This window comes from Caballeronia sp. ATUFL_F1_KS39 (assembly GCF_023630985.1).
GTDB classification, from domain to species: domain Bacteria; phylum Pseudomonadota; class Gammaproteobacteria; order Burkholderiales; family Burkholderiaceae; genus Caballeronia; species Caballeronia zhejiangensis.
In genome coordinates this window covers 115,343-201,230 of sequence record NZ_JALQDZ010000040.1, presented here as the reverse complement: position 1 = coordinate 201,230, position 85,888 = coordinate 115,343, and the positions used below count along the sequence as shown (strand labels likewise).

Sequence of the window (85,888 nt, the reverse complement as noted above, 5' to 3'; positions counted from 1 at the left end):
TCGCCAGCTTGCCAGTGGTCGCAAAAACACGACATTTGTATCTTGCTAGAACACGACATTCTCATGTTGCTCCTACATCAATCCATGCGCTAATTTGCATTATGTCAATCACGATTAACTAATCGCTACACGCATCCTCCGACAACGATGGCAAACTGCGCAAGTTCCGCGCGTTGCCGCATTCAAAGCGGTACGCCGCTTGCGCTCAAAGCACGACCTGCCTTTTCGGCCCGAGTCTCCAAGCCGACCCACGTCCCGATGAACACACGCCTGCTCGGTCTCACCCGCATCCCGTTCTTCCTGCCGCTCTCCAGCGCGACCCTGATGCTCGGCGTCGCGATGTCGTTCACCGCGCCGTATCTGTCGCTGTTCAGCGTCGAACAGGCGGATATGAGCCCCTTGAAGCTCGGCGTCTTCATGACGGTCATCGCCGCGAGCGGCGTCGTGGCCAGCGCGTTTGCCGGAAAATGGTCCGACAGGCACGGCCATCATCGGGAATTGCTGCTCGCGGCGCTCATTGCTTCATCGCTCGGTTTTCTGTTGATGTGCGTCGTGCGCAACTACACCGCGCTGGTCGTGATCGGCATCCTGTTTCTCGGCGCAGGCGGCTCCGCGATGTCGCTCGTGTTCTCGTTCGCGCGCGCCGCGTTGCCCGTCGACGACGAAGCCGAGCGGTCCCTCGCGCTCGCCACCTTGCGAACCGTTCTTTCGATGGCGTGGGTCTTCGGGCCCTCCGTCGGCGCGCTGGTGCTGGCCGGCGCCGGCTTCTACGGCCTGTTTCTGTTCGCGGCGGCCTGTTTCGTCGCGTGCGGCGCGATCGTCTGGCGCATGCACGGCTCGCCCAGGGGCGACCCGCACAGCGCACCGGCGCACTACGCCGGCGACCCGACATCGCTGCTCGAAGTCACCGCGCCCGACACCGAGGAGCTCGTCCCGCCGCACCCCGGCGCGTCGCATTCTCGCGCCGAGATCTGGCGCGCGACCGTCGCGATGACGCTCATCGGGCTCGCCGCGAGCGCTACGATGATCGTCCTGCCGCTCTACGTCGTGCACGGCATGCACGGCACGCGCATCGACGTATCGATCATGCTGGGCCTCGGCGCATTCCTCGAAATTCCGATGATGCTCGCGCTCGGCGCGCGTGCTTCGCGTCTCGACAAGCAGCGATGGCTCGCGTCGTGCGCCGTCGTGCATCTGATTTATTTCATTGCAGTGGCGGCGTCGCCCAACGTCCACTTCCTCATTCCGATGCAAGCCTTCAACGCCTTCGTCGTCTCGGTGACGTCGTGCCTCGGCATGACGTACATGCAGGATCTGATGCCGCAAAGCCCCGGATCGGCGACGGCGCTTTTCTTCAACGCGTCGCGCGTCGGATCGATCCTGTCGGGCGTTCTGTCCGGCGCGCTCGTGGCCGCGCTCGGCTATCGCGGCACGTTTCTCGTGTGCGGATGCATCGCGTTGAGCGCGGCGGTGCTGTTCGCCAATCCGCCGTTCGCGCTCATCGCGCGGCGCATTCTCGACTGGTGGAAGGCGCGGCGGCAGACATCGGCCTGACCTCTTCGCTGTCGGGGAATGGCAATATAGGCGCACCTTTCGTCGATTCCCACGCGACCATGTCTCAGCGCCTCCCGCCGCTCAACGCCCTGCGTCTCTTCGAAGCCGCCGCGCGCCATCGCAGTTTCAAGCTCGCGGCCGCCGAACTCAACGTGACGCCGGGTGCCGTGAGCCACGGCATCGGCGCGCTTGAAGCGATGCTCGGCGTCGAGCTTTTCGTGCGCGAGCCGCGCGGGCTGTCGCTCTCCGCCGCCGGCGAACACTATCTGCCGTACATCGCCGAAGCGTTTTCGCTTATCGTCGTCGGCACGCAGTCGCTGCCCGACAGGCGCAAGCGCCGCGCGATCTCGGTTACGTGCGCGCCGACGCTCGCGGCCCGCTGGCTCGTGCCGCGCCTCGCCGATTTCCGCGCGCGCTGGCCCAACATCGACGTCACCGTGGACACTTCGCGCCGCCAGGCGGGCTTTCCCGTCGACGGCTTCGACTTCGGCCTGCGCCTCTCGCGCGGCCCGGTCGATGGCGCATCGTCGTGGCAACGTCTCTTCGGCGAGCGGCTCGTGCCGGTGTGCAGCCCCGCCTATCGCGCGATGCTGACCGGCGCCGGCGGCGTTCCGGATCTCACCCGCGCCGCACTCATTCACATCGATACGGCCAGTCAGGACTGGCAAGCGTGGATGGACGGCGCGGGCATCGACGGTCTCGATCTGCACGGCGGCCTTCGCTTCGATACCGTTCAGCTCGGCTTCGATGCCGCCGCGGCCGGGCTTGGCGTCGTCATCGGCAGGCGTCCGCTCGTCGATCGCGAGCTGGCGGCGGGCACGCTGGTCGAAGCGTCCGCGACGAGCGTCGAGACGCAAACCGCCTACTGGCTCTGCGAGACGCCGCAAGCGAGCGCGCGCGCGGATTTCGTCGCGTTTCGCAACTGGCTGATCGAACAAGCGGCCGGTTTCGTCGATAACGGTTGAACTGCGCTCATCCGACGGCGAAATCTTTTCGTTTGTCAGCACGGACGTTCGCCTGCGACGATGGCCGCAAGGAGGAACGAGCCATGTCGTCTTTATCGACCACACGATCGGCCACGGACCGCGCGACGACGTGGGTGCTCATCGGCGCGGCCGCGCTGATCCTGAGCGCCGCGATGGGCGTGCGCCAGACGTTCGGGCTTTTCATCGGGCCGTTTTCGTTCGATCGCGGCATGCCCGTCACGCTGATCGCCTTCGCGATCGCGCTGCACAACCTCGTGTGGGGCTTCGCGCAGCCGTTCGCGGGCGCGGCCGCCGATCGATACGGCGCAGCGCCGGTCGTCGCGACGGGCGCGGCCACGTTTGCCGCCGGGCTCGCGCTCGCCGCCGCCGCGAGTTCCGGCTGGATGCTCGTGCTCGGTCTCGGCTTGCTCGTGGGCATCGGCATCAGTTGCACGAGTTTCGGCGTCGTGCTCGCGACGGTCGGACGCGTGGCGTCGCCGCAAACACGCAGCGTCGCGATGGGCCTGGCCAGCGCGGGCGGCTCGCTCGGCCAGGTGCTGATGGTGCCGTTCGCGCAGGAAGTGCGCGTGCATGCGGGCGTGCCGGCGTCGCTCTATGCCCTCGCCTTCGTGCTGCTGCTCGCCGCGCCGCTCGGCATCGCGCTCGATCGCGCGAGCCGCCGGAGCAAGGCATCTTCGGCATCGCATGAAACGCACGCGCAAGCCGCCGCGATGCCGTTGCGCGAAACGCTCGCGTATGCGTCGCGGCATCGCGGTTATCGGCTGCTGACGCTCGGCTTTTTCACTTGCGGCTTTCAGCTTGCGTTCATCGCGACACATCTGCCCGGCTATCTGATGCTGTGCCACATGCCGGTCGGACTCGGCGCGACCGCGCTCGCGCTGATCGGCCTCTTCAACATGATCGGCAGTTGGGGATGCGGCTGGCTCGGCGGACGCTGGCGGCAGCATCACGTCCTCGCGTGGCTCTATCTGATTCGGGGCGGCGCGATCGCCCTCTTCGTCCTGTTGCCGACGACGAGCGTATCCGTCGTCGTCTTCGCCGCCGTGATGGGCCTGACGTGGCTGGGCACGGTGCCGCTCACCAACGGACTCATCGCGAAGGTGTTCGGCACGCGGCATCTGGGCACGCTATTCGGCGTCGTGTTTCTCAGTCATCAGCTCGGATCGTTTCTCGGCGCGTGGCTCGGCGGCTACGTGTTCGACACGACCGGCTCGTACTCGCTGATCTGGGCCGCGACGGCAATCGCCGGACTCGTCGCGGCGCTGCTGCATTTTCCGATCGATGACCGGCCGGTCGCGGAAGCATCGCTCGCGGCGAGTTGATTTCGCGTCCGAAAAAAAACGCGCCACAATCGGCGCGTTTTTTTTCGATCGATTCACACGCTCAGCCGTGCCGCGCGACGGCGGCCTGCGCGTGGGCTTCGCGCGTCGAGCCTTTCGCCGGACGTCCCGCCCAATAGCCCGCGAGCATCGACCCCGACAGGTTGTGCCACACCGAAAAAAGTGCGCCGGGCAACGCCGCGATCGGCGTGAAATACAGCTTGCCGAGCGTCGCCGCGAGCCCCGAGTTCTGCATGCCGACTTCGATTGCCAGCGTGCGGCAGACGGCTTCGTCGAAGCCGAGCAGACGCCCGCCCCAATAGCCGCCCAATAGACCGATGCCGTTGTGCAGCACCACGCCCACCGCGACGACCATGCCCACCGACGCGATGCTCTTCTGCGTGCCGCCGACCACCGCGGCGATGATGAGCAGGATCGCCACCATCGACACGAGCGGCAGCATCCACTCGATCTTGCGCACGAGCTTGCCGAACAGATGGTTCACGACGAGGCCGATGACGATAGGCAGCGCGACGATCTGCACGATGCTCATCAGCATGCCGTGCACGTCGACGGCGATGGAGGCATCGACATAAAGGCGCGTGAGCAGCGGCGTCGCGAACACGCCGACGAGCGTCGAGAGCGCGCTGATCGTGACGGACAGCGCCACGTCGCCACGCGCGAGATAGATCATCACGTTCGACGCTGTGCCGCTCGCGACGCTGCCGACGAGCACCATGCCCGCCATCAGATCGGGAGGCATGTGCAGCGCTTTCGCGATGACCCACGCGGCGAGCGGCATCACGAGGTAATGCAGCACGATGCCCGCGATGACCGGCGCGGGCCGCGTGAACACGCGCCTGAAATCGTCGATGGAAAGCGTGACGCCCATCGACAGCATGATGATCGTGAGAAGCGTCGTGACGTGCGGCGCGATGCCCGTCACGGATGAAGGCGCGCTATAGGCGGCGATGGAAACCAGCACGGCCCAGAGCGGGAAAAGGCGGGTGATGCGGGCAAGCATGAAAACGATCCTCGAATGTCGTTGCGTGTCGTGTGTGGTTCAGCGAAAGCGGCGGTGCGCGGGTTGACCGGACAGGCGCAGACGGACGAAAGCTTGCCCTCGTGGGGCGGACGCTGCCCGCGATGCCGGCGCGCGCGGGTCACGCGCGGTCTCTCTAGCCGATCGTCGGGCAGGCGCCGCATTTTACCCGTCGCGCGACGGGTTTTCGGAATTCGCTTAATTCCCGCGACGCGCGCATACGCTCGCCAACTCATTCGCGGCTCATTCTCCGGCGTCATCATGCGCATCAAACAACCACTTGCAAGGAGATGATCATGACGCCAATCGCCATCGTTCAAGGCACGCCGACGTGGGTCTGGGTGCTGCTCGCATTTCTTTTGTATCGCGGCATCAAGGCGATGCAGGCCAGCACCACCCCGCTGTCGAAGCTCGCAATCGTTCCGATTATTTTCGCGGGCATGGGCATCGCGCATCTCGTCGCGTCGCCGCTCGCCGGATGGATGGCCGTCGCCGTGTGGATCGCCACGCTGGGGGCGGGCATCGTCGGCGGCGTGTTCCTTGCGAGCCAGAGCCGCTTCATCGTCGATCCGATCGCGCGAACCGTGATGCTGCCCGGCTCCATGTTGCCGATGCTGCTGATCCTCGCGACGTTCATCGCGAAGTTCTGGCTCGGCTTCGAGATGGCGACCGTCGCCTATCTGCCCGCGCTCACGACCTATGCGGCGATCGACGCCGCCGTGTCGGGCATCGTCGCGGGCATCTTCGCGGGACGCTTCTTCACGTACTGGAAAACGATGCACGCGCTGCGCGCTTCGTGGGCTTGACCCTGATTGCTGCGGTCGCGCGTCGGGCCATCGGAACGCGCGATCGGGCAAATGGCGTCACACTTGTTACTCTCCGTTTTCCGCTATCGGAGTCAGACTGAATCACGGCAAACAACGAGCAAGAGTCCAACTCAGGAGGTTGCAAGGCCATGACTACATCCGACGAAACAGGGATGCGCACGCCGCCCGTCGTGTCGCAGGAGCAATGGGAAGCAGCGCGTCAGCAGTTGCTGGTGAAGGAGAAAGCCCAGACGCGCGCGCGCGACGCGCTCGCCGCTGAACGCCGCCGCATGCCCTGGACCGCCGTGAAGACGGACTACATGTTCGAAGGCCCCGCGGGCAAGATCGGCTTTCTCGATCTTTTCGATGGCCGGCGTCAGTTGATCGTCTATCGCGCGTTCTATGAGCCGGGCGTCTTCGGATGGCCGGAGCACGCGTGCCGCGGCTGCTCGCTGGTCGCGGATCAGGTCGCGCATCTTGCACATCTGAATGCGCGCGACACGACGCTCGTCTTCGTATCGCGCGCGCCGCAGCAGGACATCGCGCGGCTGAAGGAACGCATGGGCTGGACCATTCCCTGGTTCACGCTGACGGATCGCTTCGATGCCGACTTCGGCGTCGACGAGTGGCACGGCACGAACGTGTTCTTCCGCGAAGGAGACCGTGCATTTCGCACGTACTTTCTCAACAATCGCGGCGACGAGCAGATGGGCAATACCTGGAACTATCTCGACATCACGCCGCTCGGCCGACAGGAACTCTGGGAAGACTCGCCTGAAGGCTATCCGCAGACACCGACCTATAAGTGGTGGAACTGGCACGACCGTTATGTCGACGATGCGCCGCCCGATAAAAAATGGGTCGAAATCTCCGATGCCGGCGAAGCGGCATTCCGTGCTGAAAGCGCAAGGAACAAGGTCTAAAAACGAGCGATGTTGAATGCGGAACCGGTCATCATTTCTTGCCGGTTCCGTTCCGCATTTTTGTGGAACGATTTAGCTAAAGTTTTCAGCAAACGTTTCCGTAAACACAATCATCAACAGTGACGCCTCCGTCGCGCACGGCTCTCCCGCACCAGCCGGCACTATTCGCCGCTTTCGCCTGGACGCCCTCTCGTCCATCTCCTCCACGGATAATCTGCAATGAAGAAGTCGTTGGCCGCATGCGCGGCCGCTATCGGCACGCTCGCCGCGCTTGCCGCTCCGCTCTCGCACGCCCGCGAAATCTACGGTCAGATCGGCACCGAAGGCGTGGGCATCGGCTACTCGGAACCGCTCGGCACGCGCGACAACGTGCGCGCCGAATTCAACGGCCTGAAGTTCTCGCATAACTTCGACGCTGGCGGTCTTCACTACGACGGCACCGCGAGCATCTATCACGGCGGCTTCTATTTCGACTTTTTTCCGGCGCCGGGAACGGTCGGTTTTCGCATCACGGCTGGCGCGCTCATCGGCGGCGATCATGTCGATGGCACCGCGACCAGCATGAACGGCACCTACACCATCGACGGCATCGCTTATCCGACTTTCGGGGAAAGCATTCACGCCAAGGCTAAGTTCCCGGCCGTGCGTCCGTATATCGGCATCGGCTTCGGGCATACGCCTGTTGCCGAGAAAGGCTTTTCCGCGTTCTTCGATGCAGGCGTCGCGTATGGCCGCCCGCGCGTCACGCTCGACGTTCCGGCGGATATCGTCGCGGCGGCGGGACAGGAAAACATCGACGCGGAACAGCAGGATCTGCAGAACAAGGCGGACAAGTTGCGCTTCTATCCGATCGTAAAGGTCGGCGTCACTTATCGCTTCTGATCGCGCTTCTGATAGCGCTTCTGATCGCGTTACTGGATTGCGTCCGCGAACGTCAGCCATTCGCCGACGATCGCTTCGGGCGCATCTTCCTGCATCAGATGCCCTGATCCGCGCACGCGCGTAAAGCGCGCGCCCGGAATCAGCGATGCGAGTTCGACACCGCGCTCGACCGGTATCCACTCGTCCTCTTCGCCCCAAAGAATCGATACGGGGCATTTCAATTCGCCATAGCGCGATTGCACTTCATCGGTATAGCGCTGATCCATCTGCGCGATCTGCCGATAGAACGCGGCCTGCCCGACTTTGCCGGTCCACGGCCGCGTATAGACGCGCAGCGTCTCTTGCTGCAACCGCCGATGCGCCGCACCCTGCAGATATGCATCGAGCATCGCCTGATGCATGTACGGCGGCACACCCGCAAACGCGGCTTCATGCTGTCGCACATGACGCACGAAGGGCGATCCCCACGGCGCGACGGCGACCGGATCGACGAGCATCAGCGAACGATACGCGCAGCCGTCGATCAACGCGGCTCGCACCGATGTCGCGCCGCCGAAATCGTGTGCGAGCACATCGGGCAAGGCACCGTTCCACTCACCGCACCAGTGCGCGAGAAGCGCCGCGAGCACGCGATTCTGCACGCCGAGCGATACGTCCTGCCCCTCGCGCATCTCCGACGCACCGTAGCCCAGCAGATCGAAGTAATGCACACGCCGCAAACGCGCCGCTACCGGTGCGATGCGTCGCCACACCTGCGATGAAAACGGCGTGCCGTGCACCATCACGAGCGGCGCGCCCTCGCCGATCATGCCGTAGCGCACGGCTTGTCCTTCGTATTCGAAAACGTGATCGAGTGGCAGCGTATCGTTCGATTCGTTCATGGCTCAACGCAGATTCGTGCGCGCGAGTTCGACGATCTCATCGCCGCGCCCGCTCAGGATCGCTCGCAACATATAGAGGCTGAAGCCCTTCGCTTGCGACAGTTCGATGGTCGGCGGCATCGCGAGTTCATGCTTCGACGTGACGACATCGACGACCGCCGGTCCCTTGTGCGCGAACGCTTCGCGCAGCGCGTTTTCGAGTTGCTCCGATTCCTCGACGCGCACCGACCAGATGCCCGCGCCCTTCGCGATCTGCGAGAAATCGGTCTTGCTGAGATCGACGTTGGTGTCGAGATAGCCGCCAGCCTTCAGTTCCATCGACACGAAACCGAGCAGGCTGTTGTTGAACACGACGACCTTGATCGGGAGATCGAGTTGCACGGCCGAGAGCAGATCGCCGAGCAGCATCGACAAACCGCCGTCGCCCGATAGCGAAACGACTTGCCGTTGCGGCCGCGCGGCCTGAGCGCCGAGCGCCTGCGGCATTGCGTTTGCCATCGAGCCGTGATTGAACGAGCCGTGCAACTGACGCTTGCCGTTCATTGTCAGATAACGCGCGGCCCACAGTGTCGGCGTACCGACGTCGACGGTGAAGATCGCGTCGTCGGCTGCGATTTCATCGACGAGCTTCGTCAGATATTGCGGATGAATCGGACGTCCCGGCGCGGATGGCGTCGCGAGATCGTCGAGGTCCTTGCGGGCGGTCGCATAGTGCTTCAATGCGTTCTCGAGAAAACGCCGCTCGTCCTTGCGTTGGAGCTTCGGCAAGAGCGCCGCGAGCGTTTCCTTGATCGTGCCGACGAGCCCCATTTCCAGCGGCGCGCGGCGTCCGAGTTGCGAGCCGCGCCAGTCGATCTGCACGATCTTCGCTTGCGGCGGATAGAACGGGCGATACGGAAAATCGCATCCGAGCAGGAGCAGCGTGTCGCACGACATCATCGCGTGATAGCCCGAACTGAAACCGATGAGCCCTGTCATGCCGACATCGAACGGGTTGTCGTACTCGATGAACTGCTTGCCGCGCAACGCATGCACGATCGGTGCCCCGAGCGTATCGGCGAGCGCGACCACTTCGTCGTGCGAGCCGGCGACGCCGCTGCCGCACATGATCGTCACCGCTTCGCAGCCGTTCAGAAGGCTCGCGAGCTTGTCGAGATCGGCGTCTGCCGGCACGATCGCGCCCGGCGCGCTCGCGGTCCAGCGCGGCTCGACGGCCGGGCCTTCGCTCAATGCGACGTCGCCCGGCAACACGATCACCGCGACGCCGCGCTGATCGATCGCGGCGCGCATCGCACGTTCGAGCACGCGCGGAAACTGCGACGCATTCGACACCAGCTCCACGAAGTGACTGCATTCCCTGAACAATTCCTGCGGATGCGTTTCCTGAAAGTAGCCGAGGCCGATTTCCGTCGACGGAATGTGCGCCGCGATGGCGAGCACCGGTTGATGATTGCGATGACAGTCGTAAAGACCATTGATGAGATGCAGATTGCCTGGGCCGCAACTGCCCGCGCATACGGCGAGTTTGCCTGTCGCGGCGGCATCGGCTCCGGCCGCGAAAGCGGCTGCTTCCTCGTGACGCGTATGCATCCAGCGGATCGAGCCGACACGATCGAGGCTGAACGCCAAACCGTTCAGGCTGTCGCCCGTCACGCCCCAGATTCGCTCTACGCCCGCCGCCGCCAGTGTCTTCGCCAGATAGTCCGCTATCGTGCCCTTGGCCATGATGTGTCCCGTGATGAAGAGAGGATGTCCAGTGATCGACGGAGCCGCGCACGGAATGACGTGGCGCGCATCCGTGTTGGCTCAATGCATGCAGGATTCAAAACGCAAAAGGAGTGTACGCCGGAGCGCGGCGGTTTGTCCTGAACCGTGTCGAGACCGCGTGGTGCGGGCGTTCAGGATAGGCGATCGCGGTATTTTGAATGCATCATTCCGGAAGGAATCCGGTATGCGTAATGCAAACGACAACGGCGGCGGATCGATGACCCGCCGCCGTTGCGCATGACTGAAGCGAGACCCTGCGCTCAGGCGCCCTTGCGCATGTTCTCCGGCAGATCCCGTCCGTGATACTTCTTGTAGATCGTGTTGAGGTTGCCGCTCTTCATGTTCGCGCCGACCCAGTTGTTCACCCATTCCTTCAGGCGCGGCTGGTCCTTGTTCATCGCGATGCCGAGATCGAACGTCTTCTGCTCGAACTTCATCTCGATGTTGCGTTGCGGAGCGCGATCCTGCATCTCCTTCAGGTTCGAAGGCGTGCTCGAGAAGATGTCGACCTGTCCCGTGACCATCGACGTGATGAGCGTCGCATCGTCTTCATAGCGTTGAATCTGTGCGCCCTTCGCCTGCTGTGTCGTCAGCGTGTCGTTCACCGTTGCACGCGTGAGGCCGATGGTCTTGCCGTCGAGATCCGCATAGCTCTTCACGTTCGCCGTCTTCACGCCGCCAACGATGATCGAGATGACCGCATACGGGTTCGAGAAATCGACGACTTTGGCGCGCTCCGGCGTGACCGACAGCGAGGAAATCACGAGGTCCGCGCGCTTCGCCTGCAGCGTCGGAATGCGCGCGGCGTTGGTGATCTGCACGAGTTCTAGCTTCACGCCGAGATCCTTCGCAAGCGCGGCGGCAGTATCGACGTCCGATCCCGCGGGCTTCAGGTTCTGGTCGGCATAGCTGAAGAGCGGCGTGCCGATGGCGATCGCGACGCGCACGACGCCTGCCTTCTTGATGTCGTCGAGTTCATCGGCCATCACGCTGTGAACCGCGCCTGCCATCATCAACGTTGCGAGCGTTGCGCGTGCAATGATTGATTTCGCTTTCAAGTTACGTCTCCGTCGTTATTAGTGTTGCTGAATTGATGCTGCGGTTATCAAAGTCCGTTATCGAGGAATGCGCGCAATTCGGGTGTGCGCGGCGCATCGAGCATGCTGCCGTCGCCCACTTCCCAAACCGTTCCCTGATGCATGTAGATGATGCGATCCGCCACGCGCTTCGCGAAGGCCATCTCGTGCGTGACGAGCAGCATCGTCATGCCGTCGGCAGCGAGGTCTTCCATCACGCGCAGCACTTCGCCCGTCAGTTGCGGATCGAGCGCCGAGGTCACTTCGTCGAACAGCATCACCTTTGGCGACATCGCGAGCGAGCGCGCGATCGCCACGCGCTGCTGCTGTCCGCCCGACAATTGCTCGGGATACGCATCGGCCTTCTGTCCGAGACCGACTTGCTCCAGCACGTTTATCGCAATGCGCCGCGCTTCGTCGCGCGACATCTTCTTGACGTGACGCAGCGCGAGCATGATGTTCTCTTCGACCGTCAGATGCGGAAAGAGGTTGTAGCTTTGAAACACGATGCCCACTTCGCGGCGCAACAGATGCAGATCGACCTTCGGATCATCGACGCGAATGCCGCACACTTCGATTTGCCCTTGGTCGATCGTCTCCAGCCTGTCGATGCAACGCAACGCCGTGCTCTTGCCCGAACCGCTCGCGCCGATCACGGCGATCATCTCGCCCTTGTTGACTTCGAAGGAAACGCCCTTGAGAACATGATTGGAGCCGAAGCTCTTGTGAATATCGCCGACCTTAACGATTGCTGACATTGAGCTTGTTCTCCATCGATTGGCTCCAGCGCGATAGCGGATAGCACAGGACGAAATAGAAAGCGCCGACCAGACCGAAGATGAGGAACGGCTGGAAGATCGAGTTATTGATGATCTGCCCCGCGCGCGTCAGCTCGATGAAGCCGATCACCGAAGCAAGCGACGTCATCTTGATGAGCTGCACGAGAAACCCGACGGTCGGCGGCAGCGCGAGACGCATCGCCTGCGGGATGATGACGAGGCGCAGCGTCTGCCAGCGCGTGAGCGACAGGCATTCCGACGCTTCCCACTGCGGCTTGGGCATCGCTTCGATACAGCCGCGCCAGATATCGCCGAGATATGCGCTCGAATAGATCATCAGCGCGAGGCCGGCCGCGACGAGGGCGGGCACCTGATAGCCGTACACCGACAGGCCGAAGTACACGATGAACAGCAGGATCAGCAGCGGTATGCCCTGAATCGCCTCGATATACACGAGCGCCACGCGCGCAAGCCATGCGCGCGGCGAGATGCGCGCGAGCATCACGACAAAGCCGCCGATACCGCCGAGCACGAACGCAAGCGCGGAAAGCACGAGCGTCCAGCCGATCGATTGCACTAGATAGACAAGGTGCGATGACGTGAATCCGCCGCTCATGCCGCACCTCCGGGAATGACCGTATCGATGCGCTGCGGATCGGGCGGCGTCTTGCCGGCGCGTTTAGCAGCAAGCCGGATCGCGCGGCGGCGCTTGAAGAGATGCTCTCCCACCGCCCACGCGATGAGCTTGATGACGAGCGACAACGCCAGATATAGCGCCGCGACCACGATGTACGTTTCGAGCGAGCGGAACGTATCGGACTGCACAGTGTTCGCGACCGCCGTGAGCTCTTCGGCCGAAATCTGCGAGGCGATCGCGGAGGCCTGCATCATCAGCAGGAACTGGCTCGTCAGCGCGGGATAGACCTTTTCGATCGACGGCTGCAACATCACATGCCAGCCGATGCGCCACTTCGGAAGCCCGAGGCATTCGGCCGCTTCGATTTGTCCGCGTGGCACCGATTCGAGTCCCGCGCGGATGATCTCGGCCGCATATGCGCCGATGTTGATCGTCATCGCGAGCGCGGCGGCCGCGAACGTCGGCATGCGCAAGCCGATGCTCGCAAGACCGAAGTACAGCAGAAAGATCTGCACGAGGAACGGCGTATTGCGCACCGCCTCGATATAGACGATGCACAGGCGCGTCAGGACCGGCACTTTCGCGCGCTTCGCGAACGCCACCAGCATGCCGAGAATCAGCCCGAAGAACACAGCCACGCAAGTCATCTTGAGCGTGAGCCATGCGCCCAGCAGGAACGTCGGCCAGTACGGCAGCAGCGGTGAAAAATCGAGAGAGAACATGGCGGCAAGAGTTCCTGTCAGGTGTGGGCGCTAACACGCTGTGCGCCCGCTCTGGATGTATGACGACATACTACGAGTGCCGTGATACTGCATTTCGCATGCATTAAACCGGATCGAACGGGCCAGTCGTCGTGAAGGCACCGCCCTGCAGCACCGCCACGGGATCGGTGGGCGCCGGCGGCGGCGTCGCTTCGACCTTTTCGCGGAACTGCTCGGACGAGTCACGCGGAACGAAGCCGAGATGCGCGGCGCAGCGGTTGTCCCACCATGTATGCGCGTTCGCCGACATGCCGAAGACGATCGTGTGGCCGACGTCTTTCGTGAAGAGACTGCGGCGCAACAGGTCATGAAAATCGTCGTAGCTCATCCAGCTCGCCATCATGCGGCGGTCCTTCGGCTCCGGAAACACGGAGCCGATACGAATGCTCACCGTCTCGATGCCGTACCGGTCGAAATACATTTGCGCCATGTCCTCGCCGAAGGACTTCGACAAGCCGTAGTAGCCATCGGGGCGCTTGCGCGCAGTGGCGTCGATTCGTTCGTCCTGCCGATAGAAACCCGTGACGTGATTCGAGCTTGCGAACACGATGCGCTTCACGCCCTGACGGCGCGCCGCTTCGTAAAGATTGAAAACGCCCTTGATGTTGGCTTCGAGAATCTCTTCGAACGGACGCTCGACCGATACCCCGCCGAGATGAATGATCGCGTCGCAGTCCATCGCAAGCGCATCGACGGCGTCGCGGTCGGCGAGATCGCAAGGAGCGATCTCTTCGTGAGGCGCGGCGTCGCCCTGCAACACGCCAGGCAAGTCGGAGATCCGCACATGCCGCGCGAACTCGGCGACGCGATGCCGGATCGCGCGGCCGATTCCGCCGGCGGCGCCCGTCAGCAACAGACGATCGAATTGCGCATCTTCGTCGGCGGACGGCGTGCTGGTTTGTTGTTCCATCGTGTTGTGTCTCCTGAAGGCTGTCGTCGCTAGGGATTACCCTGCGCGCATCTTCTTGTACGTTGTCATATCACTGCATGACGCATATCATCATTTGCCGAACGATTTGTCAATGTGTGTAAAACCCACGCCAACGAGAATACCGTGACGCTATCGCCCGATCTTCATGCCGGCACCGACGCATCCTCGATTGCATCGCCGCAAGCGCGACGCAGTCTGACCGCGCAACTCGTCGACGCCTTGCGCGCCCAGATCGATGCACAGGAACTGAAGGGCGGCAGCAGGCTCGCGACGGAAGCGGAAATGGTTCAGCGCTTCGGCGTGAGCCGCACCGTCGTGCGTGAGGCGCTGTCGCGTCTGCAAGCGGCAGGACTCGTGGAAACGCGGCATGGCATCGGTACGTTCGTGTGTGAAGCGGGCATGTCGCCTCTTCTGCAACTCGATCCCGCCGATGTCGCCGGTTCGATGGATGCGCTCGCCATCCTCGAATTGCGCATTAGTCTCGAAACCGAAAGCGCGGGACTTGCCGCAATGCGTTGCGATGCCGCGCGTCTTGCGACGATGCGCTCGACGCTCGGGGACTTTTCAAGAAATGTGGGCGAAGCAAGCGATACCGTATCGCCCGATCTGCGCTTTCACATGGAGATCGCGCATGCAACGGGCAATCGCTATTTCGTCGAGATCATGGAGCATCTGGGCACGCGCATGATTCCGCGCACGCGCATCACGGCGACGCCGATTCCGCGCGATCAATACGCGGATTACCTGATGCGCGTGAATCGCGAGCATGAACAGATCGCGGACGCCATTGAACGCGGCGATGCCGATTCGGCGCGCACCGCGATGCGTCTGCATCTGATCAACAGCCGGGAGAGATTGCGACGCGCGCAGTCGTCGCTTGAATGAATACGCGAGTACCGCGCGTTGGCGCGGTACTCGCGATGCAACATCAACGCGCCATGTTCGGCTCGCCATCCTCGACGTCATGCGCGCCGGAAATCGTCTCCAGTGCCTGATCGTGATGCAGCAGCAGGACCGCCGCCACGCCGACCATGCCCGCCCCTGCCAGGCACAGCAGGCCCGCGCCGAAGCCTCCCGTGCTGTCCTTGATCCAGCCCATCGCATAGGGACCGAAGAACCCCGCGAGATTGCCGAGCGAGTTGATCGCCGCGATGCCGCCCGCCGCCGCCGCACCCGAAAGGAACGAGGCCGGCAGCGTCCAGATCACCGGCAGGCAACCGAAGATGCCGAAGCCCGCGATCGACAGCGCGATCATCTTCATCACTGGATCGTCGAGGCCCGCCGATGCCGCGATGCCGCCCGCCGCGACCATCAACGCAATCGCGACATGCCAGCGCCGTTCGAGCTTGCGATCCGAATGACGGCCCCACAGCACCATGCTGATCACGCCCACGGCATAGGGCAATGACGTGACGAAGCCGGTCTGCAAGTTGGAAAGACCGAACGATTTGACGATCTGCGGCAGGAAGAAGCTCAGCCCATAGTTCGTGGCATTCGCGCCAAAGTAGATCAGGGCAATGGCGAGCACGCGCGGATTGAAAATGGCTTCCTTCACGCTGAACGCATGCACGGATTCGCGATGCGCGCGCTCTTGCGCCTGACGATCGACGAGCCAGTCACGCTCTTCTTTTGCAAGCCAGTGTGCGTCGGAAGGCTTGTCGGTCAGATAGAAGTACACGACGAACGCGAGCAGCAACGCGGGAATCGCTTCGATCAGATACAGCCACTGCCAGCCCGCCATGCCGTTGATGCCGTCCATCTGCAAGAGCGCGCCGGAGATCGGTCCGCCGATCACGGTGGACAGTGGAATCGCCGCCATGAAATAGCCGACGACGCGGCCGCGATACTTCGCCGGGAACCACAAGGTCAGCAGAAAGATGATGCCGGGAAAGAAGCCCGCTTCCGCGACGCCGAGCAGGATGCGCAAGCCATAGAACACGTATGCGTTGGAGAGGCCCGTCGCCTGCGCGATATGCGGAATGTAGGCCATCGCGGCTGCGAGGATGCCCCACGTGAACATGATGCGTGCGATCCAGCGGCGCGCGCCGAATCGTTCGAGCAGCAGGTTCGAAGGAACCTCGAAAAAGAAATAGGCGATGAAGAAAATGCCGGCGCCGAAACCGAACATGCTCGCAGTGAAACCGAGCGCCTTGTTCATCTGCAATGCGGCAAAGCCGACGTTGACGCGGTCCAGATATGCGATGAAGTAACACAAGATCAGGAACGGCACGAGGCGAACCATCACGCGCTTCATGGTGCGAGCTTCAAGGTCCATCAATGTCTCCTCCGGATTAGAGAATCTGTTGATCGCGGGTGCTTGAGATACCTGCGGAGACTACTCTTTCAGAAGGACTTGCAGCATTGGTGTTTGTGCTTGGTATCGGTTCCGAAGGGGGACGTGTCCATCATTTCGATGCGCGCCAATAAAGTGCGCTCGAATCGTTTGCGTCCCAAATCATGCGAAAAAAATGCGGACGGGGCGAATGATCGCCCCGTTTTCGTGAAGTTTATGCTACCGGTAACAGCGCGGCGTACTCCGGCTCCGGTAATCCTTGCACGCCGGGGTTCAATGCGAACACGTGACCGTCGTCGTCAGCGGCATTCATTGCCGGACGAATAGTCGTGACATAGAGCGTTTTCAGATCGCTGCCGCCGAACGCGCACATCGACGGCTTGCTCGCAGGTAGCACGATCTCGCGATCGAGTTCGCCGCGCGGTGTGAAACGCAGCAGGCGGCCGGCGTCGTTCGCACACGTCCAGTAGCAGCCGTCCGCATCGACCGCGGCGCCATCGGGACGGCCCGCGTAGTGATGCAGATCGGCAAATGCGCGCTGCGCGTGCGGCGTGCCGGTGTCGGGGTCGAAGTCGAATGCCCAGATCATGCGCCGTTGCGGATGCGAGTCCGACAAATACATCGTTCTGCCATCCGGCGACCATGCCAGGCCGTTCTGCGTGATCAGACCATCGACGACCGATTCCGACAAAGCGCCCTGCTCATCGAAGCGATACAGCGCGCCGACGGCACTCGCGAGCGACATGTCCATCACCATCGTTCCGGCCCAGAAGCGCCCTTGCCTGTCGCAGCGGCCATCGTTGAAGCGCATGCCCGTCGCGGGAAACGAAGGCGCTGCGAGCTTCACGGCGTGCGCCTGGTTAGCGTCGGCGAGCGTCACGCCGAACATGCCGCTTTCCATGCCCGCGACGACGCGCCCAGCCTTGTCGAACGCAAAGCATGCGACCTGTTCGTCGAACGCCCATTCCGTACGTCTCGCGCTTTCGATCTCGAGCCTGACGATCCGTCGCGCGGGAATATCGACCCAATACAGCGCGCCCTCTTGCGCGCGCCATACCGGACATTCGCCGACGGTCGCGCGCCCGGCCGCGTCGATGCGTTCCGCGCGCACGGCGGCGCTCATCGCTTGCGCTCCATCGGCTCGCCCAATACGAACGGGCCGCCCTGGAAGCGCTGCGCCGGATCATCGCGATCGGCGCTCGGTCCGGTCACCGGAAAGAGCCCGTCGAACTGGGCCGAGCTGTCTTGCGGATTGAAGCCGAGGAAGCCCGCCTTCGAGTTGTCCCACCACTTCACCGGATTGTCAGAAGCGCCGTACACCACCGCATGACCGACGCGATTCGTGAACAGCGAGCAGCGCACGAGCTCGATGAAATCGCGGTAGCTCAGATACGTGACGAGCATGCGCGGATTCTTCGGCTCCTCGAACGACGAACCGATGCGCAGGTTCACCGTCTCGATGCCGAAGCGATCGAAGTAATAGCGCGACAGAGATTCGCCGAAGCACTTGGTCACGCCATAAAGACTGTCCGGGCGATGGGGCGAATCGGCGTCGAGCACTTCGGTGACTGGATGAAAGCCGATTGCATGGTTCGAGCTCGCGAACACGATGCGCTTCACCCCATGACGGCGCGCCGCTTCATAGATGTTGTACGTACCGCGGATATTCGCTTCGATCAGATCGTCGAACGGCGCGTCGATCGAGATGCCGCCGAGATGCACGATCGCGTCGACGCCCTCGACGAGCTGCATCACCTTGTCGCGATCCGCGAGATCGACGGCGCTGATCTCTTCATGGCTCGCTGCATCGTCGAGCGGCGCGATGTCGGAGAGCCTCACGACGTCGGCCCATTGAGCGAGCGCGCCGCGCAACTGACGACCCAAATTGCCGGCCGCGCCGGTCAGAAGCAGACGCTTGAACGGCTTGGCCGCTGCGTTTGGCTGATTCATCGAGACTCCTGTCAATACGTACTGATGCGTTGAAAGCAATAAGGAAGAAAACGTTTTCGGGACTATATCGATCGGCGCGACGCGCCGTCAATCGCCGTCTGGCATGCAAAACGCCGCACGCAAAACGCAAGTTTCGATGTCATCGTTTCCCGAATTTCTGCGACAATCCGTTAACAGTGCGAAAACGTTACCCTCCGAATGAAAAAAATTTCCCCGACCATTCGCGACGTCGCCGCTGCGGCGGGCGTCTCCGTCGCGACCGTCTCGAAGTACATCAATGGCGCGCAGCGCTTCTCCGCGCCGGTCGAGGCCAAGCTCAAGGAAGCCATCGATTCGCTCGGCTACCGCTCGAACCCGCTTGCGCGCTCGATGATTACCGGCAAGACGCGCACCATCGGTCTCACGATCCTCGACATCAGCAATCCGCACTTCACGCATGTCGTGAAAGGCGCGAACCGCATTGCGCTGCGGCACGACTACACGCTGCTGCTCGTCGATATCGACGAGAATCAGGCGCGCGAGCGGCCGCTCATCGAAGCGCTCGCGCAACGCGTGGACGGCCTGCTCGTCAGCTCGCGCCTGGCAGACGAAAACGCGCAGTGGATGCTCGATCTCGACAAGCCCGTCGTGCTGCTGCGTAACGCCGAGCTGCCGATTCCGAGCGTCGGCATCAACAGCCGCCTCGCTACTTACATGCTCGCGCGTCATCTGCTCGATCTCGGGCATCGCCGCATCGCGTATCTCGGCTTCGAGCACGCGCGCATCAACGATGAACGCATTCGCGGCGCGCGCGAGTGTCTCGCCGAAGCGGGCCTCGAACTCGATATCTACGAAGCCCATGCGCCAACGTCGCTTGCCGGCGAACAGGCTTGCTCGCGCGTGATGCTCGGTCCGAAGCGCCCGCAAGCGGTGATCTGCTACAACGACCTGATCGCGCTCGGCTTCATGAAGGAAGCCGCTTCGCTCGGCATTCGCGTGCCGCAGGACGTCTCGGTGACCGGCATCGACAACGTGCCCTACGGCGCATACGCCGCGCCGGGACTCACGACCGTCGACATTCAGAGCGAGAAGATGGGCGAACTCGCGATGCAGAAGCTCATCGACGCCCTCGCCGGTCATCCCGATCCGGGCAACTCCATGTTCGAGCCGCGGCTCATCGTGCGTGAATCGACTGCTGCCGCTGCATGACGTACGCCGCGCTGCCTGCAAGTTGCGAGTGCGGGCGGCGCGGCGCATGTCTTGACTAATAATCGCTAATACGAATTACGCTGCGAGCTTCGCCGGCGTCATCTTCGGCGTGAGCAAGTGCATGATCCCGAAGGCGATGAGATACGCCGATGCGCCGATCGCGAACAGCACCCAGTAGTGACCCGTGCGTTGCAGCACCTGGCCGATCACTTCCGAGAACAGCACGCCGCCGATCGAACCGGCCATGCCGCCGATGCCGACCACCGCGCCCACCGCACGTCGCGGGAACAAGTCCGATGCCGTCGTGAAGAGGTTCGCCGACCAGCCCTGATGCGCTGCTGCGGCGAGACCGACGATGGCCACCGCGACCCACAGGTTTTCTGCCTGCGAAACGAACGCGATCGGCAACACGGCGCATGCGCAGATCAGCATTGCCGTCTTGCGCGCCGCATTCACGGTCCAGCCCGCGCGCAGCAGCGCGGAAGAAATCCAGCCGCCGCCGATGCTGCCGATGGTCGTGATCGCGTAGATCACGACGAGCGGCAAGCCGATGTGCTGCATGTCCATGCCGCGCGATTCGTTGAGCCACTTCGGCAGCCAGAACAGATAGAACCACCACACCGGGTCCGTCAGGAACTTGCCGACGATGAACGCCCACGTCTCACGCTTCCTGATGAGTTCCTTGAACCCCGGCGCGCGCGCCTTGGCGTTGGCCGCGTCGGCGGCGTTGGTGTCGTCGCCTTCGTCGGCGATTTCGTCGTCGTGCGCGCGGCCGTCCGGCTGGCGGTACATCACGAACCACACGACGAGCCACACGAGGCCGATCGCGCCGACCATCACGAACGCAGCGCGCCACCCGAAGGCCACCGCGAGCGCGGGAATGAGTGCCGGTGCGAAGACCGCGCCGATGTTCGCGCCGGAATTAAAAATACCAGTCGCGAGGGCGCGCTCACGGCGCGGGAACCATTCGGCGGTCGTCTTGATGGCCGCGGGGAAGTTGCCGCCCTCGCCGATGCCCAGCAGCGCGCGGACCATGGCGAAGCCCATCACGGAGCCGACGGCCGCGTGCAGCATCGCGGCGATGCTCCAGACGAACATCGCGAGCGCATAAGAGATGCGCGTGCCGAGCCAGTCGACGATACGCCCGAAACACAGCAGGCCGATCGCATAGAAAGCCGAGAACGCGATCACGATGCGGCCGTACTGCACCTGCGTCCAGCCGATGTCGTGCTGCAGCATCGGGGCGAGCAGACCGAGGATCTGCCGGTCCATGTAGTTGATGACCGTGGCGAAAAACAGCAGCGCGCACACGGTCCAGCGATAGCGGCTGGCGGTACGCACGACGCCGGCAACGACAGTGTTCATGTAAGTCTCCGGACGCGGCGGCGCTCGTCGTGCCGCGTTTCTTGTTGCGTGAACGGCGACGAGCGCCGTGGGCGATGGCTTTGCGCCGGTTAAAAGCGCAAGCTCGCCGAGGTTTTGGAAAACGTTTTTTCGAAGAATAGTGGGTTTGCTGCCTACTGGCTATCCTAGTATTTGCCCTAATCTGTGGCAGAACTGTTGCTGACGGGCCAATTGGAGGCCCTTTCACCACCCGTATCGACGCGTACTGAAAGTTAATCGTTTTCTAGGAGTTGTCTTGGAAAACAGGAGCCGCTCGGCGCACGCGAAGCCATCGCAATGGCTTTCATGCCTGCGGTAAATTAAAGTTTCTTAAGCATCTGCCGATAAGGATCATCACAACTCTTATCGCCCAGTGATTCCCCATGTTTCGTAATGTTCTGGCCCGGACCAACGTCGGGACCAAATTCGCCGTGCTCGCCTGCGCGCTCACGGCAGTCGTCGTCGCGTTCTTCACCATCGCCGTCACGCGCAGCGCGGGCGAGCAAGTCGATACGCATGCGCTCGCGCGCGTCGAAAGCGAGAATCGCTCGATCGCGACGATGATCGGCCTCTTCGACAAGGCCGTGAGCGCGGAAGTCACGCGCTTCATGACGATCTTCGCGCATCGTCTGCCTTCGACGTTCGCGCTCGATGAAACCCGCACCGTGGACATCGACGGTAAAGCCACGCCGACTTTCCTCGCGGGCGACAAGGCGCTGAACAACGACTTCACGATTCCCGACGCTTTCCTCGAGGAAAGCGGCGCCATCGCGACGATCTTCGCCCGCACCGGGGACGATTTCGTGCGCGTGACGACGTCGCTCAAGAAGCAGGACGGCACGCGCGCGATTGGCACGCTGCTCGACCGCAAGGGCCCCGCGTATGCGCCGATCCTTGCAGGCAAGCCCTATATCGGCATCGCGGCGCTTTTCGGCAAGCAGTACATCACCGCGTACAAGCCCGTCACCGATGCATCGGGACGCATCATCGGCGCACTTTTCGTTGGCGTCGACGTGACATCCGAATTCGCAGCGTTGCAGGACACCATCGCGAAGCTCGCGATCGGCGCGAGCGGCTATCACTTCGTCGTCGATGCATCGACTGGCCCGAACCGCGGCAAGCTGCTCGTGCATCCCGGTTCGAAAGGCGAACTGGCCGATGAGCGCGTTGCGCCCTTCAAGCAGATGCTCGACACGCACGAAGGCGAGCTCTCGTTCGACGGCCCCGATATCGCGGGCGCGGATTCGCGCGTGCATGGCGGCAACAAGGAAATCATCTATATGACGGTGCCGCAATGGCAATGGATGATCGGCGGCATTGCATATCGCGACGAAGTGCTCGCCGACGTTCACGCGAGCCGCAATCGCTTCCTGGTTCTCGGGCTCGTCATCGTGGCGCTGCTCGTCGGCGTGCTGCTCTATGCGGTCACGCGACTCGTGGGCCGTCCCATCGACGACGTGACGCGCGCGTCGGAACGCATCGCCGCGGGCGACCTGACCGTGCGTATCGACAGCGCGCGCGAGGACGATATCGGCCGGCTGATGCGTGCGATCGACGGCATCGCGCGCGGACTCGCGGGCATCGTCGCGCAGGTGCGCAGCGCATCGGCGGACATGAACGAAGGGACGGCGCGCATTGCATCGGGCAGCAGCGATATCGCCACGCGCATCGCAACCCAGGCCGCGAGCGTCGAAGAAACCGCTGCGAGCATGGAAGAAATCACGAGCACCGTGCAGCAGAACGCTGCGAATACGGCGCAGGCGGGGACGCTCGTCGCGTCCGCATCCGATGCCGCGCGCGCAGGCGGTCATGCAGTCGGGCGCGTGGTCGCGACGATGGGCGAGATCGACGCATCGGCGCGACGCATCGCCGACATCACCGCGACGATCGAAGGCATCGCGTTCCAGACCAACATTCTCGCGTTGAACGCTGCCGTCGAAGCCGCGCGCGCGGGCGAGCACGGCAAGGGCTTCGCGGTGGTCGCATCGGAAGTGCGCGCGCTCGCACAGCGCAGCGCGGGCGCAGTCAAAGAGATCGAAGTGCTGATCGCCGAATCGGCCGCGAAGGTCTCGCACGGCTACAAGATCGCCGAGGAAGCGAGCAGCACGATGGGCGGCATCGTCGAGCAAGTCTCGCGCGTGAATGCCATCGTCGATGAAATCGGCGTTGCGTCACGCGAGCAGGCAAGCGGCATCGAGCAGGTGAACAGCGCGGTCATGCTGATCGGCGAAGCGACGCAACAGAACGCCGCGCTCGTCGGTGAAGCGGAGCATTCCACCGCCGAACTGCGCGATCAGGCCGAGCGGCTTGCGCGCGTCGTCAGCATGTTCCGCGTTTAAGCCTTCGCGCATTCATAGCGGTTCAAGCGGACGTGGCGCGTCGTCGTGCGCGCCACATACCGACGTCGATCGTCGACGGGGCATCAGACCTCGATGAAGATGCGGCCATCCTCGACTTTCGCGGGATACGTCCGCAGCTTTTCGCAAACAGGCGCGCACAGCGGCCGGCCGTCGCGAATGTCGAAGCGTCCGTTGTGCTTCGGACATTCGATGACGTGGTCCATCACGAATCCGTCACTCAGATGAACGTGCTCGTGCGTGCATAGGCCATCGCTGGCATAGACGGCATCGTTCACACGATAGATCGCGAAGGTGCGGCCATCGTGATCGAAACGCATCACGTCTTCGTCTTCGATATCGTCCATCGCAGCTGCATCGATCCATTGCGTCATCGGAACGGCCTCCTTGGTCATGCCTGCGTCGCGGCGGGCATCGGTCTTTCGACGTGATACGACGGATCGCGCGTTTGCCGCACGAGCGCCGGAATGATCTCTGCATATGCCGCGATCGTGCTCGTGTAAGGCGGCGGCATGTCATGCTTCACCGCTTCGTGCAGGCGCGGCAGCGCGTAATAAGGCACCATCGGGAACATGTGATGTTCGACGTGATAGTTCATGTTCAGATACAGAAAGCGGAACACGGGATTCATCATCACCGTGCGGCAGTTCTTGCGATGATCCAGCACGTTCTCAGGCATGCCCGCATGCTGCGTGAGGCCGAAGAAGAGATAGAGCCACGCGCCGTAGAGACTCGGCAAGCCGATATAAAGCAGGGGAAGGATGGAATGAGACACGAAGCATGCGCCAATCACCGCCGCATAGATCGCGAGCGTCACGCGCGCTTCAAGAATGACTTTCGGCCATTCCGATTCCGGCACGTAGGTCTTTTCTTCGTCGCCGATATTGCCGAACGCCGATGAAACGATCTTCGGCACTTCGCCCGCTGCGTGCTTCAGCGCGAAGACGTTCAATGCGAGACTCAGCCAGTCCGTCGGCAGCGGCACGGCAATCTCGCGATCCCTTCCGACGACCAGCGTATCCGTGTGATGACGCGCGTGACTCCAGCGCCAGATCGTCGGCCGGCGAAACACCTGAAACGACGCGAACTGATAGAGCGCCTTGTTCATCCACGACGTCTTGAATGCGGTGCCGTGACCGCTTTCGTGCCAGCGCGAATCGGCGGGGCTGCAATAGAGCGTGCCGTAAAGAAGAAATGCGGGAATCGCCCAGAGCGAATGCGCTTGCCATGCGAACCACGCCAGCACGCCGCTCGCGATGATCGACGCATACCAGAGCAAGGTGTCGCGGATGGCGCGTGCATCGCCACGCTGCATCAGGCTCTTCATGACCGGCCGCGGCACCGCGCACTTGTACCAGTCCGCATTGACCAGGCCCGACGCTTTCGCACGCTCGCCTGCGCCGCCGATGAGCCGGTAATCGCGATAGCCGTCCCGCGCGCCCGCACCTTGCGCCTGCTCGGAATCCATCATGTCACCTCAAGCGATGATTGGATTTGCATCATTCGTCATTGCTGATTCGATGATAAAAGCGGATGCATCGCCCGCGCAATCTTCTCGCGCATTTGCTATCTTTAGGCATCATCGCGCGAATTGAAAACCCATCAATTACACCAAAGATGAGCAAGCGTCCCACGCTTCAATCCGTGGCCGAGGCTGCCGGCGTCAGTCCGGCAACAGTGGATCGCGTCTTCAACGGACGTCTCAGCGTGCGCGAAGGCACTGCATTGCGCGTGATCGAGGCAGCCGAGCGCATCGGCTATCACGGCGCAGGCTTGATGCGCGAACGTCTGCGCGCGCAACGCGGCGAGCGCCATGAACGCTACGCACTCGGCTTCTGTCTGCAGAAACGTGCGGATCCCTTCTATCAGACGCTCGCGCGCATTCTGACGGATGCCGCCGCGCGCCACGAACCGGAGCATTGCAACGCCGTCATCGAGTACATGGATGAACTCGATCCGGCTTCCATCGCACGCACGCTGCTTACGCTCGGCGAGCAGGTGGATGCGCTCGGCGTGGTCGCAGTGGACCATCCGCATGTGACCGCCGCAATCGAAACGCTTCACGGGCAGGGCAAGCCGACGGTCACGTTGCTGTCGGATCTGAGTGCGCCCTTACGCGCGGGTTATATCGGCGTCGATCCGCGCAAGAGCGGACGCACGGCCGCGTGGGCCGTGAGCCGCCTCACGCGTCGCGACGAAGGCACTGTTGGCGTGTTCGTCGGCACGCCGCGTTATCTCGGTCAGGAAAGCTGCGAGATCAGCTTTCGCTCGTACTTGCGCGAACATGCGCCCGGATTGCGCGTGCTCGATACGCAGATCAATCTCGAAGACAAGCAACTCGCTTACGAGGCGACGCTCGCGATGCTCGCGCGTCATGCCGATCTCGCCGGCCTCTATATCCCCGGCGGTGGCGTGGGCGGCGTGATACGCGCGCTGCGCGAAGAGGCCGCGGGACGACGCATCGTCACCGTGTGCAGCGACCTGATGCCCGACCGGTACGAGGCGCTCGTCGAAGGCGTCATCGATCTCGTGATCGACACGCCGCTTCAACGCATCGCCGAGACGGCCATTCAGGCAATGCTGCGCGCGTTGCAAGCGCTGCCGGGCGAAGCAGCGCAGGCCAGCCAGTATCCGCTGCCGGCGCAGCTTTATACGCCGGAGAACGTCTGAGCTTGATAGCGTGCCGCTTCAACTGAATGCGCATTTTTTTCTTCTTCGACCTCACGACGCGAAAGTGATGAGAAAAATATGCAGTGCATTGCTACAGTCGCTTGCACGCAGAAACCGTTTGTCACGACTAAATGCTGAAGATGCTCGGGCATGTGGCCGAGCGCACCGAACTGCGACCATCGACTCAGGACGATAACGTTTGCGAGCCATCCTGCGTCGCCGATATGAAGCGGCGGCGATGAAATCCCAGCTTCACGCGGCCGTTTTTCCACTAGTATGTCCCGGTGGACTGCATTTGCCTGCACGCTGAAAGAGGCGAGTGTCATCGCTTCGTTGCTTTGAAGGACTAGCATGCAGTTGCTCGGGGAACCCGCCCGGCAAAAACGGCTCTATTAACGATTGTTCCATCGACATGCACGTCAGGCCGGGGTGTCCGGGGCCCGCCATATGACGTGACATGCTCCAACAATAATGCGCTGCCAGAGCTTCCCGTCTTGTACGGTGATCGAGCCAGCCTCATCCATCAGACCAGCTGCATGTCCGGTCGTGCCGCAATCAATCACAAGGTGATGCGCGTTTGCGCGCGGCGGCACGGCGGGACATCGACAACGGCTCTTCGCATGGTGCGTGCGGAGAGACAGAGCCCAATCAATCGACGGAGAGCGTCATCCATGCCGTTTGAGAGTGACTCCTTGCGAGACACCAGTCCGCTGCTCAGCATCGTCGTGGCGGCTTATAACATCGAGGGATACATCGAGGAAGCGCTCGAATCCCTGCTGTCCCAACCTCATATCGACGCGATGAAGGTCATCGTGGTCGATGACGGTTCTCGCGATGAGACCTATGCGGCAGCGCGCTCGGTCGTGGAGCGCGATCGCGGCGTGCACATCGAATTGATACACCAGGAAAATCGCGGCCTGAGCGCCGCGCGCAATACCGGCCTCGCGGCGGTGCGAACGCCTTATGTCGGCTTCCTGGACGGCGACGATATCTATCTGAAGGGCTTCACCGAAGCGATGATCCCGGTGCTCGCCGAGCGCAAGTGGGATGTGGTGGAGTACAACGTCAAGATCATCGATGACGACGACCGCGAGCTCGATAACATCGAACTCGTCGACCATGCGACGAGCGGCGGTCATCCGATGGATCGCGCGGCGCTGCAGCAGTTTGCCGATCGATTCCATACCTTTGCGTGGGCGCGCGTCTATCGCACCAACCTGTTCGACGCAGCGCCCTTTCCCGAAGGACGAAACTACGAAGACATGGCCCTCGTGCCCTCGACTTATCTGCGCGCAAAAAGCATCTATCGGATTCCCGCGCCGCTAATCGGCTATCGGCGGCGCTTCGGCAGCATCACGCAGACAGCCAAGCTGCGCGACATGCACAATCTGCGCCTCACAGGGCAGGAAGCGCTCGCACGTTGCGACGGCAGTGACATGGACGATTTCTGGCTCACCGTCTTCGACAAGCTCTTTCAGCGTGCGTGCCACGTTTGCGCGCGCGTCGATCGCGCTTCGTTCAAGCAGGCGTCCGAGACGCTCACGGCCATGGCCGTCGATCATCGGAAGATGCGCGAGAAACTCACCGAAGGCGGCAAGCGTCAGGTTGTCGAACTGAAGCCGTTCGATCTGAACGTACGCGCGGACCGCTCGATCCACTTCCTCAAGGGCCTCGTGAAAAAGGTGTTGCGCCGCAGCCTCGATCATCATCAGCGTGCGCGGCGGCCGAGCACGTCCAATCAGTTGAGCGGATGACGCGGCCCCCCTTTCACGCCTCTTCGATGGCGCGCAAGCTCATTCGCTTATAGGCATCGACGAGCAATGCGCCCTCACCGCGCTTGTGCGCGACGGCAAGGCGCATTGTTTCTTCGCCTGGCTGCCAGATCAGGAACGCGAGCGCATTGACGCGCTTGCTGTCCGCACGCGGCATCACGCGCCGGATCGCCGACGCCAGCAATGCGCCGCACGCGCGGCTCTCCGCGATCTCGATGTATTCTTCGACGCGTCGTTGTCGAGCGGCGCCGAACGCATCGTGCTGTTGTCGGGACGTGGCGAAGAAGAAGCGCAGGCGGCGGAAGAAGCGCTGCAACGCTCCGGGGCGAGCTGGACCATCCTGCGTTGCAGCTGGTTCATGCAGAACTTCAGCGAGAGCTTTCTGCTGGATCCGATCCGTGAGGGCACGCTCGCGCTGCCCGTCGCCGATATCAAAGAGCCTTTCGTCGATGCGGAAGATATCGCCGATGCAGCCGTCGCCGCACTCACGCAGCCAGGCCACGAAAAGCGACTTTACGAACTCACCGGACCTCGCGCGATCACTTTCGCCGAAGCGCTCGCATGCATCGCGAGAGCGACGAGACGTGACATGCGGCTCGTGCCCGTGCCGCCCCATGCATTTCGCGACGCTCTGCTCGCGGCTGGCGTGCCGAAGCCCGAGACCGACCTGATTCTCTATCTCTTCACGACCGTGCTGGATGGCCGCAACGACAAGCCCGCCGATGGCGTGCGCGCCGCGTTGCATCGCGAAGCCTGCTCGTTCGAGGACTACGCCACGCGAGCCGCGGCGAGCGGCGTATGGGATGTGTGACGCACGAAGCCGCCACTGTTTCGCGGTAGACTTGAGGGATGGAAAAATGTCCCTACTGCGAGCGAATCCGTGACGAATGGGACTGTCACGGTCAGGAATGCCGCACCGCCATCGCCCGCGCGCTGCGTCGACAACGCATGGGATTGCCGATGGTGCCGAAGGTCATTCGCAATGAGATTCCGCCGGGCGCGTCGACGGGCGAAGTGATCGCTCAGCTATCGCGTCAGCGCTTGCGCGCACGGCGCGCGAACGAGGAACGCCGCGCACGCAAGGAAGCCGAAGACCTCGATCTATAGCGTAGCGGCGCAGCGCATCAAACGCGTGCGGGCGGATCGGCATTCGATCCGCCGTTCTGCGCAAGCGCACCTTCCTCGCGCCATGCACGCCGCGACTTGCGCATCGTCGTAAGCGCCATGCGCGCGACCTTTAGCCAGCCATAGGGACGCGGATCGGCAACCATGCTGAGCGCGCGCGCATAGTCGAGCGTGAGGCCGGGCGTCCAGGCCATCGTCACCGCGCGCTTGCGTATCTGCGCCGCGACCCACAGTTCCGGCGTCACGATCATCCTGACGAGCGCGCCCCAACCCGCGCGCGAACCGTAAAGGCGCCCTGCCGCCCCTTCGAGCGCGGCGTCGAGTGCGCGCGACACGCTGCTCGAACAGTTGCGGTGCGTGAGGTTATAAGTCGTATCCGCGCGATAGTTGCGCCAGAAACTATCGAGCCGCGCCGGGTCGTAATTGCGGATACGCACGCGCACGGTCGATGGACACCATGCCTTCGATTCGATCGCATAACTCGGCTGGAACACGCCGGGCACATCGTTCTCGCGCGTGGCACGCAGCAGGCGCGCGAAGTCATCGGGCGAGCGGTCGATTTCAACCGCGGGATAGAGACTCACATAGATGCCTTCCGGCGATTCGAGCGCCGCGTGTCCCGTCGAGATCACGCCATTGCGATCCACCGCGGCGATATAACGATCGACGATCGGGTGCCATTGCGTTTCGGCCTTCGACGATCCGACCGGCGTCCACACATGCACGGTGAGCGCCGGTTCGTTATCGGCGGGTGGGCCGTCCCATTCGCTGGCTTGCAAGACGCGCGCTTCGTTATCGGGCGCCTTGTCCGCAACGCTCGCCGCTTCCGCGCTTGCATCGCCCCATACGGCCGGATTGCTCGTCAGCTTGCGCACGCGCATGCCGATCATGATCAGATTCCAGCCCGCGAAGATAAAGAACGCACCGATGCAATACGGCACCGTGCCTTTGTAATGCGTCGGATACGGTTGAATCATGAAGATGCCGAGGACGATCTCGAAGATGGCGAAGCCGAGTGCGACACGATAGCGCCGGTAACGTACGACAAGCGCCGATGTCGCCTGCAACAGGCCGTCGAAGATAAACGCGAGCCCGATCAGGATCGAAAGAATGAAGTGACCGTGATGATCGCCTTCGAAGATCAACGCGGCAGTAAGAACGAATGCAATGCCCTTCGCATAGCGCAGTCTGCGCTGTCCGCCGACGCCCGCCCACGCGACGGACAATGTCAGCGCGCCCTCGATCAGCAGCAGCCAGCCGACGAACGCGACCGGAAAGCCGAGCGCGCCGTCGAGGGCATCGATGAAGACGCCGATGCCGACGGCCAGAAGCAACCAGCTCGTGACGGTCAGGCTGCGCCAACGATTGCGCAAATAGTCGACGCCCAGCAGAATCATCATCAGCTTGACCATCGTTCTCTCGATTCAAAGCGTGACGGTAAGTGTTCGTATGTTAATGCAGTCGACACAGAAAACCGTTTTCCTACGACCGTTCGTTGCCCTGCGCTGCGTCACGCGCGGCAGCATGACGGCTTGCGCGCCGTGAAATACTTGCGCTGCCATCTTCACGCGACGCCAGACGCCATGTTCGAGCAATGCCGATGGATCAACGAGCCCGCGCAATGGCGCGTCGACAACGACACGCTCATCGTCACGACCGACACGAACACCGACTTCTGGCGCAAGACGCATTACGGCTTCGTGCGCGACAACGGCCATGTTTTCGCGGCGAGCGTGGAAGGCGACTTTACGGCGGAAGTCGCCGTCGCTGGCGATTTCTCCGCGCTATACGATCAGGCGGGCCTGATGATCCGCGAAAGCCCCGAGCGCTGGATCAAGGCCGGCGCCGAATACAACGACGGCGCGCTCACGTTCAGCACCGTACTCACGAACGACCTCTCGGACTGGTCGCTCGGCTCGCGTGCCGGCGCAAACCGCTTCCGGCTTCGCGTGACGATCGCGCAAGGCGTGCTGAAAGTGCAATGCAGCGCCGATGAACGCAACTGGACGCTCATGCGTCTCGCGCCTTTCTCATCGAGCAGCGCGAACGCACGATGGCTCGTCGGCCCGATGTGTTGCACGCCCGAGCGCGGCGGTCTCACGGTCCATTTCTCAGACTTCACGATCGGGCCGCCCATCGTGAAAGACCTGCACGACATCTCGATGTAAGGCACACCGGCTCGCAAAAACACTCATTTGCAGGGCCAGGCCGCGATTCCTGCAGCAGACCGACATGGGCAAACGCGGCTGGTTCAGGCGCTTCGACGCGAAGGAGTCATCACGCCTCGAAATCGATGCCTCGCGCGCGCAACTGGCGCATGCCACTCGCGAGATGCGCCCGCGCGCTTTCGGCATCGCCCGCGCGCATCTGTTCGTACGTGCGCTGCGCGATCTCGTGCGGCACCGGCTTGAGCGGCCGGTTCGCGCTCATCGCGCGCAATTGCACTTCGGCCGCGCGCTCCAGATAGTAGAGATCGTCCCAAGCCTCCGCGATAGTTGCGCCTGCAACCATCACGCCGTGATTCTTGAGGAACAGGATATCGGCGTCGCCCATCCTGCGCGCGATGCGATCGCCTTCCGCGTTGTCGAGTGCGAGACCGTTGTAGTCCTCGTCGACCGCCGTGCGGTCGTAGAACTTCAGCGACGTCTGCCCGAGCCACAGAAGCGGCGGGCCGTCGAGCAGGCACAGTGCGGTCGCGTTCGGCATATGCGTATGAAAAGCCGCCTTCACGCGCGGCATCAGCTTGTGCACGCGTGCGTGAATGTAGAATGCGGTCGCTTCGGGCTCGCCTTCGCCGTCGATTACGTTGCCGTCGAAATCGCAGATCAGCAGACGCGACGCCGTGATCTCGCCGAACGCATAGCCGTAGGGGTTCACGAAGAACAGATCGTCGTGCCCTGGAACCATCGCGGAAAAATGATTGCAGACGCCCTCTTCGAACCCGTTCAGCGCCGCCAGCCGGAAGCAGGCTGCAAGCTGCCGGCGCGCTTCGGCGATCCCGGGCGCGTCGAGCCGTGCGGAAGCGGACGCGGCGCGCGGTGCGCCGCTGGAAAGCGTATGTGCCATATGAGCTTGCCTTTGTCGTTTGCGTGACCGTGAAGGCGAGGATAATCGAACGGACGCGCGCATTATGTCCGACAAAAAAAATCAGCGCGACCGGCGCCTGAGCGCGGAGTATGACGCGTGTATGTCATGTCTCTTAGCAGAAACGCTTATTTGAACTCCGACTTGTGGCATGGTAAAACTCTATGCCGCTCGAAATTCGAAGCGCATCTTCAACGTAATTCGTCTCAATAGGGTTTGGAAAAATGGCAACAGGTACTGTGAAGTGGTTCAACGATGCAAAGGGTTTTGGCTTCATCACGCCGGACGACGGCGGTGAAGACTTGTTTGCACATTTCTCCGAAATCCAGTCCAAGGGTTTCAAGTCTCTCCAGGAGAATCAAAAGGTGAGCTTCGAAGTCAAGCAAGGCCCGAAGGGCAAGCAAGCTTCGACGATCCAGCCGCTGTAAGTTTCAACGCTGGCGCCTCAGGCACGAAACGGCCCGTATGGGCCGTTTTTGCATTGGTGCACGCGGAGATTATTTATCTACCGGATGGTCGGGATTTTCGCGCCAGCGCAAACTGACCTCGGCGCGCATGTCCTTTGAATAAATCAGTAGAATAAATACTGTATTTGCAGCGCCGTTCTCATTGACGGTAATGCGAAATTCTTTCCTCTGATTCACGTGAACTCGGCAAGCAATCGGAAAAAATGCCGTCCGCTGGTTCGGCACAAAACAAAAGCATTGCTCGTCTTCGTTTGGTTCCTGACTTGCGATGCGCGCGCGCAATCGTTCGCGGCGAATCAAAATGCCGCGCGTTTCGTCTCGGAGGTTGTGATGAACGACTTTCGCACCGCCCAGGCGGGCGGCGGTTACGTGTTTTCCTACGATAGCCGCGAAACCGAAGCGTCCTTGTCTGCCAGGCTCGATCGCTGGCTTTCGGGCGCCGATCCCCAGGCCATCGCCATGGACCCAGCGGAAAAGCAGGCGCTCTTCGGCTTCTACTGGGCCGCCAGCATGATGCCGGCGAATTCGCCGTGCTTCCGCGACATCGCCGACCCGGCTTGCGGCGCGGATCTGTCCAAGTGGATGGCGCGCGAACTCGACGACGATCCGCGCTTCATCCGTGCCTACGAGTCCGCGAGAAAGCCGCTCGGCCTGCCGCCAATCGAACGCAACGCGCACTGAGCGGCATACGGGCGCGATGTGTTTCGTCGCGGATTCTCGAGCGAAAACATCCGATTCGCGCGCGCCTGATCGATGCGGATTTCGGCGTTTCGGGCTCGTCTTCCTCGCGCGATCCGCGCAGCAGGACGACCTTCGCCGCGATGCTTACGAGCAGCGATAGCGCCCCGATGGTCTCAAGCAAGGCGGGAATCATGTCGGTCTCCCTGAACGTCGACGCACTCGATCATCGATGCGAGAGCATCGGCCCGTAGGTCTTTACGAAAAATGCAATCGTGATACCGGCGCTGACGATCAAGGTGCCCGCGCGAACCCACTGCGGCGGCGCGCGCCGGCCGATCTGCGCGCCGCCATACCCGCCGGCGATCGCCGCGAGCAGCATCGCGATCGTCTCCGGCCAGCGCACTGCCTGCGCCGCCGCGAACGTCAGCACGGCCACCGAGTTGGCCGCGCTCACGAGCAACGTGCGCGGCGCGTTAAGGCTCTTCAGGTCGCGCGAATCGAGCAGGCCCCAGACGGCCATCATCATGATGCCGACCGCGCCGCCGAAATACCCGCCATACACGCCGAGCGCGAACTGGATCGACAGCACCGCCGCCGCGCCGATATGCCAGCGCCGCCGCAACATCTCGCCCAGCTTGCGGCCGAACGCAAGCGTGAAGCTCGCGCACAGAAGCAGCCACGGCAGCACGAACGAAAACGTCCGCGACGACGTGGACAGCAACAAGACTGCGCCGACGAGCCCGCCGGCGAGCGTCGTCACGAGCATCTTGCGGATCGACACCGAGCCGACCGGACCGAGCCCGTCGCGATAGGCCCACGCGCTCACGACACCGCCCGGAAACAGCGCGACGGTGCTCGAAGCGTTCGCCTGAACCGGTGGCAAGCCGGCGGCGATCATCGCGGGGAGGCTCACGAACGAGCCGCCGCCGGCCAGCGCATTCATCGCGCCCGCAAGAAAACCGGCGCCGATAACGACAATGAAGGGTTCCATGCGACAGATGCTAGCGACGCGGCCGTCCCCTTACAATCTGGCATTTCCAATGCGAGGCTTCGGCCAATCCGAAGGAAGCGCGATGCGTTTCGATCTGACCGACATGCGGCTTTTCCTGACCGTGGTCGAGCGCGGCAGCATCACGGCGGGCGCTCAGGCGATGCACCTCGCGCTGGCCTCGGCGAGCGAGCGCATCGCGGGCATGGAGGCCGCGCTTGGCGCGCCGCTGCTCGAGCGCAACCGCCGCGGCGTGCAGGCGACCGCCGCCGGCGATGCCTTCGTGCGCCACGCGCGCGCGATTCTCGGCCAGGTCGAGCAGATGCGCGGCGAGCTGCGCTCGTTCGCAACCGGCCTCAAAGGCCGCATCCGGCTGATGTCCAACACGGCGGCGCTGGCCGCCTTCCTGCCGCCGAGACTCTCGCGTTTTCTCGTCGCCTATCCCGATCTTTCGATCGATCTCGACGAACGCCCGAGTGTGGAGATCGTGCAGGCGCTCGCGGAGAGGCGCGCGGATCTCGGCGTCGTCTCGGACACGACCGATCTTGGACAATTGGAGACGCATCTGCTCGCGAAGGATCGACTCGTGGTCGTGGCGAATCGCGCGCATCGGATTGCGGGAGAAAGCGAGGTGGCGTTCGCGGAAATCGTCGGCGAGGCATTCGTCGGGCTGTCGGATGCCGCGCTCGAATTGCATCTTGCGGAGCGCGCCTCGCGACTTGGCCGGCAGATCGGCTACCGAATCCGCATGCGCAGTATCGACAACGTCGGGATGCTCGTCGAATCGGGCATCGGACTCGCGATTCTGTCCGAGGCATCGGCGCGGATGCTGGAGCGGCCGACGCTCGCGGTCGTGCCGCTATCGGAGCCGTGGGCGACACGCCGTCTGCATCTGTGTGCCCGCGACTTCCGCGCGCTCACGCCGCACGCGCGTTTGCTCGCCGAAACGTTGATGGACGGCGCAACCGCAAGCTAGAACGGACGCCCGACGATAAACGGATCGACCGCGCCGATCGCTTTGAGATCGCGATTCGCGTAGGGCAGCTTGTGCAGCACATAGCGCATCGCGTTGAGGCGCGCGCGCTTCTTGCAATCGGAGCGTACGACGGTCCAGGGCGTGTCCGCGCTATCGGTATGCGCGAACATGGCTTCCTTGGCGTCGGTGTACGCGTCCCACTTGTCGAGCGACGCGAGATCGACCGGACTCAGCTTCCATTGCTTCAGCGGATGAATCTCGCGCTCCTTGAAGCGTCGGCGCTGCTCGGCGCGGCTCACGGAGAACCACAGCTTGATGACGTGCGTGCCGCTCTGCGAAAGGTGCCGTTCGAACGCGGGCACCTGCTGCATGAAGTCTTCGTATTCGCGCGGCGAGCAGAAGCCCATCACGCGCTCGACGCCCGCGCGGTTGTACCACGAGCGGTCGAAGAGCACGATTTCGCCCGCCGTCGGCAAGTGTTCGACATAGCGCTGGAAATACCACTGACCGCGCTCGCGCTCGGACGGCTTTTCCAGTGCGACGACGCGCGCGCCGCGCGGATTCAGATGCTCCATGAAGCGCTTGATGGTGCCACCCTTGCCCGCCGCGTCGCGCCCTTCGAAGAGGATGACGACGCGCTGACCCGTGTCGCGCACCCACGCCTGCAACTTCAGCAGCTCCACCTGAAGGCGATACTTCTGCTTCTCATACGCGCGCCGCGACATCAGGTTCCGATACGGATAGCCGCCATCTCTCCACGACGGCGACAGTTCGTCGTCGGGATCAGGCGTGCCGTTGGCGGCCCGCAGCATCGCGTCGCCATCGAAAAGATGGGCGCGCAACGCCGATACTTCATCCGGCGACATACCGCCGATCAAGGTTCGGACGGTATCGACCAGCGATTCAGCTTGTGCGCCGTCTCGCGCGTCGAAGCGCTTCAGTATGTCGTCCAGGCTGCTCGTCAGCAGGTCATGCGCCGCTTCGACCGCGCGGCCCGTTTCTTCCTGTTCGATGGACGGCGGCTTCGTTCGCGCCGCGACGCCGCCGTCGCTCGATTCGGCAGTGTTACCTGGCGATATCAACTTCATTCCTTCCTCGATGTTGTTGCTCGGAGTCTCTGTCTCTCACGTCGTTTTGTCTTCAGGCGGCTTCGTGCGCCTTTCGCAAGACCGTGTAGAGCTTGTCCTTCAGCAGCAGCTTTTCTTTTTTCAGCGATTCGATAGCGAAGCCATCCGCAGGCGTGACACCGGTCTCCATGTTGTGGATCTGATGATCGAGTTCGTTGTGGCGCTCGAAGAGCCGCGAGAAGTGGCCGTCTTCGGTCTTCAGGCGCGAGATGAGATCGCGATATTCGGGAAACATGCTTGATCCTCCGGTTGATAATCAATTAGCAATTCGAAGTACATATTACCGACCAGAGAGGGCCTTTTCTTAGACAAATATCAAGCGATGCTGTGTCAGACCGCCGCGGATTGCATTTGCAAGCACCTAGGCAAAACCCTCTTTCGCCCGGGTATCGTCCTTGCACAGAATGATGTCGCCGGCCGGGCATCCGCGCGGCCGGCGTGAGCCAAGGAGGCCGACATGAAGAAAAGCCGCAATTGCGCGCAGGGACGCGCCCTGCACATTGCGTTGATCGCCGGCGCTGCTGGCTTGTGCTTCGCCACGGCGGCCAGCGCGGACAGCCAAGCCGCGAAGAAGATGGGCCAGATGGGCGTAATCAACCAGACACTGCAGCCGAAGCCCCTGAAGCCGGCGACGCCGAACACGCCGAACGCGAATACGACGACGCCGAACTACAACGCGAACTCGAACTACAACCCCAACGCGGGCAATACGGCAAACGGCGCCGTGCCCGGAACGCCCGCCGCCGCGGGCGCGCCCCCGAGAAAGTAGGCGCCATGTGCGCGTCGGGCCGCTCGTTGGATCGGGAGCGGCCCGAGCCCTTCCCAGCGAACCGGCGCGCGCGTTCGCACGGCCGCGCATTGTCGATCTCTTATACTTGGCTCAGGCATTGCCATTCAAAGCGCACATTCCTGAGTCCATGAAAAAGATCAAACCCGGTCTCGTGCTCGAACTCGTCGCTAACCTGCTGCTTCCGTGGCTTGCGTACCGGCTCGCGCTGCCTTACTGGGGCGATGTCGGCGCGCTGTATGCATCGGCCGCGCCGCCGCTCATGTGGAGCGTCGCCGAATTCGCGCGCTCGCGCCGCGTGGATGCGCTTTCCGCGCTCGTGCTGTTCGGCATCGCGCTATCGATCGTCATGCTCGCGATGGGCGGCAGCCCGCGCATCCTGCTCGTGCGCGAATCGCTCGCGGCGGGCGCAACGGGCATCGTTTTTCTGATCTCGCTGTTTTTCGAGCGCCCGCTCGTCTTCTATCTCGCCCGCGCGACCGTCACTCGCGAGCAGGAAGACGGTGCGAAACGTTTCGAGGCGTACTGGAGCGAGAGCGCTTCGCTGCGCATGTCGTTGCGGCTGATGACGCTCGTGTGGGGCGTCGGGCTCTCGCTCGAGACCGTGCTGCGCTTCTGGTTCGCGTGGACGTGGCCGGTCGAGCGTTATCTGGTCGTCTCGCCGGTCGTGAGCTACGTGATCTACGGCGGATTGCTCGCGTGGACGTTTTGGTTCCGCGCGCGGCTCATCGAGCGTCAGGGAGAAAGCGCGTCGTCGCGCGACGGTCTGCTCGGCTAGCTAGGCCAGCGGCGCGCACGTCGCCATCGCGATGTGATCCGCGATCGCCGCGTTCACCGCACAGGCATGCGTGAGCGGCCCCATGTGTCCCGCATCCGGCACGACGATCAGCTTCGCCGCCGGCATCAGAGCGGGCAAGGTTTCCGCGATCAGGCGCGTCGGCGCGGGCGCGTGCTCGCCGCGCATGACGAGCGTGGGAATGCGCAGCTTCGCATACGCGCTCGCCGGCGTCGGCTCGTGAATCAGCGCGCGAAAATCGAGCGGCGCTTTCGGCACCCAGCGCGTGAGCATCGCCTGTACGGACGGCCGCAACGCCGACCATGCGCCATGTCCGCCCCAATAATCGACGAAGGAACGCGCCGCGCCGCGCAGATCGCCGGCGACGACGCCCTCCGCCGTGCGCGCCGCGATCGCGAGAATCTCGGCGAATTCAGTCGCACCGCGCGCGCCCATGCTCTTCAGCAGATGAAACGCCGACGGCTCGTAAAGCGTGATGCTCGCGACGCCGTGCGGCCGTTCCAGCGCGGCGCGCAACGCGACGCCGCCGCCATACGAATGTCCGACGAGATGCACCTTGCCGCGCTGACGATCGATGATGTCGATCGTGCGGGCTGCTTCGTCCGCGAGCGTGAAGGCGCGCTCGCCGCTCCACGGTCCGACGCTGTCGCAACCATAGTGCTCCGGCGCCATCAACGTGTAGCGCGCGTGATCCGCGTTGAGTGCGTCGAGCGTTTCGCCGAGCTGGCGCCATTGATTCGCGCCCGCGCCCGAGCAGTGCAGCGCGATGACCGCTGCGGCGGTGTGTTCGTCGTTCGAATCCATCATCGTTCGTTCTCGCTTTCGTGAGTGATCAGGCGTCGCCGTCGCACGCGCGCATACGGCGTTCGAGCTCGCCGATATCCGCGCACGATCCGAGATAGGCGTCGCGGCGGCTATGCTCCGCACGTTCCAGCAGCATCCCGGTCCAGCAGATCAGATGCGGCAGCATGAAGTCCTTTCCGACATTGATTAGGTATCCCAACATGATTCGCTCCACTTGCACCAACGAGACCTTCCATGAAATGCCGGCTGAGCGAACGTGCAAGACGGATGAATCGGAGAGTCGCTGAGGCGGCGGGTGTCGATGCAATGCAGCGACCGTGCCAGTTTCGCCGAGGCCTTGCCAGTCAAGGCTCGGGGCGAAATCAGCCGCGCGCAGGCCGACGCGAGTGTCGGGCGCGAGCCAACGCTTCGTCTTCGGAAAGACGGCGGACGTCGAACACGTCGCCGGACCTCGTCGGAAGCGACTCCTTGCGTGAGATACGGAAAAGGCCGCGAAAATATTCCCTTCGCATGGGATCAAGCTTTCGCGCCGCCGCGCCGTTAATACGGCTGATTGCCGCGAAAGGCGCTTCGCCCGGCGCGCCTGCCCGTAGACCGGCCCGCTTCGGATGGCGCGATAAGATACGGCAGCGTTCGATCTTAGCGTCCCGCAATCGCTCATTCGGAGACAAACGGCTTGCACAGTCGCCACTCGCTCACTTTCAGGATGACGGTGTTCATCGGCGTCGTCTGCGTGCTCCTCATCGGCACCGATCTCTGGCGCAGCGTCGCCGCACGCCGCGCGCAGATCGACGAGATGACGACGGCGACGTCCAACCTCGCGCGCGCGATGGCGCAGCACGCGAACGACGCGTTCAAGGAAGCCGATACGACGCTCATCGGCATGGTGGAGCGCGTCGAGGAGGACGGCACGTCGCCGGCCGACCTCGCGCGCCTGCACCGCTCGCTCGTGTCACGCGTGCAGCAGTTGCCGCAATTGAACGGGCTCTTCATCTTCGACAAGGACGGCGCGTGGATCGTCAATTCGCAGGCGAAGCTCGACTCGCGATTCAATAACTCGGACCGCGAGTACTTCGAATATCACCGCACGCATACCGATCAGGGCTCGCACATCGGGCCGCCGGTCAAGAGCCGTTCGACGGGAAAGTGGATCGTGCCAGTATCACGCCGCATCGACGCGCCCGACGGCAGCTTCGCGGGCGTCGCGCTCGCGACCATCGACATCGATTTCTTTTCGCGCTTCTACGACAGCCTCGATCTCGGCCAGTCGGGCGCGGCGGTTCTCGTGCTGAACTCGGGCACGATGATCGTGCGCCGCCCTTTCGAGGATCGTTTCGTCGGCAAGAACGTGAGCGACACGGCGCTTTATCGCTCGCATCTGGACGGCCGCTCGGGCGTGTTCACGACTAAATCGTCGCAGGATCACGTCACGCGTCTGAACAGCCTGCGGGAATTGCAGGACTATCCGCTCTTCGTCGCCGCAGCACTTTCGGAAGATGAAATCCTCGGCCCGTGGTGGCGCGATACGCTCTGGCACGCCTCCGTCACGACCGTGCTCGCGCTCGTCATCGCGATGTTCGGCGCACGGCTCGTGCGTCAGGTCACGGCGCGCACCCACATCGAGCAGGCGCTCGCCCGCAGCCTCGCGACGACTCAAACCGTCCTCGACACCGCGATCAGCCCGATCATCACCGTGGACGAGCGCGGCGCGGTCCGCTCCTTCAATTCGGCCGGCGAAAAGGTATTCGGCTATAAGGCGAGCGAAGTCATCGGGCAAAACATCCGGATGCTGGTGCCGCCGCCCCATCTGGATTCGTATAACGAATACATAATGCAATTCAAGGGGGAAAGCGGCGTCGCGACGGCCGACTGCGAACTCGCCGGACAGCGCAAGGACGGCACGTCGTTTCCTGCGCATGTATCGACGGGCGCGATGCGTCTCGATGGCGCTTTGCATTTTGTATCCGTAATTACGGATATCTCCAGGCAGCGGAAGGAACGCAGCGAACTGGCGCACGCGCGCGACCAGTTGCTTCTCGCTGCCGACATTGCCGAACTGGGCATCTGGTCGTGGGATCTGGTGACGGACAAGCTGCACTGGAACGCGCGCATGTTCGAGATTTATCAATATCCGCCGGAGATGCTCGATAACGGGCTGCACTTCGAGCACTGGCGCCTGCGCATACATCCCGAGGATCACGACGCGATCATGGCGAACCTGCGCGCGGCCGCTGCAGGAGAGATCGAGACCTTGCAGCCGTTCCGGATCGTCCTGCCAGACGGGACGACGCGGCGCATCCAGAGCGGGCTGCGCACGCAGCGCAACGCGAATGGCACGCCCGTCGTGATGACCGGCGTGAACTACGACGTCACCGATCAGTACGAACTGGAGTTCCATCTGCGCAATGCGAAGGAGCAGGCGGATGCCGCGAGCGCGGCGAAGTCTTCGTTCCTCGCGAACATGAGCCACGAAATCCGCACTCCGATGAACGCGGTGCTCGGCATGTTGCATCTCGTGCAGCTGACGGCGCTCAATGCGCGCCAGCAGGACTATGTGAGCAAGGCGGAAACCGCGGCCAGATCGTTGCTGAATTTGCTCAACGATATTCTCGATTATTCGAAGATCGAAGCGGGCAAGCTGCAGCTCGACAGCCATCCGTTCGAGCCGGAAAAACTGATGGAAGAGCTCGGCATCGTGCTCTCGGGCAACCAGGGCGCGAAGGATGTCGAAGTGCTGTTCGATCTCGATCCGTCCGTGCCGACTGTGCTCGTCGGCGATAGCTTCCGCCTTCAGCAAGTGCTGATCAATCTCGCGGGCAATGCGCTCAAGTTCACGTCGGCGGGGCAGATCGTCGTGAGCGTGCATCGGCTCGACGATTCGCCCGATGCATCCGGCGATGCGGTGCGCTTGCGTATCACGGTCAGCGATAGCGGCATCGGCATCAGCGAGGCACAGCTCGAACGCATCTTTGAGGGCTTCACGCAGGCGGAGGCATCGACTTCGCGCCGTTACGGCGGCTCGGGCCTTGGGCTCGTCATCAGCAAGCGGCTTGTCGCGATGATGGGCGGGCAGCTGGAAGTCGAAAGCCGTGTGGGCGAAGGCAGCCGCTTCTGGTTCGACATCACGCTTGGCGTCGAAACGGCGAGCGCGTTGACGCATGACGAAAGCGCGAACCTCGAACATGGCGCGCGCATTCTCATCGCCGATGACAACGCGATCGCAGGCGAGATCATGGCGCGCACGGTGCGCTCGCTCGGCTGGCGCGCTGACATCGTGACGAACGGACGCGAAGCGGTCGAACGCATCGGCGAAGCTGCGCTGAACGATGCGCCCTACGACATCGCCCTCCTCGACTGGCGCATGCCGGAACTCGACGGGCTCAACGCCGCCAGGCAGATTCACGCGATGAAAGGCCGCGCTGCGCCGCCTCTCGTGCTGCTCGTCACCGCATTCGGCCGCGAGGTGTTGAAGGAGTCGCAGGAAGGCGGCGACGCGCCTTTCGCCGGCTTCCTGACGAAGCCCGTGACGCCGAAGCAACTCGCGGCGGCAATCCGTGCCGCGCTGCCTCGCGACACCGAAACGACGCGGCCCGTCACGCCGCTGCCGACAATGAAAGCGCGCCGCCTTGCGGGACTCGCGTTGCTCGTCGTCGAAGACAATGCGCTCAACCGCCAGGTTGCCGAAGGCGTGCTGCTCGCTGAAGGCGCATCCGTCACGCTTGCGCAAAGCGGCCGTGAAGGCGTCGATCGGGTCATCGCAGCAAACGCCTGCTTCGACGCGGTGCTCATGGACGTGCAGATGCCCGATCTCGATGGACTCGAAGCGACACGCCTCATTCGCGCGGACGGTCGCTTCGCCGCGCTGCCCGTCATCGCGATGACGGCCAATGCATCGGGCGCGGATCGCGATGCATGCATAGCGGCCGGCATGAACGAACATGTAGGCAAGCCAATCGATGTGGAGCGGCTGGTCGCGGTGCTGCGCGCGCACACCGAACGCACGCTGCAAGCGCCGGATGCACATCACGCGAATGCCGATATCGAATCCATCATGGAGCCGCGCGATTCGATCGTCGCGCGTTTCGGCGGCAACGTCGATCTGATCCGCAAGGCGATCGACGGCCTCGACGCGCAGACTGGCAAGCAACTCGCGATGCTCGCCTCGGCGCTCGCGGCGCACGACGTGCGCGGCGCCGCGGCGATGCTGCATGCGATCAAAGGCAGCGCGGGCACGATCGGCGCTGCTGCGCTCGCGCGGCTCGCGAGCACGCTCGAGAAGGACGCGCATCTTCTGGAAGCTGCGCGCGTGGCGTTGCCGCGCATGCAGCAGTTGCTTGCATCGAGCGTGGCGCAACTCGTCGATGAATTCGGTCGGCCCCGATCGCCTGCACGGAACACTTCCAACGTTTCACCGCTGCAAGACTACGACTGGCGCGCACGCCTCACTGCTATCGTCGAATTGCTCGATGCATCGAATCTGCAGGCGATCGCGCTATCCGAGAACTTGTCGCCTTATGCGCCGAGCGCGTATCGCGAGCACTTCGAGCAGTTTCTCGCGTGCGTGCGCGCACTCGAATTCGCGCGCGCATCGGAGATCGCGCGCGATATGCTCGAACAGGTTTGAGCCGAACGAGAACGCTAGACGTTAGCGGCCATTTGCATCGCGAACATACACCGGAAACGGATGGACGTTCGCGCCGCATGCCGAGTCCAGCATCGCGCGCAATTCTTCCCGCGCCTTGCGCGCAGAAGCCAGCGCGCCCTGCACGCGCGCCTGCAACACGGCGGACCTGGCCGGCTTTGCAATGACATCCGCCGCGCCCGCATCGAGCGTGCATTGCTCCGTTTCGACATCGCGCGCATCGGCCAGCACGACGATCGGTACGTGGGCCAGTTCCGACAACAATGCGCGCACCGCCGCGCAAGGGTTATCGCAACAACGCGCATCCAGCACGATCGCATCCGGCTCCTTGCTTTGCGCAAGACCTAGCGCGGCATTGCAATCCTTCGCGAGATCGAGTGCGCCGATGCCTTCGAGCGCATGCCGATGCGCCTCGATCGTGTCGTCCCCGAGGATGCCGAGCACGCGCACGCCCGTAGGTTTCGACGCCGCCGCTTTACCCTGCTCGTGCCGACGCGCCTGCGCCTCCATCACGCGATGCCGCAGACGAAGCTGTGCCCGCACACGTGCCTGCAGGCGCGGCGCGACCAGCGGTTTGATGACGTAATCCGCCGCGCCGATGTTGAAGGCGTCGACTTCGAGCGCGGGCGCGTCGTGACTGGTGACGAATATCACCGGCACGCGCGCGAGCTTCGCATCGCGCTTGAGGATTTCGCAGACATCGAAGCCCGTCATGTTGGGCAGATTGGCGTCGAGAAGGATCAGATCCGGCGTCGACTCGCGCGCCAGCGCGAGTGCCGCTTCGCCAGTGGTGGCAAAGCGCTGGTTGGGGAACTCCGCGAGCATGTCCCCGATGATGCGAATCATCGCCGGGTCGTCGTCGACGAGAAGCAAACGCGGCTGGTACGTTGAGGTGGAGTTCTCTGCTTTATCCATATTCGAACGGTCATTCATCAGACGAGATGCACCTTTATGAACTCTACGCCCGCAATGCGTGCGCCGCAAATTGAAATGCGTGGAGGTATTAATTATCTGATATTTCAGTGCTCGCAGATTTCTGTTCCGCAAATACTTTCGTGCATGGACATATTCATAAGTGAATAAGTAACTTGTTCCGAGCGCTCCGTGCGCGCCCGGCCGTGTCACGTAGGGCACGGCCGGATAAAGCACGTTTGTCCCGCAGATTTTCGCACGGGCGTCCCGAAAAAAATGCTATGACGTTTTTAATCGAATCCGCCGATCAATGTAAACATTCAAAAACGGCTTATCGTTTGCGAGGCTTTTTACATTGCGACCTCAGGGCGCATACTTGCCGCAATATCTATAAAAGCCGGGAAAAAGCCATGTACGGGGAAGCCAGAACGCTCTACTTCGTGGGCCGCGCATTATCGGACGATGTCTCCGAGCGTTTGTGCGCTCGTGGCTGGACCGTCGAGCGCATCGACCCGGCCAAGCCGCCCAAGTCCGCCAAACACGGCAAACGCGCAGCGGCGGGTATCGTCGATCTCACCAGTCGCGGTTTTGCACAGGACGCGGCCGCGCTCACCGCGATGCTCGCAAGTTATCAGATCGGCTGGGTCGCAACCGTCGACGCCGAGCATGTCGATAACCCCGATATCTGCCGCCTCATTCGCGATTTTTGTTTCGACTATGTGACCGTGCCGTCCACCGCCGATCGAATCGTCGATGCAGTGGGACACGCATACGGCATGGTTTCGCTGCACGATGCCGCGAGCAACGATCCGCGCAAGGACGAATGCAAGGAAGGCAGCATGGTCGGTTCCTGCGATGCAATGCAGGCGCTTTATCGCTCGATTCGAAAAGTCGCGATGACCGATGCGCCCGTCTTCATCTCCGGCGAATCGGGCACGGGCAAGGAACTCACCGCTGTTGCGATTCACGAGCGATCCGTGCGGCGCGAGCGGCCTTTCGTCGCGATCAACTGCGGCGCGATTCCCGCGCATCTGTTGCAGTCGGAACTCTTCGGTTATGAGCGCGGCGCATTTACCGGCGCCAATCAACGCAAGATTGGTCGCGTTGAAGCGGCCGACGGCGGCACGCTCTTTCTCGATGAAATCGGCGATCTGCCGCTCGAAAGTCAGGCGAGTCTGCTGCGCTTTCTTCAAGAGCGCAAGATCGAGCGCCTCGGCGGACAAGGTTCGACGGACGTCGATGTACGCATCATTTCGGCGACGCACGTCGACATGCAGACGGCCATGCTCGAAGGACGCTTCCGCGCGGACTTGTACCATCGCCTGTGCGTATTGCAGATCGACGAGCCGCCGCTGCGCGTGCGCGGCAAGGATATCGAACTGCTTGCGAATCACATGCTCGATCGCTTCAGAAAGGACGCGAGCCGGCGGCTTCGCGGCTTCGCGCCGTGCGCGATTGCAGCGCTGCATAACTATGGCTGGCCCGGCAATGTGCGCGAGTTGATCAATCGCGTGCGTCGCGCAATCGTCATGTCGGAAGGAAGGCAGATTCTCGCCAGCGATCTCGAACTGGGCGAATATGCGGAAGCCGCGCCGATGACGCTCGCACAAGCGCGCGAAGCAGCCGAGCGACAGGCTATCGACGTGGCGTTGTTGCGTCATCGCGGACGTCTCGGCGAAGCGGCGGACGAACTGGGCATCTCGCGCGTCACGCTGTATCGCATGTTGACTGCCTATGGCTTGCGCGCCAAGGCCGACAGGCCGCTGGAGGCATCAGGCGGCTGACCGGTGCGCGAATCATGATTCGCTTAAAAGGGCAATAAGGAACCTTCATTCGCCTTCGCCGCTCCAATCACGGCGTCATGAAAGCGTGAAGCGGCATTCACACCGCATTCGTACCTCACGCACGTCGCAGTTCCTCTCGTAGCGCTCCCGCGCTACGCAGTCTCGTTTCAATCATTTGCGGCCCGCCTGCGTATCTTCGGCGCGCTCATTCTGCGCTAATGCGCCATGCCATAACATTCATTCGCACGCATGATGCGTCGCGAATTCTTATGGGCGTGCCTAGCGAGTAACGTCTGGTTGTCAGTCATGGCTTTCTATAACAACGCTTCTCTCATTCGTCAATTTTCGAACTATGCAGTGCCCACCGTGCTGGCTGCATGGGTGTACTGCATGCACTCGGTCATCAGCGGCATCTTCATCGGACGCCATGTCGGCCCAGATGCGCTTGCCGCGTTGAATGTGCTCGTTCCGTTGCTCTATCTGCCTTACGCATTCAGCGTGATGATCGGCGTCGGCGGATCGACGCTCGTCTCGAGATTGCTCGGCGAGCAGCGCGAACGCGATGCCGCCGAAGCATTCACACAGGCGCTCTGGCTGCTCGGTCTATGCGGCGTGACATTCGCGATGGCGATCCATTTCTATGCCGATACCTTCGTGCAATGGACGGGCGCGCGCGGCGAGCTTGCGCTGCTCGCGAAAGACTTCCTGCACGCCTATGCGCCTTTCGTTCTGTTTCCGACCGCATGTTATGCGCTCGAACTGTTCTTGCGAATCGAAGGCGCGGCGAAGTTCGGTCTCGTCTGCCTGATCGCGGGCGGCATCGCCGATGTCGCCTTGACATGGTGGATGGTGAGCCACATGCAATGGGGCATGCGTGGCGCGGCGCTCGCATCGGGCATCAGCCAGGCGCTCGCCTGCATGCCGATGCTCGCCTACCACTTCGTCAAGGCCCGGCACGTTCGGCCTGTTGCCCATGCTTTCACGCGGCTCGATCACGCATGGCGCATGGCTTATAACGGGGCATCGGAGTTTCTCGGCGAGATCGCGCCAAGCGTCACGCTCTTCGCGTTCAATCACGCTGTATTGCGCTGGCTCGGCGACACCGGCCTCGTTGCGTTCGCAGTCGTGGAATACATGACGATGATCGCGTCGGTCACGATGGTCGCGCTCGTACAGAGCATGCAGCCTATCGTGAGCTTTCAGCGCGGCGCGGGCAACGCGCATGCCGTGTCGCGCGCGTTTTCGATCGGCGTCATCGTTACGGCAGGCTTCGCACTCGCCGCCGCTTTCGCGATCCTCGCGCTCGCGCAACCGCTCGGGGCGCTCTTCGTGCCCGACAGTCCTGCAGCACAAGCGCTTCTGGGCGACGCATTGCCGTGGTGCGCGCTCGCGTTCCTGCCTGCCGCGATCAACGTAGCGATCAGCGGCTATCTGACGGCCATCGAAGCGCCGCTCGCGTCGATGATCGTCGCCCTGTTGCGAAGCTGGCTGCTGCTCTTGTCGATGCTCTGGCTTCTGACCGAATGGTTCGGGCCGCGCGGCATCTGGATGACCGTCGCCATCACCGAGCTTGCGACGCTGGCTCTGAGCATCGTGCTGTATCGCACGCGCGGAAGGCGGTTCGAATTGCCCGCGCCAGCGACGACGAATCAGGCGCTTTTGTAGGCAACGAGTCCGACCCACTCGCGGCCATCGAGAGGGAAGTATTCCGGATTCACGCCGCGAGGACACGGCGTGAATTCCACGCACTCGATGCGAAAACCCGCGAGCATGAATTCGCGGGCGAGTATCGTCGGGTCCATGAGGTTGACTGTCGCGGGCAATAGCTTTGGCGCGAGTGCATAGCGATCCGAATCCTCCGTCAATCCTGGCCATGCATTGCCCGATACGATCGCCCGCTCGTAGTCGGAAATCATCTTCGCCATGAAACGATGATACGGCGTGAAGCACAGCACGAATGCCTTGCCGTTGGGTTTGAGCCAATCGTATAGCCGGGCGACGCCCGTGCGGAAATCATCGGGCGCGAGGAAATGGAGCACGTGAGACGCGAGAATCACGTCGAGAGAAGAGGCTTCGAGTTCGTAGTGCGGGAACGCGCCTTCCAGCAAGACGAGATTACTGACGTACGCGGCTGGTGCAGCCTGCCGGATTTGCTCCAGTTGCGCCCGGGAAATGTCATTCGCAACCACGCGCGTGCGTTTGCTCAACGCAGGCAGGGACGCGGTTCCATAACCTGCGCCGATATCCAGCACTACGCCACCCCGCTTGCGAGCGAATCGAATGAACGCGCGCGTGTACTTTGACAGCGGGAAAGCCGAGCCATGCCGGCTTTCCGTCAGGCGTTCTGCGCTCATGCTTATCCTCGCAATCAGGCGTCGCGCGTCAGATGAAAGCGTCGATCGACCGATGCGAGCAGGCGTCTCGACAAGCGTGTAGCACGCCCTTGAATCAGCTGGTCCGACACACGCGACAATGCATAAGAGACGACGAGCACCGCGATCAGCGTCGCGCCGAACAACGCGAGCGACGTCTCTCCATTCTTCTGTCCGAATGAGCGATCGAAGAAATGAAACGTCACGTAGACGCAGATGAAGTGCCAGAGATAAATACCATAACTTTCGCGGCCGAGCGCGGCGGCGGCGCGTCGAACGAGTGTGACGCGCGGCACGGCATGCTTGTTATCGCGATGCTTGCGGGCATGACGTGAACACACGAAGAGCAGAAAGGCCACGGCGCTGCATGCCGCGAATACGGGCGCGAGTGCATGCGCCTTGTCGAGCCACACGCCGAGCGCTGCGGTCATGAGCGCAAAAGCCAGCGCCAGTGAAAAATACAGTAAAGACACGCGCGCCGTCACGTCGGACACGCCGAGAAGATGCGAGCGAAATGCATACCACGCCCACATGCCGACGATGAAGCACGGACCCTGCACGGGCGGCCAGAAATAGCTGAACGTGTTATTGGCGACATTGCAATCGAGCGTGCCGTTGCAATCGGCCATCGACATCACGGCATACGAGAGGCCGAGCAACAACACCGTAGCCAGCAAGAGGCGCGCGCGATTCATCGCGAGAAAAAATAGAAGTGGCGCAATCAGGTAGAACAGCATCTCCACGCCGATCGACCATCCGCCTGGCACGACGTTATTGATCGCTGTCGGCGAAAGCGCATGCAGAAAGACCAGGTTGAGCAGCACGTCCATCGGCCCATGTGCGCCGAGAATCCATGCGCGTTCGATGCCCGAGCGCGTCGCGCCATAGCTGATGAGTCCATAGACCGCGATCGCTGCGTAGTACATCGGCGCTATGCGAAAGAAACGCTTGATATAGAAGCGCAACGTGACATGACGCGCATCCGCGCAGCGCGCGTGATCCACTTCGAGCGTCATGAAGATCGTGATCGCGCTGATCACGAAGAACAACTGCACGCCGTATTGGCCCATGCGCGCAATGAGCGTGACGGTGCCCGGCAGATTGGGAAACTGAAACGACAGGTGTACTGCGACTACCCCGACGATCGCGAGCGCCCGGCCAGCGTCGAGCGCGGCAACACGTCCTTTATCCATCGATACTCTCCTCGCGGTTCATGCCGACCTACAAAAAAGGCCGCGAGGCTCGTGGACAGCCGCGATTTCAATGAAGTTCCGCCGGACAACTCATTCAGATGACACTCTTACAACAAGAAACTTCATACACGTATGGATACATTTCTATGGCGCATTCTGACGGAGAAACCGCAGTATGCGGCTGACGACGGTGCTCGGCTGCTCCTGCTGCACCCAATGTCCTGCGCCTTCGATCAGATGCATCGCGCGAAAATCGGTGCAGGCCAGCACGCGCATCGCTTCGAAATCGCCCGGCCGCTGGTAATAGCCCCAGTCGCTCGCGCCTGCGATAAAGCATGACGGCACGTCGATAGTGCGCCCCGACCACATCCGCAGTGCAGCAGCAAGACTCGGATCGGTGCCGCACCGATACCAGTTCAGTCCACCCTGAAATCCCGTGCGCGCGTACTCACTCGCATAGACGTTCAAATCGCGCTCGGACAGCCAGGCGCATCCGGCGATTTGATCGGCGTCGGGCGAATGTTCGGCGACGGTTTGCGGCATCGTCGCATCCGCGTTCATCACGTAGTACGTGGGCAGCAAAGCCAGTTGATCGGCAGAAACGGATGCGAGCGGATGCGGATCATTGTCCGGCCAGTCCGCGCTCTTCATGTGGTAATACGCGCGCAAGAACGCGGCGAGTCCTTGCGGCGGGTGCCACATGTCGTCATTCGCCTGCGCGCCCGAGTAATACCATTGATAGTGCTTGCGCGGCGGATCGAGCGACGCGAGCTCGGCGACCGCTTCGGCCATGAGCGATTGCGCCGTCTCGACGCGCGCGAGCCTTGCATCGTCGTTCGCGGTATTGAAGGGGAATGCGGGCGGCCCCGCAAAAGGCGCGCTCATCATCACGACCGATGCGAATACATCGGGACGAATCAATGCACACCACGCGGCAACGGGCGAGCCGAAATCGTGACCAATAACCGATGCGACGCTGCGATAACCCAGCGCCGACACGAGACCCAGTACATCGCGGACCAGATTCGGAAATGTGAACTCGTCGAGATCGGTATCGAATGAAGCAATACCGCCGATAGTGCGCCCATAACCGCGCTGATCCGGCGCGACGACATGAAAACCCGCATCGGCAAGCGGTTTCATGATCTTGCGCCAGCTATAAGCGAGTTCAGGAAAGCCGTGAAGGAGCACGATGCAAGGCCGACCGGGGATATCGAATCCGGCTTCGAGCACATGCATCGAAAGGCCATTGCCATTGTCGATCATGCGCGCGCGAATGCCGTCCGGTAGCGGCAGATCGTTCGATGTTTCATTCATGCGTGTCTCCTTGCGATGCGATCATGCGCTCATGCTTCGAGCAAGGCCGCGAAGCGATCCGCGAGCGTCGGGCGGGAACGCATCGGCCATATTGCGCTGAGTTCGAATGGTGGCAGGTTATCGCCGTCGCGCACGTCGCAGAAGCGCACGCCGGCGAACTGCAACGCAGTCACGGACTGCGGCAGGAGCGATGCGCCGCATCCGGCCGCGACGCAAGCCAATACCGTCAGAGAACGATTCGCGTCCTGCACGACGTTGGCTTCGCAACCCGCTTTACGAAAAGCACTGAGGATGCCCGCGCGAACTACCGGCAATTGATCGCTCGGAAACCATACGAGGCCTGCATCGGATAACTCCTTCAAACCGACTTTTCCATCGTCGCCAATAACAAAAGACATCGGCAGTACCGCGAGCAAGCGCTCTCTCACGATCAACTTTTCGCGCATGCGCCCGCCCACGGCAACAGGCGTATGCAGCAAGCCGATATCGATCGTTCCTTTCTCCAACGCGCTTGCCTGCTCCGCATTGCTCATTTCTCTTAGCATGAGTTCGACGTTCGGCACCTCTTCGCGCAGCGCCGCAATCGCGCGAGGCAACAGGCTGAAAAGTGCCGCCGATGCAAAGCCTATCGTCAGACGCCCGCCGCGCTGCGCACCGATTTCACGCGCACGATGCGATGCCGCGTCAATGCGCGCCACGCTCAATCGAATGTCTTCGACGATTGCGTCGCCCGCCGGAGTCAATTGCGCGCCACGTCGCGTGCGCTCGAAAAGCTTCACGCCAAGATCGCGCTCCATGCGCGAAAGCGCCTGACTCAACGCGGGTTGCGCAATATCGAGTACCTCGGCCGCGCGCGTGACGCTGCCTGCATCGACTACCGCGAGAAAGTATTTGAGGTTGCGCGTCTCCATCTTGCGAGCATATCAAAATGCTATGAAAGATGAACGTATCCATAGTATGCGCGGCCGCGATTCGTTTTTAGAATTCAGTGGCATATTGAACAAGAGCCGGCCAGAGGCCAGCACAGGAGACGCGAGATGAATTGGTACCGTGAAATTTCCACGGCGGAAAGACGCACGCTTTGGGGATGCTTTGCAGGCTGGGCGCTCGACGGCGTCGATACGCAGTTATTCAGTCTCGTCATTCCGACACTCATCGCGACATGGGGCATCGGAAAAGGACAAGCCGGTCTGATCGGCGGCGCGACGCTCGTCGCGGGCGCATTGGGCGGACTCTTCGCGGGCGTGCTTTCCGATCGAATCGGACGCGTCAAGGCCTTGCAAGTCACGGTTCTCTGGTTTTCGCTTTTCACGTTTCTCAGCGCCTTTGCGCAGGATTTCGAACAGTTGCTCGTGCTCAAGTCGCTTCAGGGACTCGGCTTCGGCGGCGAATGGACGGCGGGCGCAGTATTGTTGAGCGAAACGATTCGCGCGAAACATCGCGGCAAAGCTATGGGCATCGTGCAAAGCGCATGGGGCTTTGGCTGGGCCGGTGCGGTTCTGCTCTATGCAATCGTGTTTTCATGGGTATCACCCGACTGGGCCTGGCGCGTGCTGTTCGCCGTCGGCCTCATTCCGGCTGTGCTCGTCATTTATATGCGCCGCAATATCGAAGAGCCGCCGCGTGAATCGAAACCTGCCGAAAAGGAACATGCACAACGTCAGAGCGCTCTCGCCATTCTCGCTGGAATCTTTCATCCTTCTGTGCTGCGCACGACGATCGTCGGCGGATTGATCGGGCTCGGCGCGCACGGCGGCTATCACGCCATTACGACATGGCTGCCTACCTACCTGAAAACCGAGCGGCATTTGTCGGTGCTCGGCACGGGCGGCTATCTGGCTGTCGTGATTACGGCATTCATCATCGGATGCTTTGTCAGTGCATGGCTGCAAGACAAGATCGGTCGCAGGAAGAACGTGATTCTCTTCGCTGTCTGTTGCGCGGTCACGGTCAACGTCTATGTGTTCCTGCCCATCGGCGATATTGCCATGCTCGTATTGAGCTTCCCGCTCGGTCTGTTCTCCGCGGGCATTCCCGCAACGCTCGGCGCGCTCTTCAACGAGCTCTATCCGCAAGGCGTGCGCGGTACGGGCGTCGGCTTCTGCTACAACTTCGGACGCGTCGTGTCGGCGGCGTTTCCGGTGCTCGTCGGCCACATGGGCAATTCGATGCCGATCGGACAGGCAATCGGCATCGACGCGGGCGCGGCCTATGGACTCGTCGTCGTGGCCGCGTTGCTCTTGCCTGAAACGAAAGGCCGTCGCATTGCTGTTGTGCCTGGTCAAGCTGCGTCGAACGAGCGTTCGCCCAAGCATGTCTGAACTTTCCATGACGCGTTCACTTCATTCCACGCTCGGCGATGAGCAATGGCTCGAATCGAAGCCTGCCGCCATCGAAGCGATCGACAGTCACGCGCATGTCTTCGTGCGCGGCCTGCCGCTGGCACCGCATCGTCGACACGCACCCGACTACGACGCAACGCTCGATGCCTATGCGGAACACTTGCGCACCAACGGCGTCTCTCATGCGGTGCTCGTGCAACCGAGTTTTCTCGGCACCGACAATTCGTTTTTTCTCGATGTGCTGCAGCGCTATCCGCAACGCTTTCGCGGTGTGGCCGTTATCGATCCTTCGATCAGCGACGCGGAGTTGTATCGCCTCGCGGCACTCGGCGTCGTCGGCATGCGGCTCAATCTGATCGGGCTTGCGTTGCCCGATCTGCGTGAAGCGCGTTGGCGAGCGTTATTCGAGCGCGTCAACGCGCTCGGCTGGCACGTCGAGATTCATCGCGATGCCGTGGACTTGCCGATGCTTATCGCGCCATTGCTCGAACAAGCCTGCACAATCGTGATCGATCATTTCGGCCGTCCCGATCCGGCATTTGGCGCCGACGATCCGGGCTTTCGCTATCTGCTGACGACGGCGCAATGCGGCCGCGTGTGGGTCAAGCTATCGGCGGCTTACCGCAGCGCGGAAGGCGAAACCGGCACGTCGCTCGGTCAGACGCTCACGTCCGCCTTGCTCGATTCATTCGGCGCAGCGCGGCTCGTGTGGGGCAGCGACTGGCCGCACACGCAACATCAAAGCCTGATGGACTACGGCGCATCGCGCGATGCGCTCGACCGCTGGATTCCCGACGCATCGCTGCGTACCATCGTGTTGCGCGATTCGGCGCGTGCGCTGTTCCGCTTCGAATGACGTTCGTGCGAGCGCCGAAGCGCATCGCGCGTTAGCATTGCAGACGCTGGCGCATGCATCGACGCTGAACACGAACTATCTTTCCGGAACCTTAGCCATGACCACTTCATCCTCGCGCCGCCGCGCGGCCTTTCGCGAACGGGTCAACGCTCGCAGCGCCCTGCTGCTGCCCGGCGCATTCAACGCAATGAGCGCGCAAGTCGCCGCCGATCTCGGCTTCGAGGCGATCTACATCACCGGTGCAGGTGTAACCAACATGTCGCTCGGCCTGCCGGATCTCGGCTTCATGGGACTCGCGGAAATCGCGGAGCATACGTCGCGCATCCGCGATGCAGTGGACCTGCCGCTTATCGTCGACGCGGACACGGGCTTCGGCAATGCGCTCAACGTGCGTCACACGGTACGCACGCTGGAGCGCGCGGGCGCGGACGCCATTCAGCTCGAAGATCAGGTTATGCCGAAGAAATGCGGGCACTTCGCGGGCAAAGCCGTGATATCGACGAATGAAATGGTAGGGAAGATACGCGCAGCGGCGGATGCCCGCGAAGACGATAACTTTCTGATCATCGCGCGCACCGATGCGTGCGCGGTGGAGGGCTTCGATGCAGCGATCGAACGAGCACGCGCATTCGTCGAAGCGGGCGCCGACATTCTCTTCGTCGAAGCGATCGAAACGCCGGAGCAAATCGCGTCACTGCCGAAGCTGCTCGACGCGCCGCAACTGATCAACATCGTGATCGGCGGAAAGACGCCTGTTACCGACCGCGCGGATCTCGAACGCCTCGGCTTCAGCCTCGTGCTCTATGCAAATGCGGCATTGCAAAGCGCCGTGCGCGGCATGCAGACCGCGCTCGGCGCCTTGAAATCGCAGGGACGTCTCGACGAAAATCCCGCTGTCGTTGCGCCTTTCGCCGAGCGTCAGCGGCTTGTGAACAAGCCGCTTTTCGATGAACTCGACCGCAAATACGCTGCGGACTGAATGCATCGCCTGAAGCGGTCACATAGACCGCTTCGGTCATTCACGCATTTAGCGCGAGTACATTGCGTTCCAGTCGGACTGCGACACGCGTGCGCTACCCGATTGCGATGCACCATTGGCTGCGCCGCCGTAGGCCGTCGCACCATCGCGTGCGGCGAGCTTCGCTTCGGCCGCTTGAATGGCTTCGGGATAGTGCGCCTGATCGCCGTCGCCGACGTGATAGCCGACGCTCTCCAATGCCGCCAATTCCGCGCGCACTTGAGCGCGCGTGATCTGGCTTTGCGCGAACGAAGCGACGGGAATGACGAGAGCGGTTGCGACGAGTGCTGCGCGGATGATCGACTTCATGATGAAACTCCAGTGTTATGAGGTGCCCGGCTTCGAACACAGTGCCTTTCGAAGCAGTGAAAGCAGTTTATGACGCAGGTGCTCTCGGGTTAACCCCTAGCGCAAGAAAGCACCTTTCACCGAAACGCGCTTAATCGAGAATTTGCTATGCTGTCCGCCGGACTGAATGCAAAAGCACAGTGCGTTCGCCTCATGGCGCAAGGCGCCCTTCAAACACTGGAGATAAAGATGGCAAAGGGATATTGGGTCAGTGTGTACACAAAAATCATGAAGCCCGATCAGGTTGCGGAATACTCGAAGATCGCAACGCAGGCTATTGCAGAAGGCGGCGGCCGTCCGCTCGTGCGCGGCGTTGCGTCGATGGTGCAAGGCGAAGGCGTGCTCGAGCGCACCGTCGTCATCGAATACGATTCACTCGAAGCAGCCGTCGCCGCCTATAACAGTGCAACGTATAAGCGCGCACTGGAAGTGCTGGGCGATTCCGTCGTGCGCGACTTCCGCATCGTCGAAGGCGTCGCTTAAATCCAGCTCGTCATTGGCCGATGCTCGCAGCGCTCACGCACCCACGGCATCGGCCAATTCGTTCATATCCTTGGCAACGACATCCCAATCGCTTTCGGCTTTTAAATCCACTGTCTGAGCGGGACCGCGTTCATAGGGCCGTGCGATGAACGCCGTGCGCAACCCACACCTTCTTGCCGCCGCGAGATCGTCGTTATGCGCGGCGACGAGACATACTTCTTCCGGCGTCAGCATCAACACTTCGGCCGTGCGCAAATACGCCTGCGGATCGGGCTTATAGATTTGCGCAATCTCCGCGCCGAGAATCGCATCCCAAGGCAGACCGGCGCGCTTCGCCATATCGACCATTAATCGAATATTGCCGTTCGAAAGCGGCGCGATGATATGGCGCGCCTTGAGCCGTTGCAAACCCGTTATCGAATCCGGCCACGGATCGAGCCGATGCCATGCAAGATTCAACTCTTCGAGCGCTTCGGCAGCCACGGCATTCGGATCGATGCCGAACTCCGGCAGCACGTCGAGCAGATTCTCGCGATGCAGCACATCGAGCCGCACGAATGGCCGCTCCCCGTTGATCACCTTGCGCATCGCAGGCACGTAGCGGCTTCGCCATGCATCGGCGAACGCTTCGGGCGTTGCGTCGATTGCGCCGTGGCGTTGAAGAAATGGCGCAGCCTCGCGTGCAACTCCGCCGCGCCAGTCCACTACCGTGCCGAATACGTCGAACACGAAGGCCTTTACGTTTTGCAGCGTCACGTCGTTTCTCCTATCGGTGATTCATTCGTCTGATCGATTTCGCTGCGGCCCATTTGTTCCTCGCACGCAAGACTGATTGTCCATCACGGGTGTACGCAAGGAATCTCGAAAGGCCTAGATTACGAGCCATCGGAGCCGTCGGTCCGATCCGCAACAGGCCCAAACCAACATTCATCGAGGTTCATCATGAGCAACGCAAGCAAAGTCGCTATCGTTACCGGTGCATCGCAAGGCATCGGCGCTGAAATCGTCAAGGCATTCCGTGCGCAAGGTTATCGCGTCGTCGCGACCGCCCGCTCGATTCAGCAACCGGACGATCCGAACGTCGTCGCTGTCGCCGGTGATATCGGCGATCGCGCCACCGCGCAGCGCGTGGTCGAAGCGGCAATCGCAAAGTTCGGCCGCATCGATACGCTCGTCAACAACGCCGGCATATTCGTCGCGAAGCCTTTCACGCAATATACGCAGGAAGACTATGCCGCGGTTCTGAACGTGAATGTGAATGGCTTCTTCCACATCACGCAACTGGCTATCGAGCAAATGGAAAAGAACAAGAGCGGCCACATCGTCAGCATCACCACGTCGCTCGTGGATCATGCGGTAAGCGGCGTGCCTTCGGTACTGGCGTCGCTGACCAAGGGCGGTCTGAATTCCGCGACAAAGTCGCTTGCTATCGAGTATGCGAAGTCAGGCATTCGCGCGAATGCAGTGTCGCCCGGCATCATCAAGTCGCCGATGCATGCGCCCGAAACGCACGACGCGCTCGGCGCACTGCATCCGATGGGACACATGGGCGAAATGAGCGACATCGCGAACGCGGTGCTGTATCTTGATGCGGCGCCGTTCGTGACGGGCGAGATCCTGCACGTCGACGGCGGTCAAAGCGCGGGACATTGATCGATTCTTTACCCGTTGAGGATGCGCCTCTCGCAGGCGCTTCGTCGTTTCCCACTCAAGGAGATCGTCATGCCGATCGTAACGATTCAGGTGACACGCGAAGGCAACAAGCCCGGCACGAACGCGGTGACTGCCGAGGAAAAGAAGCAACTCATCGAGGGCGCGAGCCAACTCCTTCTCGAAGTATTGAACAAGCCGCTCGATACCACGTTCGTCGTCATCCAGGAAGTGGAAATGGAGAACTGGGGCGTGGGCGGCATGACAGTACCGGAATATCGGCGGCAAAAGCAGGCGAAGAAGGATTGACGCGAACCGAAACGCGGGCATCGCTACATGACCTTTGACGATGCCCGCCGTTTCATCGGCTCATTGCCCCGGCGAATAGAGATCGAGCAGTTTCAGCGTCACGCCATTCGTCCATCCGAAACCATCCTGTAACGGATATTCCCCACCTCCTCCGCCGCCCGTTCCACTACCTTCCACGATGTACTTCTCAACGAGCTTATGTTGAGTGTTATAGACGTTATTCACGTCGGCAAGAAAGCGCGTGCCGATCTGTTGCGCGAGATCGCTGCGCCCATAGCGCTTCAATCCTTGCACGGCGATCCAGTGCAATGGCGCCCAGCCATTCGGCGCGTCCCATTGCTGCGTCGTGTTGTACGTGGTCGTCGTGAGTCCGCCCGGCTTGAGCAAGATCGCTTCGACGGTTTCCGCGGTCTTGTGCGCGCGCTCCGGCCACGCCACGTTGGCGAAGAGCGGATAGAGCATAGCAGCCGATGGGTTGTTGCGCGGCTGACCGAGTTTCCAGTCGTAATCGCCGTAATACCCGTTCTTGTTCCAGAGATATCTGTTGATGCCGATCGCGCGTTTGGCCGCACGCCCCACGAATTCGCCGACACAACGGAAATCACGCGCCTCGCCGCAACCGATTGCGATCGTCGTTTCGAGGTGGAACATCAGGCTATTCAAATCGACGGGAATGATCGATGTCGTGCGGATCGTCGCAAGCGTCATATTGTCGCCGAACCAGCGCGAGCTGAAGTCCCAGCCGCTTTCAGCCGCCGCACGCAAGTCGCGATACACCTCGTTCGCCGGACGGTTCGTGACCAGCTTGGCGGTCGCCACGTCTTCCGAGTAGGACTCGTCGCGCGGCGTATCGCGTTCGTCCCAATACCGATTGAGCACGGTCTTGTCCGGCATCATCACGACGTTGCGTACCGCGCCGCCTGGCCGCAGCGTATCCGCTCCTTGCATCCAGTAATCATGTTCGCGGCGCAATTGCGGCAAATACTTCTGATAAACACGTCCACCTTCCTTGTGCGCGGCAAGTTCGACCATATAGGAGAAGAACGGCGGCTGCGAACGGCTCACATAGTATGTGCGATTGCCATTCGGAATATGGCCGATCGTGTCGATCAGATACGCGAAGTTATCGAGCATATCGTCGACGAGATCTTCGCGGCCTGCCTCCTGCAGACCGAGCATCGTGAAATAGGTATCCCAGTAGTAACCTTCCCGAAAGCGTCCGCCAGGCACCACGTACTGCTTTGGCATCGGAATCAGGGAACTGTTGGCGGGTACGTTCGCGGTCGTCGTCAGACGCGTGAGTTCGGGCCAAAGCCAGTCGATATGTTCGCGCAGGCTCTGATTCGGCGGCGGCGTAATCACCTGATCCGTCGGCGGCGTGAAGTATTGTGCGACGAACGTCGCGAGCGAGAAGCCCGGCACCGACATCTGCTGATGATAAGCCTGCACGATCTGCGCGGGGTCTATCTTGGGTATGGCATCGACGAAAGTCTTCTGATCGGGATAGACGCCCTGCGTCTGCACGGCGACGAAAAGGTCACCGTATAACTCGCTGGGTGGCGGCAGAAGCGTATACGCCGTTTGTGCGTCGGCATAGGCGACATTGGCAGCCGAGCTCATGACGAGCCAGGCGCACAGCATTCCGCGTGCCTTTATGCGGAAGCGCCGCGACGCGTCGTGCGCCGCTGGATCCGATGACAGTACGATCATGTTCACTCCTTCGAAGGGTGATTAAACCGGACTGGTCTCGCTCGGGCCTTTCTTGTTGTTATCGATTTACAGCACGGCGAAGCATCGCACGCTTGTACGAAGCTGGCAACCCTCGAAGAAGGAAGCGAACGGGCTATTGAATGGCCAGCGCCTTGTGCGCTTCCGCCTGGAATCGGGTCGGCGTGACGCCGGTCTGCTTGCGAAAATAGCGGCTGAAATAAGCGATATCGGCAAAGCCCAGTCCATGTGCGATCTGCTTGACCGACATGCTGGAATAAACGAGATCGCGCTGCGCCTCGCGCACAAGATGCTCGTTGATCATTGCGAGCGGCGAACTCGAGATCTCTTCGCGGCATATCCGCCCGAGTTGTGTGACCGTCATGCCGAGCTTCTGCGCATAGAACTCGACAGGTCGATGCTCGCGAAAATGCGCGGCCACCAGTTCCCTGAAGCGCTTGATCTGCTGCGCCCGCCTTTCGGTCGATGCGACACTCGGCGCAGATGCGCTTTCGCATAGGCGCACGACATGCACAAAGAGTGCAATCAATAGCGACATGCCCGCCGCCATGTGACCGCGATTCGTCGCGCGGAATTCCTTCTCGAGCAATTCGACGATCGGCAAGAATGCGCTTTCCTTCATGGAGTGGGCACTCATGCGCGAGACGCCTGCGCGTTGCAACACCGGAACGAGTCCCGGCGCCGCGATCGATGCCAGCGCCTCGATCGATCTTTGCGCGACGGTCACGACGAGACCATCCACGTTCGGCGCGAAGTTGAATCCATGAACCGTTTGCGCGGGCAGCATGATGACGCACGGCGGCACGAGATCGATCATGCTGTTCTCGATCAGCACTTGCCCGCCGCCGCCGCGAATGTACAGAAATTGCAAGAGCGCGTCGTGGCGATGCGCGTCGATATGCCAGTCGTTGGGCGCGCTGCGCTCGACGATCCATTCGAAGTTGAACGCGTCATACCACGGTGGACGCGCCGATTCCCCGTACAAGTTGTAGTTAGGGATTTTCCTCATATCCTGCGTCTCCTGATGCACAAATTGTCCTGTCGTCTGCGTCCTTTGTCCAATCTTTCGTGCATGGCCGTGAATATACTTTTTTCACAGGCAAGGCTATCGGCGCCTTTGCATCGAACGAACTCAGGAGACAAGGATGACTAATCAGGTCGCGCGGGATCACACCGCGCAGCATTGGCTCGGCCTCGAATCGAGCGTATGCGTAGTGACGGGTTCGGCCGGCGGAATCGGGCGCGCCATTGCATCGACATTCGCCGATGCGGGCGCAAGGCTCGCGCTACTCGATCGCGATGAAGCGGGCTGCAACGATGCGGCGCAAGCATTGCGCGCGACTGGCGTCGATGCTATCGCCATAACTTGCGATATCGGCGATGCAACGAGCGTGAACCGCGCACGCGATCAGGTTGCACGCAAGTTCGGTCAGGTCGATGTGCTCGTCAATAACGCAGGTCTGTTGCGCGCGGGCGGCATCGAAGATATCGGCCTCGATGCATGGAATGCGATGCTCGCCGTCAATCTCACCGGCTACATGTTATGTGCGCAGGCATTCGGGCGCGACATGCTCGCGCGCGGCGCCGGAAGCATCGTGCATATCGCATCGGTGGCGGCGCATCATCCGCAGACGTGGAGCGGCGCATATAGCCCGAGCAAGGCGGGCATCGCAATGTTATCCCGTCAGATCGCCGCCGAATGGGGCGGGCGCGGCGTGCGCAGCAATACGGTCTGCCCCGGCATGATCCGCACGCCGCTTTCGATGGCGTTCTATGAGCAAGGCGATGTCGAAGCGCGCCGCAGCGCAATGATCGCAAGCCGGCGCATCGGCGAACCGCGCGATATCGCCGAGGTGGTTGCATTCCTCGCAAGCCAGCGCGCGGCCTATGTGAACGGCGCGGAGCTTGCCGTCGACGGCGGCTTCGAATGCATGTTGATGGATCTCGTTCCACGTCCCGGCTTCGAAGCGCCGCGCAACGCCTGACACGCTGCTTCTCATCTCACGGGCGTGCGAAGCGCCCGGCTTCAATCAAAGGACTTCATCATGACTACCGTAACGCGGTCGTCCGATCTCGCTTGCGATGTGCTCGTGATCGGCTCGGGCGCCGGCGGCCTTTCCACGGCCATTACAGCGAAGAAGCAAGGGCTCGACGTGATCGTCGTCGAGAAGGAGGAATACTTCGGCGGCACGACCGCGTTCTCGGGCGGCGTCTTGTGGATACCGGGAAATCGCCACGCGAAAGAAGCGGGCGTGCAGGATACGCGCGAAGCCGCAGTTCGATACATGCGCAGCGAAACGGGCGCGATGTATGACGAAGCAGCCGTCGAAGCGTTCCTTGAAAGCGGCCCACGCATGATCGAATTCTTCGAGCGCGAGACCTCGGTCGAATTTCTGCCGACGCTCTACCCCGACTATCATCCCGATGCGCCGGGCGGTGTCGACGTGGGACGTTCCGTCGTTGCAAAACCGTTCGACGCACGCGCGCTTGGCAAGGACATCGTGCGCCTGCGCCCGCCGCTCAAGACGATAACTTTCATCGGCATGATGTTCAATTCGTCGAGCGCGGATCTCAAGCATTTCTTTAACGCGACGAAATCGATCGAATCCGCGTGGTATGTCGCGAAGCGACTCGCGAGCCATATCCGGGAACTCGCACAATACAAGCGCGGCGTGCAGATCACGAGCGGCAACGCACTCGCCGCGCGCCTCGCGAAATCCGCGCTCGATCTCGGCATTCCGATTCACACGCGAACGGGCGCGAAAGAACTGATTACGGTGAAGGGCCGCGTGACCGGGGCGATCGTGATTGCGAACGGACATGAAACGCGCATCGTTGCGCGACGCGGTGTCGTGCTGGCGTGTGGCGGCTTCTCTCACGACGTCGCGCGCATCGCAAAGGCCTATCCGCATGTGCGGCGCGGCGGCGAACATGTATCGCCTGTGCCGGCAGGCAATACCGGCGATGGCGCGCGCATGGCCGAGCGCGTGGGCGGACGTGTCGATATTCGCTATCCGCAGCCCGCTGCGTGGATGCCGGTCTCGCGCGTGCCGCTAAAAGGCGGCAAATACGGCGTGTTCCCGCATCTGCTCGATCGCTACAAGCCGGGCGTGATCGGCGTGACACGCAGCGGCGTGCGCTTCACCAACGAATCGAATTCCTACCACGATGTCGGCGCAGCGATGATCGAAGCCTGTCGCGATGAAAGCGAAACAGCCATGTGGCTCATCTGCGACCACGCGACGATTCGCAAATACGGCCTCGGCTTTGCAAAGCCCGCGCCGCTACCGGTCGGTCCTCATCTGAAGAACGGTTATCTCGTCAAAGGCCGCACGCTCGCGGAACTGGCACGGCGGACAGGCATCGACGCCACAGCGCTCGAAGCGACGGTCCGCGACTATAACCGCGATGCCACGCAGGGCAAGGACACCGCTTTCGGCCGTGGCACGACATCTTTCAACCGCTATCTCGGCGATGCCGCTCACAAGCCGAATCCTTGCATCGCACCGATTGGCGACGGTCCGTACTACGCGCTCAAGGTCGTTATGGGCGATCTCGGCACCTTCGACGGAATCGCGACGAATCCGCATGGCCAGGTACTCAAAGGCAGCGGGCCGATACCAGGGCTCTATGCCGTCGGCAACGACCGCGCGAGCGTCATGGGCGGCAACTACCCCGGCGCGGGTATCACGCTCGGTCCAATCATGACGTTCGGTTATCTCACCGGATTGCATCTCGCGGGCAGCGTCGACGCGCACGCGAAGTCCAGCGAATTGAGGAGCGCAGCATGAGCAAGCCTTTCATCGATCACCGCATCTATACGATCAAGCCGCGCGGCATGTCGGAATTCATCGACGTATTCGACCGTCTAGCGATGCCTATTCAGACCAGATATCTCGGCGCGCCCGTAGGTTTCTATATGAGCGATATCGGCGCGTTGAATCAGGTCGTGCATCTGTGGGGCTACGAGAGCATCGCGGATTACGACCAGCGGCGCACCGCGCGCGACAACGACCCCGAATGGCCCGCTTATCTGCATGCGTCGGCGCATCTCATCGTCGCCCAGGAAAGCCGCATCATCAGGCGCGTCGAGTTCAAGAGTCTTTCGCCAGCAGTTCGATAAGCGCGCGGCATAGCGGCACGACGAAGGCCGCATTCTTCCGCTTGCACATGAATGAATGGAGACATAACGGCATGGAAAAGAACGTCGGGACCATCGAGGTCCAGAGCTTTATCGACGGCGAGCGCTTCTCGCCCTATCAATGGGTCATTCTGATCCTGTGCTTTCTCGTCGTCGCGGCCGACGGTTTCGATACCGCGGCAATCGGCTTTATCGCGCCGTCGTTGATCGGCGACTGGGGCATCACGCGCGCCGCGTTAGGCCCGGTGATGAGTGCGGCGCTCGTCGGTCTCGGCATCGGCGCGCTCGTGGCCGGGCCGGCCGCCGACCGTATCGGACGCAAGGCGGTGCTTGCCCTTTCCGTGTTCTTCTTTGGCGTATGGAGCCTCGCATCGGCACAAGCAAGCTCAGTCGAAACACTAACCGCGTGGCGCTTTCTCACCGGCCTGGGTCTCGGCGCGGCAATGCCCAACGCGGTCACGCTGATGTCCGAATACGCACCGGCGCGCGTTCGTGCTATCGCCGTCAATGCGATGTTCTGCGGCTTCTCCGTAGGACTATCGCTTGGCGGGCTCTGCGCCGCATGGCTCATACCGCATTTCGGCTGGCAAAGCGTGCTCGTCGCCGGCGGACTCGGTCCTATCGGGCTCACCGTGCTGTTGCTCGTTCTGTTGCCCGAGTCCGCACAGTTCATGGTCGTGAGACAACGCCCTACGCGAAAGATCGCGCGCGTCCTGCGCCGCATCTCGAACGATCCGCGTCTCGCGGAAGGCGCGCACGTCACGTTCACTTCTGCCGATACGCGCACGGCCGGCGCCGACAAATCTTCGCTCGGCATCATCGTCTCGCGTCCCTATCGCTTTGGCACGTCCATGTTATGGCTCGCCTATTTCATGGGGCTGATGATCTTCTATCTGCTGACGAACTGGCTTCCTACGCTTTTCAAGGATGCAGGCTTCTCCGCCGAGCGCGCTGCGCTCACGACATCGCTCTTTCCGCTCGGCGGCATTCTCGGCAACCTGTGCCTTGGCTGGGTGATGGGCAAGGCCAATCCGCGACGCGTGAACGCGTGCGCTTATGTGCTCGCAGCGGCGATGGTGCTGACAATCGGACGCGGCATCGCGGATCAGTTCTGGCTTGCTCTGCTGATCTTCCTGACCGGAACAGCGGTGACGAGCGCGGTTACATCGATGTCGGCGCTCGCCGCGTCGTTCTATCCGACGCGAAGCCGCGCGACCGGCGTCGCATGGATGCTTGGCATCGGCCGCATGGGCGCGGTCGCGGGCGCAATGACCGGCGGCGTGCTCATGAGCATGGGGCTGCAATTTGGCGCGGTCTTCACGCTGCTCGCGATTCCCGCAATCATCGCCGCGTTCGCGTTGGGCGCGTTGAGCCGGCGCGATAGAGCGAGTGAAGCCACTCAACGTTTGATGACTTGATGTGCTTTCGAGGCATCGTCGGTATTTGCAAGCGCAACTATGTTGACGATGCCTTGACGCGCCATCTTCGTATAAGGGCAAAAGCGTTCCGTGCTGCGCACGAGTTCCTCAGCTACGCTGCGTTCGATGCCGGGCATCTGCACGCGTGTGTGGGCGGTCAACACGAAGAGCCCGTCCATCGGATCGCGGCTGAATTCGACCGTGACGTACACGCTTGCAGCCGCGACAACGATGCCGGCGCGCGCCGCAAGCAGGACCATCGCGCCATGAAAACATGCAGCGTAGGCCGCGGCGAACAGTTGCTCGGGGTTCGTGCCGCCGCCGGGACCGCCGAGCGCCTCGGGCATACGCAGGTCAAGAGCGAGATTGCCGTCGTCGGATCGTGCCTCGCCCGTCGCGCGGCCATGTCCCGCATCGCCACCCGTCACCGCGACGGTCGTCGAATACAGGGGTTGCAAGTCGCGTCCTTGATACCTGTCGAGCAGGCTGACGGGCGGCGGATCGATATGCTCCATGGCGGTCATCCATTCTTCGCGCGAACGTTGCACGATCGCTCAACGCGCCGCGACCTCGCGCGCGTCCTGCAACCCTTCTTGCAGGCCCTTTCCTGTCATCGTGTCGACGCCAGATGCCGGCGATGCCGCGAATACTTCGTGCCCGCGCGCACGCAGACGCTCCACGACCTTGCTGCCGATGAGTCCGCTTCCGCCGATGACTACGATGTTCATGATTTCCTCCTCGAAACGATCCGCGAATGCGCGAATGCGCGATGATGACGCATCGTAGGCGTGCAGGCGTGCATCCGGTAGCGCCTCGCACGGATGCGCAGTGTTGCCTTCGATGCATCAATCGGTTGAGACGAGCTGCTGCACGCCCGCACGTGGGTTCGTGATGAACGTCGTCAGGCAATGCAGATCAAGCGCGCGCGTCTGCTCGGTCATGTAATCAACGAATACACGCACGCGCGCGGGCAAATGCTTGCGGCTGAGATAGCAAAGATAGTGGCCGCCATCGTCGGGCGCGTATTGCGCGAGACACGTGACGAGGCGCCCCGCCTTGAGCGAATCGCAGACGAGATACGCAGGCAGTTGTGCGATGCCCTGCCCGTCGAGCACTGCTTGCAGCATCAGGTCGATATCGTTGAAGGTTTGCCGGGCCGCGGGCGAGCGCTTTCGCGCAAGGCCGTCGACCTTGAATTCCCATTCAGCGATGCGCCCCGCCGGCGCGCGGAAATTGATGCAGCGATGGTCGTCGAGATCGTCGACATGACGCGGCAGGCCGTGCTCGCGCGCATACGCCGGCGATGCGCAGACGATCATCTGCATCGGAATCAATTGCTTTGCAACGACTTCGCTATCTTCCATGTGACCATCGCGAAACGCGACATCCACCCTATCTGCCGTGAAATCGCACGGACGATCGTTCAGCAGCAGTTCGAGTGCGATGTCCGGATAGCGTGCATTAAAGCCGGCTAGAAGCGGCGCGACGACCTTGCGGCCGAAGCCCGGTGCCGACGCGATGCGCAAGTGACCGCGTGGCGCCCCGTTGCGCAACTCGCGCATGTCCTCCAGCGCCTGCACGATGCGCTCCACGCCTGGCTGACAATTCTTGTAGAAGAGCTCGCCTTCGCGTGTGAGCGACGTGCTGCGCGTCGTGCGCAGGAAGAGACGCGCATCGAGCTGTGCTTCCAGCTTCTGTACGTTGCGGCTGACGGCGGAACGGCCGATGCCCAGGCGGTCGCTCGCTTTCGCGAAGCTGCCTTCGTTGGCGACGGCAAGAAAAGAAACGACGCCCGCATAACTCGCTACGAAGCTATACGCGAGAGAATCGTCGGAATGACACACAAGGTCTGATGGCATGGCGGCACGAAACGTAGTGGCTCTGTCCAACAAGACGTTTGCGCCACACGGTTTGTGACGCGCCATGCCGAATTTTTTATTTAACGGGCGTCAGAACGGGCTTGTCCTTGTCTTTGAGAAGCAGCACGATGAATTTCGCGCGCTTCGTGTTGCTCGCGTTGCGTCCCACAGTGTGAATGTCGTCAGGGCCTTCATAAAAGGTATCGCCGGCTTTGAGCGTCACGGCCTTGCCGCCGCGAACCTGCATGACGATCGTACCTTCCAGGACATATACGTAGGCATGAGCGTCGTGACGATGCACGGGATCGACCGCGCCCGGAGGATACTCCACGCTGATCATCAGCGCCTCCTTGCCGGGATATTCCGGAAGCGGCTTCGTCATGAGTTCCTTGACGATGGCCTCCGGCGCCGCGTGCGCCGTGCTCGCCGCGAGCGCCGTGCATCCGAAGACGAGTGCAAGTCCCACGCGTTTGATGCTGTGCATGATCCGTTCTCCCATGATCGAACGACGGCGCGAACGCACTACGACAGGTTTGCCTTGTCCAGGCCGAAAGCTTTATCCGACGAACCCGGAACCGTCTGAAACGCGACATTCGCACGGTTCCACCCATTGATCTCGATGATGATGTACGTCAGATCCGACAACTCCTTCTCCGAAAACTGCTCACGCACGCGTGCAAAGAGATCGTCGGACACGCCATGCTCGGGAATGCGCGTCAGCACTTCGGTCCACGCGAGCGCGGCACGTTCGCGCGGCGAAAACAGCGGCGATTCACGCCAGATCGCAACGTGATGCGTGCGCAGTTCGCGCTCGCCATGAATCTTCGCTTCCTTCACATGCATATCGACGCAAAACGCACAGCCATTCATTTGCGATGCGCGAAGCGTCACGAGATCGCGGGTCGTCTGCTCGATCGAGCATTCACGCACCGCCTGACTGAACTCATAGAACTTCCGGAAAAGCTCGGGAGATTGTTGAATGTAGTTGATTCGCTGCGTCATGATGACTCCATGTCTGGTTGAAGATGGATGTCATCCTAGGTTTGCGCGGCTTGTCGCGGTAGACATGCGAACGTGCCCACGCTGTTGCCTCGCATGCATCAATCGAATCGCGAGCGTTCATGCATTGCCATGGCGAGCCGCAATGCGTTCGAGCTTATCCGGATTGCGCTGCACCTGTATGCGTACGATGCGTTCATCTTCGATATCGAAAGTCTGCGCGGATTCGAGCTTGCCGTCGATGAAACGCAGCAGCGCCCATTGCTCATTCAGCATGACGAGTTCGAGACACACGCCGTTTCCATACCGCAGAAAGGCCGCATAAAAAAGCTGCGCGATGCGTTTGCCGCCCAAAAGCGGTTTGGGGAAACTCTGCACGCGCCCGCCGCCATCGCCGATCAGCATGGCGTCCTCCGCGAGCATCGCGTGAATCGCTGCGAAATCGCCGAGCTCCATCGCGTGCGCGAATGCATGCAGCAAGCGCCTTTGAATCTCTCGCGACACCGAACGTCGCGGACGCTCTTCGCGTAGTTGTGCCTTGGCTCGGCTCACGAGCTGGCGGCATGCGGCCTCCGTCTTGCCGATGATGTTCGCGACCTCCGCATAGTCGGCGTCGAAGACCTCGCGCAACAGAAACGCCGCGCGCGCTTCGGGCGTGAGGCGTTCGAGCAGCATGAGGAACGCGACGGATACGTCGTCCGCGCGCTCCGTGACTTCCTCCGGCGTTGCCGGCGGCTCGGTGATCTGCGGCTCGGGCAGCCAGATGCCGGTGTAGTGTTCGCGCTGCAACTTCGCGGCGCGCAACCGGTCGATCGAATGGCGCGTCGTCACTGCGACGAGCCACGCCTCGGCATTCTCGATCGCTTCGTGAGCCGCCGCATGCCAGCGCAGCCATACGTCCTGCACGATATCCTCGGCTTCGGCGACCGAACCGAGCATGCGATACGCAATGCCCTGCAGACGAGGGCGCAAGCGGTCGAATTCGCGCGTGGCGTCATCCATGACGGCGATTCCTCGTTACTGAACGTCTGTGAAGTCATCGGCTTGAAAGGAGATCGTATATTACGCGTGCGCGATATTCCTTTAAAGATATGAATAATACGGCCGTTAATATCGATGGCCGGAATCGAACGCGCCAATCTCATTCATGACTGAAATCGAACGTCCACAAGCGCCCGCGAATCTGACCCGCATCATCGTAGCGACGGTGATCAGCAACGGCTTCGTCGCATACGACTTCACTGTGTACGGCTTCTCCGCGGCGATCATCGGGCGGCTGTTCTTTCCCGCGCATGATCCCGCCTCGTCTCTGCTGCTATCGCTCGCGACATTCGGCGCCGGCTTCGTGATGCGTCCGCTCGGCGCAGTGCTCATCGGACGATACGCGGATCGATGCGGACGCGAAGCCGGCATGCGGCTGTCGATCGCCGTGATGGCGCTGGGTACGTGGCTGATCGCATGCTTGCCGACGCACGCGGCGATCGGCGCGAGCGCGACCGTGCTGATCGTGGTCGCGCGGCTTTTGCAAGGACTCGCGGCGGGCGGCGAGATCGGACCGGCATCGGCGCTGCTGATGGAAGCCGTGCCTTATGAACGGCGCTGCTTCATCGTCAGCTGGCGTGGTGCGAGTCAGGGCGCGGCCGCGTGCGTGGCGGCGCTCGTCGGCGCGTGCACATCGGCGCTTCTGTCGCCGGAGCAACTCTTGCAATGGGGATGGCGCGTGCCCTTCTTCATCGGCGGACTGATCGCGCCGCTCGGATGGTTTCTGCGCCGCATGCCGGGCGACGCATCCACGTCGAAGCCCCGACCCGCGCGCACGCCGCTCGCAACTGTACTGCGCGAGCACGCGCGCCCGCTCGCATGCGGCATCCTGATGATGGCCGCGCCATCGTCGAGCATCTACATCGCCGTGCTGTACATGCCGAGCTATCTGACGCATACGCTGCAGCGGCCGCCTGTCATCAGCTTTCTGATCGCGTCGCTCTCCGGCCTCGTTATTCTGATCGTCACGCCGCTCGTCGCGCTTGCGGCCGATCGGCTGATGAGCCGCAAGACGCTGCAATATGCCTCGCTCTTCGCCGCGCTCGCGACGGCTTATCCCGCGTTTTATGCGCTCACGCGAGGCGCACCGGATGCGCTCGCGCTCGTCATCATCCTGCTCTATGTCGCAGTCGCGCTGAACAACGCGGGCGCCGCTTCGGTGCTCATGCTCGAAGCCTTCCCGAAGCATCGGCGCGCGGCGAGCCTCGCCGTGATCTATACCTTCGGCGTCGTCATCTTCGGGGGATTCTCGCCGTTGACGGTCGCATGGCTCGTCGGCGCGACGGGCAACGTAATGACGCCCGCGTGGTATCTGCTCGCCGCGAACTGCCTGACGCTTCTTGCGCTCAGCCGCTTTCCGGAAGGTCGCGCGAGTGCGCGGCGCGCATCCGCATGACGGGATCGCCACTCGTCGCGCGCAACAGTTCGAGCGCGCGCAGGCGCATCTCGAGCGGACTGACGTCGAACGCGCGGCGAAACGCGCGCGTGAAATCCGATGCGCTCTTGAAGCCGAGACCGAATGCGATATCCGCAATCTGCAGATTGGGAAACAGCGCGAGTTCGTCGGCCGCTTCGCGCAAGCGGCGAAGTCGAATATATGCGGCGAGCCCGCCCTCCTGCTCGAACCACCGATAGACTGTCGCGCGCTTGAGCCCGAGTGCCTCGACGATCGCGGTCGGCGTGAGATCGGCCTCATGCAGGCGCGTTTCGATGTAACGCTTCACCTGGCTCTTCACGGCCGTTTGCAGTGCGGCGCGTGAATCGCTCGCGGCATTCGGCTTGTCGGCGAATGCCTCGAGCAGGAGCCGCGCGCCGGCATCGAGCGCGTCAGCGGCGTCGGGCCGGTCGAGCACCGGCAATTCTCGCGCGGTGGCCTCGAAATGTTCGAACACGAAATGCACGAGCGGCGCGTGATCGGGCAGCACGCGACCGTGCAACGCGTCGCAGTCGCCGATATGCGCGCCGACGATTGCACGCGGTACGAACATCGTCAGCACGCGGCACGCCGGACGTTCGACGCGAAAGCGCTGATTCAGATCGAGTGCGATGATGCCGCGCACAGAGCCAGGCGCGCTGCGCTTGACGCTCAGCCCGCTGACGTGACCGGTCTCGCCCTCCACATAGACGTGAAATGCGAAATCGCGACGCGTGTCAGTGGAGACGCGCGCGATAGATCGCTCGAGCACGAGCGCGTCGGTGCGCGCTTCCGTGAACACGAGGCCGCCCGCCGCATGCAAATCGATGCTGCCCGAGAAGCCGCGTGCAATCTGATCCTTGTCCGGCACGACATCGACCACATGCCCGACCCGATCGCGCCATGCGAGCAATTGACGCTCACGCGGACAGGCGCGCGTCGAAAAGTGCGTGGAAATCTTCGGCGGATCGGAATCTGCGGGCATATGCGGCAGTCGATGTTGTCGGGTCGTCCTTCGCGCTGTGGCGCGCACGATACGCGCCAGCAAATGAGACGCATGGTAAAGCGTATTTTGAATGCCGGTATATCGTGCTGGACGAGGAGCAGCGTGTGCGGCGTCGTGGGCGGCCAGGTCGGCGATTCCTTGCCTTCATCCCGCCGTCACATTGCTGACTCCCCATCCTAGGGTTTACGGCTAGTCAAGATAAAAAATTCAGCCGCACATAAAGAGAGAAAAGACGTTTCGGGGCGTCACACATGGAAAAGTCGAAAATTGTGCAAGTCGGGCGCGCCGCGCAGGCCACGCGAGCGATGCTCAAGCCCGCGCGTCTCGCGGACACCCAGCTCGATCATCTCGAGCACATGATCCGTTCGCTCGCGCTATCGGGAAATTCAAAGGCGGTCGACCAGTTCGATCATGCCTACTGGAAAAGGCGGCTCGCCGCGGTCGGCGACGAAAGCGATCTCGTCTCGACGCAACGCGCCCGCGTGCTGCGGCTCCTCGATCTTCTCGAACAGAACCGGGCAGCAGACTCCGACAAGGCGGCCGCCTAGCGCTCCGCCAGCAACGCATGCGAAATGCAAAACACGACAAGGCATTTCGAATGCAAAACGCAAAATTCCGTTTGCGCCGAACGAATTCCGAGGGCCAGCCTGAGAGAGAGCACTCGACGCGGGGGCCGATTCCGACCACCGCGTCGAAAAGTGCCTCTACGTGTGGCTTCGCGTCCCGGGGTACGATTCGCACCCGACTCATGCGCTAACGCACACCGATCTTCCAGACGGTGACTTCGTGATACTCGTCGCCGGGCTTGAGTTCGGTCGATGGGAACGTGGGGCGGTTCGGCGAGTCCGGGAAATGCTGGGTTTCTAGCGCGAAGCCATCCGTTTGTCGATACGCCACGCCCGACGTGCCGATCGCGCTGCCATCGAGACCGTTGCCCGTGTAGAACTGCAAGCCGGGCTGCGTCGTATAGACATCGAGCACGCGGCCGCTCGACGGATCGTAGGCGCGCGCGGCAAAGCCGGGTTCTCCATTGCGCTGTCCGTTCTTGTTGAGCTTCCAGTTGTGGTCGTAGCCGCGCGCATAACGCATCTGCTGATTCGACGAACGCAAACGCGCGCCGATCGGTGTCAGCGCTCGCAGATCCAGCGGTGTGTTCTCGACGCTCGCCATCTCGCCGGTCGGAATCGAATCGGCGCGCGTCGGCGTATAGCTCGATCCCGCGATCATGATGAGCTGCCCTTCGACATTGCCGCTGCCCTCGCCCGCGAGGTTGAAGTAGCTATCGTTCGTGAGGTTCAGGACGGTCGGCTTGTCCGTCTTCGCACGATAGTCGATACGCACTTCGTTATCGTCGGTGAGCGTGTAGGTTACGTCGACAGTAAGCGTGCCGGGAAAGCCGTTCTCGCCATCGGGACTCACATAGCGAAGCTGCACGCCCGCGCCTTGCGCGCCCTGAAACGTCTTCACCACGGTCCAGACTTTCTCGTCGAATCCATGCGGACCGCCATGCAGTGTATTCGGTGGCTCGTTGACGGGCAGCTTGTAGTCGCGGCCATCAAGTTCGAACTTTCCATCGGCGATGCGATTCGCATAACGCCCGATCAGACCGCCGAAATGGATCTTGCCGTTGTACTTCTCATAGTCGTTGAGCGAGCCAAAGCCGAGCACGATATCCGCGCGACGCCCGCGCCGGTCCGGCACATCGAGACGCGTGACGATGCCGCCATACGTGATGCAGTTCATCGACACGCCGCGCGCATTGGACAACGTGAATTGCGTGACCGCCTGGCCTTGTTGAGTCGCGCCATAGGGCGCGGAGGCAATCGAAGCAGCGAAGCCGCGCGGCGATAACAAAATCATGCATGCGATAGCGGAAAAACGAATGAGCGTGTTTTTCGCGAACTGCATAAGAGCAATGAGAGAAGACCATTCGATCGATACATCGGAGTGTGAATTGAGCATCGGCTGTACCCGGTACGGGCACGTCGGATGCGACCTCTTCATGTCATCCGACGAACACGACAAGGAGCCGCTCATGAATCAGCAAACCGATCGACCGACGCCGCCCACCCAAACGCCAGAAGATCCGAACATGGCCGACCGCCGCTTGTCCGACGAGCAAAAGCGCACGATGAGAAATGAGCCCGAGCCGCCGAAGCGCACCGATGAAAGCAAGGAAGAAAAGCTGCCGAATCCGAAAGACGTAGGTGAAGCCGGCTGATCTTGCGTGCTTGTTATCGTCCAATGAATCAATAAGCGACGCGCTGATTCATAAGACGAAACATTCTTTGATACGTATAAATTACATATAACCTTTCGGAGCGATGATGGCTGCATCGCCGTATCGCGATGAAGCCCATCTCTTTTGTTGTATGGTATCCCTAAGCTATCAAAGCCTTGGATGGCGTGCGCGGCGACGCTTTTCGCCGGAGTAAGGAAGCAAGGACGCCATGCACGATCCTGCTCATTTCCTGCCGTCGTTTGTGTGGCGCGCGGCACGAGACGGGGTAATCCAGTACGCCAATCCGTGGGCTTGCCGGTATCTCGGCATTCCGTTTCCCGAACTCGTCGGGCAGCATTGGAAAGCTTTTGTTCACCCCGACGACATCCCGCCGGTTCTCGAAGCACTGCGTCAGATGCGCGACGGCACGCTGCTTCGCAACGTCGATGTGCGCCTGTTACGCAACGATGCCGCGTTCCGCTGGCATACGCTCCATCTTCAGGCGCGGCGCGATGAGGAAGGGCAGATCGGCGAGACGGTCGGTGTGGCCATCGACATTCATGAGTGTCGTCACGCATGGGCAATGTATGAAGCCAGCGAGCGGCGCTTGCAGGCCGCTTTCGCGGGCGCACGCATGGGCGCGTGGGAATGGGACATGAAGACGCGCGTCGTACGCATGACCGCACAGCTCGCCGCGCTCTATTCTTTTCCGCCCGGAACCGAAGCGGTTCTTCTTTCGGAAGTGTGGGACCGCGTCGCGCCCGAACATCGCGAGCCGTTTCAGCGCAAGTTGACCGAAGCATTGCGCGATGGCGGACCATTCGAATTCGACTTCGTTCTGGAAAGCGAACAAGGACAACGCCGATGGCTGCGCATGCGCGGGCATCCCGAGTTCGACCGTCATGGCGTGCTCACGCGCGTCTATGGCGTGAGCTTCGATATCAGCACGCAACGCGCCGATGAAGATCGCCTGAGCCTTTCCGAACGACGCTATCGGGCGCTCGTCGAAACGACGGGCGCGCTCGTCTGGTCCGCCGATGCAAACGGCGAAATCCGTCCTTCTGGCGGCGAATGGGAACAGTTCACGGGCACATCGCCGGACGTGTTGTCCGGCTGGGGCTGGCTCGATTACATCCATCCCGACGATCGCGAGCGCACGCATCAGGCATGGCTCGATGCATTGCGCGACGGCGTCGCTTGCACGCTCACCTTTCGCATGTACCGTCGCGACGGCGTTTATCGCATGGTGCAGGCGCACGCCGCGCCACTCTACGACGACAAGGGCAGCTTGCAGGAATGGTTCGGCACGACAACCGACGTCACGCCGCGCTTCGAAGCGCAAGCCGCAATCGAGGCGCGCAGCTTGCGCCTCACGGTGGCGATGCAGGCCGCGAACATTCATATCGCGTCGCTGGAACTCGCGACGTGGACGTTGTCGCTCGAAACCGGCGGCGAGCGTCAGACCACCGAAACGCTCAGCTATGAGGCAGCGCTCGCACGCGTGCATCCCGATGACAGCGCCATGCTCGATCGCTATGTGCGCAGCATCGCGGCCGGTGAAGACGCCGAGGGACATTTCGAGTTTCGCGTGCGCAACATGCACGGAGAACAGTGGATGCAAGGCAGCGCCCTGCTCCAGCGCAGCAAGGACGGCGAGCCGCTGCGCATCATCGGCAGCGTGATAGACATCACCGAACGCAAGCATATGGAGCTGATGTTGCGCGAAGCGGGACGACGCAAGGACGAGTTCCTCGCGATGCTCGCGCATGAACTGCGCAATCCGCTTGCGCCGCTGCGAACGGCCATCGCGCTCCTGCAAAAGGATCAGGATGGCGACACGCATCCGCGCGATCTTATCGATCTCATGCGCCGGCAAGTGGAGCACATGACGCGCATCGTCGACGACTTGCTGGAGGTTTCGCGCATTACGCAGGGACGCATCGCCTTGCAACTCGAACCGATTCTCGTCGGCACGGCGGTATATCACGCAGTCGAAGCCATTGCGGGCATGGTCGAGTCGCGTTCGCAAAACATTCAAGTCGATGTTTCCGATGCGACGACATGGGTCTGCGGCGATCCCACGCGTCTTTCGCAGATCCTTGTCAACGTGCTGAACAATGCGAGCAAGTACACACCGGAGCAAGGCCGTATCAGCGTCAGTGTGCAGGCTGCCGACGATTCGGTGTCTATCGTCATCGCCGATACGGGCACGGGCATTTCCGCCGACCTTCTGCCGAAAGTATTCGAGCTATTCTCGCAAGGCGAGCGCACGCTCGACCGCTCGAACGGCGGCCTCGGCATCGGGCTTTCTCTCGTGAAGAAGCTCGTGGAAATGCATAAAGGCACGATCACCGTGCAAAGCCCGGGACCGGGCCTCGGCACGACGGTGACCGTGCGGCTGCCGCGTTTGCATCATCACGAAAGGCATTCCGCGCTCGCACTTTCGGAGACGAGCATGCGCGAGACGCGCACGGCGCTGCGCATTCTCGTCGTGGACGATAACCGCGATGCCGCCGATTCGCTCGCGATGCTGTGCGAGTCGGAGGAACATGTCGCGCGCGTCGCGTATTCATCGGCGGAAGCGCTGGAAGCCGCGCCGCTCTTGCAGCCCGATGTGGCGCTGCTCGATATCGGCCTGCCAGATATCGACGGCTACGAACTCGCGCGTCGTTTGCGTCGCAAGGGAGACACGACGCCTTTGCTGATCGCGATCACGGGTTATGGCCAGGCCGAAGACCGATTGCGCGCGCAATCGGCAGGCTTCGACTATCACTTCGTGAAGCCCGTGAATGTCGAGAGCCTCTTGAAGCTATTGTCGTCGCTCACAGTCACGCGTTGACGAACTCTCGCTCTACAATGGGCGTTCGATCAAGCCTTCGAGGACGTCATGACGCCAAAGCCCATCAGCCGCTATCCCGTTCCCGATCCGAAAGAATGGCCCGACGATATCCGCGCACGCATTCTCGAAGTGCAGGACAAGGCGGGGTTCGTGCCGAACGTGTTTCTCACGCTTGCGTACCGGCCCGATGAATTCCGCGCGTTCTTCGCTTATCACGATGCGCTGATGCTCAAGGAAGGCGGCCTGAGCAAGGGCGAGCGCGAGATGATCGTCGTCGCGACGAGCGCGGTGAACGATTGCCTTTATTGCGTCGTCGCGCACGGAGCGATTCTGCGCATTTATGAAAAGAACGCGCTCGTGGCGGATCAGGTGGCGGTGAATCATCGCAAGGCGGATATCACGCCGCGTCAGAAGGCGATGCTCGATTTTGCGCTTAAGGTATGCCGCGCATCGGGCACGGTGAATGATGCCGATTTCGCGGCATTGCACGCGCATGACTTCAGCGATGAAGATATCTGGGATATCGCCGCGATCACCGCATTTTTCGGGTTATCGAATCGCATGGCGAATGTCATTTCAATGCGGCCCAACGACGAGTTCTTTTTGATGGGGCGCGTGCCGAAGGAGCCGAAGTAAGCTTCCATGCGCCTTCCTCCTCTCAAATCCATCATCGCGTTCGAGAGCGTCGCGCGCACGAAGAGCGTCAACCGCGCAGCCGACGAACTCGGCCTCACGCCTTCGGCCGTCAGTCATCAACTGGCGAATCTGGAGAGCATCGTCGGGCGGCCGTTGTTCACGCGGTTCGGCCGCGGTCTCGTCCTCACCCCGACCGGCACGCAATATCTTGCCGACGTCACCGGCGCGCTCGCCGAATTGAATCGCGCGACGGAACGCGCATCGAGCGAAACATCCGTCGAGATACTGCGCATTCATTCGAGTCCGAGCTTCGGCCTGATGTGGCTATTGCCGCGTCTCGCCGCGTTTCAGGAAGCCAATGGCGATATTCAAATGAACCTCGCGTGCTCGTATGAAGACGTGTCGTTCACATCGGGTTACTACGATATCGCCGTGCGTCATGGCTATGCTCATTGGACCGATGTCGAAGTGAAGACGCTGCGGCATGAAAGCATTGCGCCGCTCGCTTCGCGCGCCTATCTCGAACGCTTTCCAGTCGCTACGCCAGATGATCTGCTCGACCGTCGTCTGATTCTCTCCGAATCGCCGCTCGTTCAATGGCAGCAGTGGTTCGGCAAGTTCGGCGTCGCGGTGAAGCGCAAGGCATTCGACTTTTCATTCGACCGCTCGTACATGTCGCTCGAAGCGGCCGCGCTCGGTCACGGCATCGCGCTCGAAAGCACGATGCTCGCGTCCGGGCATCTGGAACGCGGTTCGCTCGTGCCTGTATTCGGCAAGGAATACGCGGTCGAAGTCGGCGCGCATCATCTCGTTTACCCGAGTCAAAATGCCGGATTGCCGCGCGTCGCAAAGTTTCTGGCGTGGATGGATCAGCAAATCGAGCGTCGCGGCGATACCTGAAAATTTCTCAGCAATAGTTGAGCCAAACTGCGTTGATCGTCAGGTCGAAGGCGGGGAAACTGCGCCTACACCAGACAACCAACGGAGACAACGATGTTGCTCGAGAACCAGGTAGTGATCGTCACGGGCGCGGCTTCGGCGCGCGGTATCGGCAAGGCAACGGCGAAGGCGCTTGCGGCGCAAGGCGCGCGCATCGTCGTGCTGGATCTGAAGGAAGCAGACGCGCAAAGCGCCGCGAACGATCTGGGCGATGGCCATCTCGGTCTCGCTTGCGACGTCACCGATAAGAACGCATGCATCGCGGCCGCCAATGCGACCATCGATAAATACGGACGCATCGACACGCTCATCAACAACGCGGGCATCACGCAGCCGATCAAGACGCTGGAGATAGGCGCGGATAACTTCGATGCCGTCATCGACGTGAATCTGCGCGGCACGCTGTATATGTCGCAAGCCGTGATTCCGCAGATGAAAAAGCAGAAGAGCGGCAGCATCGTATGCATGTCGTCGGTGTCGGCGCAACGTGGCGGCGGCATCTTCGGCGGGCCGCATTACAGCGCGGCGAAGGCCGGCGTGCTGGGCCTCGCGAAGGCAATGGCGCGTGAATTCGGCGCCGACGGCATTCGCGTGAATTCGATCACGCCGGGCCTCATTCAAACCGACATCACCGGTGACAAGCTCACGCCCGAAATGCGCGCGGACATCATCAAGGGCATTCCGCTCGCGCGTCTCGGCGATGCAGCGGATATCGCCAACGCGTGCCTGTATCTCGCGAGCGATCTTTCTTCCTATCTCACTGGCGTCACACTCGATGTCAACGGCGGCATGCTGATTCATTGATTGCACGTACGGGCGCACCTGGAAACCAGGGCGCCGAACATGGATGGAGACACACATGAAATCAAAGTTATCCGCGGCGGCGGTAAGCGCTGAGTTCACATCGTCCGACGATGCCGCCAGCTTCGAAGCAAAGACCTATGCCAAGGTCGGACGCCGCCTGATTCCCTTTCTGATGCTGTGCTATCTCGGCGCGTATCTGGATCGCGTGAACGTCGGCTTCGCCAAGCTGCAGATGCTCAACGATTTGCGCTTCTCCGAAACCATCTACGGCATCGGCGCGGGCATCTTCTTTCTCGGCTACTTCCTGTTCGAAGTGCCCAGTAACGTCATCCTTCATAAAGTGGGCGCGCGCAACTGGCTCGCACGCATCATGCTGACGTGGGCCGTGATATCCGCGAGCTTCGTGTTCGTGAAGTCACCGACAGTCTTCTATGTCCTGCGATTTTTGCTGGGCGTCGCAGAAGCGGGTTTCGCGCCCGGCGTCATTCTCTATCTGACGTACTGGTTTCCCGCCGCGCGCCGCGCCAAAGCGCTCTCGCTGTTCTTCATGGCGATTCCGCTCGCAGGCATCGTCGGCGGACCGCTCTCGGGCTACATCATGCATGCGTTCCAGGGCGTGCAGGGGCTCGCCGGATGGAAGTGGCTCTTCATGCTCGAAGCGCTGCCTTCGCTCTTTCTGGGTGTCGCGATCCTGTTCTACCTCGACAACGGCATCGCCGGCGCGAAGTGGCTCAGCGACGAAGAGAAAGCATTGCTTCGGCGCAATGTCGAGAAGGACAACGCGCAGACGGTGAAGCACGTATCGATCCGCGCGTTCATCGGCGATCGTCGTCTTTGGCTGATGGCCGCGATCTACTTCTGCGTCGTGATGGGTCAATACGGACTCACGTTCTGGCTGCCGACCATCGTGCGCCGCACCGGCGTAGCGGACCCGCTGTGGGTCGGCATTCTCACCGCGATTCCGTATCTCTGCGCCATCGTCGCGCTGCCGCTGATCGGTGCAAGTGCCGACAAGCGTCGCGAACGCCGCCTGCATCTCGCGATTCCGATGCTCGTGTCCGCAGCCGGCTTCGCCACCTTGCCGATGCTCGGCAGCGTGGGCGCATCGATCGTCTGCGTGAGCATCGCGGCAGCAGGCATCCTCGCGTCATCGTCGCAATTCTGGTCCTTGCCTACGGCTGTGCTGGGCGGCATGTCGGCGGCGGCGGGCATTGCCGCGGTCAACTGCTTCGCCAATCTCGCGGGCTTCTTCTCGCCTGCCATCGTCGGATGGCTCAACGACTTCACCGGCAAATCGACCGCGGGCCTGATCTTCATTTCCATAGCCATCGTGATCGGCGCGGCGCTCGTGTTCTTCGTGCCCGCGAAAACGGTCAATCGCTAATTTTATTAATCAAGGAGACAACGCATGAATGCTCCCGTTATCGAAGAGGTGACGCTCGCCGAGCGCGCCTATCGTATCCGCCGCAATGCCCTTCTGATGGGCGAAGTGCAAGGTCAAGGTTATATCGGCCAGGCGCTCGATATCGCCGATGTGCTGGCCGTCGCCTACTTCGGCGCGATGAACTACCGCCCCGACGATCCCGAATGGGAAGGCCGCGACCGCTTCCTTCTGTCGAACGGTCACTATGCAATTGCGCTGTATGCCGCGCTCTTCGAAGCAGGCATCCTGCCGCAAGAGGAACTCGAAACGTATGGCAGCGACGATAGCCGTCTGCCGATGTCCGGCATGGCAAGCTACACGCCCGGCATGGAAATGTCCGGCGGGTCGCTCGGGCAAGGTCTCACGATCGCTGTGGGCCGCTGCCTCGGTCTGAAGCGCAAGGGCTCGAAGTCTTTCGTGTACACGCTCTTCTCCGATGGCGAGCTCGATGAAGGCTCGATCTGGGAAGGTCTGATGTCGGCGGCGCACTGGAAGCTCGACAATCTCATCGCAATGGTCGATGTGAACAATCAGCAGGCGGATGGCCCGTCGACGCAGATCATGTCGTTCGAGCCGCTCGTCGACAAGCTCGAAGCATTCGGCTGGTACGTGCAGCGCGTGAACGGCAACGACATCGATGCGGTGAAGAACGCTTTCGACAACGCGCGCAATCTTGAGGACGCGAAGCCGCGCATCATCGTATGCGATACGCAGATGGGCCGTGGCGTGCCCTTTCTCGAACAACGCGAGAAAAACCACTTCATCCGCGTCGATGCCCATGAATGGCAACTGGCGCTGCAAGCACTCGAAGCAGGGAGACAAGCATGAGCACTCGTTTGAAGACATCCGCGATGATCGCGTCGATCGCAAGCGAAGGACAGGTCACGCGTTCGGCCCCCTTCGGCCATGCGCTCGTGGAAGAAGCGCGCACGAAGACGAATATCATCGGCATGACGGCCGATCTCGGCAAGTACACGGACCTGCATATCTTCGCGAAGGCATTCCCCGAGCGTTACTACCAGATGGGCATGGCCGAGCAATTGCTGATGGGCGCGGCTGCGGGCTTCGCACACGAAGGCGCGCAGCCGTTCGTGACGACGTACGCGGTATTCGCGACGCGCCGTGCGTATGACTTCATCCATCAAACGATTGCGGAAGACAATCTCGATGTAAAGATCGTCGCCGCGCTGCCGGGACTCACGACGGGTTACGGCCCGAGCCATCAAGCCGCGGAGGACCTCGCACTGATGCGCGCGATGCCGAACATGACCGTGATCGATCCGTGCGATGCGCTCGATATCGAACAGATGGTGCCCGCGATCGCCGCGCACAAAGGTCCGGTGTATGCGCGTCTCTTGCGCGGCAACGTGCCCGCCGTGCTCGACGAATACGACTATCGCTTTGAACTCGGCAAGGCGAAGCTGCTGCGCGATGGCCGGGACGTGCTCATCATTTCGTCGGGCATTCTGACGATGCGCGCGCTCGAAACCGCGAAGGCATTGCAAGCCGATAACGTCGATGTCGCCGTGCTGCATGTGCCGACGATCAAGCCGCTCGACACGGAGACGATCGTCCGCGAAGGGAAGCGCTCGGGACGTCTCGTCGTGGTGGCGGAAAACCATACGGTGATCGGCGGGCTCGGCGAAGCGGTGGCAACCGCACTGCTGACGGCGGGCGTCGCGCCGGCTTATCGTCAGATCGCATTGCCCGATGCGTTCCTCGATGCAGGCGCGTTGCCTACGCTGCACGATCGCTACGGCATTTCGACGAACGTGATGTCGATCACGATCAAAGGCTGGCTCGCGTAACAGACTGCACGCCGCGCGATCGATGAATCGCGCGGCGCTTCATCACTTCTTCTTGCGTCCGCCCTTCTTCGCACCCGACGCTTCTTTCGCGACGGTCACAGTCGGCCCGTTTAACTCTTCCATCCACGAAAGCGCATCGACGTAGGCAAGAAATTGCTGGAGATAACCCGGCGATACTTCGCGCATCAGCGACAACGAACGATGCACGAGACTGCTCGAATTGAGCGGTCCTGCGTTTCGGGGCACCTGTGCGAGCGAATCGCGCAACTGCTTTTCCGCACTGACTTTCGACCATACCGCGCGAAAGTAATCGAGCAACTCCGCATGAGATGTTCCATGCATCGAAGATGCTTTGGCGATGTCAGCGATCAGCGTTGCCAGCGGACCGCGCACATCGGCATCGCTTATCGATGCATCCGAAGATGCAGCACGTTCCATATCGCTTCGATACGCATCGAGCAATTGCGCGACACGTTCATCGAGCAGGCGACGCGCCTCGCCTTCATACGCGGCCGCGCGCTTGTCCAGCGCATCGATCAGATGGAAGCGTACGGGATTCGCGCGATCGTCGCCATTCGCGCGCCATGCTTCGAGTATCGCGCGTGCAGAGGCCACGTTACTCATGCGCCTTCACCGCGCCATCCGACGAGCGCGGCACAGCTGAAATCTCCACGCGTCGATTCTTCGCGCGCCCGCTTTCATCGGCATTGGAACTCACCGGCTGTTCCGAGCCGAACGCCGCCGCGAACACCGACGACGAAGGCACGCCCGCATCGATCAACGCGCGCATGACCGTCAGTGCGCGTTTCGCTGAAAGCTCCCAGTTGTCCGCGAATCGGCGGTTGCCTTCGTGGACTTGCTGATCGTCGGCGAAACCGCTCACCATGAGAATCTCTTCATGCGCACGCAGATACGTCGAAAGCGGTGCTGCGAGACTCTTCAGCACATCGCGGCCCTGCGGCTGCAATTGATCGGAATTGAGCGCGAAAAGCACGCTGCCGCTGATGCCGATGCGACCGTTCACGAGCGTCACGCGTCCCGATGCGAGCGGTCCCGCGAGCGCCTGTTCCAGCGTCTTGCGGCGCTGCGTCTCTTCCTGACGATGCTTCACCTCTTCGTCGAGCTTGTTCTCCAGCTGCAACTGCACGCCGATCACGCCGACGAGTATCAGCACGAACGCGCCCAGCAGCACCGACATCAGATCGGCGAACGCGGCCCAGATCGGCGCGGCGTGTTCCGCGCCGCCGTCGATTTCCTCGTTCATGCCGCGCGCGCTCCGGCCACGCGTTGCCCGGCGATATGCTGCAAGTCCTCGACGATCTGCTTCTGCGACATCATGCTCAGATCGATCACTTCCTTCGCCTGCGCAACGTAATACGCGAGCTGTTCATCGCTGCGCGCAAGCGATTTGTCGAGCGCGCTTTCGATGCGTTCGAGATGCGCGACGAGCTTGTCGTTCGATTCGCCGAAAGACTGCACGGCCGCGCCGAACGCATCCGAGAGGCTCGCCATTTCGACGGCGCTCGTCGTCACTTGCGCGGCCATCGAAACGAGTTTGCCGGCCTCGGCTTCGACCGTGCCGGTGAACTGCGCGCCGACGCGTTCGAGCAGCGTCGCCGATGTGTCGACGAGCGCATCGATCGCGGCGCGTTGCTCGTTCGATGCGAGGTTCACCGCGCCGAGCAATGTCTCGACGGTGGCGAGCAAGCGGCTGCGTTCATCGAGCATCGCGGTATCGCGGACCATCGAATCGGACAGCTTCTGACGCATTTCGGCGACGACTTCGGCGGCTGCCTTCGGTGCTTCCGATGCAGCCTGCACGAGCCGCTCGATCTCCGCGATGGTCGCGCTCGCGTGTGTCTGCGATTGCGCGGACATGTCGCGCGCGGTTTGCGCGAGGGCATCGCAGATGTCCTTCTGACGATTCGCCGCGACGTCGCTCGTTTGCTGCCATTGCTCGCGCAACGAGCCGGTCATCGAGTCGAGCGCGCTGCTCCATGCGGCGAGGCGCTCTTCCCCGCTTTGCGCGAGTTCGGCGCGTAAATCCGCATGCGAACGATCGACCGATTGCACAAGCGCCGCTGCATGTTGCTCGAAGCTGGCCGCCGCGGTCGTCAACGCGTTCTGGTTCTGCGCGGCTGCCTGCTCGCTCGCGCGCGCGTGCTGTGCGAGCGCATCGGTCCACGCTTGCGACATGTTTCCCGTCGCGGTTTCGAGGCGCGCGGACACATCGTCGATCAAGCCGGACGAACGCGTATCGAAAGTCTGTGCGAAGCGTTCCAGCGATGCATCCATGCGTGCGACGAGCGCATCGCGCGATTGCTCGTGCTTCGCAACCGACGACGCCAGCGCGCCCGACACGCGATCCATTTGCGCGGACACGCCATCGACGAGATGCGTCGAACGTTGCTCGAATGCTTGTGCGAAGCGATCGAGCGACGCGCTCATCTCGCCGACGAGCGTTGCGTTCGACTGCGCGTGCTTCGCGAGCGATGCGTTCCAGATGTCCGCGACCTTCGCCGACGATGCCTCGAAGCCGCTCGACAAGCCTTCCAGTTGACGCGCCACCGCCTGCTCGACATTGCCGTGCAACGCGGTGACTTCGCGCGCGATGCCGTCCATCGTCGCCTGCATGACGGGCTGCAACGCGGCGCTCGCGGCGCGCGCGCTATCGGCAACGCTTTGCTTCAACGACAGTTCGACCGATGTTGCGAGCCGCCGATACGACGTCTCCGCTTTCGCATGAAACGCATCCTGACTCGCGATCTGACGCTCGCTCGCGGCGAGGCTTTGCTGTTCGATTGCGATCGTCATCGACTGAAGACGATCGACGAGCTTCGGCATCAGTTCGGTCTGAAACTGCAGCAGCTTGAACGTTTCGTCGCGTTGATGCGCCTGCGTGAAGACGCGAAGTGTCGTCGCGATCTTCACGTCGAGTTGCTGCGTGACATGAAGACGCTCGCGACGGCACAGCGCCGACAGCAGGCCGAGCATCGCGGATGTCGCGACACCCGCGATCGACGTGCCGAACGCGAAGCCCAGCCCAGTCACGGGCGCGGAAAGCGATGCGCGGATCGCCGTCAGATCGGATGCGCTTTGCAGCGCCGTGCCGGTGCCGCGCAAGGTCGCGACCATGCCGAGCAGCGTACCGAGCATGCCGAGCAACACGAGCAGACCGACGAGATACGGCGCGAGCACCGGACCGGGCAACGGCGCGCGCTCGCCTTCGACACGCAGACGCACCGCATTGCGCAGGCTCGGATCGAGGCTGTCGAGCCACACGGCGAGGCTGCGCGGCGCGGTCGAGAGTTGTGCGACGGCCTGTTCGAGCGAGCCGGTGATCTGTTGATAGCGGCGCAATTCCGCCGCGCCCGCGAGATAGCATGCGGCGATCACGAGCGTGACGGCGAACGCGATCGCATTCGACGTGACGTATGCAATGCCGATGCCGAGCACCGCGGCGAGGCCAATCGAAAATACAGCGATGTTCAAAAGATTTCGGGGCATAGCGAGCCAGTTAGCGGGGCCGAAGAGCCGCGAGCAAGCCTTCGATCGGTTGAAAACGAACATCCAGTTCGGCGAGCAGCACGCTCT

General features: G+C 61.9%; 86 protein-coding genes (1 of these 86 only partly in view). 42 read left to right on the top strand and 44 right to left on the bottom strand.

The annotated features are described in order from the left end of the window. Nucleotides 1–258 precede the first annotated feature (258 nt). The 3 genes from NCR93_RS21180 to NCR93_RS21170 all read left to right on the top strand — a co-directional run bounded on the left by NCR93_RS21180 (nucleotide 259) and on the right by NCR93_RS21170 (nucleotide 3,862). Nucleotides 259–1,554 carry a sugar efflux transporter gene (locus NCR93_RS21180; RefSeq protein WP_175980829.1) on the top strand — a complete coding sequence of 432 codons (1,296 nt, stop codon included), beginning with the start codon at nucleotides 259–261 and terminating at the stop codon, nucleotides 1,552–1,554. Nucleotides 1,555–1,613: 59 nt separating this feature from the next. Next, on the top strand, nucleotides 1,614–2,519 hold the full coding sequence (locus NCR93_RS21175) for a LysR substrate-binding domain-containing protein (protein ID WP_175980827.1): 906 nt from the start codon (nucleotides 1,614–1,616) through the stop codon (nucleotides 2,517–2,519). An 83-nt stretch (nucleotides 2,520–2,602) separates the two neighbouring features. Further along, nucleotides 2,603–3,862, top strand: coding sequence for an MFS transporter (locus tag NCR93_RS21170; protein WP_175980825.1), 1,260 nt, complete (start codon nucleotides 2,603–2,605; stop codon nucleotides 3,860–3,862). Nucleotides 3,863–3,923: 61 nt separating this feature from the next. Here the strand turns inward: NCR93_RS21170 and panS are convergent, their stop codons facing one another. Further along, nucleotides 3,924–4,883, bottom strand: coding sequence for a ketopantoate/pantoate/pantothenate transporter PanS (gene panS / locus NCR93_RS21165; protein ID WP_008348034.1), 960 nt, complete (start codon nucleotides 4,881–4,883; stop codon nucleotides 3,924–3,926). 314 nt (nucleotides 4,884–5,197) lie between these two features. Between panS and NCR93_RS21160 the strand changes: the two genes are divergently transcribed. From NCR93_RS21160 to NCR93_RS21150, 3 genes are all read left to right on the top strand, one after another. Further along, complete coding sequence (locus tag NCR93_RS21160) at nucleotides 5,198–5,707, top strand: DUF6622 family protein (protein ID WP_008348033.1); 510 nt, start codon at nucleotides 5,198–5,200, stop codon at nucleotides 5,705–5,707. A 149-nt stretch (nucleotides 5,708–5,856) separates the two neighbouring features. Next, a complete protein-coding gene (locus NCR93_RS21155) occupies nucleotides 5,857–6,630 on the top strand; it encodes a DUF899 domain-containing protein (protein WP_175980823.1) in 774 nt (257 codons plus the stop codon). A gap of 219 nt (nucleotides 6,631–6,849) precedes the next feature. Continuing rightward, entirely contained in the window at nucleotides 6,850–7,512 is a 663-nt protein-coding gene (locus tag NCR93_RS21150) for a hypothetical protein (protein ID WP_008348031.1), read from the top strand. 29 nt (nucleotides 7,513–7,541) lie between these two features. On the opposite strand, the gene NCR93_RS21145 is transcribed toward NCR93_RS21150, so the two are convergent. The 7 genes from NCR93_RS21145 to NCR93_RS21115 form a co-directional block, all read right to left on the bottom strand. Further along, on the bottom strand, nucleotides 7,542–8,393 hold the full coding sequence (locus NCR93_RS21145) for an alpha/beta fold hydrolase (RefSeq protein ID WP_175980821.1): 852 nt from the start codon (nucleotides 8,391–8,393) through the stop codon (nucleotides 7,542–7,544). Nucleotides 8,394–8,396: 3 nt separating this feature from the next. Next, nucleotides 8,397–10,118 carry a ubiquinone-dependent pyruvate dehydrogenase gene (gene poxB, locus NCR93_RS21140; RefSeq protein WP_033536202.1) on the bottom strand — a complete coding sequence of 574 codons (1,722 nt, stop codon included), beginning with the start codon at nucleotides 10,116–10,118 and terminating at the stop codon, nucleotides 8,397–8,399. A 302-nt stretch (nucleotides 10,119–10,420) separates the two neighbouring features. Further along, nucleotides 10,421–11,218 carry a transporter substrate-binding domain-containing protein gene (locus NCR93_RS21135; RefSeq protein ID WP_008348028.1) on the bottom strand — a complete coding sequence of 266 codons (798 nt, stop codon included), beginning with the start codon at nucleotides 11,216–11,218 and terminating at the stop codon, nucleotides 10,421–10,423. Nucleotides 11,219–11,265: 47 nt separating this feature from the next. Then, nucleotides 11,266–11,994, bottom strand: coding sequence for an amino acid ABC transporter ATP-binding protein (locus NCR93_RS21130; protein ID WP_175980819.1), 729 nt, complete (start codon nucleotides 11,992–11,994; stop codon nucleotides 11,266–11,268). Further along, nucleotides 11,978–12,631: an amino acid ABC transporter permease gene (locus NCR93_RS21125; RefSeq protein ID WP_175980817.1), complete on the bottom strand. Its 654-nt coding sequence runs from the start codon at nucleotides 12,629–12,631 to the stop codon at nucleotides 11,978–11,980. Before NCR93_RS21125 ends, NCR93_RS21130 begins: the two co-directional genes overlap by 17 nt. After that, nucleotides 12,628–13,374: an amino acid ABC transporter permease gene (locus tag NCR93_RS21120; protein WP_175980815.1), complete on the bottom strand. Its 747-nt coding sequence runs from the start codon at nucleotides 13,372–13,374 to the stop codon at nucleotides 12,628–12,630. Before NCR93_RS21120 ends, NCR93_RS21125 begins: the two co-directional genes overlap by 4 nt. 103 nt (nucleotides 13,375–13,477) lie before the next feature. Beyond that, nucleotides 13,478–14,323 carry an NAD-dependent epimerase/dehydratase family protein gene (locus tag NCR93_RS21115; RefSeq protein ID WP_008348024.1) on the bottom strand — a complete coding sequence of 282 codons (846 nt, stop codon included), beginning with the start codon at nucleotides 14,321–14,323 and terminating at the stop codon, nucleotides 13,478–13,480. Between the two features lie 144 nt (nucleotides 14,324–14,467). Here NCR93_RS21115 and NCR93_RS21110 point away from each other — a divergent pair, with 144 nt between their 5' ends. Beyond that, complete coding sequence (locus tag NCR93_RS21110) at nucleotides 14,468–15,229, top strand: FadR/GntR family transcriptional regulator (protein ID WP_175980814.1); 762 nt, start codon at nucleotides 14,468–14,470, stop codon at nucleotides 15,227–15,229. Between the two features lie 43 nt (nucleotides 15,230–15,272). Here the strand turns inward: NCR93_RS21110 and NCR93_RS21105 are convergent, their stop codons facing one another. The 3 genes from NCR93_RS21105 to NCR93_RS21095 form a co-directional block, all read right to left on the bottom strand. Continuing rightward, nucleotides 15,273–16,619, bottom strand: a complete 1,347-nt coding sequence (locus tag NCR93_RS21105) for an MFS transporter (RefSeq protein ID WP_008348022.1) — start codon at nucleotides 16,617–16,619, stop codon at nucleotides 15,273–15,275. A gap of 232 nt (nucleotides 16,620–16,851) precedes the next feature. Then, the gene (locus NCR93_RS21100) at nucleotides 16,852–17,760 is read right to left on the bottom strand and encodes an SMP-30/gluconolactonase/LRE family protein (RefSeq protein ID WP_175980812.1); all 909 of its coding nucleotides are present in this window, start codon (nucleotides 17,758–17,760) and stop codon (nucleotides 16,852–16,854) included. Beyond that, nucleotides 17,757–18,587, bottom strand: coding sequence for an NAD-dependent epimerase/dehydratase family protein (locus NCR93_RS21095; protein WP_008348019.1), 831 nt, complete (start codon nucleotides 18,585–18,587; stop codon nucleotides 17,757–17,759). Before NCR93_RS21095 ends, NCR93_RS21100 begins: the two co-directional genes overlap by 4 nt. Before the next feature lie 198 nt (nucleotides 18,588–18,785). Between NCR93_RS21095 and NCR93_RS21090 the strand changes: the two genes are divergently transcribed. Beyond that, on the top strand, nucleotides 18,786–19,775 hold the full coding sequence (locus NCR93_RS21090) for a LacI family DNA-binding transcriptional regulator (protein ID WP_008348017.1): 990 nt from the start codon (nucleotides 18,786–18,788) through the stop codon (nucleotides 19,773–19,775). A 75-nt stretch (nucleotides 19,776–19,850) separates the two neighbouring features. Here the strand turns inward: NCR93_RS21090 and NCR93_RS21085 are convergent, their stop codons facing one another. Then, a complete protein-coding gene (locus NCR93_RS21085) occupies nucleotides 19,851–21,140 on the bottom strand; it encodes an MFS transporter (RefSeq protein ID WP_175980811.1) in 1,290 nt (429 codons plus the stop codon). A gap of 401 nt (nucleotides 21,141–21,541) precedes the next feature. Between NCR93_RS21085 and NCR93_RS21080 the strand changes: the two genes are divergently transcribed. Beyond that, nucleotides 21,542–23,497 (top strand): methyl-accepting chemotaxis protein, encoded by a 1,956-nt coding sequence (locus NCR93_RS21080; RefSeq protein ID WP_175980809.1) that lies wholly within the window; start codon nucleotides 21,542–21,544, stop codon nucleotides 23,495–23,497. Nucleotides 23,498–23,580: 83 nt separating this feature from the next. Here the strand turns inward: NCR93_RS21080 and NCR93_RS21075 are convergent, their stop codons facing one another. Beyond that, on the bottom strand, nucleotides 23,581–23,889 hold the full coding sequence (locus NCR93_RS21075) for a non-heme iron oxygenase ferredoxin subunit (protein ID WP_008348011.1): 309 nt from the start codon (nucleotides 23,887–23,889) through the stop codon (nucleotides 23,581–23,583). Nucleotides 23,890–23,906: 17 nt separating this feature from the next. Continuing rightward, nucleotides 23,907–24,986, bottom strand: a complete 1,080-nt coding sequence (locus NCR93_RS21070) for a fatty acid desaturase family protein (RefSeq protein ID WP_175980807.1) — start codon at nucleotides 24,984–24,986, stop codon at nucleotides 23,907–23,909. 146 nt (nucleotides 24,987–25,132) lie between these two features. On the opposite strand from NCR93_RS21070, the gene NCR93_RS21065 reads away from it, so the two are divergent. Next, nucleotides 25,133–26,185, top strand: coding sequence for a LacI family DNA-binding transcriptional regulator (locus NCR93_RS21065; RefSeq protein WP_175980805.1), 1,053 nt, complete (start codon nucleotides 25,133–25,135; stop codon nucleotides 26,183–26,185). Here the strand turns inward: NCR93_RS21065 and NCR93_RS21060 are convergent. Next, complete coding sequence (locus tag NCR93_RS21060) at nucleotides 26,164–26,538, bottom strand: hypothetical protein (protein ID WP_175980803.1); 375 nt, start codon at nucleotides 26,536–26,538, stop codon at nucleotides 26,164–26,166. The two genes, NCR93_RS21065 and NCR93_RS21060, sit on opposite strands and share 22 nt — an antisense overlap. Before the next feature lie 339 nt (nucleotides 26,539–26,877). Between NCR93_RS21060 and NCR93_RS21055 the strand changes: the two genes are divergently transcribed. Beyond that, nucleotides 26,878–27,939 (top strand): glycosyltransferase family 2 protein, encoded by a 1,062-nt coding sequence (locus tag NCR93_RS21055; protein ID WP_239294920.1) that lies wholly within the window; start codon nucleotides 26,878–26,880, stop codon nucleotides 27,937–27,939. A gap of 13 nt (nucleotides 27,940–27,952) precedes the next feature. Here the strand turns inward: NCR93_RS21055 and NCR93_RS21050 are convergent, their stop codons facing one another. Further along, nucleotides 27,953–28,408 (bottom strand): hypothetical protein, encoded by a 456-nt coding sequence (locus NCR93_RS21050; protein WP_488225985.1) that lies wholly within the window; start codon nucleotides 28,406–28,408, stop codon nucleotides 27,953–27,955. Here NCR93_RS21050 and NCR93_RS32145 point away from each other — a divergent pair. Continuing rightward, the gene (locus NCR93_RS32145) at nucleotides 28,316–28,768 is read left to right on the top strand and encodes a Rossmann-fold NAD(P)-binding domain-containing protein (protein ID WP_175980799.1); all 453 of its coding nucleotides are present in this window, start codon (nucleotides 28,316–28,318) and stop codon (nucleotides 28,766–28,768) included. The genes NCR93_RS21050 and NCR93_RS32145 overlap by 93 nt on opposite strands. 38 nt (nucleotides 28,769–28,806) lie before the next feature. After that, nucleotides 28,807–29,064, top strand: coding sequence for a hypothetical protein (locus NCR93_RS21040; RefSeq protein ID WP_033536198.1), 258 nt, complete (start codon nucleotides 28,807–28,809; stop codon nucleotides 29,062–29,064). Between the two features lie 17 nt (nucleotides 29,065–29,081). Here NCR93_RS21040 and NCR93_RS21035 read toward each other — a convergent pair whose 3' ends face one another. Then, nucleotides 29,082–30,494 carry an HdeD family acid-resistance protein gene (locus tag NCR93_RS21035; protein ID WP_175980797.1) on the bottom strand — a complete coding sequence of 471 codons (1,413 nt, stop codon included), beginning with the start codon at nucleotides 30,492–30,494 and terminating at the stop codon, nucleotides 29,082–29,084. 171 nt (nucleotides 30,495–30,665) lie between these two features. Here NCR93_RS21035 and NCR93_RS21030 point away from each other — a divergent pair, with 171 nt between their 5' ends. Continuing rightward, nucleotides 30,666–31,250: a DUF1349 domain-containing protein gene (locus NCR93_RS21030; RefSeq protein ID WP_175980795.1), complete on the top strand. Its 585-nt coding sequence runs from the start codon at nucleotides 30,666–30,668 to the stop codon at nucleotides 31,248–31,250. 109 nt (nucleotides 31,251–31,359) lie between these two features. On the opposite strand, the gene NCR93_RS21025 is transcribed toward NCR93_RS21030, so the two are convergent. Further along, the gene (locus NCR93_RS21025; protein WP_250532279.1) at nucleotides 31,360–32,148 is read right to left on the bottom strand and encodes an aldolase; all 789 of its coding nucleotides are present in this window, start codon (nucleotides 32,146–32,148) and stop codon (nucleotides 31,360–31,362) included. A 242-nt stretch (nucleotides 32,149–32,390) separates the two neighbouring features. Between NCR93_RS21025 and NCR93_RS21020 the strand changes: the two genes are divergently transcribed. Both NCR93_RS21020 and NCR93_RS21015 read left to right on the top strand, forming a co-directional pair. Then, on the top strand, nucleotides 32,391–32,594 hold the full coding sequence (locus tag NCR93_RS21020; protein WP_008347993.1) for a cold-shock protein: 204 nt from the start codon (nucleotides 32,391–32,393) through the stop codon (nucleotides 32,592–32,594). Between the two features lie 369 nt (nucleotides 32,595–32,963). After that, a complete protein-coding gene (locus NCR93_RS21015; protein ID WP_235366225.1) occupies nucleotides 32,964–33,314 on the top strand; it encodes a hypothetical protein in 351 nt (116 codons plus the stop codon). A gap of 223 nt (nucleotides 33,315–33,537) precedes the next feature. Here the strand turns inward: NCR93_RS21015 and NCR93_RS21010 are convergent, their stop codons facing one another. Beyond that, on the bottom strand, nucleotides 33,538–34,305 hold the full coding sequence (locus NCR93_RS21010) for a sulfite exporter TauE/SafE family protein (protein ID WP_008347988.1): 768 nt from the start codon (nucleotides 34,303–34,305) through the stop codon (nucleotides 33,538–33,540). A gap of 82 nt (nucleotides 34,306–34,387) precedes the next feature. On the opposite strand from NCR93_RS21010, the gene NCR93_RS21005 reads away from it, so the two are divergent. Continuing rightward, nucleotides 34,388–35,278, top strand: a complete 891-nt coding sequence (locus tag NCR93_RS21005) for a LysR substrate-binding domain-containing protein (protein WP_175980791.1) — start codon at nucleotides 34,388–34,390, stop codon at nucleotides 35,276–35,278. On the opposite strand, the gene ppk2 is transcribed toward NCR93_RS21005, so the two are convergent. Both ppk2 and NCR93_RS20995 read right to left on the bottom strand, forming a co-directional pair. Further along, complete coding sequence (ppk2, locus tag NCR93_RS21000) at nucleotides 35,275–36,366, bottom strand: polyphosphate kinase 2 (RefSeq protein WP_008347984.1); 1,092 nt, start codon at nucleotides 36,364–36,366, stop codon at nucleotides 35,275–35,277. The two genes, NCR93_RS21005 and ppk2, sit on opposite strands and share 4 nt — an antisense overlap. A gap of 52 nt (nucleotides 36,367–36,418) precedes the next feature. Further along, on the bottom strand, nucleotides 36,419–36,640 hold the full coding sequence (locus NCR93_RS20995) for an HP1242/YdcH family protein (RefSeq protein ID WP_008347983.1): 222 nt from the start codon (nucleotides 36,638–36,640) through the stop codon (nucleotides 36,419–36,421). A gap of 222 nt (nucleotides 36,641–36,862) precedes the next feature. Here NCR93_RS20995 and NCR93_RS20990 point away from each other — a divergent pair, with 222 nt between their 5' ends. Both NCR93_RS20990 and NCR93_RS20985 read left to right on the top strand, forming a co-directional pair. Further along, nucleotides 36,863–37,174 (top strand): hypothetical protein, encoded by a 312-nt coding sequence (locus NCR93_RS20990; RefSeq protein ID WP_008347982.1) that lies wholly within the window; start codon nucleotides 36,863–36,865, stop codon nucleotides 37,172–37,174. A 148-nt stretch (nucleotides 37,175–37,322) separates the two neighbouring features. Beyond that, nucleotides 37,323–37,970, top strand: coding sequence for a VC0807 family protein (locus NCR93_RS20985; RefSeq protein ID WP_008347981.1), 648 nt, complete (start codon nucleotides 37,323–37,325; stop codon nucleotides 37,968–37,970). Here NCR93_RS20985 and NCR93_RS20980 read toward each other — a convergent pair whose 3' ends face one another. Beyond that, complete coding sequence (locus tag NCR93_RS20980; protein ID WP_175980789.1) at nucleotides 37,971–38,795, bottom strand: alpha/beta fold hydrolase; 825 nt, start codon at nucleotides 38,793–38,795, stop codon at nucleotides 37,971–37,973. It lies immediately after the preceding gene. A 25-nt stretch (nucleotides 38,796–38,820) separates the two neighbouring features. Next, nucleotides 38,821–38,994 carry a DUF3563 family protein gene (locus NCR93_RS20975; protein WP_235366224.1) on the bottom strand — a complete coding sequence of 58 codons (174 nt, stop codon included), beginning with the start codon at nucleotides 38,992–38,994 and terminating at the stop codon, nucleotides 38,821–38,823. Between the two features lie 474 nt (nucleotides 38,995–39,468). Here NCR93_RS20975 and NCR93_RS20970 point away from each other — a divergent pair, with 474 nt between their 5' ends. Continuing rightward, nucleotides 39,469–43,416, top strand: a complete 3,948-nt coding sequence (locus tag NCR93_RS20970; RefSeq protein ID WP_241814117.1) for a response regulator — start codon at nucleotides 39,469–39,471, stop codon at nucleotides 43,414–43,416. Nucleotides 43,417–43,437: 21 nt separating this feature from the next. Here NCR93_RS20970 and NCR93_RS20965 read toward each other — a convergent pair whose 3' ends face one another. Then, entirely contained in the window at nucleotides 43,438–44,349 is a 912-nt protein-coding gene (locus tag NCR93_RS20965; RefSeq protein ID WP_033536196.1) for a response regulator, read from the bottom strand. Nucleotides 44,350–44,756: 407 nt separating this feature from the next. On the opposite strand from NCR93_RS20965, the gene NCR93_RS20960 reads away from it, so the two are divergent. Next, nucleotides 44,757–46,130 (top strand): sigma-54 dependent transcriptional regulator, encoded by a 1,374-nt coding sequence (locus tag NCR93_RS20960; RefSeq protein ID WP_008347976.1) that lies wholly within the window; start codon nucleotides 44,757–44,759, stop codon nucleotides 46,128–46,130. Nucleotides 46,131–46,487: 357 nt separating this feature from the next. Next, a complete protein-coding gene (locus NCR93_RS20955; RefSeq protein WP_239294912.1) occupies nucleotides 46,488–47,795 on the top strand; it encodes an MATE family efflux transporter in 1,308 nt (435 codons plus the stop codon). On the opposite strand, the gene NCR93_RS20950 is transcribed toward NCR93_RS20955, so the two are convergent. From NCR93_RS20950 to NCR93_RS20935, 4 genes are all read right to left on the bottom strand, one after another. Continuing rightward, nucleotides 47,780–48,484 carry a class I SAM-dependent methyltransferase gene (locus NCR93_RS20950; RefSeq protein WP_175980785.1) on the bottom strand — a complete coding sequence of 235 codons (705 nt, stop codon included), beginning with the start codon at nucleotides 48,482–48,484 and terminating at the stop codon, nucleotides 47,780–47,782. The two genes, NCR93_RS20955 and NCR93_RS20950, sit on opposite strands and share 16 nt — an antisense overlap. Nucleotides 48,485–48,498: 14 nt before the next feature. Continuing rightward, nucleotides 48,499–49,695: an acyltransferase family protein gene (locus NCR93_RS20945; protein WP_175980783.1), complete on the bottom strand. Its 1,197-nt coding sequence runs from the start codon at nucleotides 49,693–49,695 to the stop codon at nucleotides 48,499–48,501. 144 nt (nucleotides 49,696–49,839) lie between these two features. After that, nucleotides 49,840–51,012 carry an alpha/beta hydrolase gene (locus tag NCR93_RS20940; RefSeq protein ID WP_175980781.1) on the bottom strand — a complete coding sequence of 391 codons (1,173 nt, stop codon included), beginning with the start codon at nucleotides 51,010–51,012 and terminating at the stop codon, nucleotides 49,840–49,842. A 29-nt stretch (nucleotides 51,013–51,041) separates the two neighbouring features. Continuing rightward, complete coding sequence (locus NCR93_RS20935; RefSeq protein WP_008347970.1) at nucleotides 51,042–51,923, bottom strand: LysR family transcriptional regulator; 882 nt, start codon at nucleotides 51,921–51,923, stop codon at nucleotides 51,042–51,044. A 126-nt stretch (nucleotides 51,924–52,049) separates the two neighbouring features. Here NCR93_RS20935 and NCR93_RS20930 point away from each other — a divergent pair, with 126 nt between their 5' ends. From NCR93_RS20930 to NCR93_RS20920, 3 genes are all read left to right on the top strand, one after another. After that, nucleotides 52,050–53,333: an MFS transporter gene (locus tag NCR93_RS20930; RefSeq protein WP_175980778.1), complete on the top strand. Its 1,284-nt coding sequence runs from the start codon at nucleotides 52,050–52,052 to the stop codon at nucleotides 53,331–53,333. 7 nt (nucleotides 53,334–53,340) lie between these two features. Continuing rightward, entirely contained in the window at nucleotides 53,341–54,210 is an 870-nt protein-coding gene (locus tag NCR93_RS20925; RefSeq protein ID WP_239294910.1) for an amidohydrolase family protein, read from the top strand. A 97-nt stretch (nucleotides 54,211–54,307) separates the two neighbouring features. After that, a complete protein-coding gene (locus tag NCR93_RS20920; protein ID WP_175980774.1) occupies nucleotides 54,308–55,189 on the top strand; it encodes an isocitrate lyase/PEP mutase family protein in 882 nt (293 codons plus the stop codon). A gap of 48 nt (nucleotides 55,190–55,237) precedes the next feature. Here NCR93_RS20920 and NCR93_RS20915 read toward each other — a convergent pair whose 3' ends face one another. Further along, a complete protein-coding gene (locus NCR93_RS20915; protein ID WP_008347964.1) occupies nucleotides 55,238–55,537 on the bottom strand; it encodes a DUF4148 domain-containing protein in 300 nt (99 codons plus the stop codon). Between the two features lie 228 nt (nucleotides 55,538–55,765). On the opposite strand from NCR93_RS20915, the gene NCR93_RS20910 reads away from it, so the two are divergent. Continuing rightward, the gene (locus tag NCR93_RS20910) at nucleotides 55,766–56,059 is read left to right on the top strand and encodes a DUF1330 domain-containing protein (RefSeq protein WP_008347963.1); all 294 of its coding nucleotides are present in this window, start codon (nucleotides 55,766–55,768) and stop codon (nucleotides 56,057–56,059) included. A 33-nt stretch (nucleotides 56,060–56,092) separates the two neighbouring features. Here the strand turns inward: NCR93_RS20910 and NCR93_RS20905 are convergent, their stop codons facing one another. Then, on the bottom strand, nucleotides 56,093–56,815 hold the full coding sequence (locus NCR93_RS20905; RefSeq protein WP_008347961.1) for a haloacid dehalogenase type II: 723 nt from the start codon (nucleotides 56,813–56,815) through the stop codon (nucleotides 56,093–56,095). 186 nt (nucleotides 56,816–57,001) lie between these two features. On the opposite strand from NCR93_RS20905, the gene NCR93_RS20900 reads away from it, so the two are divergent. Further along, nucleotides 57,002–57,712, top strand: coding sequence for an SDR family NAD(P)-dependent oxidoreductase (locus NCR93_RS20900; RefSeq protein ID WP_175980772.1), 711 nt, complete (start codon nucleotides 57,002–57,004; stop codon nucleotides 57,710–57,712). A 69-nt stretch (nucleotides 57,713–57,781) separates the two neighbouring features. Continuing rightward, nucleotides 57,782–58,018, top strand: a complete 237-nt coding sequence (locus tag NCR93_RS20895) for a tautomerase family protein (protein WP_008347957.1) — start codon at nucleotides 57,782–57,784, stop codon at nucleotides 58,016–58,018. 60 nt (nucleotides 58,019–58,078) lie between these two features. On the opposite strand, the gene treA is transcribed toward NCR93_RS20895, so the two are convergent. Both treA and NCR93_RS20885 read right to left on the bottom strand, forming a co-directional pair. Beyond that, nucleotides 58,079–59,728 (bottom strand): alpha,alpha-trehalase TreA, encoded by a 1,650-nt coding sequence (gene treA / locus NCR93_RS20890; protein ID WP_175980770.1) that lies wholly within the window; start codon nucleotides 59,726–59,728, stop codon nucleotides 58,079–58,081. 133 nt (nucleotides 59,729–59,861) lie between these two features. After that, nucleotides 59,862–60,755 carry a helix-turn-helix domain-containing protein gene (locus NCR93_RS20885; RefSeq protein ID WP_175980768.1) on the bottom strand — a complete coding sequence of 298 codons (894 nt, stop codon included), beginning with the start codon at nucleotides 60,753–60,755 and terminating at the stop codon, nucleotides 59,862–59,864. 136 nt (nucleotides 60,756–60,891) lie between these two features. On the opposite strand from NCR93_RS20885, the gene NCR93_RS20880 reads away from it, so the two are divergent. The 4 genes from NCR93_RS20880 (at nucleotide 60,892) to NCR93_RS20865 (ending at nucleotide 65,305) form a co-directional block, all read left to right on the top strand. Next, on the top strand, nucleotides 60,892–61,731 hold the full coding sequence (locus NCR93_RS20880; protein ID WP_175980766.1) for an SDR family NAD(P)-dependent oxidoreductase: 840 nt from the start codon (nucleotides 60,892–60,894) through the stop codon (nucleotides 61,729–61,731). 60 nt (nucleotides 61,732–61,791) lie between these two features. Beyond that, nucleotides 61,792–63,537: an FAD-dependent oxidoreductase gene (locus NCR93_RS20875; RefSeq protein ID WP_175980763.1), complete on the top strand. Its 1,746-nt coding sequence runs from the start codon at nucleotides 61,792–61,794 to the stop codon at nucleotides 63,535–63,537. Then, nucleotides 63,534–63,869, top strand: coding sequence for an NIPSNAP family protein (locus NCR93_RS20870; RefSeq protein ID WP_008347947.1), 336 nt, complete (start codon nucleotides 63,534–63,536; stop codon nucleotides 63,867–63,869). Before NCR93_RS20875 ends, NCR93_RS20870 begins: the two co-directional genes overlap by 4 nt. Nucleotides 63,870–63,940: 71 nt before the next feature. Next, nucleotides 63,941–65,305 (top strand): MFS transporter, encoded by a 1,365-nt coding sequence (locus NCR93_RS20865; RefSeq protein ID WP_175980761.1) that lies wholly within the window; start codon nucleotides 63,941–63,943, stop codon nucleotides 65,303–65,305. On the opposite strand, the gene NCR93_RS20860 is transcribed toward NCR93_RS20865, so the two are convergent. From NCR93_RS20860 to NCR93_RS20835, 6 genes are all read right to left on the bottom strand, one after another. Beyond that, a complete protein-coding gene (locus NCR93_RS20860; RefSeq protein WP_175980847.1) occupies nucleotides 65,287–65,820 on the bottom strand; it encodes an Ohr family peroxiredoxin in 534 nt (177 codons plus the stop codon). The genes NCR93_RS20865 and NCR93_RS20860 overlap by 19 nt on opposite strands. A gap of 39 nt (nucleotides 65,821–65,859) precedes the next feature. Next, entirely contained in the window at nucleotides 65,860–66,033 is a 174-nt protein-coding gene (locus NCR93_RS20855; protein ID WP_175980759.1) for an NAD-dependent epimerase/dehydratase family protein, read from the bottom strand. 117 nt (nucleotides 66,034–66,150) lie between these two features. Further along, a complete protein-coding gene (locus NCR93_RS20850; protein ID WP_175980757.1) occupies nucleotides 66,151–67,164 on the bottom strand; it encodes a LysR family transcriptional regulator in 1,014 nt (337 codons plus the stop codon). A 76-nt stretch (nucleotides 67,165–67,240) separates the two neighbouring features. After that, on the bottom strand, nucleotides 67,241–67,648 hold the full coding sequence (locus NCR93_RS20845; protein ID WP_175980755.1) for a cupin domain-containing protein: 408 nt from the start codon (nucleotides 67,646–67,648) through the stop codon (nucleotides 67,241–67,243). Between the two features lie 38 nt (nucleotides 67,649–67,686). Next, nucleotides 67,687–68,166: a carboxymuconolactone decarboxylase family protein gene (locus NCR93_RS20840; protein ID WP_175980753.1), complete on the bottom strand. Its 480-nt coding sequence runs from the start codon at nucleotides 68,164–68,166 to the stop codon at nucleotides 67,687–67,689. Between the two features lie 117 nt (nucleotides 68,167–68,283). After that, the gene (locus NCR93_RS20835; RefSeq protein WP_175980751.1) at nucleotides 68,284–69,165 is read right to left on the bottom strand and encodes an RNA polymerase sigma-70 factor; all 882 of its coding nucleotides are present in this window, start codon (nucleotides 69,163–69,165) and stop codon (nucleotides 68,284–68,286) included. 145 nt (nucleotides 69,166–69,310) lie between these two features. On the opposite strand from NCR93_RS20835, the gene NCR93_RS20830 reads away from it, so the two are divergent. Continuing rightward, nucleotides 69,311–70,600, top strand: a complete 1,290-nt coding sequence (locus NCR93_RS20830) for an MFS transporter (RefSeq protein WP_175980750.1) — start codon at nucleotides 69,311–69,313, stop codon at nucleotides 70,598–70,600. Here the strand turns inward: NCR93_RS20830 and NCR93_RS20825 are convergent. Then, nucleotides 70,551–71,603 carry a helix-turn-helix transcriptional regulator gene (locus tag NCR93_RS20825; protein ID WP_175980748.1) on the bottom strand — a complete coding sequence of 351 codons (1,053 nt, stop codon included), beginning with the start codon at nucleotides 71,601–71,603 and terminating at the stop codon, nucleotides 70,551–70,553. The genes NCR93_RS20830 and NCR93_RS20825 overlap by 50 nt on opposite strands. A 272-nt stretch (nucleotides 71,604–71,875) precedes the next feature. Here NCR93_RS20825 and NCR93_RS20820 point away from each other — a divergent pair, with 272 nt between their 5' ends. Beyond that, nucleotides 71,876–72,172: a hypothetical protein gene (locus NCR93_RS20820; RefSeq protein ID WP_008347927.1), complete on the top strand. Its 297-nt coding sequence runs from the start codon at nucleotides 71,876–71,878 to the stop codon at nucleotides 72,170–72,172. Nucleotides 72,173–72,377: 205 nt separating this feature from the next. Here the strand turns inward: NCR93_RS20820 and NCR93_RS20815 are convergent, their stop codons facing one another. After that, nucleotides 72,378–73,484, bottom strand: a complete 1,107-nt coding sequence (locus NCR93_RS20815) for an aldose epimerase family protein (protein WP_239294908.1) — start codon at nucleotides 73,482–73,484, stop codon at nucleotides 72,378–72,380. A 175-nt stretch (nucleotides 73,485–73,659) separates the two neighbouring features. On the opposite strand from NCR93_RS20815, the gene NCR93_RS20810 reads away from it, so the two are divergent. From NCR93_RS20810 to NCR93_RS20775, 8 genes are all read left to right on the top strand, one after another. Next, nucleotides 73,660–73,845, top strand: a complete 186-nt coding sequence (locus NCR93_RS20810) for a hypothetical protein (RefSeq protein WP_175980745.1) — start codon at nucleotides 73,660–73,662, stop codon at nucleotides 73,843–73,845. A gap of 229 nt (nucleotides 73,846–74,074) precedes the next feature. Next, nucleotides 74,075–76,684, top strand: coding sequence for a PAS domain-containing hybrid sensor histidine kinase/response regulator (locus tag NCR93_RS20805; RefSeq protein ID WP_175980743.1), 2,610 nt, complete (start codon nucleotides 74,075–74,077; stop codon nucleotides 76,682–76,684). A 48-nt stretch (nucleotides 76,685–76,732) separates the two neighbouring features. After that, a complete protein-coding gene (locus NCR93_RS20800) occupies nucleotides 76,733–77,320 on the top strand; it encodes a peroxidase-related enzyme (protein WP_175980741.1) in 588 nt (195 codons plus the stop codon). Between the two features lie 6 nt (nucleotides 77,321–77,326). Then, on the top strand, nucleotides 77,327–78,220 hold the full coding sequence (locus NCR93_RS20795) for a LysR substrate-binding domain-containing protein (RefSeq protein WP_175980739.1): 894 nt from the start codon (nucleotides 77,327–77,329) through the stop codon (nucleotides 78,218–78,220). 93 nt (nucleotides 78,221–78,313) lie between these two features. After that, nucleotides 78,314–79,063 (top strand): SDR family NAD(P)-dependent oxidoreductase, encoded by a 750-nt coding sequence (locus NCR93_RS20790; RefSeq protein ID WP_175980737.1) that lies wholly within the window; start codon nucleotides 78,314–78,316, stop codon nucleotides 79,061–79,063. Between the two features lie 55 nt (nucleotides 79,064–79,118). Continuing rightward, complete coding sequence (locus tag NCR93_RS20785; protein ID WP_175980735.1) at nucleotides 79,119–80,447, top strand: MFS transporter; 1,329 nt, start codon at nucleotides 79,119–79,121, stop codon at nucleotides 80,445–80,447. Between the two features lie 24 nt (nucleotides 80,448–80,471). Further along, on the top strand, nucleotides 80,472–81,314 hold the full coding sequence (locus NCR93_RS20780; protein WP_008347910.1) for a transketolase: 843 nt from the start codon (nucleotides 80,472–80,474) through the stop codon (nucleotides 81,312–81,314). After that, nucleotides 81,311–82,294: a transketolase family protein gene (locus NCR93_RS20775; RefSeq protein WP_175980733.1), complete on the top strand. Its 984-nt coding sequence runs from the start codon at nucleotides 81,311–81,313 to the stop codon at nucleotides 82,292–82,294. Before NCR93_RS20780 ends, NCR93_RS20775 begins: the two co-directional genes overlap by 4 nt. A 42-nt stretch (nucleotides 82,295–82,336) precedes the next feature. Here the strand turns inward: NCR93_RS20775 and NCR93_RS20770 are convergent, their stop codons facing one another. The 4 genes in view from NCR93_RS20770 to NCR93_RS20755 are tightly spaced (at most 10 nt apart) and all read right to left on the bottom strand, a layout consistent with a single transcriptional unit that may run on beyond the window. Further along, nucleotides 82,337–82,918, bottom strand: coding sequence for a DUF2894 domain-containing protein (locus tag NCR93_RS20770; RefSeq protein WP_175980731.1), 582 nt, complete (start codon nucleotides 82,916–82,918; stop codon nucleotides 82,337–82,339). Then, nucleotides 82,911–83,558, bottom strand: a complete 648-nt coding sequence (locus NCR93_RS20765; RefSeq protein ID WP_008347904.1) for an OmpA family protein — start codon at nucleotides 83,556–83,558, stop codon at nucleotides 82,911–82,913. Before NCR93_RS20765 ends, NCR93_RS20770 begins: the two co-directional genes overlap by 8 nt. Continuing rightward, on the bottom strand, nucleotides 83,555–85,801 hold the full coding sequence (locus NCR93_RS20760) for a DUF802 domain-containing protein (RefSeq protein ID WP_175980729.1): 2,247 nt from the start codon (nucleotides 85,799–85,801) through the stop codon (nucleotides 83,555–83,557). Before NCR93_RS20760 ends, NCR93_RS20765 begins: the two co-directional genes overlap by 4 nt. 10 nt (nucleotides 85,802–85,811) lie before the next feature. After that, nucleotides 85,812–85,888: the 3' portion of a DUF3348 domain-containing protein gene (locus NCR93_RS20755; RefSeq protein ID WP_175980727.1), read on the bottom strand. It continues 610 nt past the right edge of the window; the window shows 77 of its 687 coding nt (coding positions 611–687); its start codon lies beyond the right edge, outside the window — the gene reads right to left on this strand; its stop codon occupies nucleotides 85,812–85,814.

What these genes read in the sequence shown, in the direction of transcription:
- NCR93_RS20785 (WP_175980735.1), top strand. Translation starts at nt 79,119, where the DNA reads ATGAAATCAAAGTTATCCGCGGCGGCGGTAAGCGCTGAGTTCACATCG.
- NCR93_RS20815 (WP_239294908.1), bottom strand. Translation starts at nt 73,484, where the DNA reads ATGATTTTGTTATCGCCGCGCGGCTTCGCTGCTTCGATTGCCTCCGCG.
- NCR93_RS21070 (WP_175980807.1), bottom strand. Translation starts at nt 24,986, where the DNA reads ATGATGGATTCCGAGCAGGCGCAAGGTGCGGGCGCGCGGGACGGCTAT.
- NCR93_RS21060 (WP_175980803.1), bottom strand. Translation starts at nt 26,538, where the DNA reads ATGCTAGTCCTTCAAAGCAACGAAGCGATGACACTCGCCTCTTTCAGC.
- NCR93_RS20920 (WP_175980774.1), top strand. Translation starts at nt 54,308, where the DNA reads ATGACCACTTCATCCTCGCGCCGCCGCGCGGCCTTTCGCGAACGGGTC.
- NCR93_RS20795 (WP_175980739.1), top strand. Translation starts at nt 77,327, where the DNA reads ATGCGCCTTCCTCCTCTCAAATCCATCATCGCGTTCGAGAGCGTCGCG.
- NCR93_RS21100 (WP_175980812.1), bottom strand. Translation starts at nt 17,760, where the DNA reads ATGAGCGCCGCCGTGCGCGCGGAACGCATCGACGCGGCCGGGCGCGCG.
- NCR93_RS21150 (WP_008348031.1), top strand. Translation starts at nt 6,850, where the DNA reads ATGAAGAAGTCGTTGGCCGCATGCGCGGCCGCTATCGGCACGCTCGCC.
- NCR93_RS20760 (WP_175980729.1), bottom strand. Translation starts at nt 85,801, where the DNA reads ATGCCCCGAAATCTTTTGAACATCGCTGTATTTTCGATTGGCCTCGCC.
- NCR93_RS20800 (WP_175980741.1), top strand. Translation starts at nt 76,733, where the DNA reads ATGACGCCAAAGCCCATCAGCCGCTATCCCGTTCCCGATCCGAAAGAA.
- NCR93_RS21080 (WP_175980809.1), top strand. Translation starts at nt 21,542, where the DNA reads ATGTTTCGTAATGTTCTGGCCCGGACCAACGTCGGGACCAAATTCGCC.
- NCR93_RS21085 (WP_175980811.1), bottom strand. Translation starts at nt 21,140, where the DNA reads ATGAACACTGTCGTTGCCGGCGTCGTGCGTACCGCCAGCCGCTATCGC.
- NCR93_RS21030 (WP_175980795.1), top strand. Translation starts at nt 30,666, where the DNA reads ATGTTCGAGCAATGCCGATGGATCAACGAGCCCGCGCAATGGCGCGTC.
- NCR93_RS21105 (WP_008348022.1), bottom strand. Translation starts at nt 16,619, where the DNA reads ATGGACCTTGAAGCTCGCACCATGAAGCGCGTGATGGTTCGCCTCGTG.
- NCR93_RS20910 (WP_008347963.1), top strand. Translation starts at nt 55,766, where the DNA reads ATGGCAAAGGGATATTGGGTCAGTGTGTACACAAAAATCATGAAGCCC.
- NCR93_RS20900 (WP_175980772.1), top strand. Translation starts at nt 57,002, where the DNA reads ATGAGCAACGCAAGCAAAGTCGCTATCGTTACCGGTGCATCGCAAGGC.
- NCR93_RS20770 (WP_175980731.1), bottom strand. Translation starts at nt 82,918, where the DNA reads ATGAGTAACGTGGCCTCTGCACGCGCGATACTCGAAGCATGGCGCGCG.
- NCR93_RS21145 (WP_175980821.1), bottom strand. Translation starts at nt 8,393, where the DNA reads ATGAACGAATCGAACGATACGCTGCCACTCGATCACGTTTTCGAATAC.
- NCR93_RS21020 (WP_008347993.1), top strand. Translation starts at nt 32,391, where the DNA reads ATGGCAACAGGTACTGTGAAGTGGTTCAACGATGCAAAGGGTTTTGGC.
- NCR93_RS20875 (WP_175980763.1), top strand. Translation starts at nt 61,792, where the DNA reads ATGACTACCGTAACGCGGTCGTCCGATCTCGCTTGCGATGTGCTCGTG.
- NCR93_RS21010 (WP_008347988.1), bottom strand. Translation starts at nt 34,305, where the DNA reads ATGGAACCCTTCATTGTCGTTATCGGCGCCGGTTTTCTTGCGGGCGCG.
- NCR93_RS32145 (WP_175980799.1), top strand. Translation starts at nt 28,316, where the DNA reads ATGCAGAACTTCAGCGAGAGCTTTCTGCTGGATCCGATCCGTGAGGGC.
- panS (WP_008348034.1), bottom strand. Translation starts at nt 4,883, where the DNA reads ATGCTTGCCCGCATCACCCGCCTTTTCCCGCTCTGGGCCGTGCTGGTT.
- NCR93_RS21115 (WP_008348024.1), bottom strand. Translation starts at nt 14,323, where the DNA reads ATGGAACAACAAACCAGCACGCCGTCCGCCGACGAAGATGCGCAATTC.
- NCR93_RS21155 (WP_175980823.1), top strand. Translation starts at nt 5,857, where the DNA reads ATGACTACATCCGACGAAACAGGGATGCGCACGCCGCCCGTCGTGTCG.
- NCR93_RS20990 (WP_008347982.1), top strand. Translation starts at nt 36,863, where the DNA reads ATGAAGAAAAGCCGCAATTGCGCGCAGGGACGCGCCCTGCACATTGCG.
- NCR93_RS20935 (WP_008347970.1), bottom strand. Translation starts at nt 51,923, where the DNA reads ATGGAGACGCGCAACCTCAAATACTTTCTCGCGGTAGTCGATGCAGGC.
- NCR93_RS20980 (WP_175980789.1), bottom strand. Translation starts at nt 38,795, where the DNA reads ATGATGGATTCGAACGACGAACACACCGCCGCAGCGGTCATCGCGCTG.
- ppk2 (WP_008347984.1), bottom strand. Translation starts at nt 36,366, where the DNA reads ATGAAGTTGATATCGCCAGGTAACACTGCCGAATCGAGCGACGGCGGC.
- NCR93_RS20845 (WP_175980755.1), bottom strand. Translation starts at nt 67,648, where the DNA reads ATGCACAGCATCAAACGCGTGGGACTTGCACTCGTCTTCGGATGCACG.
- NCR93_RS21015 (WP_235366225.1), top strand. Translation starts at nt 32,964, where the DNA reads ATGAACGACTTTCGCACCGCCCAGGCGGGCGGCGGTTACGTGTTTTCC.
- NCR93_RS21035 (WP_175980797.1), bottom strand. Translation starts at nt 30,494, where the DNA reads ATGGTCAAGCTGATGATGATTCTGCTGGGCGTCGACTATTTGCGCAAT.
- NCR93_RS20945 (WP_175980783.1), bottom strand. Translation starts at nt 49,695, where the DNA reads ATGGATAAAGGACGTGTTGCCGCGCTCGACGCTGGCCGGGCGCTCGCG.
- NCR93_RS21175 (WP_175980827.1), top strand. Translation starts at nt 1,614, where the DNA reads ATGTCTCAGCGCCTCCCGCCGCTCAACGCCCTGCGTCTCTTCGAAGCC.
- NCR93_RS20835 (WP_175980751.1), bottom strand. Translation starts at nt 69,165, where the DNA reads ATGGATGACGCCACGCGCGAATTCGACCGCTTGCGCCCTCGTCTGCAG.
- NCR93_RS21040 (WP_033536198.1), top strand. Translation starts at nt 28,807, where the DNA reads ATGGAAAAATGTCCCTACTGCGAGCGAATCCGTGACGAATGGGACTGT.
- NCR93_RS20850 (WP_175980757.1), bottom strand. Translation starts at nt 67,164, where the DNA reads ATGCCATCAGACCTTGTGTGTCATTCCGACGATTCTCTCGCGTATAGC.
- NCR93_RS20780 (WP_008347910.1), top strand. Translation starts at nt 80,472, where the DNA reads ATGAATGCTCCCGTTATCGAAGAGGTGACGCTCGCCGAGCGCGCCTAT.
- NCR93_RS20865 (WP_175980761.1), top strand. Translation starts at nt 63,941, where the DNA reads ATGGAAAAGAACGTCGGGACCATCGAGGTCCAGAGCTTTATCGACGGC.
- NCR93_RS20775 (WP_175980733.1), top strand. Translation starts at nt 81,311, where the DNA reads ATGAGCACTCGTTTGAAGACATCCGCGATGATCGCGTCGATCGCAAGC.
- NCR93_RS21160 (WP_008348033.1), top strand. Translation starts at nt 5,198, where the DNA reads ATGACGCCAATCGCCATCGTTCAAGGCACGCCGACGTGGGTCTGGGTG.
- NCR93_RS21025 (WP_250532279.1), bottom strand. Translation starts at nt 32,148, where the DNA reads ATGGCACATACGCTTTCCAGCGGCGCACCGCGCGCCGCGTCCGCTTCC.
- poxB (WP_033536202.1), bottom strand. Translation starts at nt 10,118, where the DNA reads ATGGCCAAGGGCACGATAGCGGACTATCTGGCGAAGACACTGGCGGCG.
- NCR93_RS20975 (WP_235366224.1), bottom strand. Translation starts at nt 38,994, where the DNA reads ATGTTGGGATACCTAATCAATGTCGGAAAGGACTTCATGCTGCCGCAT.
- NCR93_RS21180 (WP_175980829.1), top strand. Translation starts at nt 259, where the DNA reads ATGAACACACGCCTGCTCGGTCTCACCCGCATCCCGTTCTTCCTGCCG.
- NCR93_RS20830 (WP_175980750.1), top strand. Translation starts at nt 69,311, where the DNA reads ATGACTGAAATCGAACGTCCACAAGCGCCCGCGAATCTGACCCGCATC.
- NCR93_RS21065 (WP_175980805.1), top strand. Translation starts at nt 25,133, where the DNA reads ATGAGCAAGCGTCCCACGCTTCAATCCGTGGCCGAGGCTGCCGGCGTC.
- NCR93_RS20895 (WP_008347957.1), top strand. Translation starts at nt 57,782, where the DNA reads ATGCCGATCGTAACGATTCAGGTGACACGCGAAGGCAACAAGCCCGGC.
- NCR93_RS20805 (WP_175980743.1), top strand. Translation starts at nt 74,075, where the DNA reads ATGCACGATCCTGCTCATTTCCTGCCGTCGTTTGTGTGGCGCGCGGCA.
- NCR93_RS20810 (WP_175980745.1), top strand. Translation starts at nt 73,660, where the DNA reads ATGAATCAGCAAACCGATCGACCGACGCCGCCCACCCAAACGCCAGAA.
- NCR93_RS20965 (WP_033536196.1), bottom strand. Translation starts at nt 44,349, where the DNA reads ATGGATAAAGCAGAGAACTCCACCTCAACGTACCAGCCGCGTTTGCTT.
- NCR93_RS20825 (WP_175980748.1), bottom strand. Translation starts at nt 71,603, where the DNA reads ATGCCCGCAGATTCCGATCCGCCGAAGATTTCCACGCACTTTTCGACG.
- NCR93_RS20860 (WP_175980847.1), bottom strand. Translation starts at nt 65,820, where the DNA reads ATGGAGCATATCGATCCGCCGCCCGTCAGCCTGCTCGACAGGTATCAA.
- NCR93_RS20790 (WP_175980737.1), top strand. Translation starts at nt 78,314, where the DNA reads ATGTTGCTCGAGAACCAGGTAGTGATCGTCACGGGCGCGGCTTCGGCG.
- NCR93_RS20960 (WP_008347976.1), top strand. Translation starts at nt 44,757, where the DNA reads ATGTACGGGGAAGCCAGAACGCTCTACTTCGTGGGCCGCGCATTATCG.
- NCR93_RS20995 (WP_008347983.1), bottom strand. Translation starts at nt 36,640, where the DNA reads ATGTTTCCCGAATATCGCGATCTCATCTCGCGCCTGAAGACCGAAGAC.
- NCR93_RS20885 (WP_175980768.1), bottom strand. Translation starts at nt 60,755, where the DNA reads ATGAGGAAAATCCCTAACTACAACTTGTACGGGGAATCGGCGCGTCCA.
- NCR93_RS20925 (WP_239294910.1), top strand. Translation starts at nt 53,341, where the DNA reads ATGACGCGTTCACTTCATTCCACGCTCGGCGATGAGCAATGGCTCGAA.
- NCR93_RS20950 (WP_175980785.1), bottom strand. Translation starts at nt 48,484, where the DNA reads ATGAGCGCAGAACGCCTGACGGAAAGCCGGCATGGCTCGGCTTTCCCG.
- NCR93_RS20940 (WP_175980781.1), bottom strand. Translation starts at nt 51,012, where the DNA reads ATGAATGAAACATCGAACGATCTGCCGCTACCGGACGGCATTCGCGCG.
- NCR93_RS21125 (WP_175980817.1), bottom strand. Translation starts at nt 12,631, where the DNA reads ATGAGCGGCGGATTCACGTCATCGCACCTTGTCTATCTAGTGCAATCG.
- NCR93_RS21095 (WP_008348019.1), bottom strand. Translation starts at nt 18,587, where the DNA reads ATGAATCAGCCAAACGCAGCGGCCAAGCCGTTCAAGCGTCTGCTTCTG.
- NCR93_RS21130 (WP_175980819.1), bottom strand. Translation starts at nt 11,994, where the DNA reads ATGTCAGCAATCGTTAAGGTCGGCGATATTCACAAGAGCTTCGGCTCC.
- NCR93_RS21075 (WP_008348011.1), bottom strand. Translation starts at nt 23,889, where the DNA reads ATGACGCAATGGATCGATGCAGCTGCGATGGACGATATCGAAGACGAA.
- NCR93_RS21170 (WP_175980825.1), top strand. Translation starts at nt 2,603, where the DNA reads ATGTCGTCTTTATCGACCACACGATCGGCCACGGACCGCGCGACGACG.
- treA (WP_175980770.1), bottom strand. Translation starts at nt 59,728, where the DNA reads ATGATCGTACTGTCATCGGATCCAGCGGCGCACGACGCGTCGCGGCGC.
- NCR93_RS20880 (WP_175980766.1), top strand. Translation starts at nt 60,892, where the DNA reads ATGACTAATCAGGTCGCGCGGGATCACACCGCGCAGCATTGGCTCGGC.
- NCR93_RS20985 (WP_008347981.1), top strand. Translation starts at nt 37,323, where the DNA reads ATGAAAAAGATCAAACCCGGTCTCGTGCTCGAACTCGTCGCTAACCTG.
- NCR93_RS20840 (WP_175980753.1), bottom strand. Translation starts at nt 68,166, where the DNA reads ATGACGCAGCGAATCAACTACATTCAACAATCTCCCGAGCTTTTCCGG.
- NCR93_RS21120 (WP_175980815.1), bottom strand. Translation starts at nt 13,374, where the DNA reads ATGTTCTCTCTCGATTTTTCACCGCTGCTGCCGTACTGGCCGACGTTC.
- NCR93_RS20915 (WP_008347964.1), bottom strand. Translation starts at nt 55,537, where the DNA reads ATGAAGTCGATCATCCGCGCAGCACTCGTCGCAACCGCTCTCGTCATT.
- NCR93_RS20765 (WP_008347904.1), bottom strand. Translation starts at nt 83,558, where the DNA reads ATGAACGAGGAAATCGACGGCGGCGCGGAACACGCCGCGCCGATCTGG.
- NCR93_RS20930 (WP_175980778.1), top strand. Translation starts at nt 52,050, where the DNA reads ATGAATTGGTACCGTGAAATTTCCACGGCGGAAAGACGCACGCTTTGG.
- NCR93_RS20820 (WP_008347927.1), top strand. Translation starts at nt 71,876, where the DNA reads ATGGAAAAGTCGAAAATTGTGCAAGTCGGGCGCGCCGCGCAGGCCACG.
- NCR93_RS20855 (WP_175980759.1), bottom strand. Translation starts at nt 66,033, where the DNA reads ATGAACATCGTAGTCATCGGCGGAAGCGGACTCATCGGCAGCAAGGTC.
- NCR93_RS21005 (WP_175980791.1), top strand. Translation starts at nt 34,388, where the DNA reads ATGCGTTTCGATCTGACCGACATGCGGCTTTTCCTGACCGTGGTCGAG.
- NCR93_RS21090 (WP_008348017.1), top strand. Translation starts at nt 18,786, where the DNA reads ATGAAAAAAATTTCCCCGACCATTCGCGACGTCGCCGCTGCGGCGGGC.
- NCR93_RS20870 (WP_008347947.1), top strand. Translation starts at nt 63,534, where the DNA reads ATGAGCAAGCCTTTCATCGATCACCGCATCTATACGATCAAGCCGCGC.